The 113,177-nt window shown below is 67.9% G+C and carries 123 protein-coding genes, 1 tRNA gene, 1 pseudogene and 1 riboswitch (1 of these 126 running past the window's edge); of the genes and pseudogenes, 101 read left to right on the top strand and 24 right to left on the bottom strand.

Annotated features, from left to right (window positions below):
• From L0U85_RS04180 to ribH, 25 genes are all read left to right on the top strand, one after another.
• A protein-coding gene (locus L0U85_RS04180) for a quinone-dependent dihydroorotate dehydrogenase (protein WP_241376499.1) crosses the window boundary here: on the top strand, positions 1-569 show its 3' portion. The gene continues 517 nt to the left of window position 1, outside the view; 569 of the gene's 1,086 nt are visible here — the last part of the coding sequence; the start codon falls outside the window, past its left edge; it ends in the stop codon at positions 567-569.
• A gap of 19 nt (positions 570-588) precedes the next feature.
• The gene (pyrF, locus tag L0U85_RS04175) at positions 589-1,506 is read left to right on the top strand and encodes an orotidine-5'-phosphate decarboxylase (RefSeq protein WP_241376498.1); all 918 of its coding nucleotides are present in this window, start codon (positions 589-591) and stop codon (positions 1,504-1,506) included.
• A 145-nt stretch (positions 1,507-1,651) separates the two neighbouring features.
• Positions 1,652-1,975, top strand: coding sequence for an integration host factor, actinobacterial type (gene mihF, locus L0U85_RS04170; RefSeq protein WP_241376497.1), 324 nt, complete (start codon positions 1,652-1,654; stop codon positions 1,973-1,975).
• Positions 1,976-1,995: 20 nt separating this feature from the next.
• Positions 1,996-2,598 carry a guanylate kinase gene (gene gmk / locus L0U85_RS04165; RefSeq protein ID WP_241376496.1) on the top strand — a complete coding sequence of 201 codons (603 nt, stop codon included), beginning with the start codon at positions 1,996-1,998 and terminating at the stop codon, positions 2,596-2,598.
• 30 nt (positions 2,599-2,628) lie between these two features.
• Positions 2,629-2,901: a DNA-directed RNA polymerase subunit omega gene (rpoZ, locus tag L0U85_RS04160; protein WP_199035329.1), complete on the top strand. Its 273-nt coding sequence runs from the start codon at positions 2,629-2,631 to the stop codon at positions 2,899-2,901.
• Between the two features lie 10 nt (positions 2,902-2,911).
• Positions 2,912-4,102, top strand: coding sequence for a bifunctional phosphopantothenoylcysteine decarboxylase/phosphopantothenate--cysteine ligase CoaBC (coaBC, locus tag L0U85_RS04155; RefSeq protein WP_241376495.1), 1,191 nt, complete (start codon positions 2,912-2,914; stop codon positions 4,100-4,102).
• Between the two features lie 117 nt (positions 4,103-4,219).
• On the top strand, positions 4,220-5,413 hold the full coding sequence (gene metK / locus L0U85_RS04150; protein ID WP_241376494.1) for a methionine adenosyltransferase: 1,194 nt from the start codon (positions 4,220-4,222) through the stop codon (positions 5,411-5,413).
• A gap of 91 nt (positions 5,414-5,504) precedes the next feature.
• Positions 5,505-7,394, top strand: a complete 1,890-nt coding sequence (locus tag L0U85_RS04145; RefSeq protein WP_347177351.1) for a primosomal protein N' — start codon at positions 5,505-5,507, stop codon at positions 7,392-7,394.
• A 33-nt stretch (positions 7,395-7,427) separates the two neighbouring features.
• The gene (locus L0U85_RS04140; protein ID WP_241376492.1) at positions 7,428-8,186 is read left to right on the top strand and encodes a DUF72 domain-containing protein; all 759 of its coding nucleotides are present in this window, start codon (positions 7,428-7,430) and stop codon (positions 8,184-8,186) included.
• Between the two features lie 63 nt (positions 8,187-8,249).
• Positions 8,250-8,723, top strand: coding sequence for a VOC family protein (locus tag L0U85_RS04135; protein ID WP_241376491.1), 474 nt, complete (start codon positions 8,250-8,252; stop codon positions 8,721-8,723).
• A 478-nt stretch (positions 8,724-9,201) separates the two neighbouring features.
• On the top strand, positions 9,202-9,567 hold the full coding sequence (locus L0U85_RS04130) for a GntR family transcriptional regulator (RefSeq protein WP_241376490.1): 366 nt from the start codon (positions 9,202-9,204) through the stop codon (positions 9,565-9,567).
• Positions 9,564-10,442: an ABC transporter ATP-binding protein gene (locus L0U85_RS04125; RefSeq protein ID WP_241376489.1), complete on the top strand. Its 879-nt coding sequence runs from the start codon at positions 9,564-9,566 to the stop codon at positions 10,440-10,442. Before L0U85_RS04130 ends, L0U85_RS04125 begins: the two co-directional genes overlap by 4 nt.
• 2 nt (positions 10,443-10,444) lie before the next feature.
• Positions 10,445-11,191: a hypothetical protein gene (locus tag L0U85_RS04120; protein ID WP_241376488.1), complete on the top strand. Its 747-nt coding sequence runs from the start codon at positions 10,445-10,447 to the stop codon at positions 11,189-11,191.
• Between the two features lie 2 nt (positions 11,192-11,193).
• Positions 11,194-11,868, top strand: coding sequence for a hypothetical protein (locus L0U85_RS04115; RefSeq protein ID WP_241376487.1), 675 nt, complete (start codon positions 11,194-11,196; stop codon positions 11,866-11,868).
• A gap of 2 nt (positions 11,869-11,870) precedes the next feature.
• Entirely contained in the window at positions 11,871-12,536 is a 666-nt protein-coding gene (locus tag L0U85_RS04110) for a hypothetical protein (protein ID WP_241376486.1), read from the top strand.
• A gap of 205 nt (positions 12,537-12,741) precedes the next feature.
• Entirely contained in the window at positions 12,742-13,293 is a 552-nt protein-coding gene (def, locus tag L0U85_RS04105) for a peptide deformylase (protein ID WP_241376485.1), read from the top strand.
• A 28-nt stretch (positions 13,294-13,321) separates the two neighbouring features.
• Positions 13,322-13,882: a peptide deformylase gene (gene def / locus L0U85_RS04100; protein WP_241376484.1), complete on the top strand. Its 561-nt coding sequence runs from the start codon at positions 13,322-13,324 to the stop codon at positions 13,880-13,882.
• Positions 13,879-14,802 carry a methionyl-tRNA formyltransferase gene (gene fmt / locus L0U85_RS04095; protein ID WP_241376483.1) on the top strand — a complete coding sequence of 308 codons (924 nt, stop codon included), beginning with the start codon at positions 13,879-13,881 and terminating at the stop codon, positions 14,800-14,802. Before def (L0U85_RS04100) ends, fmt begins: the two co-directional genes overlap by 4 nt.
• Complete coding sequence (locus tag L0U85_RS04090; RefSeq protein WP_241376482.1) at positions 14,799-16,124, top strand: transcription antitermination factor NusB; 1,326 nt, start codon at positions 14,799-14,801, stop codon at positions 16,122-16,124. The genes fmt and L0U85_RS04090 overlap by 4 nt, the downstream gene beginning before the upstream one ends.
• A gap of 113 nt (positions 16,125-16,237) precedes the next feature.
• On the top strand, positions 16,238-17,578 hold the full coding sequence (locus tag L0U85_RS04085; RefSeq protein ID WP_241376481.1) for a glycoside hydrolase family 6 protein: 1,341 nt from the start codon (positions 16,238-16,240) through the stop codon (positions 17,576-17,578).
• 73 nt (positions 17,579-17,651) lie between these two features.
• Complete coding sequence (gene rpe / locus L0U85_RS04080; RefSeq protein WP_347177350.1) at positions 17,652-18,329, top strand: ribulose-phosphate 3-epimerase; 678 nt, start codon at positions 17,652-17,654, stop codon at positions 18,327-18,329.
• Positions 18,330-18,336: 7 nt separating this feature from the next.
• Positions 18,337-19,323, top strand: a complete 987-nt coding sequence (locus tag L0U85_RS04075; RefSeq protein WP_241376479.1) for a response regulator — start codon at positions 18,337-18,339, stop codon at positions 19,321-19,323.
• Positions 19,324-19,450: 127 nt separating this feature from the next.
• Positions 19,451-19,592: riboswitch (FMN riboswitch) on the top strand.
• A gap of 87 nt (positions 19,593-19,679) precedes the next feature.
• Positions 19,680-20,270 (top strand): riboflavin synthase, encoded by a 591-nt coding sequence (locus L0U85_RS04070; RefSeq protein WP_241376478.1) that lies wholly within the window; start codon positions 19,680-19,682, stop codon positions 20,268-20,270.
• Positions 20,267-21,520 (top strand): bifunctional 3,4-dihydroxy-2-butanone-4-phosphate synthase/GTP cyclohydrolase II, encoded by a 1,254-nt coding sequence (locus L0U85_RS04065; RefSeq protein WP_241376477.1) that lies wholly within the window; start codon positions 20,267-20,269, stop codon positions 21,518-21,520. The genes L0U85_RS04070 and L0U85_RS04065 overlap by 4 nt, the downstream gene beginning before the upstream one ends.
• Position 21,521: 1 nt before the next feature.
• Positions 21,522-21,992: a 6,7-dimethyl-8-ribityllumazine synthase gene (gene ribH / locus L0U85_RS04060; RefSeq protein WP_241376476.1), complete on the top strand. Its 471-nt coding sequence runs from the start codon at positions 21,522-21,524 to the stop codon at positions 21,990-21,992.
• 75 nt (positions 21,993-22,067) lie between these two features.
• On the opposite strand, the gene L0U85_RS04055 is transcribed toward ribH, so the two are convergent.
• Entirely contained in the window at positions 22,068-22,772 is a 705-nt protein-coding gene (locus tag L0U85_RS04055; RefSeq protein ID WP_241376475.1) for a hypothetical protein, read from the bottom strand.
• Between the two features lie 185 nt (positions 22,773-22,957).
• Positions 22,958-23,692: a hypothetical protein gene (locus tag L0U85_RS04050; RefSeq protein WP_241376474.1), complete on the bottom strand. Its 735-nt coding sequence runs from the start codon at positions 23,690-23,692 to the stop codon at positions 22,958-22,960.
• Between the two features lie 253 nt (positions 23,693-23,945).
• Here L0U85_RS04050 and L0U85_RS04045 point away from each other — a divergent pair, with 253 nt between their 5' ends.
• Positions 23,946-24,209, top strand: coding sequence for a phosphoribosyl-ATP diphosphatase (locus tag L0U85_RS04045; RefSeq protein WP_241376473.1), 264 nt, complete (start codon positions 23,946-23,948; stop codon positions 24,207-24,209).
• A 27-nt stretch (positions 24,210-24,236) separates the two neighbouring features.
• Positions 24,237-25,082, top strand: a complete 846-nt coding sequence (gene hisG, locus L0U85_RS04040; protein WP_347177346.1) for an ATP phosphoribosyltransferase — start codon at positions 24,237-24,239, stop codon at positions 25,080-25,082.
• 78 nt (positions 25,083-25,160) lie between these two features.
• Here hisG and L0U85_RS04035 read toward each other — a convergent pair.
• The 4 genes and pseudogenes from L0U85_RS04035 to L0U85_RS04020 all read right to left on the bottom strand — a co-directional run.
• Positions 25,161-26,336: pseudogene (locus L0U85_RS04035) on the bottom strand (PH domain-containing protein); the annotation flags it as partial.
• 191 nt (positions 26,337-26,527) lie between these two features.
• The gene (locus tag L0U85_RS04030) at positions 26,528-27,034 is read right to left on the bottom strand and encodes a PH domain-containing protein (RefSeq protein WP_241376472.1); all 507 of its coding nucleotides are present in this window, start codon (positions 27,032-27,034) and stop codon (positions 26,528-26,530) included.
• A gap of 3 nt (positions 27,035-27,037) precedes the next feature.
• Complete coding sequence (locus tag L0U85_RS04025; RefSeq protein WP_241376471.1) at positions 27,038-27,241, bottom strand: hypothetical protein; 204 nt, start codon at positions 27,239-27,241, stop codon at positions 27,038-27,040.
• A gap of 26 nt (positions 27,242-27,267) precedes the next feature.
• Positions 27,268-27,831, bottom strand: a complete 564-nt coding sequence (locus tag L0U85_RS04020) for an alpha/beta hydrolase (protein ID WP_241376470.1) — start codon at positions 27,829-27,831, stop codon at positions 27,268-27,270.
• Positions 27,832-28,231: 400 nt separating this feature from the next.
• Between L0U85_RS04020 and L0U85_RS04015 the strand changes: the two genes are divergently transcribed.
• From L0U85_RS04015 to L0U85_RS03975, 9 genes are all read left to right on the top strand, one after another.
• Complete coding sequence (locus tag L0U85_RS04015) at positions 28,232-29,284, top strand: MoxR family ATPase (RefSeq protein WP_241376469.1); 1,053 nt, start codon at positions 28,232-28,234, stop codon at positions 29,282-29,284.
• A 12-nt stretch (positions 29,285-29,296) separates the two neighbouring features.
• Positions 29,297-30,181: a DUF58 domain-containing protein gene (locus tag L0U85_RS04010; protein WP_241376468.1), complete on the top strand. Its 885-nt coding sequence runs from the start codon at positions 29,297-29,299 to the stop codon at positions 30,179-30,181.
• Between the two features lie 17 nt (positions 30,182-30,198).
• The gene (locus L0U85_RS04005; RefSeq protein ID WP_241376467.1) at positions 30,199-31,149 is read left to right on the top strand and encodes a VWA domain-containing protein; all 951 of its coding nucleotides are present in this window, start codon (positions 30,199-30,201) and stop codon (positions 31,147-31,149) included.
• A gap of 106 nt (positions 31,150-31,255) precedes the next feature.
• Positions 31,256-31,960, top strand: a complete 705-nt coding sequence (locus tag L0U85_RS04000; protein ID WP_241376466.1) for a beta-ketoacyl-ACP reductase — start codon at positions 31,256-31,258, stop codon at positions 31,958-31,960.
• Positions 31,961-31,986: 26 nt separating this feature from the next.
• Positions 31,987-32,769, top strand: a complete 783-nt coding sequence (fabI, locus tag L0U85_RS03995; RefSeq protein WP_241376465.1) for an enoyl-ACP reductase FabI — start codon at positions 31,987-31,989, stop codon at positions 32,767-32,769.
• Positions 32,770-32,780: 11 nt separating this feature from the next.
• On the top strand, positions 32,781-33,821 hold the full coding sequence (locus tag L0U85_RS03990; RefSeq protein ID WP_241376464.1) for a ferrochelatase: 1,041 nt from the start codon (positions 32,781-32,783) through the stop codon (positions 33,819-33,821).
• A 96-nt stretch (positions 33,822-33,917) separates the two neighbouring features.
• A complete protein-coding gene (locus L0U85_RS03985) occupies positions 33,918-34,352 on the top strand; it encodes an NfeD family protein (RefSeq protein ID WP_241376463.1) in 435 nt (144 codons plus the stop codon).
• 3 nt (positions 34,353-34,355) lie between these two features.
• Positions 34,356-35,396: an SPFH domain-containing protein gene (locus L0U85_RS03980; protein WP_241376462.1), complete on the top strand. Its 1,041-nt coding sequence runs from the start codon at positions 34,356-34,358 to the stop codon at positions 35,394-35,396.
• Between the two features lie 48 nt (positions 35,397-35,444).
• The gene (locus tag L0U85_RS03975; protein WP_347177349.1) at positions 35,445-36,284 is read left to right on the top strand and encodes an RNA methyltransferase; all 840 of its coding nucleotides are present in this window, start codon (positions 35,445-35,447) and stop codon (positions 36,282-36,284) included.
• Here the strand turns inward: L0U85_RS03975 and L0U85_RS03970 are convergent.
• Both L0U85_RS03970 and L0U85_RS03965 read right to left on the bottom strand, forming a co-directional pair.
• The gene (locus L0U85_RS03970; RefSeq protein WP_241376460.1) at positions 36,265-37,365 is read right to left on the bottom strand and encodes a C45 family autoproteolytic acyltransferase/hydolase; all 1,101 of its coding nucleotides are present in this window, start codon (positions 37,363-37,365) and stop codon (positions 36,265-36,267) included. The genes L0U85_RS03975 and L0U85_RS03970 overlap by 20 nt on opposite strands.
• A 50-nt stretch (positions 37,366-37,415) precedes the next feature.
• Complete coding sequence (locus tag L0U85_RS03965; protein ID WP_241376459.1) at positions 37,416-38,429, bottom strand: phosphotransferase; 1,014 nt, start codon at positions 38,427-38,429, stop codon at positions 37,416-37,418.
• A gap of 157 nt (positions 38,430-38,586) precedes the next feature.
• On the opposite strand from L0U85_RS03965, the gene L0U85_RS03960 reads away from it, so the two are divergent.
• A tRNA-Leu gene (locus tag L0U85_RS03960) sits at positions 38,587-38,672 on the top strand.
• Between the two features lie 114 nt (positions 38,673-38,786).
• On the opposite strand, the gene L0U85_RS03955 is transcribed toward L0U85_RS03960, so the two are convergent.
• The 4 genes from L0U85_RS03955 to L0U85_RS03940 all read right to left on the bottom strand — a co-directional run bounded on the left by L0U85_RS03955 (position 38,787) and on the right by L0U85_RS03940 (position 42,000).
• Positions 38,787-39,998, bottom strand: a complete 1,212-nt coding sequence (locus L0U85_RS03955; RefSeq protein WP_241376458.1) for a site-specific integrase — start codon at positions 39,996-39,998, stop codon at positions 38,787-38,789.
• Positions 39,991-40,212 (bottom strand): helix-turn-helix domain-containing protein, encoded by a 222-nt coding sequence (locus L0U85_RS03950; protein WP_241376457.1) that lies wholly within the window; start codon positions 40,210-40,212, stop codon positions 39,991-39,993. Before L0U85_RS03950 ends, L0U85_RS03955 begins: the two co-directional genes overlap by 8 nt.
• A 242-nt stretch (positions 40,213-40,454) precedes the next feature.
• Positions 40,455-41,312 carry a DNA methyltransferase gene (locus L0U85_RS03945; protein ID WP_241376456.1) on the bottom strand — a complete coding sequence of 286 codons (858 nt, stop codon included), beginning with the start codon at positions 41,310-41,312 and terminating at the stop codon, positions 40,455-40,457.
• The gene (locus L0U85_RS03940; RefSeq protein ID WP_241376455.1) at positions 41,305-42,000 is read right to left on the bottom strand and encodes a hypothetical protein; all 696 of its coding nucleotides are present in this window, start codon (positions 41,998-42,000) and stop codon (positions 41,305-41,307) included. The genes L0U85_RS03945 and L0U85_RS03940 overlap by 8 nt, the downstream gene beginning before the upstream one ends.
• Positions 42,001-42,395: 395 nt before the next feature.
• On the opposite strand from L0U85_RS03940, the gene L0U85_RS03935 reads away from it, so the two are divergent.
• Positions 42,396-43,283: a GIY-YIG nuclease family protein gene (locus tag L0U85_RS03935; RefSeq protein WP_241376454.1), complete on the top strand. Its 888-nt coding sequence runs from the start codon at positions 42,396-42,398 to the stop codon at positions 43,281-43,283.
• A 15-nt stretch (positions 43,284-43,298) separates the two neighbouring features.
• Here the strand turns inward: L0U85_RS03935 and L0U85_RS03930 are convergent, their stop codons facing one another.
• Positions 43,299-43,523: a hypothetical protein gene (locus tag L0U85_RS03930; RefSeq protein WP_241376453.1), complete on the bottom strand. Its 225-nt coding sequence runs from the start codon at positions 43,521-43,523 to the stop codon at positions 43,299-43,301.
• On the bottom strand, positions 43,520-44,266 hold the full coding sequence (locus L0U85_RS03925) for a hypothetical protein (RefSeq protein WP_241376452.1): 747 nt from the start codon (positions 44,264-44,266) through the stop codon (positions 43,520-43,522). Before L0U85_RS03925 ends, L0U85_RS03930 begins: the two co-directional genes overlap by 4 nt.
• A 473-nt stretch (positions 44,267-44,739) precedes the next feature.
• Between L0U85_RS03925 and L0U85_RS03920 the strand changes: the two genes are divergently transcribed.
• From L0U85_RS03920 to L0U85_RS03815, 22 genes are all read left to right on the top strand, one after another.
• Positions 44,740-45,108: a pilin gene (locus L0U85_RS03920; RefSeq protein ID WP_241376451.1), complete on the top strand. Its 369-nt coding sequence runs from the start codon at positions 44,740-44,742 to the stop codon at positions 45,106-45,108.
• Complete coding sequence (locus L0U85_RS03915) at positions 45,105-46,700, top strand: hypothetical protein (protein WP_241376450.1); 1,596 nt, start codon at positions 45,105-45,107, stop codon at positions 46,698-46,700. Before L0U85_RS03920 ends, L0U85_RS03915 begins: the two co-directional genes overlap by 4 nt.
• Complete coding sequence (locus L0U85_RS03910; protein WP_241376449.1) at positions 46,697-47,575, top strand: PrgI family mobile element protein; 879 nt, start codon at positions 46,697-46,699, stop codon at positions 47,573-47,575. The genes L0U85_RS03915 and L0U85_RS03910 overlap by 4 nt, the downstream gene beginning before the upstream one ends.
• The gene (locus L0U85_RS03905) at positions 47,572-49,308 is read left to right on the top strand and encodes a hypothetical protein (protein ID WP_241376448.1); all 1,737 of its coding nucleotides are present in this window, start codon (positions 47,572-47,574) and stop codon (positions 49,306-49,308) included. Before L0U85_RS03910 ends, L0U85_RS03905 begins: the two co-directional genes overlap by 4 nt.
• Positions 49,305-50,360 carry a M23 family metallopeptidase gene (locus L0U85_RS03900; protein ID WP_241376447.1) on the top strand — a complete coding sequence of 352 codons (1,056 nt, stop codon included), beginning with the start codon at positions 49,305-49,307 and terminating at the stop codon, positions 50,358-50,360. Before L0U85_RS03905 ends, L0U85_RS03900 begins: the two co-directional genes overlap by 4 nt.
• Before the next feature lie 20 nt (positions 50,361-50,380).
• Complete coding sequence (locus tag L0U85_RS03895; RefSeq protein ID WP_241376446.1) at positions 50,381-50,776, top strand: hypothetical protein; 396 nt, start codon at positions 50,381-50,383, stop codon at positions 50,774-50,776.
• Positions 50,773-52,710: a type IV secretion system DNA-binding domain-containing protein gene (locus tag L0U85_RS03890; protein WP_241376445.1), complete on the top strand. Its 1,938-nt coding sequence runs from the start codon at positions 50,773-50,775 to the stop codon at positions 52,708-52,710. Before L0U85_RS03895 ends, L0U85_RS03890 begins: the two co-directional genes overlap by 4 nt.
• Entirely contained in the window at positions 52,707-53,546 is an 840-nt protein-coding gene (locus tag L0U85_RS03885) for a replication-relaxation family protein (protein ID WP_241376444.1), read from the top strand. Before L0U85_RS03890 ends, L0U85_RS03885 begins: the two co-directional genes overlap by 4 nt.
• 778 nt (positions 53,547-54,324) lie before the next feature.
• Entirely contained in the window at positions 54,325-54,687 is a 363-nt protein-coding gene (locus tag L0U85_RS03880; protein ID WP_241376443.1) for a hypothetical protein, read from the top strand.
• Positions 54,688-54,792: 105 nt separating this feature from the next.
• Complete coding sequence (locus L0U85_RS03875) at positions 54,793-55,386, top strand: hypothetical protein (RefSeq protein ID WP_241376442.1); 594 nt, start codon at positions 54,793-54,795, stop codon at positions 55,384-55,386.
• Between the two features lie 98 nt (positions 55,387-55,484).
• On the top strand, positions 55,485-55,901 hold the full coding sequence (locus tag L0U85_RS03870) for a hypothetical protein (protein ID WP_241376441.1): 417 nt from the start codon (positions 55,485-55,487) through the stop codon (positions 55,899-55,901).
• Positions 55,902-55,990: 89 nt separating this feature from the next.
• The gene (locus L0U85_RS03865; protein WP_241376440.1) at positions 55,991-56,893 is read left to right on the top strand and encodes a hypothetical protein; all 903 of its coding nucleotides are present in this window, start codon (positions 55,991-55,993) and stop codon (positions 56,891-56,893) included.
• A gap of 169 nt (positions 56,894-57,062) precedes the next feature.
• Complete coding sequence (locus tag L0U85_RS03860; protein ID WP_241376439.1) at positions 57,063-58,352, top strand: hypothetical protein; 1,290 nt, start codon at positions 57,063-57,065, stop codon at positions 58,350-58,352.
• A gap of 110 nt (positions 58,353-58,462) precedes the next feature.
• Positions 58,463-58,894: a hypothetical protein gene (locus L0U85_RS03855; RefSeq protein ID WP_241376438.1), complete on the top strand. Its 432-nt coding sequence runs from the start codon at positions 58,463-58,465 to the stop codon at positions 58,892-58,894.
• A gap of 5 nt (positions 58,895-58,899) precedes the next feature.
• Positions 58,900-59,343: a hypothetical protein gene (locus tag L0U85_RS03850; RefSeq protein WP_241376437.1), complete on the top strand. Its 444-nt coding sequence runs from the start codon at positions 58,900-58,902 to the stop codon at positions 59,341-59,343.
• 11 nt (positions 59,344-59,354) lie between these two features.
• Positions 59,355-59,813: a hypothetical protein gene (locus L0U85_RS03845; RefSeq protein ID WP_241376436.1), complete on the top strand. Its 459-nt coding sequence runs from the start codon at positions 59,355-59,357 to the stop codon at positions 59,811-59,813.
• A complete protein-coding gene (locus L0U85_RS03840; protein WP_241376435.1) occupies positions 59,810-60,274 on the top strand; it encodes a hypothetical protein in 465 nt (154 codons plus the stop codon). Before L0U85_RS03845 ends, L0U85_RS03840 begins: the two co-directional genes overlap by 4 nt.
• A 95-nt stretch (positions 60,275-60,369) precedes the next feature.
• Complete coding sequence (locus tag L0U85_RS03835; protein WP_241376434.1) at positions 60,370-61,422, top strand: DUF4192 family protein; 1,053 nt, start codon at positions 60,370-60,372, stop codon at positions 61,420-61,422.
• Positions 61,423-61,905 carry a hypothetical protein gene (locus tag L0U85_RS03830; RefSeq protein WP_241376433.1) on the top strand — a complete coding sequence of 161 codons (483 nt, stop codon included), beginning with the start codon at positions 61,423-61,425 and terminating at the stop codon, positions 61,903-61,905. It abuts the gene before it with no gap.
• A complete protein-coding gene (locus L0U85_RS03825) occupies positions 61,902-62,234 on the top strand; it encodes a hypothetical protein (protein WP_241376432.1) in 333 nt (110 codons plus the stop codon). Before L0U85_RS03830 ends, L0U85_RS03825 begins: the two co-directional genes overlap by 4 nt.
• Before the next feature lie 168 nt (positions 62,235-62,402).
• Positions 62,403-63,542 (top strand): AAA family ATPase, encoded by a 1,140-nt coding sequence (locus L0U85_RS03820; RefSeq protein WP_241376431.1) that lies wholly within the window; start codon positions 62,403-62,405, stop codon positions 63,540-63,542.
• On the top strand, positions 63,529-65,184 hold the full coding sequence (locus L0U85_RS03815; protein ID WP_241376430.1) for a hypothetical protein: 1,656 nt from the start codon (positions 63,529-63,531) through the stop codon (positions 65,182-65,184). Before L0U85_RS03820 ends, L0U85_RS03815 begins: the two co-directional genes overlap by 14 nt.
• Before the next feature lie 97 nt (positions 65,185-65,281).
• Here the strand turns inward: L0U85_RS03815 and L0U85_RS03810 are convergent, their stop codons facing one another.
• Positions 65,282-65,956: a hypothetical protein gene (locus L0U85_RS03810; protein ID WP_241376429.1), complete on the bottom strand. Its 675-nt coding sequence runs from the start codon at positions 65,954-65,956 to the stop codon at positions 65,282-65,284.
• 155 nt (positions 65,957-66,111) lie between these two features.
• On the opposite strand from L0U85_RS03810, the gene L0U85_RS03805 reads away from it, so the two are divergent.
• Both L0U85_RS03805 and L0U85_RS03800 read left to right on the top strand, forming a co-directional pair.
• Complete coding sequence (locus tag L0U85_RS03805; RefSeq protein WP_241376428.1) at positions 66,112-66,888, top strand: Tox-REase-5 domain-containing protein; 777 nt, start codon at positions 66,112-66,114, stop codon at positions 66,886-66,888.
• Positions 66,889-66,897: 9 nt separating this feature from the next.
• Complete coding sequence (locus tag L0U85_RS03800; protein ID WP_241376427.1) at positions 66,898-67,620, top strand: hypothetical protein; 723 nt, start codon at positions 66,898-66,900, stop codon at positions 67,618-67,620.
• A 94-nt stretch (positions 67,621-67,714) separates the two neighbouring features.
• Here L0U85_RS03800 and L0U85_RS03795 read toward each other — a convergent pair whose 3' ends face one another.
• The 3 genes from L0U85_RS03795 to L0U85_RS03785 form a co-directional block, all read right to left on the bottom strand.
• Positions 67,715-68,560 (bottom strand): NAD(P)-dependent oxidoreductase, encoded by an 846-nt coding sequence (locus L0U85_RS03795; protein ID WP_241376426.1) that lies wholly within the window; start codon positions 68,558-68,560, stop codon positions 67,715-67,717.
• A 205-nt stretch (positions 68,561-68,765) separates the two neighbouring features.
• The gene (locus L0U85_RS03790) at positions 68,766-69,320 is read right to left on the bottom strand and encodes a GNAT family protein (RefSeq protein ID WP_241376425.1); all 555 of its coding nucleotides are present in this window, start codon (positions 69,318-69,320) and stop codon (positions 68,766-68,768) included.
• A gap of 6 nt (positions 69,321-69,326) precedes the next feature.
• Entirely contained in the window at positions 69,327-70,649 is a 1,323-nt protein-coding gene (locus tag L0U85_RS03785) for a hypothetical protein (protein WP_241376424.1), read from the bottom strand.
• A 1,038-nt stretch (positions 70,650-71,687) separates the two neighbouring features.
• Here L0U85_RS03785 and L0U85_RS03780 point away from each other — a divergent pair.
• The 16 genes from L0U85_RS03780 to L0U85_RS03705 all read left to right on the top strand — a co-directional run bounded on the left by L0U85_RS03780 (position 71,688) and on the right by L0U85_RS03705 (position 85,097).
• Complete coding sequence (locus L0U85_RS03780) at positions 71,688-71,966, top strand: hypothetical protein (protein ID WP_241376423.1); 279 nt, start codon at positions 71,688-71,690, stop codon at positions 71,964-71,966.
• Positions 71,967-72,100: 134 nt separating this feature from the next.
• Positions 72,101-72,490 carry a hypothetical protein gene (locus L0U85_RS03775; RefSeq protein WP_241376422.1) on the top strand — a complete coding sequence of 130 codons (390 nt, stop codon included), beginning with the start codon at positions 72,101-72,103 and terminating at the stop codon, positions 72,488-72,490.
• Between the two features lie 136 nt (positions 72,491-72,626).
• A complete protein-coding gene (locus L0U85_RS03770; RefSeq protein WP_241376421.1) occupies positions 72,627-72,986 on the top strand; it encodes a hypothetical protein in 360 nt (119 codons plus the stop codon).
• A gap of 17 nt (positions 72,987-73,003) precedes the next feature.
• Entirely contained in the window at positions 73,004-73,198 is a 195-nt protein-coding gene (locus tag L0U85_RS03765) for a hypothetical protein (protein ID WP_241376420.1), read from the top strand.
• Between the two features lie 125 nt (positions 73,199-73,323).
• The gene (locus L0U85_RS03760) at positions 73,324-73,602 is read left to right on the top strand and encodes a hypothetical protein (protein WP_241376419.1); all 279 of its coding nucleotides are present in this window, start codon (positions 73,324-73,326) and stop codon (positions 73,600-73,602) included.
• 309 nt (positions 73,603-73,911) lie between these two features.
• Positions 73,912-74,409 (top strand): VOC family protein, encoded by a 498-nt coding sequence (locus L0U85_RS03755; protein ID WP_241376418.1) that lies wholly within the window; start codon positions 73,912-73,914, stop codon positions 74,407-74,409.
• Positions 74,397-74,648 (top strand): hypothetical protein, encoded by a 252-nt coding sequence (locus tag L0U85_RS03750; RefSeq protein ID WP_241376417.1) that lies wholly within the window; start codon positions 74,397-74,399, stop codon positions 74,646-74,648. The genes L0U85_RS03755 and L0U85_RS03750 overlap by 13 nt, the downstream gene beginning before the upstream one ends.
• Before the next feature lie 44 nt (positions 74,649-74,692).
• Positions 74,693-75,901, top strand: a complete 1,209-nt coding sequence (locus tag L0U85_RS03745; protein WP_241376416.1) for a sulfotransferase — start codon at positions 74,693-74,695, stop codon at positions 75,899-75,901.
• A 26-nt stretch (positions 75,902-75,927) separates the two neighbouring features.
• Entirely contained in the window at positions 75,928-76,233 is a 306-nt protein-coding gene (locus L0U85_RS03740) for a hypothetical protein (protein WP_241376415.1), read from the top strand.
• A 576-nt stretch (positions 76,234-76,809) separates the two neighbouring features.
• On the top strand, positions 76,810-77,223 hold the full coding sequence (locus L0U85_RS03735; RefSeq protein ID WP_241376414.1) for a hypothetical protein: 414 nt from the start codon (positions 76,810-76,812) through the stop codon (positions 77,221-77,223).
• Positions 77,224-77,268: 45 nt separating this feature from the next.
• Positions 77,269-78,543 carry a methyltransferase, FxLD system gene (gene fxlM / locus L0U85_RS03730; protein ID WP_241376413.1) on the top strand — a complete coding sequence of 425 codons (1,275 nt, stop codon included), beginning with the start codon at positions 77,269-77,271 and terminating at the stop codon, positions 78,541-78,543.
• A gap of 29 nt (positions 78,544-78,572) precedes the next feature.
• The gene (locus L0U85_RS03725) at positions 78,573-78,725 is read left to right on the top strand and encodes an FxLD family lanthipeptide (protein ID WP_241376412.1); all 153 of its coding nucleotides are present in this window, start codon (positions 78,573-78,575) and stop codon (positions 78,723-78,725) included.
• Between the two features lie 84 nt (positions 78,726-78,809).
• Positions 78,810-81,887: a lantibiotic dehydratase gene (locus tag L0U85_RS03720; RefSeq protein ID WP_241376411.1), complete on the top strand. Its 3,078-nt coding sequence runs from the start codon at positions 78,810-78,812 to the stop codon at positions 81,885-81,887.
• Positions 81,884-83,110 carry a lanthionine synthetase C family protein gene (locus tag L0U85_RS03715; protein ID WP_241376410.1) on the top strand — a complete coding sequence of 409 codons (1,227 nt, stop codon included), beginning with the start codon at positions 81,884-81,886 and terminating at the stop codon, positions 83,108-83,110. The genes L0U85_RS03720 and L0U85_RS03715 overlap by 4 nt, the downstream gene beginning before the upstream one ends.
• Positions 83,110-83,994: a thiopeptide-type bacteriocin biosynthesis protein gene (locus L0U85_RS03710; protein WP_277605350.1), complete on the top strand. Its 885-nt coding sequence runs from the start codon at positions 83,110-83,112 to the stop codon at positions 83,992-83,994. Before L0U85_RS03715 ends, L0U85_RS03710 begins: the two co-directional genes overlap by 1 nt.
• Positions 83,991-85,097 (top strand): hypothetical protein, encoded by a 1,107-nt coding sequence (locus tag L0U85_RS03705; RefSeq protein ID WP_241376408.1) that lies wholly within the window; start codon positions 83,991-83,993, stop codon positions 85,095-85,097. Before L0U85_RS03710 ends, L0U85_RS03705 begins: the two co-directional genes overlap by 4 nt.
• An 82-nt stretch (positions 85,098-85,179) precedes the next feature.
• On the opposite strand, the gene L0U85_RS03700 is transcribed toward L0U85_RS03705, so the two are convergent.
• Positions 85,180-85,941 carry a helix-turn-helix domain-containing protein gene (locus L0U85_RS03700; protein ID WP_241376407.1) on the bottom strand — a complete coding sequence of 254 codons (762 nt, stop codon included), beginning with the start codon at positions 85,939-85,941 and terminating at the stop codon, positions 85,180-85,182.
• Positions 85,942-86,123: 182 nt separating this feature from the next.
• Between L0U85_RS03700 and L0U85_RS03695 the strand changes: the two genes are divergently transcribed.
• The 17 genes from L0U85_RS03695 to L0U85_RS03615 all read left to right on the top strand — a co-directional run bounded on the left by L0U85_RS03695 (position 86,124) and on the right by L0U85_RS03615 (position 105,579).
• Positions 86,124-86,726, top strand: coding sequence for a hypothetical protein (locus L0U85_RS03695; RefSeq protein ID WP_241376406.1), 603 nt, complete (start codon positions 86,124-86,126; stop codon positions 86,724-86,726).
• Entirely contained in the window at positions 86,711-87,580 is an 870-nt protein-coding gene (locus L0U85_RS03690) for a hypothetical protein (protein ID WP_241376405.1), read from the top strand. Before L0U85_RS03695 ends, L0U85_RS03690 begins: the two co-directional genes overlap by 16 nt.
• A gap of 188 nt (positions 87,581-87,768) precedes the next feature.
• Entirely contained in the window at positions 87,769-88,296 is a 528-nt protein-coding gene (locus L0U85_RS03685; RefSeq protein ID WP_241376404.1) for an SAF domain-containing protein, read from the top strand.
• Positions 88,296-89,081: a hypothetical protein gene (locus L0U85_RS03680; RefSeq protein WP_241376403.1), complete on the top strand. Its 786-nt coding sequence runs from the start codon at positions 88,296-88,298 to the stop codon at positions 89,079-89,081. The genes L0U85_RS03685 and L0U85_RS03680 overlap by 1 nt, the downstream gene beginning before the upstream one ends.
• Positions 89,078-90,391 carry an ATPase, T2SS/T4P/T4SS family gene (locus L0U85_RS03675; protein WP_241376402.1) on the top strand — a complete coding sequence of 438 codons (1,314 nt, stop codon included), beginning with the start codon at positions 89,078-89,080 and terminating at the stop codon, positions 90,389-90,391. Before L0U85_RS03680 ends, L0U85_RS03675 begins: the two co-directional genes overlap by 4 nt.
• 2 nt (positions 90,392-90,393) lie before the next feature.
• A complete protein-coding gene (locus L0U85_RS21075) occupies positions 90,394-91,272 on the top strand; it encodes a type II secretion system F family protein (RefSeq protein WP_241376401.1) in 879 nt (292 codons plus the stop codon).
• Positions 91,269-92,150 carry a type II secretion system F family protein gene (locus tag L0U85_RS03665; RefSeq protein WP_241376400.1) on the top strand — a complete coding sequence of 294 codons (882 nt, stop codon included), beginning with the start codon at positions 91,269-91,271 and terminating at the stop codon, positions 92,148-92,150. The genes L0U85_RS21075 and L0U85_RS03665 overlap by 4 nt, the downstream gene beginning before the upstream one ends.
• Before the next feature lie 45 nt (positions 92,151-92,195).
• Positions 92,196-92,390: a hypothetical protein gene (locus L0U85_RS03660; RefSeq protein ID WP_241376399.1), complete on the top strand. Its 195-nt coding sequence runs from the start codon at positions 92,196-92,198 to the stop codon at positions 92,388-92,390.
• Between the two features lie 8 nt (positions 92,391-92,398).
• Complete coding sequence (locus L0U85_RS03655) at positions 92,399-92,824, top strand: TadE family protein (protein ID WP_241376398.1); 426 nt, start codon at positions 92,399-92,401, stop codon at positions 92,822-92,824.
• Position 92,825: 1 nt separating this feature from the next.
• A complete protein-coding gene (locus tag L0U85_RS03650; RefSeq protein ID WP_241376397.1) occupies positions 92,826-93,251 on the top strand; it encodes a TadE/TadG family type IV pilus assembly protein in 426 nt (141 codons plus the stop codon).
• Positions 93,248-93,727, top strand: a complete 480-nt coding sequence (locus tag L0U85_RS20430) for a pilus assembly protein TadG-related protein (protein WP_277605348.1) — start codon at positions 93,248-93,250, stop codon at positions 93,725-93,727. The genes L0U85_RS03650 and L0U85_RS20430 overlap by 4 nt, the downstream gene beginning before the upstream one ends.
• Complete coding sequence (locus L0U85_RS03640; RefSeq protein ID WP_241376396.1) at positions 93,724-96,468, top strand: LysM peptidoglycan-binding domain-containing protein; 2,745 nt, start codon at positions 93,724-93,726, stop codon at positions 96,466-96,468. Before L0U85_RS20430 ends, L0U85_RS03640 begins: the two co-directional genes overlap by 4 nt.
• A gap of 356 nt (positions 96,469-96,824) precedes the next feature.
• Positions 96,825-98,570 carry a class I SAM-dependent DNA methyltransferase gene (locus L0U85_RS03635; RefSeq protein WP_241376395.1) on the top strand — a complete coding sequence of 582 codons (1,746 nt, stop codon included), beginning with the start codon at positions 96,825-96,827 and terminating at the stop codon, positions 98,568-98,570.
• Entirely contained in the window at positions 98,567-99,796 is a 1,230-nt protein-coding gene (locus tag L0U85_RS03630; RefSeq protein ID WP_241376394.1) for a hypothetical protein, read from the top strand. The genes L0U85_RS03635 and L0U85_RS03630 overlap by 4 nt, the downstream gene beginning before the upstream one ends.
• Entirely contained in the window at positions 99,796-102,933 is a 3,138-nt protein-coding gene (locus L0U85_RS03625; protein ID WP_241376393.1) for a DEAD/DEAH box helicase family protein, read from the top strand. Before L0U85_RS03630 ends, L0U85_RS03625 begins: the two co-directional genes overlap by 1 nt.
• Before the next feature lie 194 nt (positions 102,934-103,127).
• Positions 103,128-103,904 carry a hypothetical protein gene (locus L0U85_RS03620; protein ID WP_241376392.1) on the top strand — a complete coding sequence of 259 codons (777 nt, stop codon included), beginning with the start codon at positions 103,128-103,130 and terminating at the stop codon, positions 103,902-103,904.
• Positions 103,905-104,214: 310 nt separating this feature from the next.
• Entirely contained in the window at positions 104,215-105,579 is a 1,365-nt protein-coding gene (locus L0U85_RS03615) for a DUF4365 domain-containing protein (protein WP_241376391.1), read from the top strand.
• A 227-nt stretch (positions 105,580-105,806) separates the two neighbouring features.
• Here L0U85_RS03615 and L0U85_RS03610 read toward each other — a convergent pair whose 3' ends face one another.
• A complete protein-coding gene (locus L0U85_RS03610) occupies positions 105,807-106,163 on the bottom strand; it encodes a hypothetical protein (protein WP_241376390.1) in 357 nt (118 codons plus the stop codon).
• Between the two features lie 341 nt (positions 106,164-106,504).
• On the opposite strand from L0U85_RS03610, the gene L0U85_RS03605 reads away from it, so the two are divergent.
• The 3 genes from L0U85_RS03605 (at position 106,505) to L0U85_RS03595 (ending at position 108,084) form a co-directional block, all read left to right on the top strand.
• On the top strand, positions 106,505-107,344 hold the full coding sequence (locus L0U85_RS03605; protein ID WP_241376389.1) for an HNH endonuclease: 840 nt from the start codon (positions 106,505-106,507) through the stop codon (positions 107,342-107,344).
• 1 nt (position 107,345) lies between these two features.
• A complete protein-coding gene (locus L0U85_RS03600; protein ID WP_241376388.1) occupies positions 107,346-107,483 on the top strand; it encodes a hypothetical protein in 138 nt (45 codons plus the stop codon).
• Positions 107,484-107,601: 118 nt separating this feature from the next.
• Positions 107,602-108,084 carry a hypothetical protein gene (locus tag L0U85_RS03595; protein WP_241376387.1) on the top strand — a complete coding sequence of 161 codons (483 nt, stop codon included), beginning with the start codon at positions 107,602-107,604 and terminating at the stop codon, positions 108,082-108,084.
• A gap of 712 nt (positions 108,085-108,796) precedes the next feature.
• Here L0U85_RS03595 and L0U85_RS03590 read toward each other — a convergent pair.
• On the bottom strand, positions 108,797-109,819 hold the full coding sequence (locus L0U85_RS03590) for an endonuclease/exonuclease/phosphatase family protein (RefSeq protein ID WP_241376386.1): 1,023 nt from the start codon (positions 109,817-109,819) through the stop codon (positions 108,797-108,799).
• Positions 109,820-110,137: 318 nt separating this feature from the next.
• Between L0U85_RS03590 and L0U85_RS03585 the strand changes: the two genes are divergently transcribed.
• On the top strand, positions 110,138-110,317 hold the full coding sequence (locus L0U85_RS03585) for a hypothetical protein (RefSeq protein ID WP_241376385.1): 180 nt from the start codon (positions 110,138-110,140) through the stop codon (positions 110,315-110,317).
• Positions 110,318-110,540: 223 nt separating this feature from the next.
• On the opposite strand, the gene L0U85_RS03580 is transcribed toward L0U85_RS03585, so the two are convergent.
• Positions 110,541-111,134 carry a TetR/AcrR family transcriptional regulator gene (locus tag L0U85_RS03580; protein WP_241376384.1) on the bottom strand — a complete coding sequence of 198 codons (594 nt, stop codon included), beginning with the start codon at positions 111,132-111,134 and terminating at the stop codon, positions 110,541-110,543.
• A gap of 84 nt (positions 111,135-111,218) precedes the next feature.
• Between L0U85_RS03580 and L0U85_RS03575 the strand changes: the two genes are divergently transcribed.
• Together L0U85_RS03575 and L0U85_RS03570 are read left to right on the top strand one after the other, a co-directional pair.
• Positions 111,219-111,656 (top strand): nuclear transport factor 2 family protein, encoded by a 438-nt coding sequence (locus tag L0U85_RS03575; protein ID WP_241376383.1) that lies wholly within the window; start codon positions 111,219-111,221, stop codon positions 111,654-111,656.
• Complete coding sequence (locus tag L0U85_RS03570) at positions 111,653-111,868, top strand: heavy metal-associated domain-containing protein (RefSeq protein WP_241376382.1); 216 nt, start codon at positions 111,653-111,655, stop codon at positions 111,866-111,868. The genes L0U85_RS03575 and L0U85_RS03570 overlap by 4 nt, the downstream gene beginning before the upstream one ends.
• 213 nt (positions 111,869-112,081) lie before the next feature.
• Here the strand turns inward: L0U85_RS03570 and L0U85_RS03565 are convergent, their stop codons facing one another.
• On the bottom strand, positions 112,082-112,303 hold the full coding sequence (locus L0U85_RS03565; protein ID WP_241376380.1) for a transposase: 222 nt from the start codon (positions 112,301-112,303) through the stop codon (positions 112,082-112,084).
• 495 nt (positions 112,304-112,798) lie between these two features.
• Positions 112,799-113,089: a hypothetical protein gene (locus L0U85_RS03560; protein ID WP_241376378.1), complete on the bottom strand. Its 291-nt coding sequence runs from the start codon at positions 113,087-113,089 to the stop codon at positions 112,799-112,801.
• Between the last annotated feature and the right edge of the window lie 88 nt (positions 113,090-113,177).

The raw sequence follows: 113,177 nt of genomic DNA, 5'->3' as shown, positions 1-113,177 counted from the left end.
CCGACTACTTCGCGGTGAACGTCTCCTCCCCGAACACTCCGGGCCTGCGCCAGCTCCAGGACGCCGAGGCGCTTCGCCGCCTCCTGGGCGCCCTCAGACTCGAAGGGGAGCGGATCGCCGCCGGTCGCGCCCCGCGTCCGCTGTTCGTCAAGATCGCGCCGGACCTCACCGAGCCGGCCATAGCGCAGCTGCTGGAGGTGTGCTTGTCCTCCGGCGTGTCGGGCGTGATCGCCACGAACACGACCATCGGGCGCGACGGGGTCGACCCGCGGGAGGACGCCGTGGCCGCCCAGCCCGGTGGCATGTCGGGCAGGCCCTTGTCGGCCATCTCGCGGGAGATCGTGCGCTTCGTCCACAGTGAGACGCGCGGCGCGCTCCCGATCATCGGCTCGGGCGGCGTCATGACGCCCGACGACGCCGACGCGATGTTCGACGCCGGCGCCAGCCTGGTGCAGATCTACACCGGTTTCGTCTACGGCGGACCGTCGGTGGTGCGGCGGAGCGTCCGCCGCTACCGCAGGTGGGCCGCGGGAGGCCGCCGCCCCCGACCGAGCACGACCAGCACCTGACCCTTCGAAAGGAATCACCGTGTCCGCAACCAAGGATTTCGGCGCGAGAGCCCACCACATGTTCGCCGCGCGCGGACCGCTCTGCGCCGGAATCGACCCCCACGGCGCCGTACTCCAGTATTGGGGGCTCGACGACGACCTCGCCGGGGCCGAGCGGTTCGCGATGACGATGGTCGAGGCCTGCGCCGACACCGTCGGATTCGTCAAGCCCCAGTCGGCGTTCTTCGAGCGTTTCGGCTCCGGCGGCATCGCGCTGCTGGAGCGGGTCGTCGCCGAGTCGCGCAGGGCCGGAGCGCTGGTGATCCTCGACTGCAAGCGCGGCGACATCGGCTCGACCATGGCCGCCTACGCCCAGGCCTACCTCGACCCGGCCTCGCCGCTGGTCGTCGACGCCATCACCGCCAGTCCCTTCCTCGGGACCGGTTCGCTGCAGCCTGCCTTCGATCTGGCCACCGCCCACGGCAAGGGCGTGTTCATCCTCGCCCGCACCTCGAACCCCGAGGGCAAGCAGGTCCAGCTGGCGAAGCGCCGCGACGGCAAGTCGGTCGCCCAGGGGATCATCGACGAGGTCGCCGCGCTCAACGGCGACGCCGATCCACTCGGCTCGCTCGGCGTGGTCATGGGAGCCACGGTCGGTGCCTGCGCCACGGAGGGCGAGGCCAGGTTGCGTGAGTCGACTTACGGAATCACCCACACGACGGCTCAACAACGTGACACCGCTCACGATCTGTCCGAATTCAACGGACCGATCCTGGTTCCGGGCATGGGAGCGCAGGGGGGGCGCCCAAGTGACCTACCGCGCGTTCTCGGTCCCGCGGTGAACTTCGCAATTCCGTCATATTCGCGACAAATCGCGCAGCCGGGGCCCGCGAAGGCGAGCATTCGCAGCGCCATCGAGGCGCTCCAGGACGAGTGCCGGGCCGCCACCGGAGAGTGATCATCGCCGGTCCCGGGCGAATTGCCCCACCCCCGGTCGCAGGCGTGTCGGAAGGTGGGGTTACCTTTCCCGAGCTGGGTATGCTTTGGCGATACCAGCAGATCAAGGTCCAGAGGGACGAAACCATCGACTGCAAGGAGACCCCGTGCCGCTCCCTAAACTGACACCGGAACAGCGCGCCGCAGCCCTCGAGAAGGCCGCCGCTGCACGCAAGGCCCGCGCCGAACTCAAGGAGAAGCTGAAGTCGGGTGAGAAGACCCTCGAAGAGGTCCTCAAGTCCGCTGCGACCGACGACATCTCCGGAAAGATGAAGGTCTCGGCCGTCCTCAAGGCCCTCCCGGGCATCGGCGACAAGCGCGCGCTGCAGATCATGGAGAAGCTCAAGATCGCCGACTCGCGCCGCCTCCGCGGCCTGGGCGAGCACCAGCGTGCCGCTCTGCTGGATGAATTCAAGGGCGACCAGGCCTAAGTTCGGGTAGTAGTAGTCGAGTGAGCATCGATAGACTGCACGCCGCCCCGGCCCAGCGCCTGACGGTCCTCTCCGGTCCGTCCGGGGTGGGCAAGGGCAGTGTCAAGGCCCTCATCCAGGAGTACTACCCGTGGGTATGGCTCTCCGTGAGCTGCACGACCCGCAGACCGCGCCCGGGTGAGGTCGACGGCGCCGACTACCACTTCGTGTCGACCGACCGGTTCGAATCGATGATCGCCGCGGGGGAATTCCTCGAATGGGCCTCCTACGCGGGGAACCTGTACGGAACCCCCCGCGGCCCCGTCGAACAGCAGCTGCAAGCCGGACTGCCGGCGCTGCTGGAGATCGAACTCCAGGGCGCCCGCCAGGTCAGGCGGGCCATGCCGGACGCGCAACTGGTCTTCCTGGCACCGCCGTCATGGGAAGAGCTGGTCCGCCGGCTCACCGGGCGGGGGACCGAGGACGCCTCCACCATCGACCGGCGCCTGACGGCGGCCAGGTCCGAGCTCGCCGCCGAGGCTGAGTTCGATCACACGGTCACGAACGTCTCGATCGAACAGGCCGCCTCCGAACTGGTAGAGTTGCTTGGTTCTCCGGCAACAGTGAAGTCCGGAGCCATCTGAGCACCATGAGTCGCACACGAAGGAACTAACGTGTCAGGGACTGTCGCAGAACCCGTCGGCATCACCAACCCGCCGATCGACGACTTGCTCGAGAAGAGCCAGTCGAAGTATCAGCTGGTGATCTACGCGGCCAAGCGGGCCCGTCAGATCAACGCCTACTACTCGCAGCTGGGCGAAGGCCTGCTGGAGTACGTCGGCCCGCTGGTCGAGACCACTCCCGAGGAGAAGCCGCTGTCGATCGCGCTGCGCGAGCTCGACAAGGGCCTGCTCGAGACGAAGGCCTTCGACGACCCCGAGGCGTAGGACGCCCGGGTTGAACATCGTTCTGGGCGTGTCGGGCGGCATCGCCGCATACAAGGCGGCCGCCCTGCTCCGCCTCCTCAAGGAGTCCGGTCACGACGTGACCGTGATCCCCACCGAGGCGGCGCTCAAGTTCGTCGGTGAAGCCACCTGGGAGGCCCTCTCGGGCCACCCGGTGGCTTCCGGCGTGTTCGCGGACGTCCACGACGTCCGGCACGTCCGACTCGGCCGCGAGGCCGACCTGGTGGCGGTAGTCCCGGCCACCGCCGACCTGCTCGCGCGAGCCGCAGTCGGCCGCGCCGACGACCTCCTCACCTCCACGCTGCTGACCGCGACCTGCCCCGTGGTCTTCGCTCCCGCCATGCACACCGAGATGTGGCAGCACGCCGCCACGCGGGCGAACACGGCGACGCTGCGCGAGCGCGGCGCCCACGTCGTCGAGCCCGACTCGGGCCGCCTGACCGGCGCCGACACCGGACCCGGCCGCCTGCCCGAGCCCGAATCGCTGTTCGCACTGCTCAAAGGCTTCCTGACCTCACCGGCCAAAGACCTCGTCGGTCGCCGCGTCCTGGTCACCGCCGGCGGTACGCGCGAGGCGATCGACCCGGTCCGCTTCATCGGCAACCACTCCTCGGGCCGCCAGGGCATCGCGCTGGCCGCCTCCGCCGCCGCCCGCGGCGCCGAGGTCACGCTCATCGCCGCGCACGTCGACGCGGCACTGCCCGCGGGGATCGAGGTCCACCGGGTGGGGACGACCGGGCAGCTCTTCGACGCCACCGTCAAGGCCGCGCGCGGCTGCGACGCCGCGGTCCTGGCCGCCGCCCCGGCCGACTTCCGGCCCAAGGAGGCCTCGGACCGCAAGCTCAAGCGCGAGGGCGACGTCGACCTCGCCCTGGCCTCCACGCCCGACATCGCCGCCGCGGTGGGGGAGCGCAAGGAGAAGGGCCAGATCCTGGTCGTCTTCGCCGCCGAGACCCACGACGGTCCCGAGCACGCCCAGGCCAAGCGCGTCAGGAAGGGCGCTAATCTGGTGGTGCTCAATGACGTCTCCGGAGGCGCAGTGTTCGGCGCCTCGGAGAACTCGGTCACGATCTTCGACGAGCGCGGCGAAGTCGACACTCTGGTGCGCACCAGCAAAGAGTCGGTGGCCGACGCCGTCTGGGACGCGGTCGCAGCGCGCCTCCCGGCTGGTGGACTGGATTGACACCGCCTCGGCCCCGCGTGCCGAGTTGGTGGGATGATCTGGAACGCATAGACTTGTGAGCTGCGAAGTCAGTCGAATAGCGCCGCTGCGCGGCGTGGATGTGTGTTGAGGAGTGCCGTGGCACGTCGCCTGTTCACCTCCGAGTCGGTCACCGAAGGCCACCCGGACAAGATCGCCGACCAGATCTCCGATGGGATCCTGGACGCCCTGCTGGACCAGGACCCGATGAGCCGGGTGGCGGTCGAGACGCTCATCACCACCGGGCAAGTCCACGTGGCCGGCGAGGTGACGACCCGCGCGTACGCCGACATCCCCCGCATAGTGCGCGACACGATCCTCCGCATCGGCTACGACTCCTCCAAGAAGGGCTTCGACGGCGCCTCGTGCGGCGTGAACGTCTCGATCGGAGGCCAGAGCCCCGACATCGCCCAAGGCGTCGACAAGGCCTGGGAATCGCGTGTGGACGGCACCGACCTCGACGAGCTCGACTATCAGGGCGCCGGCGACCAGGGCCTCATGTTCGGCTACGCGTGCCGCGAGACCCCCGAGCTGATGCCGCTGCCGATCGCCTTGGCGCACCGGCTGTCCCAGCGACTCACGGAGGTCCGCAAGGACGGCACCGTGCCGTACCTGCGCCCGGACGGCAAGACCCAGGTGACGATCGAGTACGAGGGCCTCAAGCCCGTGCGCCTCGACACCGTGGTCGTCTCCAGTCAGCACGCCCCGGACATCTCGCTCGACTCGCTGCTCGCGCCCGATGTCGCCGAGCACGTCATCTCGCCGGTCGTCTCCGGCCTCGACCTCGACACCGACGGCTACAAGCTCCTGGTCAACCCCACCGGCCGCTTCGAGATCGGCGGCCCCATGGGCGACGCCGGCCTGACCGGTCGCAAGATCATCGTCGACACCTACGGCGGCTACGCCCGCCACGGCGGCGGCGCCTTCTCGGGCAAGGACCCGTCGAAGGTCGACCGCTCGGCCACGTACGCCGCCCGCTGGGTCGCGAAGAACGTCGTCGCCGCCGGCCTCGCCGAGCGCTGCGAGGTGCAGGTCGCCTACGCCATCGGCAAGTCGAAGCCGGTGAGCATCGCCGTCGACCCGCAAGGCACCGAGAGCGTCGACCCCGCGCGCATCGAGAAGGCCGTGCGCGAGGTCTTCGACCTGCGGCCCGCGGCGATCATCCGCGACCTCGACCTGGTCCGCCCGATCTACTCCAAGACCGCCGCGTACGGCCACTTCGGACGCGAGCTCCCGGAGTTCACCTGGGAGTCGACCGGCCGCGCAGCAGCACTGAAGGAAGCCGTCAACTAGATCGGGCCCCAATTCGGGCGCACGCGAAAACGTCACCACCACCTGGTAGAACTGGTCTATGTCCGAGCTCCCGGCGATCGCAGCGGTCTGCATCGACCAGCCGCTGCCGCAGCTGGATCGGCTCTTCGACTACCGCATCCCCGACGACCTCCTGGACGCCGTGCGCCCCGGCTGCCGTGTCAAAGTCCGATTCGGACGCCGCAAGATCGGCGGCTACGTCATCGCCGTCAAGCGCGAGACCGACTTCGACGGCAAGCTGCTGTGGATCTCCGATCTGGTCTCCCCGCAGCCGGTCCTGACACCTGAGGTCGCGCGCCTCGCCCGGGCCGTGGCCGACCGCTACGCCGGAACCCTCGCCGACGTGCTGCGCCTCGCGGTGCCCGAACGGCGCAAGAAGGTCGAGGAGGAACCGCCCCGGGAGCGGCTGCCGGTGGCCGCCCCCACCCAGCATCATTGGAAGAGATATATCGCCGGCGAGGCATTCCTGCGCGCGCTCGGCGCCGCAAAATCACCGAAGACGGTGTGGAGCGCCCTGCCCGGCGAGGACTGGCCGGCCCGGCTCTCCGAAACCGCCGCCACCACGGCCGCCGCCGGGCGCGGAGCCGTGCTCGTCGTCCCCGACCAGGACGACCTCGACCGGCTCGACGCCGCCCTCGCCGCCATGCTCGGCGAGGGGCGCCACGTGACGCTCTCGGCCCAGATGGGCCCCACCAAGCGCTACCGGGCGTTCCTGAAGGCCGTTCGCGGGGAGGTCCGCATCGTCGCGGGCACCAGGGCCGCGGCCTTCGCGCCCGTGCCGGAGCTCGGCCTCGTCGCGATCTGGGACGACGGCGACGAATCCCACGTCGACCGTCACGCGCCCTACCCGCACGCCCGCGAGGTTCTGCTCACCCGCGCGGGACTCGCCGACGCGGCGTGCCTCGTCGGCGGCCACGCCCGCACGCCGCAGGCGCAGCTGCTCGTGGAGACGAAGTGGGCAGTCTCGATGACCGCGTCCCGAGACCAGATCCGTTCGGCATCACCGCGCATCGTCCCTGTGGGGGACGAGTCCGACCTGGCCCGCGACCCCTCCGGCAGCACCGCCCGACTGCCTACGGTCGCCTGGGAGGCGGCCCGAGCGGCACTAGCGAAGCGCCGTGCTGTCCTGGTCCAGGTTCCGAGACGCGGGTACGTCCCGGCGGTCTCCTGCCAGCGGTGCAGGACCCGCGCCGCCTGCCCTCACTGCTCGGGCCCTTTGCGCCTCATGGGCGCCAGGCGCTCGCCGGTGTGCGGATGGTGCGGCAGGACCGCCGAGGGCCACCGCTGCCGGGAGTGCGGGTCGAACCAGGTCCGCGCCGTCGTCATCGGAGCGGAGCGCACCGCCGAGGAGATGGCGCAGGCGTTTCCCGGCGCCGAGGTCGTCGAGTCCACCGGCCCCAACCGCCTGGAGGCGGCACCGGACGGTCCGGCGGTCGTGGTGGCGACGCCGGGAGTCGAACCGCCGGCCCCGGCCGGCTACGGGGCCGTGCTGCTGCTCGACACGTGGGCGCTGCTCACTCGCGCCGACCTGACGGCCTCCGAGGAGGCGCTGCGACGCTGGATGAACGCCGTCGCGCTCGCCCGCCCCGACGGGACGGCCGTGGTCGTCGCCGACGGCGGACTGGCCGTGGTCCAGGCGCTCTTGCGCTGGGACCCCGCCTGGTTCGCGTCCAGGGAACTGGCCGAGCGAGCCGAACTGGGCTTCCCCCCGGCGATGAAGATGGCCGCCCTGACAGGCTCGAACGGCGCGCCGGAGAAGCTCGCGGCAGACCTGCCGCCCGACCTGGGAGTCGAGGCCATCGGGCCGATCCCGGTCGATGAGCACAACGAACGCCTCCTCCTGCGGATCCGCCGCCGCGACGGGGCCGCCCTGGCAGGCGCGCTGGCCCGCGCGAGCGCCGAACGCGCGGCTGCAAAGGCCGACCCGGTGCGCGTCCAGATCGACCCGAGGGCCATCGCCTGACATACTCGGCGCGATTCTGGAAACCTCCACCGGATGCCCGTGTTCGTAGGAACCTCAGGCTGGCAGTACGACGACTGGCGGGGCGTGTTGTATCCCGAGCAGCTCGCCCAGCGCCGCTGGCTGGAGCACTACGGCTCCCGCTTCGCCACCGTCGAGAACAACGGCACCTTCTACAAGCTCCCGAAGCGCGAAACCTTCAGGTCCTGGCGCTCCCAACTGCCGAAGGGCTTCGCCATGGCCGTCAAGGCCAGTCGCTTCCTCACCCACGTCAAAAGACTGCGCGAGCCCGACGAGCCCGTCAAGCGGCTCCTGGAAGCCGCCGGCGGCCTCGGCGACCGGCTCGGCCCCGTCCTGCTCCAGCTCCCGCCGACCCTCCAGGCCGACCCCGAACTCCTCGACGCCTGCCTCGACCGCTTCCCGGACCGGGTGCGCGTCGCAGTCGAACCCAGGCACGAGTCGTGGTGGAGCGACGAGATCCGCGCTGTCCTGTCCGACCGCGATGCCGCCCTGTGCTGGGCGGACCGGCTCGGCCGCCCCGCCGCCCCGCTGTGGCGCACCGCCTCCTGGGCCTACCTGCGGCTGCACGAGGGTACCGCGAGGCCGCCGCCGAGCTACGGCGACCAGGCCCTGCGTTCGTGGTGCGGCCGCCTGACCGACGAGTGGCCGAAGCGCGCCGACTGCTACGTCTACTTCAACAACGACCCCGGCGGCGCGGCCGTCCGGAACGCCTTCCGGTTCGCCGAGCTCATGCGCGAACAGGACCGATCGGTTCCGGCGGCGGCAGACCGATGAAATCGCGCTCCCCGCGTCGTCCTGACTGATGCGACCCGAACCGAACGTGGAAAGGACGAGGCCATGCAGAAGATCGTCACGAACATCTGGTACGACACCGAGGCCGAGGAGGCGGCGCGGTTCTACTGCTCCCTGTTCGAGGATTCCAAGATCCTGCGCACCCAGCCCTACTCCGAGGCCGGCCCCGGCGAGCCCGGAAGCACCATGGTCGTCGAGTTCGAGCTGTTCGGCCAGCGGTTCACCGGCATCAACGGAGGCGGCGAGTTCCAGCACAGCCACGCGATGTCGCTCCTGGTGAACTGCGACGACCAGGCCGAGGTGGACCGGCTCTGGGAGGCCATCCTCGACAAGGGCGGGAGCGAGATCCAGTGCGGCTGGGTAGCCGACAAGTGGGGCGTGAACTGGCAGATCTGGCCGGCCGAGGCCGATCAGATGCTCAAGGGCCCGGCCGAAGCCGCGCTGCGGGCGACCAAGGCCATGTACGCCATGAAGAAGATCGACCTCCAGGCGATGCGCGACGCCTACGACGGCAAGTGAGCGGCACCGCGGCATCCCCGCGCAAGGGAACCGCGCAGCCTGGTCGCCCGCACTGACGCGTTGCAGTTCTCCGAGGCGATCAGGCCTGGCCGCCTCGTCGGCCCGGCCGGCGAACAGCGCCAGGGCATCCTGGACCTGAGTGGTCGCGAGCGGGAGGTCCTCCAGCGCGCGGCGAAGGGCCTGTCGAACACCGAGATCGCCGAATGGGGCCTACGGCTCCTGCCTGGTTCACGAACGAGCTCGATCAGCGCCGCTTCGGCGGCTGCGCTCAACCCGGTTCGGCGCGTGGGAGGTCGGCCAGACGCCGCCGTCCTGGTCGAGGTTCGCCGTCGGAGTGATCCCGAACGAGGAACACGTCTCGGCCTTGACGACCCCGGACGAATCTGTGCTATGGTTCATTAGTCAACTAATGAACCACTGAGCCAATGAACCAATCACGGCGGCGCCCGCGGAGGCGCAAGCGAGCAAAGGAGGCGAGATGTTCGATGACGGCGCGCCGATCTATCGGCAGATCGCCGATCAGATCAAGGCCGAGATCCTCAACGGATCACTCGAGCCGGGAGGGAAGATCATGTCGACGAACCAGTACGCGGCGTTCTACCAGATCAACCCCGCCACCGCCCAGAAGGCGTTCCGGGAACTGGTCGACGAAGGCGTCCTGTACAAGCAGCGGGGCGTAGGCATGTTCGTGGCCGACGACGCCCGCGAGAAGCTGGCAGGCGACTTCCGTGCCCGCTTCTTCGACGACGTCCTCAAACCGCTCGTCCGCGAGGCCCGCCAGGCCGGGATCGGGCTCTCCGACATCATCGACTACCTACAAGCCCAGGAAGGCGCCCCGAAATGAGCTTCTCCGTCAGCCTCCGGGACGTGACGCTGAAATACGGCGACACCGAAGCCCTCTCCGACGTCGGCCTCACCCTCGAAGCCGGCAAGATCTACGGCCTCCTCGGCCGCAACGGGGCCGGCAAGACCAGCCTCCTCAGTCTCCTGGCCGCCTTCCGAAAGCCCAGCAACGGCGAGGTCCTCGTCGACGGCCGGCCCGTGTGGGAGAACATCGACGTCGTCTCCCGGGTCGCCCTCGTCCGCGAAGGCGGCGACTTCGACGACTCGGAGACCGTGCTGGCCACTCTGGAGACCGGCTCGCTGCGTCCCGACTGGGACGGCGACTACGCGCTCAAACTCGCCGAGCGCTTCGAGCTCCCGCTGCGCAAGAAGGTCCGCGACCTCTCCCGAGGCAAGCGCTCGGTCCTCGGCGCCGTCTGCGGCCTCGCCGCCCGAGCCGAGCTGGCCATGTTCGACGAGGTCCACCTCGGCATGGACGCGCCCACCCGCGACGCGTTCTACAAGGAGCTGCTCGCCGAGTACATCGACCGGCCCCACACCGTCATCCTCTCCACCCACCTGATCAACGAGGTCGCCAACTACCTCGAAGAGGTCGTCATCGTCGATAAGGGACGCATCCTGCGCCACGAGGACGTCGAGGCGTTCCAGAACATGGGCGCGACCCTCACAGGACCGGCCGACGTGGTCGACACCGCCGCCGCCGGACTCAACGTCCTCGCCGAGCAGCGCCTCGGCGGCACCAAGAGCGTCACCGTCGCCAGCGCCCTGGACCCCCAGACGCGAGAGCGAGTCGTCGAGGCCGGCGTCGAGATCGGGCCGGTGGGCCTCCAAGACCTCTTCATCCACCTGACGAACCCCGACCGGACGGGAGCCTAGCCATGGCCGACACCACTCTCGCCAACCGCCGCCACACCCTCGGGTTCGCGCTGGGCGGCGGAGCGCTCAAATACTTCTCCGGCTGGATCGCCGCGGTCGTCGTCCTCGCCTCGGCGCTGCCGCCGATCATCGCCCAGTACCGCTCGATCGACATCTCCGCGTGGTACATCGCCGCGAACTCCGGCAAGATCTTCACCGCGATCGTCTCCGGAATATTCCTTTACACGCTGCTGGCGGGCATGATCGCCCAGGGCGTGACCCGCCGGGAGCTGGCCGTCTCCCTCGGCTGGTTCGGGCTGCTGTGGAGCGCCGCGCTCGGGGCGCTGGCGATCGCGATGTTCCTCGGCGAGCACGCGCTCTACAGCGCCTTCGACTGGAGTCAGACACTCCAGGGGGACGGCGGCGAAACACGGCTCGACTCGGTCGGGGCCGCGCTCGAGTTCTCGGCCCGATATCCGCTGGTCTACCTGCTGTACTTCACGGGCGGCGCGATCATCGGAGCCGCCGCCTACCGGTCCGACTGGGGCTGGCTCGTCCTGGTGCCCGTCGTCCCGGTCGTCCTCGCGCTCGACGGCGCCCTGATGCGGACCGAGGTGTGGGGCCCCGGCTGGGCCAGCGCGGTCACCGGCGCCGCCAACGGTTTGGGCACGTGGCAGGCCGTCGCGGTCGTCCTCGTTGCCGTCGCCGCGGGCGCCTGGATCGTCCGCGGCATCCTACTTGGAACCCAGATCCGCGCGAAGCAGGCGTAGCCATGGAATCCACTCTCCGCAACCGCAGATACCGCGTCGCCGCACGGCTCTCGGCGGAACTCGCCTCGACCTTCGGGCTGTGGACGACGGCGGCGCTGGCGGCCCTCCTGCTCGCCGAGTGGGTCGTGGACCTCGCGTCCGCGGAGCCGAAGGCGTACGCGAACCTGGTGTTCACGGTGCTGCCGTTCGTGGTGGCGGCCGTAGGCTGGGTGTACCTGTACAGGTCCTTTCCGGCCGCCGTCATCTCGGGCATCACCCGCCGGGAGCTGCTGATCTCGTATGCGCTGTTCGGTGCTGTGGTGGTCGTCGGATCGGCCCTGCTGGTGCAGGCCGGGGTATTCGTCCAGGACCGCATCACCGGCACCGCTTCCCTCTTCTACGGCCGAAACTGGACCGAATCGCTGATCCGCCCGCTGGTCTACTTCGCGGCGGGGGCCGCGGCCGGGGCCGTGTCACTGCGCTTCGGCCTCGGGCGGCTCACCGGCTTGCTGTTCGCTGTTCTGCTGCTGCGGCAGATCCCCATCGCCCTCAGTTCTTCCGATGGAGCGACGGTCCTACTGTCCTATCCGTCGCCGGAGGTGATGCTCGCCCCGCTCGACGTGGCGCTGGCGGCGGTCTTCCTCGCCCTCACCTGGGCGGTGCTCCGCCGCGCTCCGATGAGTCTGAAGAAGGCCTGACCATGACCGTCCTCCTCACGCAACGCAGCCAGCGGCTCGGCGTCCGGCTGTTCACCCGCGCCGCCCGCGACTTCCGCTGGTGGGTGATCGCCGGATTCCCGGTCACCTTCGCGATCTCACTGGTCTTCGCCGACGTCATAGAAATCGGCGCCTGGAGGATCACCGCATCGGTCTTCCAATGGTTCGTCGCCATCTGGTCGGGGTTGACGGTCCACACCTTCTTCCAGGCGGGTCTCGCCATGGGGCTGACCCGCCGTGAGGCCACCGTCTCGCTCTCGGTGTTCGGCGCCCTGCTGTCGGCCGCCGCGATCGCCGTCGTCGCCGTCGGACTGCTCGCCGAGCACGCGCTGCTGTCGGCCGTCGCCGGTCCCCATTTCACGCTGGGTGAGACGGCCGCGACCGCCTCCCGGTACCTCCTTGTCACCCCGTTGTACTGCTGCGCCGGCCTGGCACTCGGCGCCGTCGAGGTGCGGTGGCGCGGCGGGAACGCCAAGGCGATGCCCCTGCTCGTGGCGTCTGGGGTCCTGGCCCTGGCGTGCATGGCCTTCGAGTACGGCCAGTGGTGGTTCCCGCAGTGGGCGCCCGCCGGTGTCGGCCTCGCCGCCGCGCTGGCCGCCGTCTTCGTGCTCCTGCTGCGCGACGCACCGGTACAGCCGAAGCGGGCCTGAACCATGGGGGTGCTCGCAGCCGAGGTGCCGCTCGCCGTGGCCGTCCTGGTCGCCTGCGCGGCGGCCAGCGCGGTGGCGGGCCTTTTGCTGGCCTCCGGTCCGGTGTCGCGGCCGCGCGCCACAACCCGCACCGACCCCTCACGCGAATTCTCGGGCGAGTGGGACACTGGAGGACGGCCAGTTCAAGCATCGAGAGGTCAGCACATTGTCGATCCAGCCCATCCGCATCTACGGCGACCCGGTCCTGCGGACCGCCGCCGAGGAAGTCGACACCTTTGACAAGGAACTGCGGGGCCTGGTGAAGGACCTGCTGGACACCATGCGGGACGAGGGCGGCGCCGGGCTCGCCGCGCCCCAGCTGGGCGTCAGCAAGCGGGTGTTCACCTTCGACGTGGACGACGTCGTCGGCCACATCGTCAACCCGCTCCTGGAATTCCCCGACGAGGAGGAGCAGGACGGGCCCGAGGGGTGCCTGTCGCTGCCGGGACTGTACTTCGACACCGTGCGGCGCCAGAACGTGATCGCCAAGGGCTTCAACGAGTACGGCGACCCGCTCCAGATCGTCGGCGCCGGCACGATGGCCCGCTGCCTCCAGCACGAGACCGACCACCTCGACGGGATCATCTTCGTCGACCGGCTCGACTCCGAGCGGCGCAAGGCCGCGATGGCCGAGATCCAGGCCCAGGACTGGTACAACGATCAGGTCAAGGTGAAAGTCTCGCCCCACGACAGCCGGGGCGTCTTCTTCAAGTCCTAGACCGGTTCCCGCCGAGGAAGGCCAGCTCTTGTCCATCCAGCCCGTGCGCCTGTACGGCGACCCGGTGCTGCGCACTCGCGCCGCCGAGGTCATCGAGTTCGACGACGCCTTGCGCCGCTTGATCGACGACCTTCACGACACGCTCGACGACCAGCGCGGGGCGGGGCTCGCCGCGCCCCAGATCGGGGTCGGCCTGCGCGTGTTCGTCTACGACGTCGAGGGGCGTCGGGGCCACATGGTCAACCCGGTCCTGGAACTGCCCGACTCAGAGACGCAGGACGAGGACCTCGAAGGGTGCCTGTCGCTGCCCGGTGGGCTCCTCTATCCGAGGAAGCGGCGCATGCGGGCGGTCTGCCGCGGCTTCGACATGCGCGGCGAGCCGGTCGAGATCCGCGGTGAGGGGTTCATGGCTCGGGCGCTTCAGCACGAGGCCGACCATCTGCGCGGGCGGCTGTTCGTCGACGGGCTCGACGCCGACCGCCGCGCCGAGCTGGAGGCGGATCTCGAACGCCAGGACTGGTACACCGCGGGCCGCACCGCCGTCCATACCGACCGAGACGACAGCAAGGGTGTGTTCTTCAAACGATGAGGATCCTCTTCGCGGGCACTCCGGAGGTCGCGCTGCCGACCCTGGAGGCGCTGCACGCTTCCGACCATGAACTCGTCGCGGTGCTGACGCGCCCCGACGCGCGCACCGGACGGGGCCGCAAGGTCTCGCGCTCACCGGTGGCCGCCTGGGCCGACGAGCACGATGTCGAGGTGCTCACCCCGGCGAAGCCGAGCGAGCCGGATTTCTTGGAGCGGCTGCGGGAGCTCGCCGTCGATCTGGTGCCCGTGGTCGCCTATGGCGCGCTGGTGCCGCCGGCGGCGCTGGAGATCCCCGGGCTCGGCTGGATCAATCTGCATTTCTCGCTGCTGCCGGCCTGGCGCGGAGCCGCGCCGGTCCAGCACGCGGTACTCGCGGGCGACGAGATGACCGGCGCGTGCGTCTTCCAGCTCGAAGCGGGTCTGGACACCGGGCCGGTGTACGGACGCCTGACCGAGCCGATCGGCGAGCACGACACCTCAGGAGACCTGCTCGACCGGCTCGCGGCGGCCGGGGCCCGGTTGACGGTCGACGTCGTCGACGGCCTGGACGCGGGCATCCTCCAGGCCGAGCCGCAGCCTGAGGAGGGCGTCTCGTACGCCCCCAAGATCACCGTCGAGGACGCCCGTGTCCGCTGGAGCGATCCGGCCTTCGCCGTCGATCGGCGCATCCGGGCCGTTTCTCCCGCCCCCGGCGCCTGGACCGAGTTCGAGGGCGCGCGACTGCGTCTCGGTCCGGTCACCGTCGACCCCGACGGTCCGGCGCTCGCCCCCGGCGAGGTCGCCCTGGCGAAGCGCGGCGTCCACGTCGGCACCGCCACCGACCCGGTGCGGCTCGGCGAGGTCCAGCCTGCCGGGAAGCAGCGCATGGACGCCGCCGCGTGGGGCCGTGGCCTCCAGAACGCGAAGCCCAGGTTCGCATGAGTCGCCCTAACCCGCGCCATGTCGCCTTCGACGCCATCCGCGCCGTCAGCGCCGAGGACGCCTATGCCAATATCGTCCTGCCGCGGCTGCTGGCGGTCACCGGTCTCGACTCGCGCGACGCCGCGTTGGCCACGGAGCTGACCTACGGGACGCTGAGGAACCTCGGCACGATCGAACAGGTCCTGGAGGCCGCCGCCGGGCGGTCGCTGGACTCGCTCCAGGCCGACCTGGTGGACGCACTCTGCCTGGGCGCCTACCAGCTGCTGTACACGCGAGTTCCGACGCACGCCGCGGTCTCGACGACGGTGAACCTGGTCAAGGCCGCCGTCAGCCCGCGCGTGTCCGGGCTGACCAACGCCGTGCTCCGCAAGGTCGCCGCCCGCGACCTGGCCGCCTGGCTCGACCGGCTGTCGACCGGCGACCGGATCGGCGACCTCGCGCTGCGCCATGCGCATCCGAAGTGGATCGTCGAGGAGTTCGACGCGGTCCTCGGGCCCGACGAGACCGCCGCGGCGCTGGAGGCCGACAACGTCGCTCCGCCGGTCCACCTGTGCGCCAAGCCCGGACGCATCGACCGCGACGACCTGGCCGGCAAGACCGGCGGGACGCCGGGGCGCTGGTCGCCCTACGCGGTCTATCTGCCCGGCGGCGACCCCGGCAAGTTCAAGGCCGTCGCGACCGGTCGCGCGAGCGTCCAGGACGAGGGCAGCCAGCTCGTCGCCACCGCTCTGGCCAATGTTCCCATGGACGGGCCCGACGCCTCATGGGTCGACCTGTGCGCCGGACCGGGCGGCAAGACCGCGCTGCTCGGCGCGCTCGCCGCCCAACGGGGCGCGAGCGTCGACGCCGTGGAGATCGCTCCGCACCGCGCTGAGCTGGTCGCCAAGGCCGCCAAGGGACTTCCGGTCACCGTCCACACCGGCGACGGCCGCGACTTCGGACCGCGCGGTACCGCCGACCGGGTCCTGGTCGACGCGCCCTGCTCGGGGCTGGGCGCGCTGCGGCGCCGCCCGGAGGCCCGCTGGCGAAAGCGCCGCAGCGACATCGACGACCTGTCGCGGCTCCAGCGCGAGCTGCTGGAGGCCGCGATCGGCCTGGTCCGGCCCGGTGGCACGGTCGCCTACGTGACCTGCTCGCCCGCTCGCGCCGAGACCGCCGAGGTCGTCACCGGCGTCCTCAAGGCCGGGGGAGTGGAGCTCCTTGAGGCCCAATCGATCACGCGAACCGTCCCCGATTCGGACAGAGACGGGTTTGTGCAGCTGTGGCCCCAGCGCCACGGAACGGACGCGATGTTCCTCGCGCTCTTGCGCAGATTGTCGTAGTTCGTACGTCGACACCCCTCGACCCGACTCCTTTGGTAGCGCTACCATCGAAACATCGATGAACATTAGTTTCACCGTTCTCGCCGGTGGAGTCGACCACGAAGGAGCAGTACATGAACCGAAGAAGGAGACTCACCGCGATAGCCGCGACGGCGAGCGCGGCCGCGATGGCGGCCGCCACCGCCATGCTGCTGTCACCGACAGCCTCTGCGCAGGGCGAGACCCTGTGGACCAACCCCGAGACCCAGGCCGCGCTCTGGGTCGCCCAGAACCCGAGCGACTCGCGCGCGGCCCTGATCCAAGAGCGCCTCGTCAACACCCCCCAAGGCAACTGGTTCACCCAGACCGAACCCGAAGGCGGCATCGAGCAGCAGGTCGCCGAGGTCGTCTCGGGCGCCGCCGCCGAAGGCGCAGCGCCCGTCATGGTCGTCTACAACATCCCCAACCGCGACTGCGCCGGCGCCTCCAGCGGCGGCGCCCCCAGTCACGCCGTGTACCGCGACTGGATCGACCGGTTCGCCTCCGAGCTGTCCGGCCCGGCCTACATCGTCCTCGAACCCGACGTGCTGCCGCTGGGCTGCGACGGCTCCGACCCCGAGCAGGTCAGCCAGTCCATCGGCTACGCGGCCCAGACTCTCAAGGCCGCCGACCCCCAGGCACACGTCTACATCGACATCGGACACTCCGCCTGGCTGCCCGCCGACACCGCCGCAAGCATGCTCCAGGGCGCCGGGCTCCAATACGCCGACGGATTCTCCATCAACGTCTCCAACTACCGCACCACGGAGGAGGCCATCGGCTACGCCCACGACATCCAGGGCATCGTCGGCTCCGACAAGGGCGCGGTGATCGACACCAGCCGCAACGGAAACGGGCCGCTCGACCCGCCCGAGCCCAACGACTGGTGCGACCCGCCCGGGCGCGCCATCGGCGATTACCCCACCACCTCACCCGGCGTCGACGGCATCGACGCCCTGCTGTGGGTCAAACTCCCCGGCGAGGCCGACGGCTGCGCCGGCGGCGCCGGGCAGTTCATCCCCGACCTGGCCTACACCCTGGCGAACAACGCCGGACCCGACTGGCCCGGCGACATCGGCACCGATCCGCCGACCAGTGACGTGCCGACCTCAGGCGATCCCACGACCGGCGGGCCGACCGAAGGCGACTGCACCGCAGAGATCGTCGTCGTCAGCTCCTGGAACGGGGGCTGGCAGGGCGAGGTCCGCGTCACCGCGGGGGCCGACGCGCTCGACGGCTGGACCCTCACCTGGGACTGGCCGGGCGGTCAGGACATCACCAGCTCCTGGAACGTCGACATCGGGCAATCCGGACAGACCGTGACCGCCTCCGACGTCGGCTGGAACGGTGCGATCGCCTCAGGTGAGACGCGGGATGCCTTCGGCTTCATCGGAACCGGGTCTTCGGCATCACCGCAGATCGAGTGCGGCGCCTGAGTCACGGTTCATTTCACCTCCGGTGTCCGGCCTGTGTCGCGGTTGCGCGACCTACACTGTCCGTGTGGCACAGATCGAAGCGGCACAGGCCGACACCCTCATCGCTCCGAGCCTGCTGGCGGCCGACTTCGCCCGCCTCGCCGAGGAGGCCGAATCGGTCGAGGGAGCCGTCGACTGGCTCCACGTCGACGTCATGGACAACCACTTCGTCCCCAACCTGACCCTCGGCCCGCCCGTCGTCAAATCCCTCAAAGCGGCCACCGACATCCCGCTCGACTGCCACCTCATGATCGAGAACCCCGAGCGGTGGGCCCTCGGCTACGCCGAACTCGGCGCCTACAACGTCACCTTTCACGCCGAGGCCAGCGCCGACCCCGTCACCCTCGCCAAGCGGCTCCGCGGCGCCGGTGCCAAGGCCGGGCTCGCGATCGACCGCGACACGCCCGTCGAGGACTACCTCGACCTGCTGCCCGAATTCGACACCCTGCTCATCATGACCATCAAGGCCGGCTTCGGCGGTCAGGAATTCATGCCCGAGCTGCTCGACAAGGTCCGCACCGCCCGCCGCCGCATCGAGACCGGCCACCTCGAACTCCGAATCGAGGTCGACGGGGGCATCGCCGAGGACACCATCGGCGCCGCGGCCGAAGCCGGCGCCGACGCCTTCGTGGCCGGCACCGCGGTCTACGGCGCCGACGACCCGGCTGAGGCATGCAGGCGTCTGCGAGCCCGCGCCGACGCCGCCCGATGAGCCCGTCATGCCCTCATCCCTCCCCTCAGAGCTCGTCCTCATCGCCGACTCCGATCCGGAGATGGCCGAGTTCCTCGCCGCCCGCCTCCGCGCCGACGGCTTCGACACCGCCCTCGCCCGCGACGGCTACCAGGCGCTGGCCGGGATCGCGCTGCGCCGGCCGGGCATCGTGCTGCTGGAGGCCGACCTGCCCTTCATCGACGGGCTAGCCCTCACCAGGCAACTGCGCGCCGATCCGGCCACGGCGAGCCTCCCGATCATCCTGGTGTGCGCCCAGCCCACCTCCGCGGACAAGATCGCCGGGCTCAAGGCCGGCGCCGACGACTACATCGCGAAGCCCTTCGATCCCGCCGAGGTCTCCGCCCGCATCGGCTCGGCCATACGCCGCCACCGCGAGATCCGCGAGTCCTCGCCGCTGACCGGCATGCCCGGCAACGACCGTATCCTGCGCGAACTGTCCTCCTGGATCAGGCGCGGCGATCCTTTCGCCCTGTGCTACATCGACATCGACCACTTCAAAGCGGTCAACGACGTCTACGGGTTCGTGCGCGGCGACGAGTTCATCAAGGGGCTCGCCGAATGCGTCTACACCGCCGCCGGCGACGCGGGCGCAGCCCCGGTCTTCCTCGGCCACGTCGGCGGCGACGACTTCACCATCCTCTGCACCCCCGAGCACGCCCGCCCCGTCACCGACTTCCTCAACGACCACTTCGCCGTCCGCGTCCGGCAGCTGTGCGACCCCAACGACGTCCAACGCGGCTACATCGAGCACACCGACCGGTCCCGGCGCATCACCCGCTCGCGCCTGCCCACCCTCTCCATCGGCGTCGCACTCTCAACCAAGCGGCGCTTCACCGACCCCTACGAGGCCGTCGCCGAGGCCACGGCCCTCAAGAGCGTTGCGAAGTCCCACGCCGGGCCCTACGTCGCCTTCCCCGACGGCAAGCCCCCCAGCGCCAAGAAACGCCCGGTCTTCTGGCGTAAGGACCTGTGAGGATGAACCGACCGCCACGGATTGGACAGGATGAAGCACGCAAGCTGAACTCGGCCACTGCAAGTATGGTGCGTCACACTACGGGTCGCTCGCGCCGGGAAACGTGGCACAATTCTGAGTAACAAACGCGCGTCAGCGGGGTCGGTGAAACTCCGAGCCGGCGGTGAGCGGCGACAGCCGCGAGTCCGCGACCCGTTCGCATCCAGCGGACGGTTGACCTGGTGAGATTCCAGGACCGACGGTTAAAGTCCGGATGGGAGCAGACGCGTCGCGGAAGGCCGTTCCCGGCCGGCCGCGCACCTTCCCTCACCCCGCCTGCGTGCGTCCAAGACAGCAGCAGGTAGGGGGTCCCACCCATGTTCACCGGTATCGTCGAGGAACTCGGCGAAATCACCGCGACAGGCGAGACGTGCCTGTCCATCCGCGGTCCGGTCGTCACGTCCGACGCCGCCTTCGGCGACTCGATCAGCGTCAACGGCGTCTGCCTCACGGTCACCGCCCTCGACGGGGACGTCTTCACCGCCGATGTCATGGCTGAGACCTACCGCCGCTCCGTCCTCGGCGACCTGCACCCCGGCGACAAGGTCAACCTCGAACGCGCCGCCACCCTCACCACCCGCCTCGGCGGCCACATCGTGCAGGGACACGTCGACGGCGTCGGCCACATCATCAAGCGCGAGCCCGCCGCCGAATGGGAGGAGGTCACCTTCCGCCTGCCGCCCGGCCTCGCCAAGTACGCCGTCGAGAAGGGCTCGGTCACCATCGACGGCACCTCCCTCACCGTCGCCGCCATCGAAGGCGACGAACTCACCGTAGGGCTCATCCCCACCACGCTCGACTCCACCGTCCTCGGCATCAAACAGGTCGGCGACCCGGTCCACATCGAAACCGACGTGACCGCCAAACACATTGAAAAGCTCCTGCAGAGTAGGGAGAGCGCACGATGAGCGACATCCGACTGGACAGCGTCGAGGAGGCCATCGCCGACATCGCCGCGGGCAAAGCCGTCATCGTCGCCGACGACGAAGGCCGCGAGAACGAGGGCGACCTCGTCTTCGCCGCCGAAGACGCCACCGCAGAGCTTCTGGCGTTCACCATCCGCCACACCGGCGGCTACATCTGCGTGGCCATGCCCGCCGACACCGCAGACCGACTCGTCCTGCCGCCCGCCTACCACACCAACCAGGACAACAAGGGCACCGCGTTCGCCGTCTCGGTCGACGCCCGCAAGGGCGTCACCACCGGCATCTCGGCCGCCGATCGCGCTCAGACCATCCGTGTCCTCGCCGACCCCGACACCGAGGCGGACGACCTCAACCGGCCCGGCCACGTCGTCCCGCTGCGAGCCAAAGACGGCGGCGTCCTCGTCCGACGCGGGCACACCGAGTCGGCCGTCGACCTCACCCGCCTCGCCGGCAAGGAGCCGGTCGGAGCGATCTCGGAACTGATGAACGACGACGGCACCATGATGAGATTGCCCGATCTGAGAGCCTTCGCCGACGAACACGACCTCAAACTCATCACCGTCGCCGCACTCGTCGCCTGGCGCCAGCGCAACGAGGCCCACGTCAAGCGCCTCGCCGAAGCCCGTCTCCCGATGGAGGCGGGCGAGTTCACCGCCATCGGCTACCGCTCCGCCTACGACGGCGACGAGCACGTCGCTCTCGTCAAGGGCGACATCGGCGACGGCCTGGACGTCCTCGTCCGCGTCCACTCCGAATGCCTCACCGGCGACGGCTTCGGGTCCCTGCGCTGCGACTGCGGGCCCCAGCTCCAGGCCGCGCTGCGCGTGGTGGAGGCCGAAGGACGCGGAGTCGTCCTCTACATGCGCGGACACGAGGGCCGCGGCATCGGCCTGGTCCACAAACTCCAGGCCTACCAGCTCCAGGACGCCGGCCGCGACACCGTCGACGCCAACCTCGAACTGGGCCTGCCCGCCGACGCCCGCGACTGGGCCGTCGGCGCGCAGATCCTCGCCGACCTCGGCATCAAGTCGATGCGCCTGCTGACCAACAACCCCGACAAGCGCGCCGGGATCGAAGGCCACGGCCTGGAGGTGCTCGACCGGGTCGCTCTGCCCGCCCACACCACGCCGGACAACCTCGCCTACCTGACGGCCAAGCGCGACCGCATGGGGCACCTGCTGGAGAACCTGCCCCCGTTCGTGCCGGTCAATGCCGCGGCGGAAGTGGCCTGACATGGCAGGACACGGAGCACCCGAGACCGCCGTCCCCGACGCCACGGGCCTGACCCTCGGCATCGCCGCCACCGCCTGGAACGCCGAACTGGTCGACCAGATGCTCGGGCGCGCCCGCGAGGCCGCCGCCGACGCCGAGTGCGCCGAACCGGCGGTGCTGCGGGTGGCCGGCGCGGTCGAGCTGCCGATCGCCGCCCAGGCGCTCGCCCGCCGCTTCGACGCCGTGGTCGCCCTCGGCGTGGTCATCCGCGGCGGCACCGCCCACTTCGACTACGTCTGCAAGTCGGTCACCGAGGGGCTCACCCGGGTGGCGCTCGACGAGTCCACACCCGTCGCCCAGGGTGTGCTGACCGTCGACAACCTGGAGCAGGCCGTGGCCAGGGCCGGGTATCCCGACTCCACTGAGGATAAGGGCTACGAGGCGGTCGTCGCGGCGCTCGGCGCCGCGCTGGCGATCCGCTCGCTCTCGTGAGCGCATGAGTGAGGGGCTCCGTCCGGCCGGACGGAGCCCCTCACTCATGCGGCCGAACCGCGGCCTTCCCGACCGTCAGGTCGAGAGCGAGTAGTCGTTGACGCGGAAGTTGCGCCCGCCCGCGGACGAGGTGATCTCCCAGCCGAACTGAATCTGGTCGATGCGTACGTTCGGCATGTAGCCGCGGTCGGCCAGCCACTGGCAGTGCGCGGTGATGTTCACCGTCGTGCTGGTCGTCTGCGTGTGGGCCAGGAAGCTGTACACCGGGTTGCCGCCGTTGTGGCCCTGGTAGTACCGCCAGTTGCGCCCGCCGAGGTTGACGTTGGTGACGAAGTTGCCGAGTGGCCCGACGTTGGACGTCCACTGGGTCCAGATCATGATCTCGTGATCGTGGCCGTTGCCCCAAACGTCGTAGGCGGTGTTGTAGGCCAGGCCCGAGCCGGACGGGACGGAGACGTTGTGGGAGCTTGAGACGTTCCCCATGTTCCAGACGTTGCGTCCCAGCGTGTAGGAGACGTTCGGGTAGGACTTGATGCCGCCGGTGTTCGGGTGGTCGGCCCACACGCCCCAGTCGCGGTGGGAGTTGGCCCAGATCGACTGGTATCCGGCACCGCTGCCCCAGATGTTGTTGTAGATCGTGTACGGGCCGGTCTGCCAGTTGCCCCACTGGGCATCGGACTCGAAGGTGGCGGCCTGTGCCGGGACCTGGAGGCCGCCGACGGCCGCGGCCGTCGCGATGGGAGCGGCCAAGGCACCGGCTATGAGGGACCTGCGTCGCATGAGCACTGCCTTTCTGGTGTTGTGTTGACGATCACTGACATTCCGAATTTAAGATTGTCAATGGGTTAATTAGATCATGCGCCCCAATTAATGTCCAGACTTGAACCGGTTGATCTGCATACAAAAAGGCCGGGGCCCTCGCTGCGTCGCATGCGACGCAGCGAGGGCCCCTTGGCGGCGGTCTGTCACACGCTCAGCGAGTAATCGTCGACGGTGAAGTCGAACCCTCCCGCGGCGGAGGTGATCTCCCAGCCAAGCTGGATCTGGTCGATCCGGACCTCCGGCATGTGGCCCTGCTCCACCAGCCACTGCGCGATCGGCGCGATGTCGACCGTCGCGGCAGAGGTGTGCTCGTGGATGAGGAAGCTGTAGACCTCGTTCGCACCGTTCGAGCCCTGGTGGTAATCCCAGGTGTGACCGCCGACGCTCACCGTGGTCACCTGTCCGCCGATCGGGCCCACCGGCCCCGACCAGTTCATCCAGAGCATGATCTCGTGGTCGTGCCCGTTGCCCCAGATGTCGTAGGCGGTGTTGTAGGCCAGCCCGTCGGCCGCCCCGGGCAGGGAGAGCCGGAACGAGCTCTGCACGTCGCCCATCTCCCAGACGTTGCGTCCCAGCGTGTAGGAGACGTTCGGGTAGGACTTGATGCCGCCGGTGTTCGGGTGGTCGGCCCGCACGCCCCAGTCGGCGTGCGAGTTCGCCCAGATCCGCTGGTAGTTCCAGCCCTCGCCCCAGAGGTTGTTGTAGAGCGTGTAGTCGCCGTCCTCCCACAGGCCCCACTGCTCCTCGGACTCCCAGGCCTGGGCCGCGCCCGCTTCCGAGTCGCCGTCGGTCCGCGCCCATGCCGGGAGGGTGCTGACCGCTGCCGCGCCGGCCACCGTTGCCGCCGCACCGGCGGCGAAGAGCGATCTGCGTCGCATGCTGTCCTGCCTTCCTGTCGAGGCGGCGGGCCCTCGGCGCCCTCGGCGCTCGATCCGCCGCCGTTGTCGCTGTGGCCGGTCGGCCACTTGAGGGCATGGCGCCCAATAAAGATGACAAATCGGTCGCCGATATGCCTGTTGCATCATATATTGCAATAGTTAAGATCATCGCTGGCCTCTGTCATCCCGCCTGACGGTCGCCCGGGAGTATCGGCGTCGCGATCGGCCGGGCGGCGACGTAGAATTCCGTGCCGTGAAGACCTTCGAGCAGCTCTACGCCGAACTCGCCGAGAAAGCACTCACGCGCCCCGAGGGATCGGGAACCGTCGCCGCCCTCGATGCGGGCGTCCATGCCATCGGCAAGAAGATCGTGGAAGAAGCCGCCGAGGTCTGGATGGCCGCCGAGTACGAGTCGGACGAGGCCGCCGCCGAGGAGATCTCCCAGCTGCTCTACCACCTCCAGGTCATGATGATCGCCCGGGGGATCAGCCTCGACGACGTCTACAAGCACCTCTAGCAGTCCGTCTCCGAAAGGCCCAAGCCAATGCTCCGCATCGCCGTGCCCAACAAGGGCTCGCTGTCCCAAGGCGCGATCGACATGCTCACCGAGGCGGGATACCGCCAGCGCCGCACCAGCCGCGACCTCCAGGTCGTCGACTCCGCCAACGAGGTCGAGTTCTTCTACCTGCGCCCCGGCGACATCGCCACCTACGTCGCCTCCGGCGACCTCGACCTCGGCATCACCGGCCGCGACCTGGCCGTCGACTCCAGCGCCGAGGTCGAGGAGGTCCTCCCCCTCGGCTTCGGGCGTTCGACGTTCCGCTATGCCGCCCGCCCGGGCACCGTCGACTCCGTCGCCGGGCTCGACGGCAGGCGCATCGCCACCTCTTACCCCGGAGTGGTGCGCCGAGACCTCGAGTCGCGGGGCGTCAAGGCCGAGATCATCAAGCTCGCCGGCGCGGTCGAGAACGCGATCGCCCTGGGCGTGGCCGACGCGATCGCCGACGTCGTCGAGACCGGCACGACCCTCAAGCAGGCGGGCCTGGCCGTCTTCGGCGACCCGCTCATGAAGTCCGAGTCGATCCTGGTCCGCAAGACCGGCAACGGCGAGACCGCCGCGGTCGAGCAGCTGCTGCGGCGCCTGCGGGGCGTCCTGGTGGCCCGCTCGTACGTGATGCTCGCCTACGACGTGCGCGCCGAGCTGCTGGAGAAGGCCGTGGAGCTGACCCCCGGCATCGAGTCGCCCACGGTCTCCCCGCTGCATCGGGAGGGCTGGGTGGCCGTCCAGTCGATGACCGAGCGTGCCGACCTGCACCGGGTCATGGACGCGCTCTACGAACTGGGCGCGCGCGGCATCCTGGCATCCGACATCGACGCCTGCCGGCTCTAATGACAGGCGCGGGGCCTCCGCCGACGCGGCGGCGTCGGCCCTGACCCGCAGTTCGGCGGCCATGGCGACCGCTTCGGCCGCGTCGCGGTGCAGCGCGACCGCGTCGTGGGCGGTGCTCCCGGCGATCCTGGCGCGCACCGTCGCCAGGCGCTGGACGCGCTGGAGCGGCCCCTGCGTGACCTCGACCTGCTGGATGCGCGCGTACGGGACGGCCACGGTCGCGGTCTTGAGCAGCCCGTAGCGGACCGCGAAGACGTCCCCGCCGAGTCCGGCGCCCCTGATCCGCCAGGTGAACGGCGTGCGCCAGCGCGCCCGCTTCGGAGGGCGGACGAGCATGGCGGTCACGTCGTGCCAGTCGATCTTCGGCAGCGCGGTGTGCGCGACGAACCGGGCCTCGTGCAGGGTGCCGACCGGCAGCAGGTCTGAGCCGCGGAGCATGGCCTCGGCGCCCTGCTGGGCGAGCGAAGCCGTGGAGACCTGCACTCGCCGCCATCCCTTCAGCCGCCACATCACCGGCAGTTCGATGCTGATGGCCGTGACCCGCTGCAGCGGCACGGTGTTGCTCTGCTTCTCGGTCAGGCCGCGCTCGACGCGGAGGCGTCCGTCGACCCGCGAGAGCGTGAACCCCCAGTTGCGGAGGATTCCCGAACCGGTCTGGATGATGGAGGTGACCAGGCCGAACAGGACGGGGAGGCCGGCGACCTGCCACACCTCGGCCTCGACGCCGTTCGCCTCCAGGAGGGCGTTGAACGCCGCGCCGGCGCCGACGAGCACGCCGAAGGCGATGAGCATCGGTGGCAGGGTCTCCAGGACCGTACCGGCGACGAGGCGTTTGATCCCGACGGTCGCGATCACCGCCGCGGCTTCTTCCTCGGCGGGCTCCTCGGTCTCGTCGGTTCGGGCAGCGGGGCGGCGCCCGGACAGCGCCAGGAGCTGTTCGCGCAGCTCTTGGGCTTCGCCGAGCTTGAGGTACGACAGGGGCGCTTCGGTCTCGGAGGCCCCGGCGACCTCGATGCGCAGCTGCGCGAGGCCGAAGAGGCGGGCCCTGATCGGCTGGGCGACCTCGATGCCCTGGAGGCGCTCCAGCGGCACGGTGCGGCTCTTGCGGATGACGACGCCCTCGGTGATCTGGAGTTCGCCGCCGACGACGCGGTAGCCGGTGAACAGCCACGACAGCAGGCCGCTGGCGGCGCCGAAGATGCCGGCGAGGACCGCGATGACGATCCCCACGAAGGCGTTCTCCTGGATGTACATCTGCCACGACGAGGCCAGGACCACGGCGATGAGGAGCCGGAAGCTCTCCAGCAGCGGTGTCAGCGGGTGGAGCCGGCGTTTTGGGATCTCCACGGGCGCTTCGACCGACGCCAGGCCGGGGCCGATGGGCACCGGGGCGATCGTCGGGGCCGGCCACTCGTCGGGGACGTGGTGGGGCCGCGCCTGGTCGCTCACAGCCCCTCCCGGACCTCGGCGGCGCGCGCGGAGAGGCGGTCGCGCAGCCCCTGGGCGGCCTGCGGGTGGAGGCCGGGGATCTCGGTGATCGCGCCGAGGGCGGCGGTGCGGATCTGGACGGTCGTGAGGCTGAAGGCCCGCTCGATCGGGCCGGCCTTGAGGTCGACGAGCTGGATCCGTCCGTAGGGGACGATGCTGAGTTCGCGGAACAGCAGGCCGTGCTTGACCAGCAGGTCCTTCTCGCGTTCGGCGAAGCCCCAGGCGCGGACGGCGCGGACGATGATCCACGAGCGCAGCGCGGCGATGGCCGCGGCCGTGCCCAGTGCGTAGAGGATGCCTTCGGCCCCGAGCCAGATCACCAGGGGCACGAGCAGGACCAGGGCCACGATGAGCAGGCGGATCGCCATCCCCAGGAGGCGGACGGTCCGCAGGTCGGGCGCCATGGGCTGCCAGTCGAGGTCGGTCGGCCATTGGTCCCAGACAGGACTTTCTCGTGGACTCATGGCTCAATCATCCAACTTCACGGTCTCGCACGGGAACCCGCGCGAGGTGAGGAAGCCCCGGAGGGTGGCGAGGTGCTCGTCGCAGGCCGCCCACTGTTTGATCCGGTCGGCGCTGTGCAGGCGCGGATTGCGCCACTGGAGCATCCAGGAGGCGGTGCGGCGGCAGCCCCGCGAGGAGCAGACCGGCGTCTCGGCTTGGAGGGTCACGCCTTGATTCTGCTGCACCTGGGGTTTCATCCGTGACGGGGCCACACGGCTGTGTCGATGAACGTCTCAACGGCCTCGATGACGTCGGCCAGGACGTGGGCCGATTCGACCAGGGGACGGCCGCGGATGAACATGCCGGTGTCGGCGCCTCGGATCTCGCACACCTCGCCGGGCAGCTCGCGCGCGAGCGGGGGATTCCATGACGGGTCCGCGGTGCCGCCGACCATGAGGTAGGGGGCGGTCGCCCGTCGCAGCGCCTGGACGACCGAGTAGTGCTGGAGCATCGGGGTGAACCAGATTGCCGGGAGCCCGTGGTGGGCGGTGAGGACGGCGGCGGCCGTGCCGAGCGACTTGCCTACCAGGAGCGGCGGGTCGTCGTTGTGGACGCGGTCCAGAACGGACTCGACCTGCTCGCAGACGCCGTCGACCATGGTGAGCTCGTCGGCGGCGAGCCGGTCGGGGTCCTTCCAGTCCACTGGATAGGTGTGGGCGCCTCGCGATTGGAGGGCGACGTGGGCGAACATCAGTAGCGGCCCCTGCACTCCGTAGTTGCGACCGGGGAGGAGGAGCGCCTGGCGGCGACGAGGCATGAGATCGATTCTAGATCCGAGTGGCCACGGGGGCGGTCGCCGAAGAGCGGGGCTCGAGTGCGAGCAAAGGGAGACCCGCGCGGCCACGGGGGAAGCCGCGCGGGATGCTCAAAGCATAGCGCTCCGACATATTGCAGCAACGGATTGAATCGGCGCGTCGCGTCACTCTCTTGGGCAAAACTCGTTTCCAATCACAGTCGAATCGGGTCGATCGGCATGTGGCAGTCGGCAATCCCACTGGGGCCCAACGCGAGCGCCAGAAACTGTCGGATAGGCGACAAAATGGTGACGGGCGTGTCGTGCCAGGTCGTTTCGTGATTCGCCGCCAGACTCACGGTCCTCGTACGGGCGAATTAGTATCGACAACACCAGTCCGAACCAGCAGGGAGCAGGAGCCGACATGGGATCACCCGAGGCCGACCGATCGACCCCGGCGGAGAACGCCGCCTTGCTCGAAAAGGCGCTGTTCGAGATCAAGAAGGTGATCGTCGGCCAGGACGCCCTGGTCGAGCGGATGTTCGCCGCGCTCCTGGCCAGGGGCCACTGCCTGATCGAAGGCGTGCCCGGCGTCGCCAAGACCCTCGCCGTGGAGACCATGGCCAAGGTCGTCGGCGCCGAGTTCCAGCGCATCCAGTTCACCCCCGACCTGGTGCCCGCCGACATCATCGGCACCCGCATCTACCGCCAGTCGAAGGAGTCCTTCGACGTGGAGCTCGGACCCGTCTACACCAACTTCGTCCTCGCCGACGAGATCAACCGGGCGCCGGCCAAGGTCCAGTCGGCGATGCTCGAAGTCATGGCCGAGCAGCACATCTCCATCGGCGGCACCACCCACCGGCTCCCCAAGCCGTTCCTGGTCATGGCCACGCAGAACCCGATCGAGCAGGAGGGCGTCTACCCGCTGCCCGAGGCCCAGCGCGACCGCTTCCTGTTCAAGATCAACGTCGGCTATCCCACCGACGCCGAGGAGCGGGAGATCGTCTTCCGCATGGGCGTCGACACGCCCACCCCCGACCGCGTCCTCGATGCCGAGGACCTCCTCCGCCTCCAGGGCGCCGCCGACGGCGTGTTCATCCACAATGCGCTCGTCGACTACGCGGTGCGGATCGTCATGGCAACCCGGGCCCCTGCCGGTGCGGGACTCGGCGGCCTCGCCCAGCACATCCAGTACGGCGCGTCCCCGCGCGCCTCGCTCGGCCTCATCCGCGCCACCCGCGCCATCGCGCTGCTGCGCGGCCGCGACTACGCCTTGCCCCAGGACCTCGACGACATCGCGCCCGAGGTCCTGCGCCACCGGCTGGTGCTGTCCTACGACGCCATGGCCGACGGCATCGCCGCCGACCATATAGTCGGCCAGCTCCTCGCCGCCGTGCCCGCGCCAACCGTCACACCCCGCCAGGACGCGGTCCCGCGCGGTCCCGAGGCCAGCCCGCAGCGGCCCGGAGCCTGGTAGGACGTGGTCCTCGTGAACGCCGCGGACCTGCGCACGCTCGACCGGCTGCAGCTGCTCATCACGCGCCGGCTCGACGGGCTGCTCCACGGCGACTACCTGGGCCTGCTGCCCGGACCCGGTTCCGAGCCCGGCGAGGCGCGCGAGTACCGGCCCGGCGACGACGTGCGCCACATGGACTGGCCGGTGACCGCCCGCACCACCCAACCGCACGTCCGCACCACCGTCGCCGACCGTGAACTCGAGGCCTGGCTCGCCGTCGACCTCTCGCCGAGCCTCGACTTCGGCACCGTGGGCATGCTCAAACGCGACCTCGCCGTCAACGCCGTCGCCGCCTTCTCCTACCTCGCCGGCAGGGGCGGCAACCGCGTCGGCGCCGTCGTCACCGAAGGCGGCCCCGCCAAGGCCATCCCACCGCGCCCCGGCCGCGCCGGCTCCCGCTCCCTGCTGCGCGCGGTCACCGAGCTGCCCAAGGGAACCGGGCCCGGCAGCCTGGCCGACCTGCTCGACAAGACCCGCCGCCACACCCGCCGGAGGGGCCTCGCGGTCGTCGTGTCCGACTTCATCGACGACGGCGACTGGGCCCGTGAACTGCGCCGTCTGAGCGTGCGCCAGCAGGTCCTGTGCGTCGAGATCGTCGACCCCGCCGAGCTGCGTCTGCCCGACGTCGGCGTCCTCGACCTCATCGACCCCGAGACCGGCGACCACGTCGAGATCCAGACCGGCAACGCCCGTTTCCGGGCCCGCTACGAGGAAGCCGCCACCGAGCAGCGCGAGCGCATCGCCGCGGGCATCCGCGGTGCGGGCGCCTCCCACCTGCGCCTGTCCACCGGCGCCGACTGGCTGCGCGACATCGCCGCGTTCGTCGCCGAGCGCCGCCACCTCGCCGCTTACCGCTAGACCGAGAAGGAGACCTGTTGATCCGCCTGCTTGAACCGGCATGGCTCTTGGCGCTGATCCCCGTGGCCGCGCTCGCCGGCGTCTACGTCTGGGCGCAGTACGCGCGCCAGAGGACCGCCGTGCGCTTCGCAAACACCGCGCTGCTGGCCAAACTCGTGCCCCGGCTCCCCGGCTGGCGGCGCCACGTCCCCGCCGGGATCATGGTCATCGCGCTCGCCGTCCTCGTCGGCGGCATGACACGGCCGGCGGTCGACGTCGAGGAGCCGCAGGAGCGGGCCACGGTCGTCCTCGCCATCGACGTCTCACTGTCAATGATGGCCACCGATGTGGACCCGACCCGCATCGACGCCGCCAAGTCCGCCGCAGTCGACTTCGTCCAGGAACTGCCCGAGCAGTACAACGTCGGCCTGGTCTCCTTCGCCGGCTACGCCTCGGTGGTCGTGCCGCCCACCAAGGACCGCGCCCAGCTCACCACCGCGATCCAAGGGCTCAACCTCGCCGAGGCCACCGCCACCGGCGACGCCGTCTTCGCCTCCCTCCAGGCCGTCCAGCAGGTCCTCGCCGACGGCTCGGGCGAACTCGCCCCCGCCCGCGTCCTCCTGCTCTCCGACGGCTACCGCACCGCCGGCCGCGGCGTCGGCGAGGCCGCCGAAGCCGCAGCAGCGGCCGAAGTCCCCGTCTCCACGGTCGCCTTCGGCACCGACGAGGGCGTCATAGAACTCGAAGAGCAGCTCGTCAGCGTCCCCGTCGACCGCGAGGCCCTAGCCGGCCTCGCCGACGAGACCGGCGGCCGGTACTACGAGGCCGCCTCCGTCGAAGAGCTCCGCGAGGTCTACGAGGACATGGGCTCATCGCTCGGCTACCGCACCATCGCCCGCGACATCGGGCAGTGGTTCATCGGCACCGCACTCATCCTGCTGTTCACGGCGGCCGGACTCAGCCTCGCGTGGACCTCCCGCGTCCCCTGAGGTGTGCCAGACGTCCCACGGTGCGTGAAGGCCGCTTCGCCGTCGATCGGCGCCGTCGCTACGATCGTCCGTGGCTTCATACAAAGATCATGAGGGAGTTCCAACAATGGCGCGCACCGTCCTCGTCACCGGCGGCAACCGCGGGATCGGTCTGGCCATCGCCCAGGCCTTCGCAGAACGAGGCGACAACGTCGCCGTCACCCACCGCGGCTCCGGTGCGCCCGAAGGGCTCTTCGGCGTCCAATGCGACATCACCGACGCCGCCTCCGTCGACGCCGCCTTCAAGGAGGTCGAGGAGAAGTTCGGCCCCGTCGAGATCCTCGTCGCCAACGCCGGCATCACCGACGACACGCTCATCCTGCGCATGACCGAAGACCAGTTCGACCGCGTCATCGACACGAACCTCTCCGGCGCCTGGCGCGTCGCCAAGCGCGCCTCCGGCAAGATGCTCCGCGCCAAGTTCGGCCGGATGATCTTCATCTCCTCGGTGTCGGGCCTGTACGGCAACGCCGGGCAGACGAACTACGCCGCCTCCAAGGCCGGGCTGGTGGGACTCGCGCGCTCCATCACCCGCGAACTCGGCAGCCGCAACATCACCGCGAACGTCGTCGCGCCCGGCTTCGTCGAGACCGACATGACCGCCGCCCTGCCCGAAGAACAGCGCAAGGGCTACCTCGACCAGATCCCCGCCAAGCGCTTCGCCTCGTCCCGAGAAGTCGCCGGAGCCGTCACCTGGCTCGCAGGCGATGAAGCCGGCTACGTCAACGGCGCGGTCATCCCCGTCGACGGCGGACTGGGCATGGGTCACTAGTTTTTCAATACAACACGGAGGAATAGATGTCTGGAATCCTGGACGGCAAACGACTGCTCGTCACCGGTGTGATCACCGAGCAGTCCCTCGGCTTCGGGGTCGCCAAGTACGCCCAAGAGCAGGGCGCCGAAGTCGTCCTCACGGGCTTCGGGCGGATGTCCCTGGTCCAGCGGATCGCCGGCAAGCTCCCCAAGCCGGCGCCCGTCATCGAACTCGACGTCACCGACCCCGAGCAGCTCGACGCCCTCGCCGGCAAGGTCCGCGAGCACCATGACGGCATCGACGGCGTCCTCCACGCCATCGCCTTCGCCCCTCCCTCGGCACTCGGCGGCAACTTCCTCAACACCGCTTGGGAAGACGTCGCCAAGGCCGTCGAGGTCTCCACCTTCTCCTACAAGTCGCTCGCCGTCGCCTGCCTGCCGCTCATGGAGAACGGCGGCGCCATCGTCGGCCTCGACTTCGACGCGCAGCAGGCCTGGCCCGTCTACGACTGGATGGGCGTCGCCAAGGCCGGACTCGAGGCCGTCAACCGCTACCTCGCCCGCGACCTCGGTCCCAAGGGCATCCGCGTCAACCTCGTCTCCGCCGGACCGCAGCGCACCATGGCCGCCAAGTCCATCCCCGGCTTCGAGGCGTTCGAAGAGGCCTGGACGAAGCGCGCCCCCATCGGCTGGTCCCTGACCGACTCCGAACCCGTCGCCAAAGCCTGCGCGGCGCTCATGTCCGACCTGTTCCCCGCCACCACCGGCGAGATCGTCCATGTCGACGGCGGCTTCCACGCCGTCGGAGTCGAGCGCACCGAGAGCTGAGGACGGTGGACATGCCTGAATACGACGCGGTCCTGCTCGTCTCCTTCGGCGGACCCGAAGGACCGGGCGACGTCCTCCCGTTCCTGCGCAACGTCACCCGCGGCCGCGGCATCCCCGAGGAACGACTCGAGGAAGTCGCCGAGCACTACCACCACTTCGGCGGCGTCTCGCCGATCAACCAGTGGTGCCGAGAGGTCCTCGACGCGCTCCGCGCCGAGTTCCGCTCCAGCGGCATCGACCTGCCCATCTACTGGGGCAACCGCAACTGGCCGCCGATGCTCGTCGACGCCGTCACCCAGATGACCTCCGACGGCGTCCGGCGCGCACTGGCCATCTGCACCAGCGCCTACGGCTCGTACTCCTCGTGCCGCCAGTACGTCGAGGACATCAACGCCGCCCGAGCCGCCGTCGGCGACGCCGCGCCCGCCATCGACAAGATCCGCCACTTCTTCGACCACCCCGGCTTCGTCGGCGGTTTCGCAGCGCAGCTCAGGGCGAGCCTCGACCAGATCGAGGACCGGTCGAACACGCGCGTGGTCTTCACCGCCCACTCGATCCCGACGGTCATGGAGGAGTGCTCCGGGCCCGCCGGCGCCCGCTACTCCGACCAGGTCGCCGAAGCCGCCGCGCTCGTCGCCGAGCACGCCGGATGGACCGGCCCGCACGACGTCGTGTGGCAGTCCCGCTCCGGACCACCTTCGATGCCGTGGCTGGAACCCGACGTCAACGACCACCTCAAGGTCCTCGCCGCCGAAGGCGTCGACACCGTCGTGGTCAGCCCCGTCGGATTCCTCTCCGACCACATCGAGGTGCTGTGGGACCTCGACAACGAGGCCGCCGAGACCGCCGCCGGACTCGGCCTGCGCTACCTGCGGGCCGGCACACCCGAGGTCGGCGCCGACCTCGTCGGCATGTTCCGTGACCTGGTCGCCGAGCGCGTCGCGGGAGCTCCCGTCCGGCGACTGGGCAGCCTCCCGGCGTGGGACCCCCTGATCGAAGGATGCTGCCCCGCGCGCCGCCCGCCGGCGCCGGAGAAGCACCGAGGGCGGTAACCGAGCACCCGGGTGTCCAGAACCCGGGTGCTCGTCACCACTGTCCCTTCCCGGGCAGATCACCCGCGGGCTGTGACTCGTGACATGCTTGTAAGCGTGGAACCCGCATTCATTTGGATCATCATCGCCGTGATCCTCGGCGTGGCCGAACTGTTCACCGGCACCCTCGTGCTCGCCATGGTCGCCGGGGGCGCCGCCCTGGCCGCCATCGGAGCCGGACTCGGCGCGCCCCTCTGGCTCCAGGCGGTCCTCTTCGCCGCCGGATCGGCCGCCTCCATCTGGGGCCTGCGACCCTTCCTCAGGCAAGCCCTCGACACCAGTTCGGACAGCCAGACCATGGGAACCCGAGCCATCCAGGGCAAAGAAGCCACCGTCCTCGAGAAGATCGACGCGAGCGGAGGACTCGTCGAGATCGCCGGCGACAATTGGACCGCCTATCCCTTGGAGCCGGACCAGGTGCTGGAACCCGGTGATCATGTAACGGTGGTAGAAATCAAGGGAGCCACCGTCATCGTCTGGAAGCAGGGCTGAAGCATGGACCCAATCGGAGTACTCCTACTCGTAGTCGCGGTCTTCCTGATCATCGTGCTCGCGCGCTCGATCAGGATCGTCCCTCAACAATGGAACTACATCATCGAGCGCCTCGGCCGCTACCGGCGCACGCTCGAACCAGGACCACGACTGCTCGTACCGTTCGTCGACTCCGTCCGCGCCAAGGTCGACCTGCGCGAACGCGTCGTCAACTTCCCCCCGCAGCCGGTGATCACGGCCGACAACCTCGGCGTCCAGATCGACACCGTGCTGTACTACATCATCACCCAGCCCACGGCCGCGGTGTACAACATCGACGACTACCTCGCCGGCGTCGAGCAGCTGACCACCACGACCCTTCGCAACGTCGTCGGAATGATGGACCTGGAACGCACCCTCACCAGCCGCGAGGAGATCAACTCCAGGCTCGCGACCGAGCTCGACAAGGCCACCGACAAGTGGGGCCTCAAAGTCACCCGCGTCGAACTGCGCTCCATCGAACCGCCCATGAGCATCCGCGACGCCATGGAGAAGCAGATGCGAGCCGAGCGCGACCGCCGCGCCGCGATCCTCAACGCCGAAGGCGTCAAGCGCTCCGAGATCCTCCAGGCCGAAGGCGACCAGCAATCGAAGGTCCTGCGTGCCAAAGGCGACCGCGACGCCGAGGTGCTGCGCGCCGACGGTCAGGCGAAGGCCATCCAGACCGTCTTCGCCGCCATCCACAACGCCAAACCCACCGATCGACTGCTCGCCTACCAGTACCTGCAGACGCTGCCCAAGATCGCCGACGGCTCCGCCAACAAGGTCTGGGTCATCCCCGCCGAACTCACCAAGAGCCTCGGCGCCCTCGGCAACGCACTCGGCACCGGATCCGTCTCTCCCGACGACGAGGACGAGGACATCGAGGTCGACACCAGCGCACTCGAACTCGACGACAGCGCCGCCAAGGCCCTCGCAGAGGCCCAGCAGGCCGCCGACGAGGTCAAGGACATCAGCGAAGGCAAGGTCCGGGACGCGGAACTCCCGCCCCCGCCGCCCAAGTAGCGACGCCCCAGGCGCCCCGGACCGGCGGTCCGGGGCGCCGTTTCGGTCCTGGGGCACAATCGAGGGGTGTCCGACCACGTGATCCCGATCTACGACCCCGAAGACCAGCGCCTCGGCGACTACCGAGCCCTGACCGACCTGGCGCTGCGCACGCGCTTCGAGCAGCCCCACGGGCTGTTCATCGCCGAAGGCAAGCAGGTGATCTCGCGCGCACTGCGCGCCGGATACCGGATGCGGTCCATGCTCATCGACGCCAAGCGCGCCGACCAGCTCGCCGACCTGGCCGGAGACGCGCCCTGCTACACCGCAGGACCGGAGATCCTCGAATCGGTCACGGGCTTCCACGTCCACAGAGGCGCACTGGCGTCCTTCCACAGGAAGGTCCTCCCCGAACCCGCCGAGATCCTCGCGGGCGCGAAGCGCCTGGTGATCCTCGAAGGCATCAACAACCACACGAACATCGGCGCGATCTTCCGCGTGGTGGCCGGGCTGGGCTTCGACGGCGTCCTACTGGCCCCCGGCTGCGCCGACCCGCTGTACCGGCGAAGCGTGCGCGTGAGCATGGGGGAGGTGTTCGCGATCCCCTACACCTACCTGGAACCGTGGCCCGAAGGCCTCAAGCAGGTCGGCGAGGAGGGCTTCACACTCATAGGCCTGAGCCCCTCGTCGGGAGCGATCGGCCTCGGCGACCTCACCGAAGAGGACCGCAGGCGCCCGGCGCTGATGTTCGGCGCCGAAGGTCCTGGCCTGACCGCCGCCGCGCTGGCCGCGTGCGACCGGACGGTCGTGATCCCGATGCACGCGGGAGTGGACTCGCTGAACGTCGCGGCGGCGACCTCAGTGGCCTGCTGGGAGCTGTCCCAGCCTGCTAGAGCCCCACGGTCGTGAACTCCGCCTCGCAGGGCGGCCCCCACGTGTAGTTGAAGCGCTTCGAGTCGAGCTCCAGGTGGACTGCCAGCGCGGTGTGCGTCTGGAGCTCGACGGGGTCGGTCTCGACCGGGTGTCTGCAGATGGCGATGGGGCCGCCGTCGTGGTCGCGCATGGCCGCGTGGAGCCGCTCGGCGGTCACGGGCGCGGTCTCCTTCTGAAGGAGCGTCTCCATGCGCTCGCAGCGGTGGTAGGTCGAGACTCTTCCGCTCTCCAGCCAGCTCTGGTGGACCCCGAGCGCTTCGGGGGCCCGGAAGTGGTTGGCGTGTACCAAAGGCTCGGTGCCCGCCTGGTAGATGACCCGAGATCCGAGCGGCGAGGTCTCCACGGTGGCGACCCCCGATTCGGCGCTGCCCACGAAGAAATTGGCTGAGCAGGCGGGACGCGGGGCGACCGCGTGCCCGATGGCCCCTTGGAGGCTGGTCGACTGGAGGATCCGCCAGGCGCGGAGGTGGAACGGAACGGAGTCGATCTTCCAGTCGTCGGCGCTCGCGCCGAGACCGTTGACGCACAGGCCGATGCCCGAGCTGTTGATCCCGATCTTGGCGCCGGCGACGCCGGCCTCGGTGAATCCGAGCACAGTGGTGTCGCCGTGTTTCCACTGCAGCAGGGCGCCTTCGACGCCGGTGAACCAGTCCCAGTTCTGCCCGATCTGCACGCCGGACCCCTCGAAGACACCCTCCGCCCCGCCGAACGCCGTGCATTCACTCCGAATGCTCTCAGCCGTAGGTCTCCCGAACTCGCTCCAAGCGCTGTAGAGAAGCTCATACCGCGCATTCAGCAGAGCGATATCGAGAATCGCCTGCCCAGAGCCCTCGGCGATCCCGTCCATGATCGCGCGGTAAGCGGCGTCCTCCCTGGTGAACGTCCCCAAGTAGCGCTTCGAGCGCTCGATGAGGCCCTCCTCGCTGAGCCCCGAGGTCGTCATCCGGGAGCGGTAGATCTCGACATTGCTCGCGATCTGGTGCCTCAGCCGCCGACCATGCTGCAGCCCTTGGCGGTAGGGGCTGCCCTGGAGGTGGAGGAGGGGAAGTTCACTCATGGCAGCCATTGTGGCAGAGGCGACAGCGCGGTGTCACACGCAAATCTGACTCAGCGGCCCATGAGCGCCTGGTCGACCTGCGAATAGTGGACGGTCCACCACTTGACCAGACCGGTTTGACCAGGCAACAGATGGTCGCAAGCGGAGTTGTGGCGAACGTAGTGCCACTCGATGACCCAGTTGTCGGTGAGCCGGTCCCACCAGAGCTGATGGGTTGCGAGCCCGATCTCGGGCTCGCCGACGTCGAACGCCGACCGATAGCCGCCGGCGAAGGCTCGAATCCGATCGCAGTCAAGCCCGCGTTCATCGCCGTAGGTGAAATAGAACACGGCGGCTCGTGCCATCTCGCGGGCGTACGAGGCGACGGTCAGGCGGTCCCAGTCGAGGACCGCCGAAACGACGTCGCCCGGCCCGTGCAGCACATTGTGAGGATGGAGGTCGCCATGCGTGTAGCCCACGTACTGCGGGGCGAGATCAGGAGGCCGCCGGTCGCCGAGCCGCACCAGCAGCCCGCGCTTCAACCGCAGCGTCTGCTCGGCAGTGGCCTCGAATCCGGTCTTGTCTCCGCGCCCGGCCGCGACCAGGTCCAGAAGCCGGTCGACCTTCTGCAAGGCCGCATCCGTGGCCACCGGGGTCTCGACCTTGGGAGGCCGATCTGCCGGGATCGCGGTATGCAGCGTCCTGTGCAGCCGCCCGATGACCGACCCGAGCTCGCGGCACGCGTCCATGGACATCGACAGACCGGACCGGTGCCGGCCACTGACCCAGGGGAAGACCCCGAATTCCTCGCCCTCCAGCAGGATGGTCGACATCCCGCCCCTGCTGGGAGTCGGCAGCACCACCGGCACGCCGGACTGCCCCAGAGCTTGAATTACATGGAATTGAAACTGCAGCTCAGGCCCGGTGACGTCCCGGAACAACTTGAGCAGGTAAGAGCCCGATGAGGCATCGACGCGCCAGCTGCGGTTCATAAGACCGGTCTGGACCCGCTGCATCTGGTAGATCTGGCCGAGGTCCCAATGTGCCAGCGCCGCGTCAGGGAGTCGAGGCGCGGTCACGGTCATGGCACAAGCCTAGCCGTCGAGCGCCGGTCCGAAGGATCGTGAACCCCCCTGCGATGACGCCCCCAGACGTCGTGTAAAGTTTCATCTCGCGCGCCGGGGAGGCCGAAACACCTCACTGGCAGGCAAAACAAACTACATATACACTCTCTGTGTGTACGCGCGAGTGGCGGAATGGCAGACGCGCTAGCTTGAGGTGCTAGTGTCCTACTAATGGACGTGGGGGTTCAAGTCCCCCCTCGCGCACAGACGAAGGCCCTGGTGACAGGGCCTTTTTTGTATCCTTTATGGACGTTTACGGCCCCCCGGCGGGATGCCGCCGGAGGGCCGCGGGCAGCCAAAAAGGCAGCCATTGGTTCCCTACGGTTCGTCAAGGACTCCGTTCCCGAACGCGCCGTCGAGGATTTCGGCTCCCTTGGTGATGACCGGCCGGAGCTGGTGCCGATAGACCGTCCGCGTTGTGCTGGTGTCGCTGTGGCCGACGAGGTCGGCGATCAACTCGTCTGAGGCACCTGAATCGGACATGAGCGATACGAACGAGTGGCGCAGCTCCCTGGGCGTCCAGCTGCCAGGGATGCGTGCCTTTTCGACCACTGCCCGGAATTGGTCGCGGATGACCTGCGCTTGCTGCGGCGTGTCGTAGCGGGTACCGAAGACATAGACGATGCCTTCGGACTTCCAGCCCTGCCGGGCACGCCGTTCGCGCTGCTGGGCTCGGTGTTCGGTCAGGACGTCGACGACGAACTCGGGCAGGGCGATGGTCCGCCGACTCTTGCGAGTCTTGGTGTCACCGCCCTTGCGGACCGAGCGCCACACCTCGACGTGTGGCGGGAGATCCTCGGCGTGCTCCCTGCCGCAGGAACAGACCTGGCCTCGGACCGGACGAAGGTGCGTGTGCTCCCACTTGAGCGGCCGGGCTTCCTCAGTGCGGATCCCGGTGAACAGCGACATGGCGATGTAGGCGTGGATCGGTTGGTCCTTACTGGCACGCAGAAGCGCCTTGCCTTGATCCAGTGCGAGCGCTTTGCTTGGCCGGCCTTCCCTGCCTTCAGGGGGCTCAGCGAGCGCGGCCACGTTGCGGCGGACGCGGTTACGTGATTCGGCGAACTTGATGATCCGCCGCAGTGTGAACAGGCGCCGCCGGACCGACGAGGTGGCCAGCGACTTGGCCATGACATCGAGCCAGGCGTCGACGTCCTCGGTCGTGAGTCGTTTCAGTCTCGCCTGGCCCAGGTGCGGGATGATCCACTTCTCGGCGTGCATGCGCAGCTCGTCGACGGTGGCGGGTCCGCGGCCCCTTACCCCGTGCTTGAGGAAGTCGCGGGTGGCCTCCTCGACGGTGTATTTGTCGCCGAGGTCGATCCCGTCCTCGAAGTCGTCCTTGAGCGCCTTGAGTTTGGCTCGGACCTCTTTTTGGGTCTTCCCGCGCACGGTCGGTCGGTTCCGGCTTCCATCGGGGTTCTTGCCCAACGAGATTGAGCCGATATAGCGGCCCTTGTCCTCGTGCCAGAAGATCGAGCCGTCGCCCTTGCGCGCCTGCTTGCGCTTCGCAGGCTTCTTCGCGTCAGTCATCGGCGGCCTCGGCGGTGCGCTGCTCGACCCACCGGCGAACCTGCCGGGGGTCGTACCGGAGGTGCTTGCCGATACGCGCGGCGGTCGGCCCAGTCCCGCGCTTGCGCCAGGTACGCAGCGTGTGGACAGGGATCTTGAGGTACGCGGCGACTTGATCGATCGTCCAAAGGGACTCCAGCAGTACCGTTGCACCAGCTGGATCTTGGAGTGTCATCACTTCGATGGCTCCTTGTGCTCCACACGGGCACCGGACTGCCTCGCCATCGAGGTCGCCGTCCGAGCCCGTTTCGGTTTCGGAGGCGACATTCGCTCCGATTCGGACGGTGGAGGACCGTAGCTCCGACTCCGCATGGCCGCGAGCCTCGCGACCTTCGCGGCCAGTACCCGCAGACGAACGGGCGACACCGTCTTGGAGCCCCGTCGAAGGATCGATCTCGCGATCCTGTGAGTAGGCGGTCATGCGGGCCTCCGGAAGACCAGGACGTCTTCGTGGGCGCGCGCGAGCGCGTGCTTTCCGGCCGCGCGGGCGGCCCGGACGTTGCGCAGGTGGAAGAACGTCACATGCGGGTGCAGGACCTCGCCGTCCCAGCGGGCCAGTAGCGCGGCATGCCGGTCGGTGTGGTCGAATCCGGCGGCCTCGGCGGCGGCGATGACGAGGGCCGGGAAGTCAACCAACACGCCTTTGTCGGTGTAGGGACGGGCGGTGATGACCATGTGCCCGCCGGGCCGGAGCGCGGCGTGGCACCCGGTGAAGATCGCCGTCAAGCCGCCCAGCATCCGCCGCTGGGAGGAGCCCCTGGCGAGCTGGCCCGGGTGCGGCCTGCCGCTCGCGTAGCGGTCGGCGCGGCGGACGATCTTCCCGCCAGTCACCCGAGCGGTGTCAGGGAGCCCGTGCGTCACTGGCCCGTACGGCGGGCTGGTCACTACCAGATCGACCGGGAAACGCACGCTTCGGCCCTGGAGCTTCCCGTCCAGCTCGGTGGCGTCACCACACCGGACCTCACCGACTGCCCCTGGATGCTCGCCGCGGGCGCTGCGGATGTTGGCGCGAGCAACGCGGACCCATTCGGCTTCGCAATCGACACCGAGCGCGTTCCGGCCGGAGCGGATCGCTTCGACCAGGACCGTGCCGATCCCGCACATCGGATCGAACACCGTCTCACCCGGCGAGCTGTAGTAGTCGATCATCGCGCGGGCGATCGCGGGCCACATCTTCGCCGGATGTGCGGTCCCGGCTTCGGTGTACAGCTCGTCGCGTTGGCGGCGGGGCTGGACCTGACCGGTCGCCCAGATCGAGGTATCGGGCCTACGCATCGGCCTCACCGTCCTGGTCCGCGTCGGTCTTGCGCCACAGGAAGACGTCGAAGTGCCGGGCGGCGGCCGGGCAGGAACGGCGAGTGGCGGTGCGGGCCTCGGCCGCGGCGACGGCGGCGTCGAACACCTTGGGCGCTGCGGCCACGATGTGGCCGGCATAGGCCATGCCCAGCGCTGCCGGGACATCGTCGCTGAAGTCGCGGATGTCGGGCGGGGCGGCCAGACGAGTCAGGCGTGCCTGTTCGTCGTGGCTGCGCGCGATGAGGGCGATCAGGCCGTCGGGCTTGAGTGCGTTCGCCGCCGCGGCGAACGCGCCTTCACGCTCCAGGAGCCAGGCCGAGGCCACGACGAGCCCGATGCGGGCCTCGATGGCCGCCAGCGTCCACGACAGGTTGGTCAGCGAGACCGGCCGGATGGTGACCAGGCCCTGCTTGGCAGTCGGAAGCTGCTTGAGCACGGCGGTCGCGCCGCGCCGGTTGCGGGTGAGGATGATGCCGTGACGGGCGTGGCGCGGGATGGTCTCCCACCCGGGCACGTCGACGGCGACGATCGGGCCGCGCGCGGGTTTGAACTCGGCGAACAGGCCCGCAGTCAGGCTGGCGGCGTCGGCGACCTGCCAGACGGTGAGCGGCACGTCGAGCGTGCCGTGGCGCGCCTCGGCGGCGCTCGGGTTGCGGTGTTCGGTCACGTGGACGTCCCACCGGGCATCAATCAATCCAGGCTCTACCCGGTAAGAACATCGAGTAATCGACTTCTGACCGCCGGGTAGTCGCGAGTAGTCGAGGGTAGTCACCGGCAACCGCGTGGCGAGCGCCTGTCGACGGACGCCGGTACGCTGAGGCCACGGCACTCAGGCATCGAGGACGCCCAGTAGTGGGAACGGCCACGGTCCGAAGTCAGCCCTGGCGGACCCGAACGGCGCAGTCTTCAGATCGCATCGTCGCGGATCTGCGCCTGTCAGGGGCGAGCAGTATGCGGTTGCTGCTGGAGGTGGCAGTCGGTGACCTCGGAACTGGTGGCAGTTCGACCGACACGAAGATCGCCACCGTTGGGTGTCGCACTTGGCCTATAGCCTTGGGCCACATGAGCACTACTCTCCCCATCGGCGCAGGCTTCGTCTACGTGATTACCAACCCCGACTTTGCAGCGGTCAAGATTGGCACGACAAGCACGTTCGTCGAGGAACGCAAGAAGGCCTTCCAGACGGGCGCACCGAAGAAGTACGCTGTGGCGTTCCGACGCCTCGCCCTCCAGCGGAAGCAGATCGAGATGCGTGCCCATGATCTGCTCAGTGATCACCGCAGTGAGGGTGGGACTGAATGGTTCGAAGTCTCGGTGGATGCGGCGATCCATGCCATAGACCAAGCGGTGAGCGAGATCGAAGGCGTCCAGGCATGGGAGCACGAGTCTCCGGTTCGTCTCAGCGCTGCCCACCTCGGGGGCAAGAAGACGCTGTTCCTTTCGCTACGCGAGGGCGACATGTTCTTTCTTTTCCGGAAGTTGGCGATGTTTGGCCCGTCGGAACCCCAGGACATGTGGTTTGCCCACAGCAACGGTGACCAGATCGAACTCCGCCCCGAGCCGGATGCCGAAGATGTTGACGGTATTGCCGAAGGTGACCTAAAGGCGCTCGATGACCCACATCCCTTTCTGGATGAGAAACAGGAAGTCGCCAACCTGGTTAGGAACGGGCACGAGAAACTCATCCCCGGAGACCGTCTGGTCTGGGCCTCCTATTCGCCGGACGGGGACGTCAAGACCGTGATTTTCGATGCGTGGGAGCATGCTCAGGTCATATCCCGTACTGCGACGCCGAGGTACAAGGAAGTGGAATCTATCAACTGCCTCATGTTGATGGACGATCCACCTGACGAAGGCTTTCGGCCGTCTGCCGAACTTTCACGCCTAGTCCGGCATGCACGTGACACCCATCAGCCACGGATACTGCCTGACCTGCCGCTGTTCCCTTAGGCCGACATCTCCTGGTTACCTCGAATAATGTTGCTGGAGGCGGTGGATTCCTGGCCCGAGGCCGAGCATGGCGGCGATCTTCACGGCGGTCCAGTAGCCGATTGTCGGAACTGTGTTGGACCATTCTGCGTGGGCGACCCCGATGGTCAGCATGAACCACCAGCCGCCGATGAAGGCCACGATCCCGGAGAAGAGGACGTGGAATATCGCACCTGCGGTGATTTTCGCTAGCACTTTCATTCGGTGCTGTCACCGCCTCTCCGGGAATGATGGCGTTCGTGACCGGTGAGCCATTCGTATAGCTGCCGTTCGCCGATGCGTCGCTCGCGGCGGGCTTGGCGGACGCCGACCTGATGTGCAGTGGCGGTTCGTTTGACGGTGTGGTGGTCGAGTCTGGTTTCCAGGATGAGTTGGGCCTGGAGCCGGGTGATGATGTCTTCTTTGACGGCGTCGGCGAGCACGAGGTCGACGTGGCGGTATTCGGCCGGCGGCGGGTGTGATTCGAATACTCCCGAGCGCATGGTCTCTTGGAACTGCTTGAGTTCGATCGCCCAGCGTCGCGCGTTGACGTAGGCGTTCTGGCAGAGCCTGGCGCAGATCTGCGGTCTGGCGGTGTCGATGGTTTCGACCGTCTCGAGGAATCCGGCGACGGCGGCGCTTTCGAGGTCGTCGCGGATGTCGATGTTCGGGGCGTGGTATTCGGCGCGGTTGACTGCGCGGCGCAGGCCACGGATCGCTATGGCGGCGGCGATGAGTCCCCATCGTTGCGGCTGTATTCGGGCCAAGCTGACCAGGCTGGTCCAGGCGGCGTCTTTGATACTCGACGGTGTCGCGCGGTCGTTGAGGATGGTGTGCAGTTCCGGCAGCGCTATGGGCCCTGCCGGTAGTTCGGTGGTGTAGCCGCCCCAGAATACGGCCGGGTCAGGGCCATGGGCGTTTCGATTGAACGCGTCTTTGATTGCTTCGAATGGTGAGGTGCGCATGGCACCGCTCCTTCCTGTGTCGGGACTCCCGTGCGGGAGTCGCTCTCTCCAGGAAGGCTGACTACCTTTATCCGCGTCAACCGCAGTGATTATTCGTGACTACCAGAAGCGGTTACCGAATTTCGTCGACTACTGGCCTGTAGTCGACTACCCGAGCGAGGTAGTCAGGGTAATCGCTGGTAGTTCCGGTGGAATAGCGTGTTTGATAGTCGCTGTTGGCCTCCAGTAGTCGCTTGGTAGTCGCCGCCGTGTGGGCAGTAGTCGATTACTCGATGTTCTTTCCTAGTGAGTCAGCCGCATGAGAGTTGGCTTGGTATCTCGCCGGTGCGGGTGCAATCCAGTCTCTGCATTGCAACCGATCCACCGAGGAGGTGATGTCTCATCGGGCATTGCCCCAGAAACCGGGGAGGTTCCGACCGGTCCGGCCTCGGCCGGACCGGTCTCGGACGGAACTGTGCACGGGGGTGTGTGCGATGGTCACCGACCTTCGACCATTGCGCCGAAGTGACTCGGTTCGAGTCGGCTGCCTGATCCTAGTCGGCGGTCTTGTTGCCGCGCTGGTGTTGGTCTTGCTGATTCCTGACGCCGCGTTGGCGCAGGAGGACGACCCGACCGAGCGAATCAAGTCGGTGCTCAACAATATTCGCAACTGGATCGTCGGTATCGCGGCCGTGGTGGTCGTGGTGATGCTGACGATCGCGGGCGTGCGTTACCTGCTCGCGTCCGATCCCGGGGAAACCGAGCGTGCGAAGAGCGCGCTCCGAGCTGCGGCGATCGGTTTCGCGATCATTCTGCTCGCGCCGTTCCTGGTCGCAATTCTTCAGCAGATCCTGGCCGGGTGATCGCGATGATCGAGGATCTGTGGAACGACCTGCTCGCGGCGATCTATTCAGCGCTGTTCGGGATCAAGGAACAACTGTGGGACACCGTCTCCGGCATGTACTACGAGACCCTGTATTCCTACTTCTCAAAGTCCGCCGGGCCGTTGACCGACGCTTTCACGGGACTGGTGATGGCCTCATATGTCGGGGTCGTCGTCGCTGCCGGACTGATCATTCTCTCCTACGAGACGCTGCAGACGAAGTACTCGCTGCGGGAGATGATCCCACGTTTGATCATCGCGGTGCTACTCGTCGGCCTCGCCAAAGAGATCACCTGGCAGGTATTCGGCAATTCGCTGCTCATCGTCGATGCGTTCACGCTGACCGATCGCGTCCATTCGGTCTACTGCGACAACTTCCCTGACGGATCACAAACCCCGATCGACATCACCGAATGCGAGGGCTATGAGTCCAAGATGCGGTCGGTGTTCGCCAACCACGCGTTCATGGTGCCGACAGGACCGAACGCCGACGACCCGGTCGGACTGGTCGACGTGGGTATGCAACTGGTGTCGATCTGGTGCTATCTGACGTTGATCGTGATCTTCCTGCTGCGGAATGTCGCGTGGTTCTGCGTGCTCATCATGGCGCCGCTTGCACTGGCCTGCCATGCGCTACCGCAGACCGAGCGGTTCGCGCATTACTGGTGGCGCCTCCTCGGTGCCTGCCTTGCTTCATCGCTGGGTCAAGCCGCGCTGGTCTGGGTGTATCACCAGTTGGAAGGAACGGTCGCGGACGAGTACGTCGAGGACTACCACTTCCAGCTGTTCTACATCGTCTTGATCGTGTGGCTGATGTGGAAGTTGCACAAAATGGCGTTCCAGCTCGCGCACGGCAAGACTGTGACCGCGCCCGGGTCGGGATTCCTGAAATATCTGCTACTGAACCGGCTCATGAATGGCCGCTCGGGTGGGCAGCGCAAGCCGCACCGACCGCGTCGCCGCCCGAGGCGCGATGACGACGATGACGACGATCAGTCGCCTCGGCTATCGCCGAATCCGAATCCGCGCCCGCACCAGCCGCGACCGGGTCACGGCAACGGCACGCCCCTTGGCGGCCCTGCCAATACGAATACGCCACAGCCGGGTAACAGCAACGGCAATCCGCAGCCGACCGGGCCGGTACCGACTCCGGCCGACGTGAGCGAGCGTATTTCCCGCAAGGAGACGAAAGCCTATCGGGAGTGGGAGGAGTTCCGCCGCCAAGCCGACGAGTTCCACCAGAACCAGACCGATTCCCGCCGCCAGGCCCGCGATGCCGGGACCGTTCGTCGGCGCGATCGCCGAGACGAGGCGGTCGCCGAAGCGATCGCGGGTCCGCGCCGCGACCGACGCACCTCCGCGGACTCGGAGAGCGCGGACGGTACCGGTTCGCCTTCGCGTCCGCGCCGGGCCGAGGACCGGACTGGAGCGGCCGCGATGCCTCCGGCGCACCGCCGGATCGCGATCGCCTACCGGTCCGCCGACCGCGCCGCCGAGAGCACGGACTCGTCCTCGCCGGGCGAGAGTGGCCGCGATGCAGGGTCGGGCCGCGAGGGCGGTGAGCGGTCATGAGCCGGCACGGTGTCGCCGTCCCGGCTGACGTCGACCTGGCCGACCGGGTGCTGTGGGGGCTGACGGTGCGTCAGGTGGCGATTCTCGCGCCCGTTGCGCTCGGGCTGCTGGCCGCTTGGCGGGCGCTGCTCGGGTCCGTGCCGATCCTGGTGCTGCTGGCCGCGACCGCGCCGGTCGCCGCCATCGCCCTGGCCCTCGCCCTGGCGCGCGTCGACGCGGTCGGCCTCGACCGCCTGGCATGGGCCGCACTGCGCGGCCCCAGGGGCCGCGTGGCCGCAGGGAGCCCCTCGCCCGATGCGCGGGAGGTCATGACCCGGCTAACCGGCCGCAAACCCGCCTCGGTGCGCGCGGTGACCGGCCCGGCCCGCCGGGTCCGACCGGACGGCCTGGTGGACCTAGGACCCGGTGGCGTCGCGGTCGCCCTCGACGTGGGCTTCGTGAACTTCACCCTCCGCTCAGGCTCAGAGCAGTCGGTCCTGGTCGCCGCATTCGCCCGGATGCTCAACGCTACTGACGCCCATATCCAGGTGGTGGTCTCGGCCCGCCCGGTCGACCTGGGCACGTACCTGGCCGCCTTCGACGAGCGCGCCTGTCGGCTCGAGGGGCGGCTGGCCGAGGCAGCCGATGCGCACCGGGCGTGGATGGGCGAGCTGACCGCGGGGCGGCGCCTGCTGCGCCGCGAGATCACCGTCGTCGCCACCGCGGCCAGCGCGGACGGGGCCGAGTACGCCGCCCGCGCCATCGAGGCCGCCGCCCAGGCCATGGGCGTCGAGGCGGCCCGCCTCGACGGAGCCGAACTGGCGGCCCGCTGCCGGTACGCGGTCGACCCGTTCGGCACCGCCACCACCCACACCCGGAAAGGGGCCTCGTCATGACTAGGCCGAAACGATCCTGGAGGACCCGGGCGAGGCGAGCCTGGCCGGTCCCGGTCGACCTGTGGCCCGATGCCGCCTGCATCGAGGCCCGCCGAATGGCCGTCGGCGACGGCTACGCGGCCGTGCTCGTGCTGGTCGGCTACCCGGCCCAGCTCCCGTTGGGGTGGGCCGAGATCCTGGTGGGCCAGCACGCCCGATGCGCCGTCTCGCTCCACCTGGACGGGGTGGCCGCCGAAGTCGCCGCCTCCCGGCTGCACCGCCGCCGGGCCCGCCTGGAGTCGGCCCGCTCCTATGCGGCGCACCGGGGCAAGCTCGACGACCCGGCCACCGACGCGGCGGCCGAGGACGCCGCCGAGCTGGCAGGCCGGATCGCCCGCGGCGAGACCCGCCTGCTGCGTCAAGCGCTCTACCTGACCGTCCATGCCGAGACCCGCCACGAGCTCGACCTGGCCTGCGCGCGGGTCCGGGCCGCAGCCACGGCCGCGCTGCTGGATGTGCGTCCGGCGACGTTCCGGCAACTGCCGGGCCTGCTCGCCTGCGCCCCGCTGGGCGTCGACCCGGTCGGCGCGAGCCGCACGGTCGACACCGATGTCGCCGCGGCGGCCTTCCCGTTCTCATCGGCGGATGTCCCGAACCCGGTCACCGACGATGCGGTGCTGCTGGGGCTCAACCTCTTCAGCGGCGGCCCGGTCCTGTGGGACCGGTGGAGTCTGGCCAACCACAACTCCGTCACGCTTGCGACCAGCGGCGCGGGCAAGTCCTATCTGACCAAACTGGAGGTGCTCCGCCAGCTCTACAACGGCACCGAGGTCACCGTCGTCGACCCCGAAGCCGAATACACCGCGCTGGCCGAGCACGTCGGCGGTGCCGTGATCGCCCCGGGTAAAGCCGGGGTGCGGCTGGGCCCCCTCGCCATCCCGGCGCACGCCGAACCCGGCGAGCTGGGACGCCGCCGCCTGTTCGCCGTCACCGTCATCGAGGCCCTGCTCGGCGAGCGGCTCAGCCCGGACGACGCGGCAACGGTCCAGACCGCGCTGGCCGAGCTGTACGCCCAGGCCGGGATCGACGACGACCCGGCCACCTGGGCCCGCGAGGCGCCCTCCCTGTCCGCTCTGGCCAGCCTGCTCGACCGAGACCAGGCAGGGAAGGCGCTGGCCGCGCGCATGGCCCCCTACGTGGGCCCCGATTCCATGTTCGGGCCCGGAGCGGGCGCGCTGCCCGAGGCGCCGCTGCGCGTTGTCGACCTGTCCGGCGTCGAACCGGAGTTGATGGGCGTGACCACGCTGGTCGCGTTGGACGCGATCTGGCGGTCCGTCCGTGCCGACGGCACGCGCCGCCTGGTGGTGGTCGACGAGGCTTGGAAGCTGCTCCGCTCCGGCCGCAGCGCCGAATGGCTCTCCACCTTGGCGAAGAGCGCGCGCAAGCGCCTGGCCGGGCTCGCGGTCGTCACCCAGGACGTGGACGACGTCCTCGATTCCGCGCTGGGCCGCACCGTGATCGGCAACGCCGCCACGCAACTGATCGGACGGCAGGCCCCGCAGGCGGTCGAGCCGGTCGCCAAAGCGTTCGCCCTGACCGGGGCCGAACGCGACCTGGTCGCCACCGCCCGGCCCGGGGAGATGCTGCTGGTCTCCGGACAGACGCACGTCGCCTTCGCCTCGACCGCCTCGGACGTCGAGCACCGGCTGTGCCTGACCGGGGCCGCGGCCCTGGGGCGGGGGGTGCGGTCATGAAACGCCTCGCAGGAGCCGCGATCGGCATCGCGTTGGCGCTGATGGTCTGGCTGGTGTTCGTCGCCGCCCAGAACCCGGCACGGTACGCCTCATGGGGAACCGGCGGGGGCTGCGCCGCCTCCGCGGCCGACACCGACGCCGTCGCCGCCGCCCTCGGCGACGGATACGGCCCGGCCCAGGCCGGACATGCGATCACGATCGGCACCGTCGCGGCCGAGCGCGACCTCCCTGCGCGAGCGATCACCGTCGCGCTCGCCACCACCATGCAGGAATCGGGTCTGCGGGTCTTGGCAAATCCGAGCGTGCCCGAGTCCTACGACCTCCCGCACGACGGCGAAGGCACCGACCACGACAGCGTCGGACTGTTCCAGCAGCGTCCGCACTGGGGGCCGGTCGCGACGCTGATGGACCCGGCCGGGTCCGCCGGATTGTTCTACGACGCGCTGGAGAAGATCGACGGATGGGAGAACCTGCCGGTCACCATCGCCGCCCAGCAGGTGCAGGTCTCGGCCTACCCCGACGCCTACGCCAAACACGAACCGGGCGCGAGCGCCGCCGCCGCGCTCATCGCCGACGGCGTCGACTGCTCGGGGGCGTGGGTCCACCCGGTGCCCGGCGCGGGCATCGTCTCAGGCTGGCGCACCGACGCCCGCCCGTCCCATAACGGCGTGGACCTCGGTGCGGAGCGTGGCACCGAGATCCACGCCGCCGCAGCCGGTGAGGTGGTCACGGTCGTGTGCAACGCCTACACCCCGGCCGGACGCCAGTACACGTGCGATGTGGACGGTTCCCCCGAGATCCAGGGGTGCGGCTGGTATGTCGAAATCGCCCACGCCGAGGGCCTGCTGACTCGCTACTGCCACATGGTGCAGCGCCCTGAAGTCGCCGTCGGCGACCAGGTCGAGCCCGGCGACGTCCTCGGCTACGTCGGCTCCTCCGGCCGGTCCTCCGGGCCGCACCTTCATCTAGAGGTTCACAGCAGTCACCATCCGGTGTTCGACACCGCCATGGATCCGCGGATCGCTTTCTCCGCGAAGGGGGTCGAGCTGTGATCAGTGAGTTCTATCCGAACGTGTCGCTGCCTGATCTCGTGCCGTTCGCGGCCGGTGCGGCGCTGATGGTGGCGAGCCTCGCCACCATCCGCGCGGTACTGCACCGCCGTCAGATTCGCCGGTGGCGCGAGCGAGGCCAGTGGGTCTCTGTCGCCGCCCCGCCCGAGATCGACCCCGATGGGGCCGTGCAGTTGTGGCGGCACCTTGCGCAGATCGAACGCGGCCCCTGGAAGCGGTGGTGGTGCGGCCAGCCGCACTTGATCTTCGAGTACCGCTTCGACGGCCCGCGCCTGCGGGTGCGGATCTGGGTGCCCGGGGGTGTGTCGGTCCCGCTGGTGCGCCATGCAGTGGCCGCCGCCTGGCCTGGAGCCGCCGTCACGAATGAGACCGAGACCGAACTGGGGGAATGGAAATGATCATCGAAGGCGGCATCTACCGGGTGCGCAAAGGCGCGAACCAGGCCACGGTGGTCGTGCCGGAGTCGGCCGTCGACGGGCTGCGGGGCCTGGTCGAGGCCGGTAGCGGGATCGGTCCAGCCGACCGGGCGGTGGTGCAGATCGTCGCCTGCCCGGCCAGCCGCGCCCGCCTCCGGCGCCTCCGCAAGGCCGCTCGTGGCCCCCGCGCGGGCGGCAGCCTGGGCTCGGACGCGCTCGACCTGGTCACTCCCGGCGGCTCCACACGGACACGAGGCACCCGGCCCGAGGAGCCGCGATGGGTCACCGAATGGCGATCGCGGGCGCAGGCCAGGCTCGCCGAGGGCACCTTGTGGGAGGTCGGTGTCCGCTACGCCGTGGCCACCGACGCGTCGAAGAAGACCGCACAGGAGCGGGCCGGGCAACTGGCCGCGGCGGTCGGCTCCCTGCTGGGGCCCGCCTGGCAGCGGCGTCGTCGCCGCCGGATCGCTCGGGCGCTCGCCGGCTATGCCGCCCAGCACGGCACGGTGCTGACCTGCGCCGAGATCGCCCAGCTCGCGCATGTGCCGCACGATGCAGTGGTCCCGGCCCTGGAGCGGGCCGGGGCGCGACTGGTCGCCCCCGTCCCACAGATCCGCTCGGGCGGGAGGGGCACGAAGGTCCTGGGCACCGCCGCCGCGACCGGCCGGAAAGTCGCTCTGGCCGCCGCTGACGCGCGATTCCACGCGCACCTGGTCGGCTCGACCGGGTCGGGCAAGTCGACGCTGATTTTGAACATGGTGCTGGCCGACGTTCGTGACCGGCGCGCGGTGGTCCTGATCGACCCGAAAGGCGACCTGGTCCGCGACGTGCTCGACCGGCTCGACCCGCGCGAGGCGGCCGGGCGGCTGGTCATCATCGACCCCGACCAGGACCGGGCCGACCGGCCCGGACTCCCGCCGATCGACCATGCCCCCGACGGCGAGGCCGCCGAGATCGCGATCGACCACTTCGTGGGTATCTGCCGCCGGATCTGGGAACGCCACTGGGGACCCAGGGCCGACGACATCCTGCGCCAGGGCCTGCGCACCCAAGTCTGGCTGCGCGGGCGGAACCTACCCGAGCAGGCCGAGAAGCTCGTCGGCCTGGCCGGGCTGCCGACCCTGCTGAGCGACAAGAACGCCCGCTCGCCGTACACCGCCGACCTCGGCGAGAAGGACGAGATGGTCTTGCACGGCTTCTGGTCCTGGTTCGACGCGCTCTCGGCGGGCGTGCAATCCCAGGCGCTCGGCCCGGTCCTGGCCCGCCTGCGCACCGTCATGGGTCGCGACTTCGTGCGCGACACCATCGGCGCGCCCGAAGCGGCCGCCTGCTTCGACCTCGGCCAGGCGATGGACCAAGCCGGGATCGTCCTCGTCCGCCTCCCCAAAGGACAGCTCGGGGAAGACACGGCCAAACTGCTCGGCTCGATCGTGGTCGCCCGCGTCTGGCAGACCGCGCTCGAACGCCAAGCCCACCCCGAGGCCAATCGCCCGGACGTGGGCCTGTACATCGATGAGGCCCACAACTTCCTCAACCTGCCGCAGTCGATCAACGACATGCTCGCCGAAGCCCGAGCCCTCGGGTTGTCGCTGACGCTGGCCCACCAGCACATGGGCCAGCTCGACCGGGAGCTGCAGTTCGCGATCTCCTCGAACGCGCGCAACAAGGTCTACTTCACCGTCTCACCTGAAGACGCGCGCCTGCTCTCGCGCCACACCCTCCCGAACCTGGCCGAACACGACCTGGCCCACGCCGGCCAATACCAAGCCGCCGCCCGCCTGGTCGCAGACGGACTGGAACGGCCGGCCTTCACCCTCGCCACGCTGCCGCCTCCACCGCCGGTGGCCGGGCGCGCACGCCAGCTACGGGCCCAGGCGTGCCGCTACCGGGCCTTCACGAACGGAGCGCGGCGATGACGCGGTTGCCCGGGACCGACTCAGGGAGCCTGGCGGGACTGCGCCGCCGCCTGACCGAACGCGACTTCGCCATCATCGACCATCTCGAGCGGCACAAGGTCATGACCTCGGCGATGCTGACCGCCGTGTTCTTCCCCTCCGCCCGCACCGCCGCCTCCCGCCTGCTCACCCTCACCGAACTCGGCATCCTGGACCGTGAACTGCTCCCGGCCTCGGGCTCGTACCGGTACACCCTCGGCTGGCACGGCCAGGTCATCCAGGCGCTGGGCCGCGGCGAGCGCCCGCCCACGAAGCGGGCCGCCGCCCTAGCCGGGCACCAGATCTTGTTCTCGTCACAACTCGCGCACAAGGAAGCGGTCAACGCCTTCTTCGCCCGACTCCACCGAGCCGGACGCGACAGGGGCGTGGAGGTGACCGAGTGGCGCAGCGAGGCCGAAGCCGCCGAGGACTTCGACGGCGTGCGTCCCGACGCGGCCGGAACCCTCACCTGGGAGGGTGGCCGGAGTCTGCGGTTCTGGTTCGAGCACGACCGCGGCACCGAGACCCTCGCCCGCCTGGTCGCCAAGCTCGAACGCTACCCCCGCCGCCGCTCGATCCACCTGGCGGCCGACCGCGTCCTGCTGGTCGAGGTCTGCGGCGCGCGCCGCCTAGCGAACCTGGCCCGATCCCGGCTCGACCTCGGCGGCATCCGGGCCGCCGCCGTCCAGTACCGGCCACTGGATGCGGTCAGAGGCGCCACCGACACCAGCGGCGTCTTGCTCGACGCCGACACCTGGCAGGAACTGGGAGGCACCGGCCGGCCCTGCAGCCTGGCCGACCTCGCCTCCGACCGGTGAGGGCGAGCGCAGGCATCCCGCCGATGGGCTCCCGCGCATGGGATCCCGTACATGGCATCCCGGAAGGACCCCGACACCGCAATATCGGCCGCTGCGGCGAAAGCCCAGCACATCCGGCCCGGTAACCAGCGCATCGAACTCCGACAATATATCTCCCTAGGACCCCTTGACGGCCGCGTGCCGTTCCCCTGCCGGTGGTTCGCCTTCCGGCCCCGCTCCGGGTCGATCGGCCTCCCCGGTGGCAGGTCCCTCAACCCCGCCCGGCCCCGCCGTCGCCGACCGCTACGACTGCCCCGCTCTGTTCGCGCGAGTGCCGGTCCCGACCGGACCCAGGTCTCTCTGTGTGGGCTCCGACGACACCCGGTTCACGCCGATCGGGGCGCAGGGTAGTCAAGGGTAGGTGATTACCCTCGCGCCAGAGCCGGTGAAAAGCCTGGGTAACCAGCTAGCGTGGACGCATAACAACTTTCCCAACACCCACAACGAGCGCAGGCCGAGCCTGACCGGGCGGGGATGAGCCGCCAGACCTCCCACCGGCGAGAGCCGGTCGGACCTGGGGCCGCCCCGAACGAGGCCCGCACACCTGCACTCACCGCCGCCACCAGGCGGCATCACACCGAGCCCAGCTCGACATTCTCTGCCGCCCGTAACCGGGACGGCTGCAGCGCCCTACCCAAGAGCCGGGGCGATTACCCGACCCATGAAGCGCACCGGAAGGTGCGCAGCTTCGCCGTGCCCAGCGCACAGCAAGCCTCCTATGAGTAAGGAGCACACGATCGTGATCCGTCAATGGAATCCAGGCGACCGGGCGCGCGTCCGCCCGATCCTCTACCTGCCCGCCAGCCCCGGCCGCATCTACCGGCAGCGAGCCCGGCACACCTACCCGGCCACGGTCACAGAGACCGTCCACCTGCCGAACGGCACCGGCATCCGCGTCGTCCTCGACAAGCACGCCGAGCTGGTCATGACCGACGAGCAACGCGAGATGTTCGTCCCGCCCTCCGAGCTCCACCGACTCGGGTGCGAGTGCCGCCGCTGCACCCGGCGCCCGGCCTCGTCCGGGCTCGACTATTTCCGCCCCCGGATGCGCCGCTGGGCCTCAGCGGCCTGGGCCAGGTTCGAGAACTTCTTCGACTATTAGCGGGCGAACGCCCTGAACCGACCGACCGTGACATCGCGGCGGTGCCTCCGGCACCGCCGCCTTTTTCATGCCCGGACACCGGGCCGCAAGGAAGGAAGCACCGCCATGCACACCCAGACCCTCAAGACCGTGCTGCGCGCCTGGGCGGGACCGACCCGCGACCGCCTCAGCGCCAGCGACCCCGCTCGCCGCACCACGTGGATCATCGCCTGCTGGGAGACCGCAGGCGGCCGGATCACCACCACGGTCCTGGAAGCGGCCACGGCCGAACTCCACGACCGCTTCGACGAGGCCGCGCCCGGCTCCGCCGAGGACGCGGTCGGCGCGGGCTGGCTAGAGGCCGCAACTGCCTTCGACGCCCGCATGAGCGACCTCGCCTCCGGCGAGCCCCGATACCTGGCCGGTATCGGCCTGCTCACCCGCGAACCGTCCTCGACAGGGCGCGAAGCGATGCGCGCGGTCATCGCCACCGGGGAGCGAGGCGCGGTCGTATACGAGCACCGCGACGGCGGCGTTGAAGCGAGCGTGCGCTGCGACTCGGCCGGCTCGGTGTGGCGGGACATGGAGCACCTCCTCATCCCCCTGGAGTGCTACCGGGCGCTCGTGTCCGGCGACCGGCCCCGGCTGCCCGCCTACGCCGCTCACGGAGCCGCAGCGATCAAGGCGCCGAGCACAGCCAGCTGGGCCGGCCCGTGCTGAACCCCAATGCCATGAAGCGAAACGAGCGGCGTGCCCGACCAGGTGCGCCGCTTCCTTATGTCCGCTCCGGGCGCACCGATCGAACAGGAGACAAGGCCATGACCGATACCGAACACACCGGCATCATTGTCCCGCTCGCCGACCAGCGAGCGCAGCAGTTCTGCGGGGCGACCTGTCGGGAGCTGCGCGAGCGACTGCCGCTCCTCGACAGCTACCTGCCCGACGAGATCAACGAGGCCGCTGCCGCGTTGAACGACCGCGACAACGTCGCCGCCACCATCCTGGACGGCTACCGGGCGGCCATCGAATCCGCAGGGGTCCGCAGCCGCAAGCGTGTGCGAAGGCAGCTCGAATCCGCCGAGCACGCGCTCGCCATCGGCGAGCCGCTGAGCGAATCCGAAGTCGAGCGGCTCGGCCGCCCCGTCCAAGTCGCGATCACCGAACGCAACGAAGCCCTGCGCGCCCTCGACGAGCGGCTGCGCCTCGCACACCTGACCCTGACCGACCAGTCCTGACCCAGCCCAACTCCTCGGGAGCCGCTTCCAACGGTTCTCGCCGATCACGTCCGGCCGGTGCCGGGCCTTCCACAGAAAGGAGTGCACTCATGGCCTCCATCGAACTCACCCAAGACACCTACGAGCTGCTCGTCGAGACCGCCGGGGAAGACCGCAGTCCCGCTGCGCTAGACCGCCTCGTCTGGGAGCTCTGCCGCGCCTACCACCGGGCCAGGCTCGCTGCCTCGCCCCGACCCGGCCGCACCTGGCAGCAGGCCTTCGCTCTCCACAGTGGCGGGCCGGTCCCGCAAGCCGGCGAGTCCGATCGGGCGCTGCAGGTCGCCGTCCACCTGTCCTACCGGCAGGGCCTGATCACCGACTTCCAGGGCGTGACCGTCACCGCCTGCGCCCACGCCCCGGCCTGCCAGCGCCTGACCAGCGCAGGGGACTACCAGGTGACGACCGTCCGCACCGACGGGTTTGACGACTGGCTCCAGGCCCAAGCCGAGGCCGGCGCGGAGACCGAACGCGACCAGTACGACGGCGACGTTGAAGTGACCGTTCAGACGGCGCAGTGCTGCTGCCTGGATGGCACCCCGTCGAATAGGCCAGAAGCCTATCCGTCCCAGCCGGACGACTTGGTCTTCCTGGTCGGGCCCGACCTGACCGCCCGCTACTTCGATGTGTTCGCCGACCGGGGCTTCGGTGTCCACACCACCGACACTCTCGACGGCGTCGGAGGCGCCAAGTCCATCCGCTGGCTCGGCGTGGGACACGACGAGATCTGCCAGTGCACTGAAGCCCACCACTGCTGGGACGAATGCCCTGACGTAGGGCGGGACCTGACCTTCGAATGCGACCGCGGTTGCGAGACCGGTTGCGACTGGGTGCTGTACCCGCTCCACGGCCGCGCCTGGCTCGCCGTGCACGGCACCGAGATCGACCTCGGCCCCATCGAAGACGACCACACCGCCGAGCTGGTCGAGCGACTGCTCCCCGACCTACGGCTGTAAGACCACAGCCGAGCGCCGTCAAAGAAAGGAACGACCTGGCCCGAACCAACAGCCGGCACCGCCGCCCAGCCTCCAAAGACGCTGGTAACGACCACTGAACCAGGCTCGACACCGCCACGGAGTCGAGCCATTGTCATGCACACGAAGAACAAGGAAAGGTACATCCACAATGGCTAGCAAGGCCGAACAACGACGCAACACGATCACCGAGTTCCTCGAATCCAACCCCGGCAACCACACCGCCGAGGCAATCGCGGAAGCCTGCGGCCTCACCGTCGCCGACACCAACCGGGCCCTCGGCCAACTGGTCAAGAGCGACGTGATCGCCGAGACCGAGCCCAACGACCACGGCGCCGCCCAGTGGACGCTGGCACAGGCCGAGACCACCGAAGCCGAGACCGACGAGGCCGCGCCAAAGGGTGACGACGCCGTCCAAACTGACCCGGCCGAAGAGGACACCAAGTCCGAGTCCGGACTCGAAACCGAACCGGGAGCTTCCGGCGAAGAGACCGCCTCGGAAAAGAGTGGCCTGCCCGAACAAGGCGCCGACGGCCAGTCCAGCACGCGCGAGGAGGTCACCCAGGACGGCAGCAAAACCGAACCGGCAGGCTCCGACGACCCCACCGGACCGGGCGCAGTGCCGGAAGGCGACGACCAGCCGGGCGAGACCGACGACGACGGCGAATCGGCAGGCAACCAGCACGAGGACGAGGCGGACGGGATCGAGCCCCGAACCGCCGAGCCCGATGTGCACGACGACGGGGACGGAGCCGCCGATGCGGCCGCCGAGGGTGAGGACGAGCCGGATTCGGTGCCCGACCCGGACCCGGCAGTGCTGCTGCTGGCGGGTCAGCTCGCCGGCATCGAAGGCCCGGTGGGGCTGGAGGCGATCACTCTCGCGGCGTTCAAGGTGGCCGGTCCCAAGCAGACCGAGACGGCGCTGCACGCCCTGTGCGCGCTGGCTGAACACGACGCGGTCAAGTGCTCCGACCCGTTCGCTCCCGACGACCGGGACCGTGACGACAAGGTCACCTGGACCGTGCTCGTCAAACCGGGCGAATTGGACGCGATCGCGGCTGTCGCGCAGCTGGCCGACGCGCCGCACGCCACGGTCTGCCCGACCTGCCGGACCGAGATCGCCCTGCCTCACCCCAAGGGTGTCGGCCGGACGAAGTCGGGCTCGAACGGACGCATCGACGGCAGGCGGCGCCTGGCTGACGGCGAGCTGCGGCAGATGCTCATCTCCTTGATCAAGGAGAACCCCGGTGAAGAGCTCAAACCGGGCGACTTCGTGCGAGAGCTGAAGAACGACCCTCGGTTCGCCGACCGGGTCTCGGCCAATCCGTCCGGAGCGGTCCGCTCGGCGCTGATCGCGCTCGAACGCAAAGAGAACGGCGAGTGGGTCGCCGAGATCGAAAACCGGATGCCGCTGACCTACCGGTGCCGAGAAGCCCAGTAGCGCAGCGGACCTGACCTGTCCTCCCGACGCCGCCGCCCCGAGGCGAGTCATTGGCTCGCCGGGGCGGCGGCCCACCGTACCCAACGAACGAATGAACAGGAGCATCCATCATGGGTGAACACATTCTCGAACTCGGTGTCGGCCGCCTGGCCGTCCCCGCTGCCGAAGTCAGATCCGATCAGGTCACGACCGTCGGGCTCTGCGACGAGCAGCAGGCGCTGCAATGCTTCGGCGACATCCCGACTGGTATGACCGCGTCCTTGACCGCGACCTGGCCGCCCGAACTGACTCCGGGCCGTACCGAGGCCCGGACCGAGACCCTCGGGACCGGAACGGTGACCGCCATTCGCGTCGGCGGGTGCATCAACTTCGTCGGTGTGCGACCGCCTGCCGGGTACGCCGACGGCGGCCTGGACCGCGAGGCGCTCGGACGGTTGCGCGGTCGTCGGGTCCGGCTCGACTTGCGCCTGGCCGTGGCCGCATGTGGCTGCGGCGGCCCGCGGCAAACCGAACCCGAAGGGCCGGAAGCGGGGCGGTCATGAACAGCGTGATCCGAAAGCCCCTGGCCACCGGGATCGTGCACGTCCCGCCCGGTGAGAAAGCATCGAGCCGGCTCGGTTTGGTCGGTGTGGTCGGCGAGACGGGCCTTGAGGTCATGCGCGCCGTGCCCCGCTGGGACCGGACGGTCCTCGTCGCCGTCCTGAAAGCACCTCGCCGCATCGCGCGCGACCACTGGTTCGGGCCCGGTCGAACCGTCTACACCCGCACCGTCGAGACCCCGGTCGCCCTGGGCACCGGCGCTGTCTGCATCGCCACGACCGACCCATCCGGGATTTGCGACCTGATCGGCATCCGCCCGGCAGACGAGATCGACATGCCCTGGCTCGACCCGGTCGCGCTCGCGCGAGTCGAAGGCCGATACGCACGCCTCGAACTCCACCGCCCACCCGAGACACGCGGCCAGAGCAAGCCGCGTGACCGATCCGTATAGGAGGAACTGCAATGTCCACCATCCACCAACTCGGGGCCGGAACACTCCGCGTCCTGACCGTGCCCGACCCCATCGCTGATCCGCCGACCGTCGCGCTCGACCACCCGCTCACCGGGTATCGGGTGACGCTCCATGGCGTGCCGGACGGGATGCGGGCCTTGCTCATCGCCGTCATCACCGGCTCGGGAACCGAGATTCCCGTCAGTCCGCACTTCGCCAACAACGCGGCGACCGGCTTCACGATCGGCGTCGGTCTGTTGCGGACCAACCGGCCAGCTCCGAGACTGGGCCCGGTCGACCGCATCGGCCTCGATCCCGAGCCCGGCCAGACCGCTTGGCGCGACCGGGTGCTCGACCGACTCGACGGCCGCCTCATCCAGCTTGAAGCCCACCCGCCCGGGTGCTCTTGCGGCCGGTCCGTGCCAATCCCACGGCAGCGCGATGCCGCGGAGACGGGAGCGATGCGATGAGCTTCGATGCGCCCGTACCGCTCGGCAAAGGGCTGCTGACCTGGCCGCCAGCCGAACGCGAGCTGGGCAGGTTCGGCACCGTCAGCCTCCGCAAGCCCGAGACGCACCTATACCGCCAGTTCGACGCCGACCTGGTTGGGCAGACCGTGCGACTGGCGTTCACCGTCACCGCCGTGCGCGTCGCAGCCTTGCAACCGGACCCGCGACTCGGAGTAGCGCCCCAGCCGCCGCGCGCCGGTGAGGAGGTCGACCTCGGGATCGGGGTGATGTTCGTGCTCGACCTGCCCCGTCGCGGTCCGGTCGCGGTCGGGGTCCTGCCAACTGAGCAGCGCCTGCGCCCGGTCGACTGGCTCGACCCGGCAGCGCTCTACAAAGCCCAGAACCAATACGGGCAGCTCACTGCCCACCCATTCCGGGGCCAACGCGGTCCTGCCCCATCCAGAACTTCGGTCCCCGCCTGAGGCGGAGATCGGGCCGAAATGACAGTGCGGCCGAGCTCAGCTACCAACTCCGCTCGGCCGCACTCACCACACGAAACACTGAAAGGAAAAGTGCAGTGAGTCTGCAATCCTACGTCGCCTGCGGCGACATCGCCTCGCTCGAACCGGGCGAGATCCTCGGGCTCGTCCCGTACCTCATAGGCCGCCAGCCGGTCGCCGAGCTGGTCGGGATCGGCCTGCGAAACGACCGCCCGTGCGCGCTACGCACCAAGCGACTGCCCGCGATCCTGGGCAACCCGACCGGGGCCGAGCAATTCGCTTACTGGTGGCGCGCGACTGGGACCGACGAGCTGAGGCTCATCGCCTACGGCCCCGAACTCGCGGACGGCTTCGAAGCACTCAGCCGCGCCATCGCGGCGCTCGCGGCCTGCGGCATCACCGACCAGGCCCGGCCGCTGGTGGTCACACCCGACCGCCATCGGTGGGCCTACTTCGAAGACCGCACCCTGGAGAGTGACCCGGGCGAGTTGCCCGAGATCGACTGTCCGCGACCGGCCTGGGGGCGATTGGGGGCGCTGGCCTTCCACACCGCCTGTACAGCCGCCCGCGAGGCTGAAGCCCTCGCACCGCTCGCCGACGCCCAGACGCGCCGTGAGTGCGCCCAGGCCCAGCAGCTTGCGACAGACCTCCTCGCCGTGACCGACGCCGCCGAGGCACCGCCCGGCGACGACCGGCCGCACTTGGAGGCGGCCATGCGATCGGAGACCGCCCCGCCGGCTGCCGAAGCGGTCTATCTCGGCGTCGCGCTCGCCACCGATCCCGGACTGTGCGATTTCGCGGTGCAGGCGATCTGGGAAGCCGACACCGCCGCCGAGGCGCATCTGGGGCTGTGGTGCCAGATCGCCTGCCACACCACCGGGACCCCGCGTGCTGTCGCGGCCGCTCTGGCGGCACTGGCGGCGTGGCGCGGCGAGGACCCCCTCGTCGCCGAGGCCGTCCGGGCCGCGCGGGAGGCCGACAAGTTCGGGCTCGCGATCGTCGAGGCAGTCGAGGCGATCGTCGGCACCGGTGTCCCGGCCGCCTATCTCGACGGCGTCGACACCCTCGACGCGTCCGTGCCGTCCGGTACCGCCGCCACGCAGCCGATGCGCAGCAAGGAGGTGGCCTGAATGCAGCCGCAAACCCATTTCGCGATCGGGCGGATGCTCATCGCCCACACCAAAGCGTTGACCAGTGCGGGCGAGGCGGCGGTGCTGGGCGTCTACCGGCGACCGGCCAGGGTCTACCTTCGCCGCCTGACCGGGATCGAGGCGCACCTGGCCACGACCGAGGGACCTGCCGCCCACACGAGCGCGCTGCCGGGCGCGGTCGAGCGGATTCGCGATGGCCGCATCACCGAGGTGACCGCCGGGCTGTGCGCGGTCGCGTTCGCTGGCGAGGTCCACTTCGATCGCGACGGCCAGTCCAGAATCGGCACCGCAGTCCTGGTCGACGGCGCGGTCGGACACCTTACCTGGGAGCCGGACGGGTCCGAGCCGAACTGGCGACTGTTCCCCGACGCGACGCGCGCGGTCGACGAATGGATGATCGGCCTGTTCACCGTCCTGACGGCCCTGACCGGGAACTCGGTCAAGTGGGGCGGCGCGGCATGAAGCGCCAGATCCACAACGGCCTGAACGCCATGCTGCGCGTCGCCCTCAGCGAGGACCTGAGCGACCCGGTCGGCACCTGGGGCCTGCTCGGCTGCTATTGGAACGAGCCCGAAGTCACTTGGGACGGGCTCGACGACCTCGGCCAGGCAGTCACTGCGTGCCTGCGTGAGCACGGTGATGCGGTCACGGCAACGGCACTGGTCGCGGCCTTCGACCACTGCACGCCCGCGATCGGCCCGGACGGGTTCGGGATCGATTCCGACCGGTTGCGGGGCACCGGCGCCCGAGTGGGACATCGCCGCCAGACGCACCAATCCCGTCCGTATTAACGAGGTTGCGGCCGCCTACGCAAGGCCGCTGGCCGCACTCACCGCCGACCAGTAGATCCGTCGAATTGAGGCCGGAGCCGCGCTGCGGCTCCGGCCCTTCTCGCGCGGCCCGCAACCGAGCGGGCCACGCCCTCCCAGTCTTACTACCCGTGAAAGGGAAGCCCTGTCATGCGCGCTCGCACTTCAGGACAACTGCAAGACCAGATCCTCGACACCCTCGCAGACAAAGCACCGACGGCGTTGTCGGTTAAGGAACTCCATTCCATCGTCATCCAGTACGGCTCGACCTCCGAAGGCGCGATCGGTCAGGCTCTCGCGAAACTCCACAAGGCCGGAAAGGTCGACCTGGTCGCCCTCCGGCCCCAGCGGTGGACCCTCGCAAGCGGGACCACCCACACCGCTGCCGCCGCGCCCGCCCCGGCACCCACCCCGCCTCCTGCGCCGGTCCTACGGGCCGCCCCCGTGGCCCGGCCGGGCGGGACGCTCTACCACCCCCGGCTGCTGGCGGGGAGGCCCGACGTCGAGGTCCTCCGCGACCTGCGCACGGCGGGGAAACCAGTCCTGCTGTACGGGCCGCCGGGAACCGGGAAGACGTCCTTGATCGAGGCCGCCTACCCGGATCTGCTCACGCTCGCCGGCGACGGCGAGACCACCACTGGCGATCTGGTGGGGGAGTACACCCAGCGCCCAGACGGGACGTTCGCGTGGGTCGACGGGCCGCTGGTCCGGGCGATGACGGAGGGTCGGTGCTTTTTCATCGACGATTGCACGCTCATCTCCCCGGCCGTCCTGGCGACGGTCTACCCGGCCATGGACGGGCGCGGTGAGATCGTCTTGACCGCACACGAAGGCGAGACCATCGAGGCCGAACCCGGCTTCTACGTTGCAGGAGGCCACAACCCCGGCGTTGCCGGGGCGATCCTCACCGAGGCGCTCGCGAGCAGGTTCGCCGCGCACATCGAGGTCAGCACCGACTACGACCTGGCCCGGTCCCTCGGCGTTCCCGAAACCGCGATCCAGATCGCCGCCGACCTGAACGAGCAATACCGGCGCGGCGAGACGGAGTCGGCCCCGCAGTTGCGTGAACTCCTCGGCTACAAGGACATCGCGGCGGTGATGGGCGAGTTCGAAGCCCTGTGCAACCTCGTCTCCATCGCCGCCGAGTCTGACCGCGAAGCCGTATCCGAGACCATCCGCCGCCACACCGGCCACAACGCCCAGCCGCTCAGCCTGGGCACGCAGATCCCGCCTGCACTCAACGCGGGAACTGACGACGACAAGGAAGGCGACGACGATGACCAGCAGTAAGACCGGCCACCTCGCCACCGGCCGCGCCAGGCCCACATCGCACCCGGACTGGCAGCGCATCGCCGACAGCCTGACGCACCTGGCCCCGCTCCTGTCGGGCAGGGACGACGTCCAGGTCGTCATCGCCCCCGGCGCAGCCGGACGGGCCCCAGGCTCGTTCAACACACGAACCGCCGTCATCGAGCTGGACGCGGATGTGTGCTTCGTCGGGACCGACCCGGCCACCATCCGCGTCGCCGATCTGCGCGACCACCGCCGCTACCCATGCGCGCTCGGCGTGTTCGCTCACGAATGCGCCCACGCTGCCCACACTCGGTGGCGCGTCGGCAGAGCCTGGCCGGTCCCGGTCGTCTTGGCTGCCATGATGCTCGATGACCTCCGCATCGAAGCCGCCCAGATCAGGCGCCGGCCGCTGGACCGAACTTGGCTGCGCGCCGCCAGCCTGAAACTCGACGTCCCCGGCCTTCGTCAGACCGGGACCCGCGCGATGGGACTGTGGCAGGCCGCCGCCGCGGCCGCGCTGTGCCTGGGCAGGGTCGACGCGGGCGTCCTTGACAGGACCGACCCGGACATCACCGCGTCCAAGGCGGCGCTGCAGCGCGCGCTCGGTCCGGAACTGTACGAGCCGCTGGAAGCGGTCTGGCGGGCCGCCCTGGCAGTGGCTGATACCGACGGGGCGGCCATGGGTCGACTTGGACGGGCCTGGTGTCGCCTGCTCACCGACCCGGCTACGGTGATTGCCGCCAGCAGCGAGGCGCGCCAGGCCGACCTGGCCGACGCTGTCGAACAAGCCGCCGACGCCCTCGCTGAAGCCGCCATCAACCCGTTCCCCAGCGGCGGCAGCGCCTCGTACGAGGACCCGATCAGCGACCTGTTCGCCTATACCAGGCCACCGGCTAAGACACGCCCGCCAACCGCCGAGGAGAAGTCGGCCGCGACCAGACTCGCCCGCGCCATGGCCCAAGCAGCCCAGCCGCCTCGCGAAGCCACCGTGGTCGACACTGAGGTCCCGCCCGGCAGACTCAACATGCGCGGCGCGCTCGCCGGAGCCGCCCAGAGATCGGCCGGGGCCCCGGTGTCGGCCAAGCCGTGGCGGCGCACCATGCGCAGGCGCACACCTGACCCGAAGATCAGGATCGGGATCGCGCTCGACGTCTCGGGATCGATGCACCGCTTCTTCACGCCCGCCGCCACCGCTGCGTGGATGCTCGCGCAAGCGGCCAAACGCACTGGCGGGACCGCTGCCGCAGCCACGTTCGGGGTCTGGGCCCGGGCGCTCATTGCGCCTGGGAAGGTCCCGGCCGCCATACCCGTGCCTGAGCTCGAGTGGGGCACCGATCACCTCGACGTCGCCATCGACGCCCTCGACGGCGTGCTCGGGCTCGGCACGCCCGACCAGCACGCCCGATTGCTGTTCCTGATCACCGACGGCGGCCTCACCGGCAGCCAGCTGCGGCCGGTGGCCGACCAGTGCGAACGGCTCGGGCGATCCGGCTGCTCGGTCATCCAGATCACGCCCGATGAACGCGGCGGCCTTGAAACATGCCGCGTCGTGGAGGTCACCGAGCCGGTCGCCTCGATTCAGGTCATCACCGACGCAGTGACCGCGGCGCTGCGCGATGCAGCCAGGCGGTCGCGGTAATTCAGGGCGACTACGAAGCCGTTGGTGCCGCAGCCTCATCTGCGGCACCAACGCACGCGAGACGCTCTATTTCTGTACCCGGAATATCCACTATGGATTACAGAGGCTGATTGACCCAGCCTGCCGCATAGAGCGCGAATACCGTCCACCAACCGGCCAACAGGAACGGTCCCAAGGGAAGGTGGGCCCCGGTCCTCCCGGCCCGCCACCGGGCCACCCCGGCCCCCAATGCGGCCAATGTGAACCCCACGAACAGGGCCGCCCATATCGCCGCCCACGACAACGACCCTGCGAACACCCCGATCACCGAAAGCAACGCCACATCGCCAAACCCGAACTTCCCGGGGAAGACCAGCCACAACAAAAGTCCGAACGCTCCAGCGGCGGCACCGGCCCACACCGCCCGCATCAGCGCGTCCGATTCGCCGGAGAGCAGGGCATCCCACCCGAACGCGATCGCCACGGCGACTGCCAGAACTCCCGCCACTACGAATGGCAGACGATGCAGTACCGCGTCGATGACGGCCAGACACGGTGAGACGGCCGCGAACAGCGCAAAGGCAAGGACGTCGGGCTGGTGCGGCCATACCGCCGCCGTCCCCGCTGCACCCGCGGCCCCACCGAGCAGAGCGGCGCACATCGCGGCGAGCCAGCGATTGCGAGGTAGCGTCGAGAGTGGTATGCCATGCTCATCTGGGGCGAGCGTGAGGGCGAATCGCCAGCAGAGCGCTGCAACGATCAAGCCGCTGAATGCCGCCGTCGTTGTCCACATGGCGCGAGTCTAGACAGCGACCCCGGTGGGACTCAGCCGAATCGAGACTTCACGTCCTGATCAGCTAGTGGCGCTCGCTCGAAGAGCTCGTATCCGAATGCGTAGACTGCTCACCATTCGCCACAAGGTGCAGCAGATCGCCAGGGGGAGTCAGGGTGTCGCACATCGACGAGGTGTCCGCCAGTATCGGAGCGAACGCCGAGCAAGCCCGCGAGGTCGCCACGGCGCTCACTGCCACCAAGTCCCAGGTCGAAGAACTCGCCGGTCAGTTCAGTGGACTCGGCGCTGACGACAAGGCAACCGCGAGCAACGAACTTGGGCGAGTGATCGAGGAACTCGCCGGCCAACAGATCGCGTTGGCCGAGCAGATCGAGGCGGCGCGCGCGCAGGCCGAGGCGTTGAAGGGTTTAAGGCACGGAGGCAGCACGGCAGGGACGCCCGCGGCGTCTCCGACGTCCACAGCGAGCCCCACTGGGCAGCCGTCTGAGGCCGGCAGGTGGGAGACACCGCCGAAGCGCAACCACGGCAGCCCTATCAACAAGAAGTACGAGCAATGGGTCAAGACCTCCAACGGAGGACCCAACGACGACCGCGAATACAAGGTCGGTGGCGTATGGTTCGACGCCAGGCGGCTGGACGACTCCGGCCCCACAGTCGTTGAGACCCTGCTCGACGCCAAAGGCGACTACAACAAGTTCGTCGACAAGGACGGGGCTTGGCACCGGTGGTTCGAGCAGTCGAGCAAGGCTGGACTTGAGGGCTTGGTGAAGGAGGCGCGTCGCCAGGTCAAGGCAGCTTCGGGCCGCCCGGTCGAATGGTGGTGCATGCAGGAGGAATCGGCCACTCTGATTCGGCGCAGATTCCGCCGCGTGCGTGAACTCCGAGGCCGCGTCAAGGTGCTGTACAAGCCGCTCCCTAGCAGCGAAGGATAGGATCAGGACATGGAATGGGCCCTGGTGACCAGCTCGGACAAGCATGCCCAGGACGGCTGGCGCGGCGAGGCCAGACGGCTTCGCTCGCAACTGGACGCCATCGCTGATCGGATCGGTGCGGAGTATGAGACGCCGCTGACGTGGCGCTCAGAGAACATGAGCGCGGCCCAGTGGAGCGACCTGGACGCCGTCACCGCCGTGATCGAAGCGAACCGGCTCCGCGATGACGATGGGAACCTCATGCCAGGCGGATCCGCTGGCGGCGGAATCCAAGGCTATTTGGACGACTACCCGGAGTTCATGGTCTCGGGCGGATGGAGTGTCGGTGGAGACGAGACCGGATTCAATCACGTCCTGGAGTTCCATGCATCGAACCCTGCTCGCGGAGAAGCGCGCCCGCTCAACGAACATTCTCCGGAGTTTCTCGTCGAGCTGCTGTGCGCCGCCGCGGCGGCCGTGGACGCCGACGAGGCCACCATCCGATACGGGAGGCTCGAAGACGAACTAGCCGATGCCCGAGAAGAGGCAGCCTGGTACATAGGGGCCTTGACGCTGTTCCCCAACGGGATCGGTGAGGCTGAGCTGCCGGGCAGCATCTGGACCTACCCGTGTCCGGCGGGCTATCCGGACGGGGTGGTCTTGGTGGCAGACCTGGAACGGGTCGTCAGCGACTACGAAGCCCTCGTGCCCGATCTGTTGCGCGTCCACGACCTCTATAAGGCACGCATATAGCGCGGGCAACCACTGGCGTCGCGAGGTCCGACCGATCATTTTCGGCAGTCCAGAGCGAGAATCGACGGTCAGCGTTCGCTGGGGCCTCCGGTAGTCAGCGGTCGGTCTCGTCGTTTGCCGTGCTGAGGTGCTTGAAGACCTCGTCAAGTTCGATGTTCCAGGCGTCCTTGTCGTCGTTCCACTGCTCGAGCACACGTTTGGCGCCTTCGGCCAGGTGAGTCGGCAGTCCTGCTTCGTGCAGCGCGGCGGCGATTTCTTGCATTTCCGGTGCCCATCGCCACGCGCGGGCGGCGACGCTCGGCAGGTATCCGGGTTGGGCGAGTGCCGAGGAACCCATGCGCTCGGCCTCGGATTGCAGTGCTTCACGAACGCCATGGTGATCGGCCAGCGCATGGGATACAGCTGCGAGCGCTCGAGTGGCCTTCTGGAAGGACGCGAACGACAGCTTCAGCGCTGAAGCCTTGCCGACTTCGTTCCCGATCTGGTGAACCTCCACCAAGGTCCCGGTGAACAGGTGCGCCACGTCGGCACAGGCTCCTTGGGGACCGGAGAGGTAAAGCCGGGCCACTGTGGCCTCGGTCGGAGGTGGTCCGATGATCCCGCCGTCGACCACCGTCGCATTGGGCAGGATTGTGGCGATGCGTTGCGCTCGTTCGGGGCTGATGGCGTTCGCGTCGGCATAGACGCCGTTGTACCCGTGGCGGGCTACCTCCCGAGCGAGGTCTTCGGCGAATGCCGGCGGACACACTGAGAGCACCATGTCCGCCTGCGCCAGCAGGTCGGGCAGGCTGGGAACGGATTCCAGGCCTGCCGTTTGCGCACGATGGACGGTTGCCTCGCTTCGTCCGTCGGGGCACCACAGCGCGCGAACTCCGCGGCTGCGCGCTTGCGCTGCGATGGCGGCTCCCATTTGGCCCGGATGGAGTATGCCGATCGTCATTGCGGCAGTGCCTTTCTCGGTTCAGTGGCCTTCAGACAGAAAGCTTGGATCTGTTCGTCCAACTCAGCCGCACCGGCAGCCGAGGCAATGGAGGGACGCTTCAACTGGGCGCGGTTCGGCGTACATCTCGACGTACAGTTCGGTGATCTCAGCTACGAGGTCGGTGACTCTAGTGGCATCAAGGTCGCGGTACTCGATCATGGGGTCATACCTCCGGCTCTCCAATCCACTCGTGTTCCAATATCGAGTACAGGATTGAGTCTCGCCATGCTCCGTTAGTGAAGACGTGGTCGCGGATGCGACCTTCGCGGGTGAATCCGAGTTTCTCAATGACCTTGATCGATGCCGGATTGTCAGGCCCGGCCGCAGCTGAGACGCGGTGCAGCTCAAGGACTTGGAAGCCGAAATCGACCAAGAGTCGCGCTGCCTCGGTCGCGATGCCCCGTCCCCAAGCTTGGTATGCCACCGCGTAGCCGAGCTTCCCGGCGCGGACACCGGACAGCGCCAATCTCGCGAACCCCACCAGCGAACCCGGACTGTCAAGGTGTTCCACCGCGAGGTAGTACTCGGTGCGTGGTTGTAGAGTCGCCCGTTCGAGCACACCGTGCAACATGTTCTCCGCCTCCTGCACGGAACGTGAGTCGAAGGAGAGCCATTTGGTGACCCGATCGTCGCCTACTATCGGGTGCACGGCTCTGGCGTCGCTCTCCCTGAACTCTCGTAGCATGATCGCGGCACCGGTCAGTTCGACGGGATACACGAAGTTTCAACCCTCCTGTGGGCCTGCGGCCGTGACTGCCGAGAAGTCTTCGACGGCTTCGATGATCTCGTGCGCTTGGGTCTCGTTCGCCAGTTCGGACCGACGGATAGATTCGCTTACTCGGTCCAGGGAATGGACGATGCCGTTGATCCGCTGGCCGGGGGCGAGGTCCAGCACCGGCTGGATGGCAGTGAGCGCCCCGTCCAGGTCGGGGGACGCGCTATTGATGTGGGCGATAGCCAGGTCGGCGGCGGCTCCGGAGGCGTCGCTGAAGGCGTAGTTCTCGCCTAGCTTCCGGTGGGATTCAAGGGATTCGATGGCGTGTGACTTGGCTTGGTCGGCTGCTGCGGGGCTCCATGCCAGGGCATCGGCCGCATAGTACTGCTGCCGAGGGAGGCCGAAGGTGCAGATGCCGCCAAGGTTGTCGAGGTCGTCGCCTTCAACGCCTTCGCGGGCGTCCTGGGCCTGCAGGATCGTCTCTTCGGCACCACTGAAGTCGCCGAGCGCGGCCATGCTCCGTGCCTCGGCGGCATAGAGCCAGACCACCGAGGTGCCGCCTGAACGCTTCGCGAATGTCGCGCCGTGGCGCGTGTGCTGTAGCGCGTAGGTGTGCCGCCCCGCCCAGTAGCACACCAGCGCTTGGAGGCCGTGAATCCAGGCCCGCAGCCCGTCATGATCGGCTTGTTCAGCGCATAGGTATGCGGCTCTGGCCTGAGTCACGGCGGCATTCGGTTTCGCCAGGTCATGGCTGGCCTTGGCGAGCAGGCCGGTTGTTACGCCGGCAACGAGGTACAAGTCCCTGGCAAACTGTGGCCGAAGCTTCTTGGTTTCTACCAGGGTGAACGCATCGTCCTGGAGCTGTGTGAGGCTCGGGAGAATCTCTCCGATTGGCTTGACCTGGTAATCGCGAGCAATTGCCGCCAAGTCATCCATGAGCTGATCGACCACGACCGTGGTCGGACCGGCCTCATGAGACATCGTGAAACGGCGTGCTCTCTTCGCGGCAGACATGACCTGCTCCTCTACAGACACGGGTGACCGATCAATTCCAGGACTGTGAACGATGGGCAGATCCGGCTCCATCGGCACGAGGAGATCCTCGGCTGGTCGTCCGAACATCTTCTGAAGGACGCGCCTGACCTGCGGGCTGGCCCCGCATTCTCCAGCTGCGATCCGCATCAGGTGACGCGGGGACATCGTCGCTCGGGCTCCAAGGCTCTTTGCCACGCTGTCGAACTCATCAATCACGTCACGATAGGTGGCGGTATCGCGGCTGCGCAGCAGCGCCTCAAGCATGGTGCGTGGCGCACGGTCCGATCGTCCTGCCATGATCAGTCACCCTCCCATTGGCTGACTTCACTCTTGCTCGCCGAGATCACCTTTCACAAGCGTTGTCGCATAGATGTCATGCATCTGTCCGATTCAGACCGTAGCGATGTCATGTCGCTATGAGCGACGCTACATGCATGGCACCCGACGATCAAGCCCAAGAACAGGGCATATGTGCGAACGAAGCTCGTTTGGGGTTCTCCGTTTCGGCAGATAGGAAGCGAGCCGAGCTAACCCGACACCTGCTCGACTGTGCGCGCTGTCGAGAGGCGGCCGGGCGTGCATCGGCAGGAGGTTGCACCGTCGGGCTCCAGCTCCGGGATCGTCTTGACGCGCTCTTGGCTGCGGCAGCGGAAGGGGTGACGTCATGAAGGATTTCGCAGGCGTCGTCCGCCGCTGCGCGTTCCGAGCCGCTGACTGAACGGTACTGACTTGCAGAGCGGTTTGACCGTCGATGCCGCAAGGCGGTCGGGGCCCGCTCGTCTCCCTTGCTGAGGAGTTCGCGGACGCGAGCGGGCTACAACTTCATCGATTCCCGCTAACACAGACGGGCGGCCCTCCTGAACTGGAATCTCTTGCCGGAGCACAATTCGGGTGGGCCGCCTCCAACCACAGGAGGAACCCTCCCATGACCACGACCATGATACGTCGGAGCCCCATCTCCGCCGAACATCGCGAGAATTCCGACCAGGAGGACCGGAAGACGAGGATGCACCGGGCTCGGCTTGTACTCCAGCTCCACTATCAGCCGATACGCCGGCTCTTTGGCCTCGGTCACCTGGTCTGCTCAATGTGCGACCAGCGATGGCAGCGTTCGGGAGAAACGCACGGATGCAGTCATCGCCTCACAGCGCTGGCCGACTTCCTGGAACTCGCCAGTTTCGCCGACCTCCAATGGGCGACCCAGAACCGGCTCGTCTCCCCGGCCGAGGCCGAAGGCGCACGCGCCAACCACACAGCTGCGAGTGCGACCGTCACCCAGCCGCCTCAGCGGGCGACAGCGGAAGGGCCGCATCAGTACCAGCGAGGAGTGATCCGATGACGGAACTCGATGGACTACCGGAGTTCACAGTGCGGCTCGACGGTGGGCTTCCGGTCCGGTTCGTGATCGACCTCGACGACCAGCGCGTCAGGCTCTACACCGCCGACACGACGGCCGAACCGGTCGGCGAAGTAGTTGGCGTCGCGCAAGGCAATCCGCGATGCATGTTGCGCGGGAGCTTCGTCGCCAAACTGCACAACCAGCGAGGCGACATCCGCGAAGCGGCCCAGCGCCGCTACAGCGAGGAGCACGAGCAGGCGGCGGCTATCACCTGATGTTCGGGCCCTCCGGAGATGAGGATCTGAGTCAGGGCGAGATGCGGCTTGACGGCAACCGAATCAGGTTCATCCGAACCAGCCATCGTGTCGTGCAGGTATTCCGGAGCACGGGGCGCGGGCATGGCTCCTGGTTGGCCACCGCCTTCCGGCTCACTTCCGCCGCGCCCTGCATTCGAAGCAATTTCATCGAACGGGACTGGCTGGTGCCGAACCACGACTATTTGATCGCGGAGGCGCGCTACTTCATGGAGTACCGAATGCTGCGCCAGCTCGTGTGCTGCGGCGAGTTCGATCTCGACGGTTGCATCGTGCGGGCGTACCGGGAGCGCTACAGCAAGGCACCGAGATTGCGATTCAGGTGTGTCAAACCCGCGCCCGAGTTCGGTCTCGGCTACGCCGACAACCTCGGCACCGACCAGCCGCGTTTCCATCCGTTCAATTCAGGCTGGAGCGACGAGCTACTGGCCGATGCCGCCAGGCTCGCCGCGAGAGTCTGGGCCGAACTCGATACGGGCCATTGAACCTTCTCAGGCTGCGAGGATCCGTCCTCCTCTGAAGGCGATCAGCCGAGACCGCAGAGACCTACACACTCTGGCTGCCTGATCCACGCGGGGTCCAGCAGCGCAGTACCGCTCAAACGCAAGGAACTATCCAACGATGACCTCCCCGAAGCTCGGCTCCTTCCGATGGTTGGGCCGCACGCTCATCGTGCACGGCACCGCCACGTGGCTCACGCTCAAGTTGGTCGAGCCTGGTTCTCGAACGCGCGATGTTGCCCTCTGTGGCCCTGGTGCGGGCGGACAGTGGGAAACCGGATGGCTGATCGACAAGCCGCCCACGGGACTCCAGACCGCTCAGCTCTTCCGCACCGGCACCAGCGCACGCGTCCAGGCGCTCTACGACCACCTCTTCGCCGGCGCTGACCTCGACCCTGCACTCGGCATCAGGGTCACCGCCGCCGCTCGCGAAGCCGTTTCCCAAGAACCCCCCAAGACCATCAGGTCCCCTATCCGATGACCAACCGAGGAAAACAGTTGAGCCCCGAACAGATCCAGCACATCGCTACAGCGGTCGGCGCAGGCGCCGTCGCACTCCACTTGGTCGCCGAGGCAGCCGATCGCCGCACCGCCTCCAGTGCCCCAGCGGCAGTTCTGGTCGTCCTGGCCTTGTGGTCGGGCACCCTGGCCACTTACGCCACCCATGTCGCAGCGACTTGGGGCGGTGTTTGAGGCTCACTGTCTCGACCATCGGCACTCAGCCGCACCAGCGCTCCGCTACGCCACGGGCCACGATCCGCTTCCCCGCTGACCGTATCCGTCACAGCCGTCACCATGAACAGGAGAACGAACCGGCCATGACCTCCTCGCACACCCCCGCCCCGATCGCCAACGCAGCCCAGACTGGAGCGCCCACCGCCACCGAGTTCGTGGAAGCTGCGGCCGGCGTCTTCGAGCTGACCTTCACTCGCGCCGTATTCGCGGTGATCGTGACCGTCTCGATCCTGCTCGCGCTGAGATCCGACAGAGTGCGAGAAGGCTCCAAGATCTACCTTGGCATCCTCGCTGGCCTCGTCCTCATAGTCGCGGCCTTCGCGGTCGGTGTCGCCGTCGGTCGCACCGAGGTGGGGCGGTAGCGATGAGAGAACTGCTCACGGGCCCGCTCAGCCTGGTTGTGGCCGCTGTCGGCGTGTACTTCATCTACTGGGCCGCCGTCCGCCTGGGAACGGTCTCCCGGTGGACTCACAAAGCAAGGTGGTCGCGACGCTGGCTCAGGTTGGCAATCGTAGCCGCCCTCAGCCTCGTCGTGGTGGCGTACGCCCTGGAGTACGGCCCGCGTTTGATCGGAAGCACGCCTTGAGATCGCTCCGCGCCTTGGCCTTCGAGCCCCGCCCCGGCCTCGTACAGGCATCCCGACCACCAATCCCGATCCCAACGGAATCAACATGACCAGCAACACCGACACCACACCAGGCGCGGCCCGCGTGACAGCGAGCCTGTTGGGCATCGTCATCCCGACCCGCCGATTCGACAAGATGTTGGAGTTCTATGCCGATGCGCTCGGCCTGCCGGTCGAACAGAGCCCGGTCATGGTCGACGGCAGTCTGGCGGCGCTGCTGAACTGCGGCGCGGCGGTCATCGAGCTGCACGAGGTGCCGCCGTACGACGACGCCGGTGCCCGCGATGCGCTCGCACCACGCCTGGCGATCCACGTCCACCGCATCGACCCGGCCCGCCTGTCGGCCCACGGTGCGGCCGTAGTCGACCAGCCCCGCACACCTGACACCACCGGCCCGGCTCATGAGGTAATCGCCTGTACACGCGATCCCGACGGTCGCCTTGTGCAGCTGCACCAGCTCCCGCCTTGGCCGGCGACAGACACCCTGCCGAAATCCTTTCCGGGTGCCCCGGAACGGATCGGAGACCAACCGTGGACGCACTGAATGCCGTGAGCGCGATCCTCGAGTGGAGCGCTCGCCTGTTCATCCCCGGCGTCTGCGCTGTGATCGGGCTCGTCAGTGTGCTGGCCGCGGTCTACATCGGAGCCCACGGCCGCTGGACACTCACCCTCGGCCTGGCCTTCATCGCCGCCTTGGCCAGCATCGGCGCCGCGGTGCTCACGGTGCGGGCGGTCCGGCGCATCCGCAAGGGCCCCACCTTGCCGCCGATCGGCCGCCGCTAGTTCCGCTCCGAACTCCCCCCCACCTACCAGCGAAGGGACAACCTATGCGACGCATCTCTGCCATCACACCAGTAGTCAACGCGGCCCTGGCGCCGCTGACGATCGGCCGCCGCGACCCCGACCGGGCCTTCGACCGCTTGCTCGACCAAGCCGTCAAGGCCAGCGGCGGGACCGCCGTGGGCGACGAGGTATTCATCGAGGACTTCCGTTTCCTGCTGCGAGACTTCGCCGCAGTCGAGGGCTTGACCTCGATCGGGTGGTTGTCGGCGATCGGGGACATTCGCTCGCGCCTGGAGAACCGGCTGCGCATCCGGCGCCTGCACGCCACGCTTCCCTTGCGATTCGGAGTGATCGAGCGGCCGATCGTGGTCGTCGGTCTGCCGCGCACCGCCACCACGTTGACCCACAACATCATCGCCCGCTCCGAGGCTCACCGTGCCCCGCTGCTGTGGGAATGGATGCACACCGACTTGCCCATGGAACCCGCAGCCGAGCAGCAGGTCATCCGTTCGACCCGGCGCGCCATGCGCACCGTGCTCCGCCTCGCCCCGGCGTTCTGGTCTATCCACCCCCAGGACCCCGAGCGGCCCGATGAGGATCCGTTCTTGCTGCCGCATGGATCGCAGCACCTGGCCCGGGCGCCGCTGCCGGACTACGAGCGGCGGTTGGCCGACCGCGACTTCGGGGCCGACTACGACTACCTCAAACAAGCGCTCCAGGTCCTACAACACGGCAGGCCGCACAAGCGGTGGGTCCTCAAGAGCCCCACCCATCTCGAGAATTTGCCCGAACTTGTCCGAGTCTTTCCCGACTGCACGATCGTGTGGATGCACCGCGACCCGGTCACGATCGTCGGCTCGATCTGCTCGCTGGTCGAGACCAGCACCCGACTGCACGTCCGCAACCCTAGGCTCGACGAGATCGGAAAGATGTGCCTGCGTCTCCTCGAACGCCTCATCGACCGCGCCAGAGAGTCCCTGCCCGCCATCAAGGACCGCGTCATCCACGTCCCCTACGACTGGCTCTGCTCCGACCCACACCAGGCCGTGCCCCGGCTCTACGACCTGGTCGGTGCCAACTGGACGGGTGAGGACGCCGACGCGCTCGACGGGGTGCTCGCCCGGCCGGACCGGGCACGCCTCCACGAGTATGAGATCGCCCGTTACGGACTCGACACAACCACCATCGAGGCCGCCTTCGGCAATTACGGCCGTTGGTCGACCATGCCCGGACCCGAGCCGAGCCACCGCTGAACCCGCCACCGCAGGTGGGCATAGCCATGGAATTCAACTCCACCGGCCCGGCAATGCGCCAGTTGACACCGGTATCAAGAGCCCGGCCACATCACCATGCCGAGCCGGGACGCGAGCGCTCGCGCGAGCGGCTGATCGCTATCGAAGGTCCAACCGGCGCAGGCAAGACAACGCTCGCGAAGTATCTCGCTTCATTTGAGAACAACACCTACCCGCTGCGCTTGCTTGGCGGCGACGACACCACGGCCACTCGGTTCGTGAATTGTCGTTCATCGCGCTGCGCGCCGCTGTGCTCCGCGACGAGATCGCCTTTCACAGGCGTTGTCGCATAGATGTCATGCATCTGTCCGATTCAGACCGTAGCGATGTCATGTCGCTATGAGCGACGCTTCATGCATGGCACCTGAGGATCAAGCCCAAGAGCAGGGCATATACGCGAGCGGTTCTCGTCCGGTGGTTCCTGCTCTGGCTGACACCGAGCAAGCGGAGCTGGCTCGGCTGCTTGACGCTGGCGCCTTCAACGACGATCGCGGCCATAGGGCCGTGGACTCCCGCGGTCTCAAGACGGACACCTGGCAATTGTCGGAGCAGGTTGGCGCTCCGAGGGCCGTATCGGTGTCGTGCCGCCTCTGTTCGGCGGGTCTGGAGGTCTCCTTCATGGGGTATGGGGACCTTGTGCGCCGGGTGGAGGCGGCCGGTTGGCGCTATGTTCCGGGCCGTCGCTTCCATGACCGTGCTTGGTGTCCACAGTGCCGACACGATGCGGGGAGTGCGGCCGGATGAGACTTTGGCAGGACTGCCTCCAACCGGCAGGGTCGACCGTGCACATTCTCGATCTCGCACGGTCGACCCGATGCCAGGCCCCCAACGAGTCGGCGCAGGACCTCGGCCGGAAGGAGCTGACTCCAGTGAACCGCGAGCAGCAGCAGCGGCCGACGATCCTCCCCGGCATGGAACTCGGACGCATCCTCACCAACGGCGAATGGCTGAGCGTCCATTACCACAACTACCGGGCGATGTGGTTGTGCCGCGACGGCGACTTCCGGTCCACCGTCGGCATCGTCCGCTGGGACCTGGGCAAGAGCCCTCAACTGATCCTCGACCCGAACGACCGGCGATTCGACCACCCGCACGGCGATGAAGTTGTCGGCATGGTCGACCTGGCCATGTCGATGTGGTGGTGTGTCGTTGACGCTCGGCCGCTTTGCCCATTGCTGCCGGTAGCGGTCCACCCCGACTTCAAGTCCTTCGTTGTCTACTGGTCTAGGACCAGGCGACCCGACATGAACATCCCCTGGAACGGGACCGGGCCCCGCGCATAGCCAGAGCGGGCCCCGTAGATGAACACCGCAATTGAGGAGGAACACGTGACCAACACCGAACCCGCACAGCCCGACGAGAACGCAGCCGCTGATCGGCTCCGGCAGGAGCTGGTCGAGACGATCGTCAAGAACCGTGCCGACATCGGCAGGACGGTCGACCAGCCGATCCTGGAGGCGGTGCGGACGGTGCCCAGGCACCTGTTCACACCGGGTGTCAGCCTAGAAGAGGCGTATGCCGACAAGGTGCCGATCATGAAACGTGATGGCAAGGGCGTTCCGATCAGTTCGGTCTCGGCGCCGTGGCTGCAGGCGACGATGCTGCAGCAGGCGCAGATCACGCCGGGGATGAAGGTGTTGGAGATCGGCAGCGGCGGCTATAACGCCGCGCTGATCGCCGAGCTCGTGGGTCCATCCGGCGCGGTGGTCTCGCTCGATATCGACCCAGAGGTGTGCGAACGCGCAGAGAAGGGCCTGGCCGATGCCGGCTATGACGACGTTGTCACCGTCGTGTGCGCCGACGGCGAGTTTGGCGCCGAGCAGTTCGCGCCGTTCGACCGCATCCTGGTCACCGTCAGCGCTCCCGATATCCCTCCCGCGTGGGTGGCGCAGCTGGGTGAGAACGGGCGCCTGGTCGTGCCGCTGCGGATGCGGGGACTGGAACGGTCCTTCGTGTTCGAGCCCGATGACGACCGTCTGGTGTGCACGGAGTTTGAGCTGTGCGGTTTCGTCCCGATGCAAGGCATCGGCGAGAGCCGACAGAGGCTGGTGGGCTTGCACGGCGAGGACATCGTGCTGCGCGTCGACGACCGCCAGCCAGTCGAAGCCGAATCGCTGCAGAAGGCGCTGGAGGCACCGCGCCAAGAGACGTGGTCCGGCGTCACTGTCGGCGGCATGGAGCCGTGGGATGACCTGGACATGTGGCTGGCGACCGTTGCCGGGTCATACGGCTACCTGACCGCGACCGACCGCGGTCTGGATTCGGGACTGGTGGAGCTCTCGCTGCGCTGGGGCATGTCAGCGATCTGGGACAGCGATTCACTCGCCTACCTGACACTCCGGCCGGTCGGCGACGACCGGACCGACTTCGAGTTCGGCGCTTTCGCACATGGACCACACGCTTCGGACCTCGCAGACCAGCTCGTCGTCCACATCCGAAGCTGGAACCGCAACCAGCGTCGCGGGGACGGGCCGCACTTCGAAGTCCACCCCAAGGACTCCCTCGACGGCGACCTGCCGCTCGGGCGCGTCATCGAAAAGCGGCACAGCCGCGTCACCGTCTCCTGGCCGCCGACCCCCGGTCGCACCGGCCAGGCGAACTGATCCGCAAACCGAGAAATACAAGGAGTGACATGGACACCCAGCAGCTCGACGAGGTCGAGATCGACGCCTTCGAACTCGACATCCAGCTCGTAGAGTCAGGCCCCGACCTCGGCAAGATCCTCTACGACACCAGCGACGGGTGCGGGTCGACCTGCCAGAGCGCCTGCACCAGCTGCCGCTAGGCCCCCCTTTGCCGGTACCGGTCGCCTCGGCCGGTACCGGCCCCCTCTTTCGCCCAACAACCGTCCTTGGGAAGCGAGGCCAGGATGTTCCGAGCCGTCGAGGCCGGGCTGGTGCGCCTGTCGGTACACACCGACGCGAGGCCGCGGCCGGCCCTACCGGTCCTGCACCACACGGACCCCGAAGCCGCCGATGCACAACGCGAGTGGATTCGCGCCACGTGGGCTGACGAAGCGCTGGCCACCGCCGTCGAAATTGCCAGCCCAGCATTGGCCGGCCGTATCGAAGCGATCTGCGCTGAGAAGGTCGCCGACGTGCGCCGGATACGCCGGGCCGCGTCGTCTCTGCTGCGTTACCGGTTGCGGATGGACACCAGAGCCACGCCGTTCGGCCTGTTCGCCGGAATCGCTCCGATCCGCTTCACGGACACGCCCATCGTGGAGATCGGCACCGCACATCGCGCCACCGCCAACCTGGACGCGACGGTGCTCCACCAGATCGTCACAAGCCTCGAACGCGACCTCTTCTCGGACCTGCCCGTGGTGGTGAACAATCTCGCTGCAATCCAAGGCGGCCGATTGACGTTCCTTTCCCAAGCCGAGCTTGACGGAGCGAACCCGGCCGAGGTCTCTATGCGACGCACCGCGGCGCTGGAGGCGGTCCTTCGGCTCGCCGAACAACCCATCCAGTGCGCTGATCTGGCCGCGAAGCTCGCCGCCGAATACCCGCGAACCCCGGCCGCCACGATTGCGTCCCTCCTCCAGACCCTGGTAGCCAGGGGAGCGCTCATCACCTCGCTGCGCACGCCGATGACCGAACCCGACCCGCTCGGCCACGTGCTCACTGAAGTGCGCGTGAACACCACAGCCACGACGCGGCTTGACGAGGACTCCGTTTCCCTCGAGACGCTCCAGCAAGTGCACCGAGAGTTGCGCACGGTCGAAGACATCGCCGGTCGGCGAGGGAGCCTCGCGGACCTTCGCCGCATGGCTGAACAGCTCGGCGCCGAAGCAAACCGACCGGCACTGGCAGTCGATCTGCGCATCGACGCGCGTCTCGGCATGCCCCCAGCGGTCGTCGCCGAAGCAGAGGACGCCGCGTCCTGGCTACTGCGACTGACCCCGCTCCCGGAAGGATTCGGCGTCTGGGTCGACTACCACCACCAGTTCCTCGAACGGTACGGGATCGGCGCCGTCGTCCGGGTGCGGGATCTGGTCGACCCGGTAGCCGGGCTGGGGTTCCCGGCCGGATACCGCGACTCGATTCTCACAAGGGCCCAGCCAGCAACGACCGAGCGCGACAGGCAGCTGCTTGCGCTCGCCCATCGAGCGGTGTGCCAGGGTCGCACGGAGATCGACCTGGAAGCCGAAAACCTCACCGACCTCGCCACGGCAGACCCCGTCCCACCGCCGCATGTCGGCATTTCCTTCCACCTGCGGGCCAAGGACCGCCACGACCTCGATGCAGGCCGCTTCACACTCGTGGTCGAAGGCGCGGGACGGAACGTGGGAACCACCGAAGGGCGGTTCCTGCACCTGCTCGACCCCGAAGACCGCGAACGCATCACCGCAGCATGGGCGCAGCTGCCCACGGCATTCGCCGGCGCCCAGCGCCTCCAGTTGTCCGGCCCTCCGATGTATGTGTCCACCGCGAACGTCGGCCGGGTGCCGCAGGCGCTGCCCGACCTCCTCGCCCTCGGCGAATTCCCCGCCAGCGGCAGGGAAACGACGAGGCTGGACAACCTCGCCGTCACCGCCGACCTCGACGGTCTGCGCCTGGTCAACCTTGTCGACGGACGCGCCGTCGAACCGGTCGTCCCCAACGCGATCGAGCCGACGACCCGGCTCCATCCGCTGCAGCGGTTCCTCGCCGAACTGCCACGATCACGCGCCTCGGTCTATGCGATGCCCGACTGGGGCATCGCATCGGCACTCCCGGTTCTCCCACGTCTTCGCGCGGGCCGCAGCATTCTCGCCGCCGCCCGATGGAAGATCTCCCGGGCCGAGCTCCCCGCCAAGGACCGCTCGTGGACTGAATGGACCGACGCCTGGGAGCAACTGCGCCGCTCACATCGGATTCCCGACCACGCCTACCTCGGCGACAGCGACATCCGCTTCCGCATCAACCTCGACGACGAAGCCCACCTGGCGTTGCTACGCGACGAGATCGACCGCACCGGGACCGCCATCCTCCGCGAAGCGCCCAGCGACACCGATTTCGACTGGATCGGCGGACGCGCCCACGAGATCACGCTCCCCCTCGCCGCACGGAGCCTGCCGAACCCCGCGCCGAAGCGCATCGCGCCTCCCGCCACGCTCACCACCGCCGAGACCGACCATCTGCCCGGCGACGGGCAGTGGCTGTACGCCAAGCTCTACACCCACCCGGGCCGCTTCAACGACCTGCTCATGCTCGACGTGCCCGAGCTGCTCACCGCCTGGGACGAACCCCCGGCTTGGTGGTTCGTCCGCTACCGTGATCCCCGCCCCCACCTGCGATTGCGCGTTAGCCTCACCGAGACGACCGGGTACGGCGCCGCAAGTGAGCATCTTGGCTGCTGGGCCGCCGAACTGCGTCGGCGCGGGCTCATCAGCCAATTGCAGCTCGACACCTACGTCCCCGAGATCGGACGGTGGGGCACAGGGACCGCCCTGGGTGCGATCGAAGACGTCTTCACCGCAGACTCGGCCGCCGCGCTCGCCCAGCTACGCCACGCCGCACGGAACCCAGACCCGATGCAGGCGCTGTGCGCGGCCAGCTTCATCGACCTGGCCATCGCATTCACCGGCTCAGTAGACGAGGGCATGCGCTGGCTCCTCGACCACGTTGCACGCTCGGGGCCACCGATCGACCGTCCCCAGGTCGCCAGCCTCGCCCGACTGCTGGACACCGAATCCGACGTCAACGCCAGCCTCTCCGCCTCCTCCTCGGGCCGCGCAGTCCTTGATGCCTGGCAGCGCCGCAGCGCCACCGTCACCGCCTACCGCCTGGCAATCAACGGCAGCGGCAACCCCGACCGAAACACGGTGCTGGCCTCCCTGATGCACCTGCACCACATCCGTTCAGCAACGATCGACCCCGCCGTCGAGCAGGACTGCCTGCGCCTCGCCCGCACCGCAGCCCTTGCCTGGAAGGCCCGGACACCAAGGAGCTCCCACCAATGAGCGCCACGATCGCCACCACCAGCAGCGCCGAAGCCGCCAAGATCACCGCGCGCCTGACCGACCCGGACTCTGTCGACCTGCGTGCCGACGCCGCGCAGCAGTCATTGGGCTCCGGGAAACTCGGCATCGCACTGCTCCACTACGAGCGCGTCCGGACCGGCAGGGCCGAGACCGCCACCGCCCGCACCTGGCTTCGCGCCAGCGCCTACCCCCGCATCAACAGCGCCGTTGCCACCAACCTCTTCAACGGCGCCCCCGCCGTCGCCTTCGTCCTCCACACGACTGCAGCCGAAGGCCCAGCCGAGCAACTGCACGCCAGACTCCACAAACAGGTCAAACACATCACGGCAACGCGGTTGACTCGCGCGCGTCAGCGCATTCGCCTCCAACAGCCGGCATGGTTCGGCGAATACAGCCAGCTCTCGGGCCTCACCGGCCTCGGCGCCTACCTGCTCGCCACCGAACCCGAAGCCGAACTGTGCGGGGACGTGCTGTCGTACCTGGTCGACCTGACCAAGCCTCTTCGCATCAGCGGTACGCTGCTGCCAGGCTGGTGGGCCCCCCACGACCCCTACCTGAAGATCTCGAAGGATTTCCCCGGCGGGCACGCCAATCTCGGTGCCGCCCACGGCATCGCGGGGCCACTGGCCTGCATGGCCATCGCCAGTCGGGCCGGCATTAGCGTCCCCGGGCAGCGCGAGGCGATCGAGCAGATCTGCCACTACTACGACACCTGGCAGCACCAACACGGCTGGTGGCCGCAATGGCTCACACGGCCCGAACTAGAGCAGAACCGCAGCACGCAGCCAGGGCCCGGGCGACCGAGCTGGTGCTACGGCACCCCCGGGATCGCCCGCGCCCTCCAACAAGCCGCGATCGCGCTAGACGACCCTCCCCGGCAGCGCGCCGCCGAAGAGGCCCTGCTCCGCTGCCTCGACGACGAAACCCAGCAGGCAAGCCTCGCCGAAGGCGGCCTTTGTCACGGCACCGCCGGGCTCTACCGCATCGTCCAACGCGCGGTCGAAGACGCACACGATCCCCGACTCGCCGCCGCCCTGCCGGACCTATTGGGGCGGCTGCTCGAGAGCAAGCCCGTCGGCGACGGACTCCTCGACGGCACTGCGGGCAAAGCGCTGGTCCTGGGAACTACGGGCACGACGATCGCCGATGGGTCCACATGGGATGAGTCCCTCCTGATCGCTAGCCTGAGAGGCAAGCGCTGATGGAACATGTCGCCGAAAGCGCGCGATGGCTCCAAACCAGTGTGCAGTTGACCGATCCGACCGAAGCCGAGCAGTTCTGCTCGACGATGCTGGGCCCGTGGATGCGCGAGGCGATCAGCAATGCGATCGTCGACGGCTGGTTCTTCATCCGCAAGAGCCCTTGGTGGCGCTTGCGCTACCGGCCCGCCCGGCCTATCCGCGCTGCCGCCGCACGCCAGTACGTCGGCGACTTTCTCACCAGTCCCGGAGTGGCGAAGCACATCGACAAGACCATCCACCAGGTCTACGAGCCCGAAACGACCGCTTTCGGCGGCCGCGCCGCCATGGGGATCGCTCACCAGCTGTTCTCCGCCGACTCCGAGCACATCGCCAACTACCTCGCCATAACCGCCCGAACCGGGCTGCCCGATCCGCGCCGCGAGCTCTCGCTGCTGCTCACGACGGCGCTGGCCAGCGAGGCCGGCCAGGAATGGTACGAACAAGGCGACATCTGGGCCCACGTGGCAGCCCTCCGAGGCAACGACACTGCACTCGCCTCCCACCCTGACACGGCAGCCTTGACCGTCCGACGGTTCCTCACCGCTGATCCCGCGGCCGCAACGGGGCGCCTCGACAGTTCCCTCACTGACCTCGCCTCCGACTGGCTGGACGGCTTCCGCGCCGCGGGAACCGCGCTCCGTTCATTGGCCGACCAGGGCCGCCTCGAACGCGGGCTGCGCGCGGTCATCGGCCACCATGTGCTGTTCCACTGGAACCGCATCGGACTGACCTTTTCCGAACAGCAGCGACTCGCCCGTGCCGCCCGTGATGCAGCCTTCGCTGACCCCAGCCTCATCAACATCGGTCAAGCGAGCCAACCTGAAGCAAGGAGCATGATGTCGTGACTACCATCCCGAAGGCGCTCGCCATTTGGTTCCCGCTCGTACCTCGGGCCCGCCCGATCTGTGCTCCCTTGGAACAGCGCATCAGCGACGTCACCAGCATGGCTCACGGCGCCGCGACAGCCACCGAGGCCGCCGCCGCGCTCAACCTGACCACACTCATCGCCAGCGACATCGGCGCCCAAGGCATTGCCGCCGACATGTGTTGGCGGCAGTTCCACGCCTTCGCCAAACGTGCGCCACTGGACACCATGACCGCCGGCCTCGCGATGGAGCCGATCATCAACCTCGCCCGCCTCGCCGTCCGTGAAGGCGACGGCGACCGCGCCCACCAGATCCTCGACCGGACCCTCACCGCCGCCAACGATGCCACCTCCGTCGCCATCGACAGCGACACCGTCGACTTCGCTGATCTCACCCCCGAGACTGAGAGCCGCCACGCTGCCCGGGAGCGGTTGTGGATCGCAATGCTCTCCGACGGAACCAGAGCCCTCACTCGTGCAGGTCGATGGGCCGAAGCGCTGCAAGCCCTCCAACGACACAACGGCATCGGCGACCGACTCCTGGACGGTCGCCAGACCGCCATCATCACCCGCTACATCACAGGCGACCTGACCTCTGCGATCACCATGATCGCCGACACCGCCGCGATCGACCCATGGGAGCAGGTCCTCGCCGCTTACCTGGAGACCTGCTGCGCGATCCTCAGCGGCACCGCGAACGCGACGAGCTGCAGCCGCCTCGTTCAGCAATATCTACAGCTGGAACTGCCGACCGAACAGCAACTATTCCAGATTCGGCTGGGCCTGAGCACCCTAGAACTTGCGCATTTCACCAGGGCTGACACCGACATGCTCGTCAAAAAACTCGGCCACGTCGCCTTGGAAGTCAAGGACGCCTATGCCGCCCGGGACCTGATGAGCAACCAGCACTTCGTGCTTCTCGGGCAGAGCGAGGCTCTCGCGGATCTCAGAACGCTGCTTTCGGAATCCGGCCTTGGGTTCAACGCGGCGTCGAACCTGCAGCGGCAACGACTCAACGTCGCATTCGATGTCGGCCTTACCCGCCTGTGCAGTCTGATTGCTGAGCCCGCGCCAACCCAGTAGTGAGCTCTCATGTTCTCTGGCCGCGTTCGGCCGGTCGGCTAGAACGATCCCTCGCCAGGCTGAGCCTCTCGCGCTGTCGCCCTCATGGGACCAGTGGACCCAGCGCGGGCTTCAGAAGCACCACGACTCGATGGAGCGCGGTGGTGAGCCGTTCGCGTTCGCGCTCGAGTTCCGAGGCCCGGACCGAAGTGGTCACCGCGATGCAGTCGGCATAGAACCGGCCGGTGTCTGCGAGGACCGCGAGGCACGCGCCGATTTCGCAGTATTCCCCTTCGGCCGACCAGATGCCGTGCTCATCTGGATGGAGCCGCTCTTCCAGAGCATCTGGGTCCGTGATGGTCTTCGCGGTGAAGGCGGGCATGCCGTTGCGAACGAGCAGGCGCCGCCGTTCAGGCCCGGGCAGGGCCGAAATCAATGCCTTTCCCGCTGCGGTGGAGTGGACCGCGTACGCCGGCACGTTCGTCAGCAGCGATTCTGAGTCCTCGGGGGCGTGGAGGTGGGTGAACACGAGCGCGCCGCCATGCAGCGTGGCCAGGGCGATATCGCGCTTGGTGTCCTTGACGTACTCCTTGAGGATGACGTCAATGGCCTCATGGTCGGCGGCTTGGTCGAGAGGCTTTGCCCCGGGGTCGATGCGGAATCGGTCGTCGTCCTTGTACACCAGCCCCATGTGGACCAGCGAGTCGAGGTGGCGGTACGCGCTCGCTAGCGCCAGGCCGCATCTGCTTGCCAATGACTGTGCGGTCAACCCGTTCTCGTTCGCATGCAGCAGGCGGAAGATGCGCAGCGCGGTGAGTGGGGTCTTGGGGCCGTAACGAGGTTCTGGTTGTTTCGGATCGTTCATGACGAGGGCCTCCAGCCGGGTTGACGTTGACAAGGGACTATCTGGTCATCCAGCGTGGTCTTGTCGCAGTGAGCCTCGGAATACGAAGCGTCGCGTCAGCTTTTTCACTATCCGAATCATCTGTGCGACTGATTCCGAGGATCACGGAAAGTGTCGGCTATCTGACAGTAAGGATGGATCTCATGAAAACGCAGCCTACCGCTCCCATCGCGATCACGTTTCGCGTTTCGGGTTTCGCGCTGCTCGCGCTGACAGCCGCGCTGACCGGGGCATGCACGGCTTCGGACGGCTCCAGTGCCGACCCCATCGGCTCCGAAAGCGGTTCGCCGGGCTCTGCTGTCGAATCCTCCCATGCCCCGGAGGACATCACCGATCCCGAACAGGCTGCCGTTGCGGCCTACCTCAGGTATTGGGAGGTTGTCACGGCCGCCTTCGAGGACCCCGACGGCGATTTCACCGAGTTCGATGCGGTCGCGGCTGAGCAGGCCCTCGAATACGCACAATCGATCGAGCAGCGCGGGGCCACCGAGGACGTTCACGGTGCGGGAGCGATGACCCACGAGGTCGCAGTCAAAGACTCTCGGATCGATGACGAGGCCCAACAGGTCGTGGTCACCGATTGCGCCGATTCGACCGATACCCAGGTGCTCGACACCGACGGAAGGCCCGTGGCCGGCGAGGAATACGGGCCGAGTCATGTCGAAGCACTGGTCGAACTGGTCGACGGGCGCTGGCTCGTGACCCAGATTGCGGTACAGGAGATTGGGTCATGCACGCCAAGCTGACATGGAGGTCCGCAGCGATTGCGCTCGCGCCCTCACTTTCCCTTATGGTCCTCGGTCAACCAGCTCAGGCCGACATCAAGCCGCCGAGCTGCTCGGACGGTGCGGACTCTTGCGAGGTCGTTGTGGAGATCCCGGGCCAGGATGGTGGTTCCAGCGACGACACTGGCAGTGACAGCGGGGGCGGAACGGATTCGACCGGCTCGAGCGGTGGTGAGGCGGTCGATCCTGATGGCTGTGAGTACATCACCGTCGACCCTGACCTCGCGCCGCCCGGCATCGGGGAGCGTCCCTCTGAGGATCATGTGCTGGTAGCTCGCGCCTGTAGGGGCGAGGATGCGGGATCGGTGACCGATTTCCAATGGGTCGAGGCCGACGAGAACGGCAACCTGGCGATCGATCCCGAAATTCTTGCCGCGCAGGCTGTCGACAATCTGCAGCTCCCGCGTCCGGCGATCGAGGCGTCTCCGGCCGAGGCGCAGTTGGTGCACCTCGCGACTTGGCTGTGGATTGAGGAGGCGTCGTGGCAGACGCAGACGGCCACCGCCTCGGTGCCGGGGCTGACGGTGACGGTTACAGCGGCGCCGGTGAAGGCGACCTGGGACATGGGAGACGGGAACACCGTCACGTGTCGAGGGCCGGGGACGGCTTGGGAGGGCATCGACCCGGAGGCGTCATCCCCGGATTGCGGCCACACCTACATGCGGCCTTCGGACGAGCCGCTACGGACGAGCGTGACGGTGTACTGGGAGGTGACTTGGTCCGGAGGTGGCGAGTCCGGATCGGTGCCGGGAATGACCACGACGGACTCGGTCACGTGGCAGGTGGTCGAGTCGCATTCGCTGGTGACCAGGTAGGGCGAATGCGCTCAGTGAACGGGGGGTCAGTGATGGGAAACGGGCATGATGAAGCACGCAGGCCGCGCAGGTCATTGTCGCGTCGCGGCTGGGTGAACCTGGCCGGAGCCGCGGCGGTAGTGGTGCTATGTGTGGCGTTTACGGCCTGGGCGGTCGTGTCCCGGCCGGGGCAGAGCTCGGTGCTGGCTGTGGCGACGCCGTTGGCGGCTGGGCAGGTGATCGGCCAGGACGACCTGGACCAGGTCGAGATGAACGCCGAGGACGCCGCCGGGCTGGGTCTGGTTCCCGTCGAGCGAGCAGGGGAGGTCGTCGGGCAGGTGGCCGCAGTGCCGTTGCGGGAGGGGACACTGCTGAGTGCGGCGATGGTCGGCCAGCCGCAGGTTCCCCGTGCCGGGTACGTGGAGGTGACCGTTGCGCTGGCCGACGGGCGCTGGCCGAGCCGAGTCCAGTCCGGCCAGTCGGTTTCGCTGATCGCCGAATCGGCGTCGTCCGCCGAGGGCGCCTGGTCGGCGCGGGCGACCGTCCTGGAGGTTGACCGGCCCGAGTCGGGCGGCGCGCTGGTCACCGTGGAGCTGCCGACTGACAGCGCCGCCGGACTGGCGTTGGCCGAGTCCGCGACGTTGTTCATGGTCGCCATCGCGCCGGACAGGGCGAGTACCTCGGACGAGGAGACCGGCACCGCCGCCGGTCCCGAAGCGGCCGGGGGTGGGGACTGATGCTGGCCGTGGTCGCACGACTGGCCGGCGCGCCGGGTGTCACCTTGACCTGTCTGGGCCTGGCCGCCGCATGGCCGGGTGAGGACCGGCCGACGGTAGTCGAACTGGACCCTCTCGGCGGTGATGTCGCCGCGCGTTGGCGCGTGCGAGCAGAACCGGGCCTGTCCGATGTGGCTGCCGTGATCGCCTCCGAGCCGCAGGCCGGTCCCGAGGCGCTTGCCGAGGGGGTCCAGCGCCTACTGGTAGCCGGGACGCAGGTGCCGGTGGTGTGCTCGGCTGCTGGAGGTGCGGCGGCGCGGCGCGCGCTGGAGTTCTTCTCGCTGCCCGGTTCCAAGGTCTTGTCCCCGCCGGAGGGGACCGTGATCGCTGATGTCGGCAGGCTCGATCTTGATTCGCCGTGCTGGCCGGTGACCGCGAGCGCTGACGCCGTCGTGATCGTGGTCGAGGGGACTCTGGCGAGCATCGCGCACCTGCGCGCCCGGCAGGGGCTGCTGGAGGACCTGGCAGGGCTCGGCCCGCGCATCGGCATCGTCGTCGTCGAGCGCGAGTACACGGCCGATGAGGTGAACGAGGTCTTCCTCGCGGCCGGGTTCGAGCCGCGGGTGATCGGTGCGGCCGGTCCGCTGGACGTCGTCGGGCCCGAGATCGGGGTCGGTCGCCGCGCAAGGCGGGCCTGGAGTGTTTGGCGGGCGGTAGCGGTGTCGGTGCGCGACTTCGCAGCCGAGGGACCGCTCGCGTTGACTGCCGCACCGCACGGAGTTGAAACAGAGGAGGAACGGCCATGACGTTGCTCAACCAGACCGGTGCAGTGGATGCCGAGGTCGAGTCGGCGGTCGTCGCCGATGTCGTCGCTGCGGCCCGGCAGATCCTGGCCGGTGAGACCGAATCGGGCTCGGGGGACTTCGGGAGCCTGTTCGAGCACGCAGCCGATGAAGGCATCGTCGCGGTCAACCGGAGGCGGCTCGCCGCAGGGGATGCGGCGATCCCGCTCGATCAGGCGGCACGGTTGCGTTCGGTGGCCGTGGCCCGATTGCGTGGCCTGGGCGGGTTGGCGGTACTGCTGGCCGACGAGACGGTCGAGGACATCAACTGCAACGGCTGCGACAACGTATGGGTCACCCGCGCCGGCGGCACTCGTGAACAGGTCGGCCCGGTCGCCGATTCGGATGAGGAGCTGATCGCCGCCGTCCAGGCCCTGGCCTCCGGGGCAGGCTTGTCGGACACCGAGCGGCGCTTCGACCGGGCCGCTCCCGCACTCGACCTGCAGCTGTCGGACGGCTCGCGGCTGCACGCGATCCGGGACGTCGCGCACCGCCCGAGCGTCTCCATCCGCCGCCACCGCCTGGTCGAGGCCAGCCTCGACCAGTTGCAGGCCGGCGGCATGTTCTCCTCCGAGATCAGCGACCTGCTCCGGGCGGCAGTGGCGGCAGGGTTCAACATGACCGTCTCCGGGCCGTTCGCCTCGGGCAAGACCACGCTCGTCGGGGCACTGACCGCGCTGTGCCCCTTCGAAGAGCGGATCGTGACCATCGAAGACGCCCGCGAACTGGGGTTGCACGAGGACTCCCGGCACGGCAACGTGGTCGCCTTGGAGGTGCGACCGCCGAACATCGAAGGCGAGGGCGGGGTTTCGGCTTGGGACCTGTTCCATGAGGCGCTGCGGATGCGCCCGGACCGGATCATCGTCGGCGAGGTCCGCGGCCCCGAGGCCGCCGTCATGCTGGATGCGATGTCGACCGGCACGGACGGATCGCTCTCGACCATCCACACTTCTACCTCCGAGGGAGTGTTCCGCAAGCTCAAGACCCATGCCCGAAAACCACCGGCAGGGCTCGACCCGGAAACGAGCGCCGACCTCATCGCCGGCTCGCTCGATCTGGTCATCCAGCTCGGCCTGCGCGGCGACCGCCGCTGGGTCACCTCGATCCGTGAAGTACGCGGCGCTGACGGGGCAATGGTGCTCTCCAACGAGCTGTACGCCCCCACCGGTCCTGACAGGACAGCCCAGCGGGACGCGCCGATCAGTGCCGAGCGGGCCGAGCGACTGGCCGAGCACGGCTGGGCCCCGCCCGGCCAGGCTGCGGGGCGGTGGTGACGGTGGAGCAACTCCTGTTCATAGCGGCCCTACTCGGCGCCGCTGCCGGTGGCGCTGTCTGGTGGAGCATCGCCACCCTTGCCAGTCGAAGCGACCGAGTCGACCGGGCGGCCCCTGTCGGGTCCGGCCCGGCTATCCCCTCCCGCACCTCATGGCGGGGCCGGTGGGCGCGCATCGCCGCGGTGGCGGCGGCGGGGGCCGGGACGTGGGCGGTCACCGGGTGGCCGGCCGCCGCCGCCGGGACTGCCGCCCTGGCCTGGTGGTGGCCGGTCCTGTTCGGAGGCGAGCGCGCGCACAAGACCGAACTCGCGCGTATCGACGCCATCGCCGCCTGGGCCGAATCGCTGCGGGACGTCATCACCGCCGCCGCCGGGCTGGAGCAGGCCGTCCAACGCACCGCCGCCAACCCACCACCGGCCATTGAGGTCGAAGTCCAGGCCCTGGCAGCACAGGTCAGGTCCGGACGGCGCCTGGAGGAAGCGCTGACCGACTTCACCTCGCGCGTCGATGACGAGACCGCGGATCTGGTCGTCATGGCACTCATCGGCGCGCAGACCCAGGCCGGCAACCTCGCGCCCGTCCTCGACGACCTGGCCCGCACCGCCCGGGCCGAGGCGGCCATGCGCATGCGAGTCCACACCATTCGCGCCCGCACCCGCACCGCCACGCGCGTTATCACCGCGGCGACGGTCTTCATGCTCGCGCTCCTGCTGCTCGTCTCCGGCGACTACCTCACCCCCTACGGCTCGCTGACCGGGCAGATGGTCCTGGCCTGCGCGCTCGCGATGTTCGGGTTCGGACTGTGGTGGCTGCACCGCCTCGCCGCCCCAACACCCGCGCCGAGCTTCCTGCACAACGAAACCACGGAGGCGATGTCATGAACCCATTGCTAGCAGGAGTGTTCGGGGCCGGAGCCGGTGTCGGCCTCTGGGCCGTGCTGCGCCTCCTCGTCCCGGCAAAGCCCGACCTGGCCCGCTCATTGGCCCAGATCACCGCCGCGCCGCAACCACCAGACGGAAACACCGAGACCGCTGAGCCAGACCGACTGACCGCGTGGACCGTCCGACTGGGCCTGCCCCGGGCCGCGATCCGGGCCGACCTGGCCGCTCTCGACCGCGCCACCGGCGACTACCTGCGCAACCTGATGCGAATTGTGGCTATCGCCGCCGCGGCACCGATCGCGCTCGCACTCGGCTTGGCGGCCTCCGGGACCAGCCTCAACCTACTTGTCGTCGCGGCCGCGAGCATCGGTCTCGCCCTTATCGCGGTCGTCGCCGTCGAGGCCGAGATCCATGCCAAAGCCGAGCAAGCCCGCACCGAGGCCCGCCGCGCACTGGCCGTAGTCCTGTCGCTGTGCGCGATGGCCCTCTCCGGCGGCGCCGGAATCGAATCGGCCCTACGCAGCGCCGCAGCCAGCGGCCACGGCCCGGCATTCGCGCGCATCCAGTCCGCACTCGACCGCGCCGTCCTCCTCGGCACCACCCCATGGCAAGCCCTGGCCGACCTCGGCGACCGCCTCAGCGTCGACGCCTACACCCAACTCGCCTCAACCACCGCCCTCGCCGGCACCGAGGGCGCACGCATCCGATCCAGCCTCACCGACCGCGCCACCGCCCTCCGCGCCGCGCGCCTGGCCGACATTGAAACCGAGGCACTGGCCGCGACCGAACGGATGAGCCTGCCGATCGTCGCCATGGCCACGGCCTTCGTCATCATCGTCGGCTTTCCCGCGCTCGAACGCATCATGACCGGACTGTGAACCGAAAAACCGAACCACCAGGGAGCTCAAGAGGAGTGAGACGACGTGAACACACAGTTGTTGTATCTGATCATCCAGGCCGAGCTCCGCCGTGCCTTGCGGCGGGCCAGGGCCGAGCGCGACCGGGGTGACGCGGCCGAGAAGGTCATCACGATCGGTGCGATGGTGCTGCTGGCGATCGCGGCCATGGCCATCATCTACGACAAGGTGATCGCCAAAGCCAACGGCATCAGCTTCTAGGACCGGCCATGCTCACCCAGACTCAGAGCAGCCGCCCGAGCCGCGGTAGCGAGGCGCGGGATCGAGGCTCAGCCAGCGTCGAGGCCGTCATCGCGACTCCGATGCTGCTGCTCCTGGTCCTCGCGATCATCCAGGCCGGACTGCTCGTTCACGCCCACCACATCGCCCAGGCCGCCGCCCACACCGCGCTCGACGCCGCCCGCGCCGAACTCGCCGACGGCGGCACCGGCACCACCGCCGCCGAAGCCTCATTGCAACGCAACGCCTCCAGGGCGCTCGAGGACACGGGCGTGTCGGTTTGGCGTGGGCCCGAGACGGTCACCGTGACCATCACCGGCCAGACCGTGCGGATCGTGCCGCTGTTTGACCTGCCGGTCGAGGTGACCGTCACCGGCGCGGTCGAGCACATCGAACCGTTTGAACAGGACCAATGACATGCCACCGGTCGCAGAGGCACCCGGTCGGGCACAGGCGCGCGATCGCGGCTCGGCCCCGATCGAGATCGTCTTGCTCGCCCCGGTCCTGGTCCTGATGATCATGCTCGCCGTCGTCGGCGGCCGGGCCGCCTCTGTCCAGATCGAGGCCGACGCCGCCGCAGCGGCAGCGGCCCGCGCCGCCAGCCTGCAACGCGACAGTGCCACCGCCGCATCCGAGGCCGAACGGACCGCCCTGGCGAGCCTGTCGCGCCGCTGTGGGTCACCGCAGGTCGACATCGACGCCGATCTGACCCCCGGCGGCACCGTCACGGTTACGGTCACCTGCACGGTCGACACCACCGGCATGCCGTCGTTCGGGACACGCACCATCACCGCCACCGCGGCCTCACCGGTCGACGCCTGGCGGGCCGGGAGCTGGTCATGAACGACTCGACCCAGCCCAGGACGCCCTGCTTCCGTGATAGCGGGTATGCGACCGCGTTCGTCGTCGTCATCTCCGTCGCGCTCATGGCCGTGATCGGCCTGGCCGTCGACGGCGGCACCGCAGCCGCCGCACACGCCCGCGCCCAAGGCGCCGCTGCCGAGGCCGCCCGCGCCGGGGCCGACGAGATCGACCTCGACTTCTTCCGTTCCACCGGCATCGTCCGCCTCGACCCCGCCGCCGCCCGCACCGCCGCTGCCGACTGGCTCGACGGCACCGGCCACGAAGGGACCGCCTCGGCCACCGACGCCGAAGTGACCGTGACCGTCACCGCCTCCCAGCCCACCCAGATCCTCGGCATCGTCGGCGTCGGCGCCATCACCGTCACCGCCGAGGCCACCGCCAGCCCCCGCAGCCCCGACACCCTCACCCTGCCAAGCCTGCCTGCGAACACCGGAACTAGGGGGACAGGGCCATGACTCGGACCAGCGACTACCAGAACACACCGGCCGGGAACGGAGCAGGTGACCGGAGGGGCGTGGACCCGACCCCGGCCATGCGCGCCCGGACGGCGGCCGGGATCGCCATCGGCGCGATCAGCCTCACCGTCATCATCGGCGTACCGGCGTTGCTGTACTACTTCGTCGGCTCCCGCTGGCCCAGCCGCGCCCCGACCCTCGACGACTGGGAAAGCCTCCACCTGCGCAGTGAGACCGAGCTGTTCCTCGGCGCGGTCAGCCTGGCCGCCTGGATCGTCTGGGCCGCCTTCACCCTCGCCTGCTTCCACGCGGTCGTCGTGACCGCTATCGACACCGCCCGCTACGGCATCGACGCCCAGACCTGGAGAGACGCGGCCAACCCGTTGCGCTGGATGGCTGGGCTCCTAATCGGCGCGATTGTCGCCATCTGGCCCGCCACCGCGCACGCCGGAGCCGCCGACCCTGTCGAGCGCGTCACGCAGAGCCGCGCCCTAACCGGGGACGAACTCGCCCAGACCACCGTCGTGAGTGAAGCAAGCGAGCCCGCCCAGGAGCCGGCGACGGTGACTGCCTGGCGGACAGCGTCAGCCGACACCGCTACCGCGACCACCGCCGACACCGCGACTGAGGACGAAACACCGACCGAGCGCCGCCACACCGTCACGACCGGGCAGACACTCTGGACGATCGCCGCCGCATACTACGGCGACCCGCAGCGCTACCCAGTGATCTTCGAAGCCAACCAAGGCCGCGTCTTCCCAGACGGCCGCACCTTCACCAGGTCGGACCGCATCCACCCCGGCTGGGACCTGATCATCCCCGACCTCGCCGCGAACGACGAGACCGACCGCAGCGACACCGCCGCATCGACCACCGTCATCGTCGGCCCGTACACCACGCTGTGGTCGCTGGCGGTCAAATACCTCGGCGACGGCACCCGCTGGCCCGAGATCTTCGAGGCCAACCAGGGCCGCACGTTCGCCGACGGCCGCACCCTCACCGACCCCGACCTCATCATCGACGGCTGGGAACTCATCATCCCAGCCCCTGCAGCGCCCGACACCCAACCAGAGCACCCCGACGGCGACCAGGAACCGGCCCCACCAACCGACGACGGGGCGATCATCGACCCAGGCCACGACGATCCAACCCAGCCGACCGAACCGACCGAGCCCGAGACGCCGGAATCGAACCCGACCACCGAGGGCGCCGGACCGACTCCGGACAGGACCGAGCCCGAGGCGAGCACCTTGGACGCGGTCAGCTCCATACCCGTCGGCATCTGGCTGGGAACCGGCACGTTCCTGGCCGGGGCCACTGCCGCTCTCATACTGCGGCGAATCCGACGACACCGACGCTCAGCACCGGCGGCTCCGGCCAGCGGCGACGACGAACTGCTGACCGGGCGCCTGTCCGACCTCGAAACCCTCATCGACACCGAACCAGACCGCCATGCCACGCCCGAGCCCGAACTCGAGCCCCCAGGCCCATCTGCGCCAGTCGCCGCCGACCGTGAGGCGACGGCCGACCTGTTCGACCTCGCCGAGACCGGCCTCGGCCTGCTCGGCCCCGGACAGCGCGGCGCCGCCCGCGCCGCGATCATCGCCGCGCTTGAGGCCGACCTCGCTATCACCATCACCGGCGATACCTCCGACCAGCTCGGCCTCGACCAGGCCCGAATCCCCGCAGCCTCGGGCCTGACGGTCGCACCGGACGTGTTCGACGCCCTCGCCGCCCCGGCGCGAATCGATGATCCGACCTTGATCGTCGCCACCGGAAGCGATCTCGACGGAGTCGGCGCGAACGCCTTCGCCGAACAGCTGGCCGACACCGGCGCCGCCGCCATCGTCCTCACCGACTGGCCCCACGGCCCGACCTTCACCCTCGCCGCCAACGGCACCATCGAACACGCCAACGACGAGACGGCCGCACCCATCGAGCAGTTCTACATCGCCGACACCGGCACCCTGCACGCCGTCCTCGACACCTACCGCACCGCAGACGAACCCGACCAACCCACCACGCCCGCCGAAGACGAAGCATCGCCATCCGGCCTGGACGCCCCGGCCGTCGAGGCAACCCAGGACGCGGACCCAGAGCCCGACGAGCCCGAACCCGAGCACCCGGCAGAGGAGCACCCAGAAGACAGCCCGACTGCGGAGCGCACCGGCTCGCGGCTGCGGCTGTGCGTCTTCGGCGAAGTCGACATCTACGCAGACGGCGTCCCCCTGGTGCTGAAACAACGCGCCCGCGCCCAGACCCTCCTAGCAGTCCTAGCCTGCTCCGACGAACCTCGCACCATGACCGAGCTGATGGACATCGTCGTGCCCGACCGGCCGCTCAAGAACGCCCGCCGCTACGTCAACATCATCATCACCAACATCCGCCACGCCGTCCGCGACGCACTCGACGACCCGACGCTCGACCCCCTCCCGCACGACAAGAAAACCGAGACATTCAGGCTCGATGCCGACCTGATCGCAACCGACCGGGCCGAATTCGACGACGCCGAACAGGCCGCCGCCCTCGCCACCGACACGGCCGAACAAGCCGCCGCCCTCGAACGACTCGCTGCCCTCCACACCGGCGACCTCGCCCCCGACGTCGACGCGCTCGACGACCTCCGAGCCGACTACCGCAAGGCCACCGAACGGGCCTGCCGCAAACTCGCCGACTACTACAGTGAAATTGGCGACCCGGCCCGAGCAGCCAAGTACCGGACACTGGGGGCTAGCGCATGACATGTTTTCGCTGGACTTCCCGCTTGAATAGCTCGCGGCCTATCTCGGCGTGAGCCTGATAGTCCCCGGTTCATCACTGCGTAGGGATCTTTGAAAGGCTGGTCGTTACGTCTTGCGCGAGCAGCGCGGCCGGCGCCTAGCCAAAGGGACGACCACGGCGAGGGCACCGACCTCGGCGGACTCGCAGAGCCAGTCACGGTCGCCAGGCGGTGGTACGGGGGTCGCCGTGATGCGCGATGATGTCTCTTCACGCACCTGCTGCCGCGGGCTGTGCGCCGGCACCGGTTTGGATGGCGCGCATAGGCTTGCACTGGAGGCCCAGTTTCTGTCGTCGAGTGATCCTTGTTAGGAGCATTGTGAGCGCCCTCGGTAGTTTCATCTGGTCGATTGCCGACAAACTTCGGGGCCCTTACCGCCCCAACCAGTACGGCAACGTGATCCTCCCGCTCACGATCCTGCGACGCCTCGACTGCATCCTCGAGCCCGACCGTGAGACGGTACGCGCGCTGGCGGCGAAGTACGACAACCCCAACCGGCTCAAGATCGAGGTCAAGAAAGCGACCGGCAGGCCCTTCTACAACACCTCGCATTACTCCTTCGCGAACCTGCTGGCTGACGCCGATGGGCTGGCGGACAACCTCGCTGACTACATCGACCGGTTCTCGCCCGATGTCGACGTGTTTGAGTACTTCGACTTCAAGAAACAGATCCTCGCTCTGGAGAAAGCCGAGCTCCTGCGCGAGGTCATCACCTCGTTCAAGGCTGTCGACCTGCATCCGGACGTCGTCTCCAACGCCGACATGGGCGATGCGTTCGAGTACATCATCCGCAAGTTCAACGAGGCCGCGAACGAGACCTCTGGTGACCACTACACCCCCCGTGATGCGATCCGGCTGCTGGTCGATCTGCTGTTCGCTGACAAGGACGCCGACCTGACCGAGGCAGGCATCGTCCGCACGCTGTACGACCCCACCGCCGGCACCGGCGGCATGCTCACCGTGGCCGAAGAGCACCTGCTCGCGGGCAACCCCGACGCCAGGCTGAGCCTGTACGGCCAGGAGTACAACCCACAGTCGTACGCGATCTGCAAGTCCGACCTGCTGGCCAAGGGGCACGACGCGACCAACATCGCCTTCGGCAACACGCTGACTGAAGATGCGTTCAAGGACCGCAAGTTCGACTTCTGCATGTCCAACCCGCCCTACGGCGTTGACTGGAAGCAGTACGCCAAAGCGGTCAAGGCCGAGAGGGAACAGGCCGGCCCTTACGGTCGCTTCACGCCGGGCCTCCCCTCGACCTCGGATGGGCAGATGCTCTTTCTGCTCCACCTGGCACATAAGATGCGGGCGCCGGAGGACGGTGGCGGCCGAGCCGGGATCGTTATGAACGGCTCGCCACTGTTCAACGGTTCCGCCGAGTCCGGCCCCTCTAACATCCGCAAGTGGCTGCTGGAGAACGACCTGGTCAATGCCATCGTGGCGCTGCCGACCAGCATGTTCTTTAACACCCCTATTGCCACCTACATCTGGATTCTCGACAACACCAAACGTCCCGACCGCAAGGGCCTGGTGCAGCTCATCGACGGCACCTCGTTCTGGACCAAGATGCGCAAGAACCTCGGCTCCAAGGGCCGCGAGATCAGCGACGCTGACCGTGACAAGGTCGTCAAGCTCTACGCCGACTTCACCGACGCTGACCCCGACTACTCCAAAGTGCTGCGCAACGACGAGTTCGGCTACTGGACTATCACCGTCGAGCGCCCCCTCCTCGACGAGGACGGCAAGCCGGTCGTGGACCGCAAGAGCAAGCCCAAGCCGGACACGAAGAAGAGAGATACCGAGAACGTCCCGTTCACCTACTGCGGCTCGACCTCCGGTGCGGCCGGCAAGAACGAAGTCATTCAGGCGTACTTCGACGCCGAGGTAAAGCCGCACGTGCCCGACGCCTGGATCGACTGGGCCAAGGTAAAGACCGGCTACGAAATCCCCTTCACCCGCCTCTTCTATAAGTACATCCCGCCCCGGCCCCTCGCCGAGATCGACGCCGACCTGGAGAAGCAGGTCGCCAAGATCCTCGAACTGTTGCGGGAGGTTGAGAAGTGAGTGCGACAGTCGCGTCTGAGCCCTGGACGACTACCCGACTTGGCTGGCTGTTCGAACAGGTCTCCGTTCGCGGCCGCGAAAACGAGACTGTTCTCAGCGTCTACCGTGACCACGGCGTGATCCCGAAGAATAGCCGCACTGACAATTTCAACCGGACTCCGGAGAACCTGAGCAACTACCAGCTCGTGCTGCCCGGTGACCTCGTCGTGAATCGGATGAAGGCCTGGCAGGGCTCGCTCGGAATCTCTGAGTACCAGGGCATCGTCAGCCCCGACTACGAAGTACTTCGGCCGACTGTTGGAGAGTATGACCGCCACTTCCTGCACCGGCTGCTGCGCTCGCGCGTCCTGATCGACCAGTACGCCCTCCGTTCCACGGGCATCCGCCCTTCACAGTGGCGCCTGTACTGGGACGAGATGAAGACGATCGAGATATCCCTGCCCACAGCCGCGCAGCAGCGCGCCATCGCCGAGTACCTCGATCGCGAGACCACCCACACTGACATGCTTATCGAGGAACAGCTGCGCCTGGTCGAGATGCTCCGTGAGCGTCGGGCTGCGGTGGTTGACGCTGCTCTTGCTCCATCAAGTTCGTGGACGCGTACGACGCTGAAGCACATGCTTTCTAGGGTCGATCAGGGTGTTAGCCCACAGGCAGAGGCAGGGCTTGCGGACGAGCCCGGAGCTTGGGGAGTGTTGAAGACGGGATGCGTCAATCGCGGGGTTTTTCGCCCGGAGGAGCACAAGCGCCTTCCGAGTGACTTCGGTTTCGATCCTGCGATTGCAGTGGAGGTGGGCGATGTCATTGTATCCCGAGCGAGTGGGTCACCGGATCTCGTCGGATCGGCAGCGATCGTCGAGCATCTCAACTATCAGCTGATTCTCTCTGACAAGTTGTTCCGTCTGCGCCCGAAGCGTCTAGTGGACCCCAGGTTCTTGGCGTGGATCCTCAACTCGGGCCAGTATCAGGTCCAGGTGCGCCGCGCCATCAGCGGGGCTGAGGGGCTCGCAAACAACCTCCCACTTTCCAAACTGCGTGCATTCGAGATGCACCATCCGCCGTTGGAGGAGCAGCGCCACATCGCCGCATACATTGACGAGCAGACTGCCAAGATTGACGCGCTCATAACTGAGACTGAGAAGTTCATCGAACTCGCCCGCGAGCGGCGGTCGGTGTTGATCGCGGCGGCCGTGACGGGGCAGATAGACGTTCGAGAGGCGGTGTAATGGCCGATCACCACGAGGTAGTTCTCGAATCCGAGATCTGCGAGTATCTGGCTGCCCACGGGTGGCTGTACTCGGTTGACGACACCGGCTATGACCGGGAACGGGCGTTGTTTCCCGAGGACCTGTTCGCGTGGCTGGAAGAGACCCAGCAGGCGGCGTACGCGAAGGCATTGAGGGCGGCGGGGTCGGAGGCGAAGTTCCTGGATGTGCTGGCTACGGCGCTCGACAAGCCTCTCGAACATGGTGGCGGGACGTTGAACATTCTGCGTAACGGGGTGCAGTACATCGGCGGTGGCCGGTTGAAGATGGCGCAGTTCCGCCCCGAGACCAGCCTGAACGCGACCACGAATGCCCAGTATGCGGCGATGCGAGTGCGGGTGATGCGACAGGTGCACTTCTCCACCGCCGACCAGCGCAGCATCGACCTGGTCTTCTTCGTCAACGGCCTCCCGGTAGCGACTGTGGAGTTGAAGACCGACTTCACCCAGTCGCTTGATACGGCGATCGGCCAGTACCGCAAGGACCGGCACCCGATGACCAACGGGCGGCCAGAGCCGCTGCTGTCGTTCGGGCACCGGGCGCTGGTGCATTTCGCGGTCTCCAACGACCTGGCCGCGATGACCACCCGGCTCGAGGGCGAGAAGACGCAGTTCCTGCCGTTCAACACCGGCCACGACGGTGGCGCGGGGAACCCGCCCGGTACTGATGGGCGGTCGGCGACGGCGTACCTGTGGGAGCGGGTGTGGGAGAAGGACGCCTGGCTGGGCATCATCGGCCGGCTGATGATCGTGGAGACCAAGGAGGAGTGGGACGTCGCGACCGGGACGTCGGTGCGGCGTACCAGCATGCTCTTCCCGCGGTTCCACCAGTGGGAGGCGGTGACGAACCTCGTAGCCACGGTGCGCGAGGAAGGGGTGGGGCAGCGCTACCTGATCGAACACTCAGCAGGGTCGGGAAAGACGAACACCATCGCCTGGACGGCGCACCGGCTGGCGCGGCTGCACGTGAACGACGAGAAAGTCTTCGACTCGGTGATCGTGGTCGTGGATCGCACCGTGCTCGACGGGCAGCTGCAGGAGGCGATCCGCCAGATCGACGGGTCAGGGAAGATCGTGGCCACGATCAGTCCCGAAGACGTCCGCAGGGCAGGGGCGAAGTCGAAGTCTGGGCTGCTGGCGACCGCGTTGCAGAACGGGGAGCTGATCATCGCGGTGACGGTGCAGACCTTCCCGTTCGCGCTCGACGAGATCCGGGCCAACCAGGGCCTGAAGGGCAAGCGGTTCGCCGTCATCGCCGACGAGGCGCACTCCTCACAGTCCGGCCAGATCTCCTCCAAACTCAAGGCCGTGCTGACCGCCGAGGAAGTCGAGGCGATCGAGGAGGGCGGTGATGTCGACGTCGAGGCAGTCTTGGCCTCGGAGATGACCGAGCGGGCCGAATCGGAGAATATCTCCTACTTCGCGTTCACCGCGACACCGAAGAACAAGACCCTGGAGCTGTTCGGCCGCAAGGGCCCTGACGGCAAGCCGGTCGAGTTCCACCTCTACTCGATGCGGCAGGCGATCGAGGAGGGCTACATCCTCGACGTGCTCAGGGGCTACCAGTCCTACGACACCGCGCTGAAGATCGCCGGCCGGGCCACCAGCGGCGACGGCGACCAGGTGGTCGAGGAGGCCACGGCGAGGAAAGGGCTGATGCGGTGGGTGCAGCTGCACCCGACCAACATCAGCCAGAAAGTACAGATCATCGTCGAGCACTTCCACGCCAACGTCGCCCATCTACTTGAGGGCAAGGCGAAGGCGATGGTCGTGGCCGACTCGCGCAAGGCGGCGGTGAAGTACAAGAAAGCCATCGACGCCTACATCGCCAAACGCGCCGCCCAGGACTCCTCGTACAACTACCGCACCCTGGTCGCCTTCTCCGCCTCGGTGAACATGGACGAGGACGAGGAGTGGGCCACAGACTGGGGGCCCCAGCCGGCCAAGGACGACGAGTTCACCGAGGCCAACCTGAACCCCGGTGCCGGATCGGACCTGGCCGCCGCCTTCAAAGGCACGACGTACACGATCATGCTGGTCGCCAACAAATTCCAGACCGGGTTCGACCAGCCGCTGCTATCGGCCATGTACATCGACAAGAAGCTCTCCGGCGTCACTGCCGTGCAGACACTCCTGCGGCTCAACCGCACCCACCGCACCGCCGGCGGGGAGCACAAGCGCAAGACATTCGTCATCGACTTCCGAAACAAGCCCGACGACATCCAGGCCGCGTTCGAGCCGTACTTCACCAACGCCACCCTGGAGACCGAGACCGACCCCTACATCGTCGTCCACCTGGCCAACAAGCTCGCCCAGGCCGGGATCTACACCCCCGAACAAGTGCGCGACGTCGCCGAACTGTGGGTGACCCGCAAAGGCAACAACGCGCTCTCAGCCGCGATTAGCCCGGCCAAAACCGAGTTCGCCCGCCGCTACGCGGCAGCGATCGAAGCCGACGACACCGTCACGCTCAACACCCTCGACCTGTTCCGCAAGGACATCGCCACCTACGTCCGGCTCTACGACTTCATGAGCCAGATCATCGACTACGGCGACCCGTACATGGAGATGCTGTCGATCTTCCTGCGACTGCTGGAGAAGGTCATCGCAGAGACTTCGTGGGCCGCCGAGGTCGACCTCTCCGATGTTGCCCTCGTCGGCGTCAAGCACAGCAAGCGAGCCGCGGTCGACATCTCGCTGACCGGCGACGGCGAGCTGAAGGGGATCGGTGCCGCGGGCACCGGCGCCCGGAAGGAACCGAAGTACGTCGCGCTCCAAGTCGTCATCGACAAGATGAACGACCTCTTCGGCGCCGAGTCCTTCACCGAATCGCAGGTCCGGGAGTTTGTGCAGGGACTGGTGGAGCGGCTGCTGGCCTACCCGGACCTGATCAACCAGACCAAGGTGAACTCGAAGAAGCAGTTCATGGAATCGCAGGACTTCCAGGCAGCCGTTACCGAGGCGGTCGTCGATAACCAGGAGGCTCACAACACCATGGCCGACTACTTCTTCAGCGACGGACCCAGCATCAGTGCCGTCATCGCGGCGCTCGCCGACGCCTTCTATGAAGCCGCGATCGACCAGCAGACGGACGAGTGAACGGCCCGGGTCGGCCAGCGCTGCTGAACCCCCGCCGCGCTACCCAACCCAGCGGATAATTCATGGGATGGATCTGACTCACACAAGGTTGCCACAGAGCCTCCGTTGGTGAGATGACTCGATTGCCTGTATTCGCTTGCCTGGGCGGGAAAGTGGGTATCACGAGACTCGTAGCTGGGCAGTACAGTGGACCCATGCCCCCGAATCATGACGAGACTGAGGAGCTCGAGCTCCAACTTGATCCCGCTTCTCTCCAGCCCTGGGCTCGGTTCTCCGCGATCGGCCTCGGTGTTGTGCTTGCTGGTATCGGATGCTGGGCAGTGCTCGCTGAGTCCGGAAATCAGGCTGGCACGGTTGGTATTTTCTTGATGGGCATCGTTCTACTCGTCATGGGCCTTCAAGACACTCCGCTTACTGGCATAACCGCTGGAGGCGGGGCAAATTTCGTAACGCGGCGCCAATTCGCAGTTGCCAAGGATCTAGTTGAAGACAGGCTCGGCGAGGGCGAACCTGACGAAGCGCAAGCTGTGCTGGACACTGTGAGAGCACTCAACCCGCGCCTAGATTCGAGTCCGGCGTTCAAGGGACTGTACTACGAGGCGCTCGTTGCGACTGCATTTGACAGGATTGGTCGCCCAGTGCGACGCGAACACCCAGATATCGGACCAGACTTTGTACTTGTCGGTTCGCTTGGACAAGAGTTCGCGGTTGAACTCAAGGCAAGTGGTCGAACGTTTACGGCGGTGGACGTCATGCGTATCAGGGACAAGGTTCGGTCGATGTACCACTCTGACAAATACGCTGGCCTCCTTGTGGTTGTCGATCATACTCAGCGACCAGGGGCTCAAGAGGTGCTAAAGAGCAAGCTTGGCGGCTTTCCGGTTGAGATCGCAACGTGGCAAGGTGCTGACTGGGACCACGAACTTGCCAACGCAGTCGATCGATTGTTGTCGTCTAACGAGACCGCGTAGACGGCCAACCGCTTGTGCGGATGCCGAACGCAAGCACTCGATGTTCTCTGTCTACGTGGACCTTCCCGTCGAGATCGTTCTCGAAGATCCACGCCGTTCTGCTCGCGTGACCCGATGGCCGTGGTTTTGGGGAGCCGAATCTTCGCGCCGCCCGGTTCATCCGATCTCGTGAACGTTGAGGTCCCAGCCGCGAACGTCAGGGCGCCCAAGTGTCAGGCCCGTCGCGTAGCGTGGTAGGTCGAACGCAAGACTGGTTCGGCTAAGAGTCGACTATCACTGGCGTTCGATGCTTTTCGGGAAGGGGTTTGGGATGAAGAAGATCAGCCGCAGCGACCAGATCGGCGACGGTGGCATCGCCTTGATCCACCGGCTCGTCAATGAGATCGGGTTCATCTGGCACGAACGGCAAACCGATGCGGGCATCGATGGCGAGATCGAACTGCGAAACTCGGCTACCGGCGAAGTTGCCAACAGGTTCATCCTCGTTCAAAGCAAGGCGAAGAATCAGTCGTTCCCTGGCGAATCCGACATTTCATTCTATTTCATCTGCGATGCTGCTGACATCGACTACTGGATGCAAGCACAAGACCCGGTCCTGCTGATCTGCTCGCATCCGAATACGGGCGAGGCATGGTGGATGCACCTCCAGCCCTGGTTCGCCGATCCGGAGCGGCGCAGGAGCCGCAAAGTAATCTTCAACAAGCGCACGCAGAAACTCGAACCCAGAGCCGAAGCGCGTCTGCTTGATCTTGCCGACCCTCACGGATACGCGCACGTCCCCGTGCCGCAGCAACTTCCCGAAACCCTCGTCAGTAATCTAGTGCCGGTCACTCTTCCCGAGACGATCTACCACGCCAAGACCGATGTGCAGGACCGGCCCGAGCTTCTGCGCCGGCTCCACAGCCCCGGCGAGAGGTACAAGCCACGTGGTGACTTCATCATCCGTGGTCACCGCCTCTACGCGTGGCGCCCTTTCGAAGAGTCAGCACTGCAACCACACGTGAAGGGCCCAGTAGATCAACTCGACCCAAGGGAATGGGTCGGTTCAGCGGAAGCAGACAAGCAGCGATGGCTCGTCGAACTACTCAATTACGCCCTCCGATCCGACCTGGCCAAGGATTGCAGATGGCATCCGGGCCGGAAGATCGTGTACTGGCGGCCGACAACCGATCTCAAACCCAGGAAGATCCGGAGCGCGACCGGATACGCCCGGCAGGTGTTCAGGCCAATGATGAAAAAAGCCGAACCCGACCAAGTCAGTTATTACTGGCATGCCGGACTCGGCTGGCAGTTCCTGGACATTGAGGGAACATGGCACTGTGCTCTGATCCCCACCGTCCACTACACACGCAACGGGTTCGCAGACTCACTGTTCATCGCCGAGTACCTCACCGGTATCAAGCAACGAGAGAAGAACCTTGCTGTCCGCGGGCAGACACAGATGTGGGCACAGATCCTCAGTGACACCAGCAACGTGTTCGAAGTCCGCGACCCAATCCTTCGATATGGGCCGCTCGTGGCATTCCATGCCGACCAGGGAATCGACGATGAGGGATGGAAGCCGGAAGTCTCTGACTCTAGCCCAGGGACCGCCAGTTCGGGGAACAGGAAGCCAAGCGGCACCAAGGCCGAGCCTGGCGATGCGAACCAACCGCCGCTCTTCAAGGCGGCCTGATGCAACTCACAATCCTCGAGGAACCAAGTCTCGAATTCAGCAGCGGCGGACGACACATCGACCCGCGCCACGGCCTCCGAGACTACGGACCCGCAGACCTCTCCAATCCGGCCTTGCGGAACCTCCGAGTCGGCATAATAGGAACCCGGGCGGCCATCGACGGGCTGAAGGGATGGCTCGAGCGATGCCGTGAACCGATCGAGGCCAAGAACAGCAGACTGGGCCGCCTATTCGTCCCGTTCCCCGGCTTCAATCCGGAGGAAAGCTTCCGCTCGCACCTCATCTGGGACCCCAGGCTCGAGCGCGAACTCCGAAACCGCGACCTCGAGCGACTCAAGGATCTCTCCGCACACGATGCGACCATGGCAGCCGTCGACCTCTATGTGCGCGAGCTCGGTGTTCTCGATGAGGAGCCACTGTGCGACGTGGTCATCGTTGCCCGCCCCGATGAACTCAGTGAGCGAGGCAACCTCGGTCCAGATCCCGATAAGCCCTGGAAGCGGGCCGCTGCTCCCGACCGTGCTGAGGATTTCAGAGCCGTACTCAAGGCCCGCGGGGCATGTACATCCCGCAGGCAATTTCATTCCGCGTGGTCGAAGCCGAATCTAGTCCCACCCAGCTCGCAGCGGAACTGCTCGCCCTCACAAAGATGAACTGGAACCAAACTCAACTCGACGGGCGGCGCCCGATCACCCTAAGCACCGCAGACCAAGTCAGCAACATCCTCCGACACCTCAACTCGAAAACCCAACCCCAGGGCCGATACGCCTACTACATGTAAGCGCGCGCTCCCAGTGTCGGCACCGAAGCGCATACTCGGCCGATGAGCAGGAAGCAACGGCGGCAGTCACGCCGGGAGTCAGGACGGCCACCATGGACGATCGACTCGGTCTACGGCGGAGGACCTGGGCAGACCCACATTCCCTTGTATTCGACGCGCCTGGTCGGCCCGAACGGGCAGGCGATGTCGATCGGGCGGATGCAGCGCGAGGGTGAGGTTGACTGCCAGATTGATACGGTCGCGATCGCCTCGCGATTCGATTTCGCTCACTGCCCGCTGTGCCTTGCAGTCGTGCCGGGAACCGATGAACACGTCCCGCCTGAGAACATCGGCGGGACGGTCATGACCCGCACCTGCGACGACTGCAACAACAAAGCCGGAGGGCGCACCGAGCCCGAACTCGAGCATTGGTGGAACGACACCCTCGTCCGGGCCCGGCTGGAGTCGACGTTGGGCCCCGTGCGCGGTCCCCGTGTGGCCGGGAACCTCTACCGGCGTCAGACCAGCGACGGGGAACCGGTGTTCGCCCTCGCTGGCAAGCACGATTCGGCAGTACGCGACATCCTTGACCATGGCGGCGATATCACCTTGACCTTTGGGCTGCCCGATCGCGCGCGGGTGTTCGCCGCGGCGCTTAAGAGCGCCTACCTGGGAGCTTGCCTGCTGGCGCGTCGGGTGCCGTTCACAAGGGAAGCCGAAGCGGTCCGGGCGGCGCTGCGAGCCGCACGCGACACCCAAAAGTCCGAGCCGCTTTCGTTGCGGGGAATCGACTTCGACTGGTGGATAGCCCGCCGTCCCGGCTCGATCGAGGCCGGGCGGATCGGGCTGGAGCGGGTGCGGGTGGCAGGGGAGGAGCCCCAGTACGCGGTCTCGCTCGGTGGGGCGCTGCTGGTGTCGTGGCCGGTCGGGGGATACCTGGTCGGCAGCGATCGGGCGAGTGACCGCATCTTGTGGATCGACAGCATGGGGGCGAACAGCCGCTGAGTTGCGGGTGATCGAGGCACGGCAGCACCAGGACACGAACATGCAAGCGGCGTTGTTCTTCCTGTTCGAGGGCAAGGTTGAACAGGCGAAGCTGCGTGCCTGGGGCGACGTGCGGCCTCAGACCGATCGACTGTTCTGAGCGCGCGGAGCCTGACGAGAGCGCGCTGATGCCTGGCCCTGCCCGAAATCGGGCGGGGCCATCCTGCGTTTGGGAGGACAGCGAGACATCAGGGCAGCGTGCTCTGTATGGTCGAGTCATGTCTGTGCATTTCACTCATCCGTCTGTCCCATTGCTCCACGAGAAACTCAACCGGGAGGCCAGCCACCGGCTTGCCCTGGTCCTGTTCACGCAAGGGAACGGTTACGGTTTCGGGGTCATGGAGGGACGCACCGGCATCTGTCTCGCATGGGACGGGATGTACTTTGATAAGGAGATGCCATCCACGCTGGCGCTCGATGAGCTGGACTGGAACGAGTGGGATGATATGAGCTCCAAGCTCGTGTTCAACGCGCAGTGTGACTGGCTCGCCGGTCCGCTCGGATTCTGGCTCATGCCGTCCTACAGCGTCGCGAAGGAAGCCGCAGACCTGTTCAGCAGGTGGGCCGATGATGCCAAGGGAGATGAGAGCCACCGCGCAGAATCGACGTTGCGGTGCTACCTCCCAGTGACTGATGAGGCTGCATACGAGGCACACCTTGCCGCGGCGGAGGAACGAAAGGGCCGCTTTCGCGCACAGTAGAGGAGCCGACCAAAGATACATTGATCGAGCCCTCGGCCTCGGGGGCGTTGAATATCGCCCTGGCCGAAGCAGCGCGTGTCCCCAACCTGGCGGGACTCTCGGGGACCGCCGTCATTCGTAAATTGGCGACCTGAGGGCTGCTTGGCTCCGAGGGCGTTGGTTTCCAGGCCGGTTGTCGGGGGGAGTCCCATGTCTGTCCACATAGACACCGTTTCGGTTTCCACCTGGAACCAGCCTCGAAATCTTGCCATCGGTCGCCGTTGGTGGCACATGGTCGCCGATTACCTGCTTGACTACCCTGACTACCCAAACGCCCCCGGTTCGATCGTGTGATCGGAACCGGGGGCGTTTTCCCAGGTAGTGGGGTTGAGCGGGCGGCGAGAATCGAACTCGCGTCATTGGTTTGGAAGACCAACGCTCTTTGGTCCTGAGCTTCCGAGGATTCCGGCCCTCATGCCGGTGTCAGGCGTCCCATGCCGCGGGCGGTTCTACTACATAGCTCGTAGTTTCGGGCGAAGCGAGCGTAAACCCAGAGGAAACGGTCGCGGACCCGCTGTAGTCCGGCGAAATCCGGGTCCTGCTCATGGAGCAGGGTGTGGAGTGCTTGTCGTACCCCACCGCGAGGAACTGTGGAACGTCTCGTGTGAGCTCGAGCGCTGCCGCTGCGGTCGCCTGGGCTGTTTGAAGCTGTTACTCGGTCCAGGTGCGGCCGTCAGGCGCTGGCTTGGTGGACGTGCATAGTGATGGGGTAGTGGTCGGAGTAGCCGTCGGTGTTGACCGGTTTGCCCATGCCGCCGAAGGGTACCGGTGCCGGGTATTTGCCGGGAGCGACCAGGCCGGCCGGTTCGCGGACGATGCGGACGCTGCCCGGCTCGGCTCTTAGGGGTGAGTCCTGGCCGATCATGTTCTTGCCGGCCAGGAACTGGTCGAGCACGTTGGCGTAGTTGTTGAAGTAGAACGTCCCGGCCGGAATCTGGTCGCCGTTCTCGTCGGCGCCGTCGTGGCCGCCAGCCAGGGGCCAGGTGAGGTTCCACAGTCGGGGCGCGGTGGTGGCGGCCAGGACCTTGGTCCTCTGGCGGGTCGAAAGCGCATGCTGGGTCAGCGACCGGTCGTGGGGCTCGTCATTGAAATCGCCCATCGCCAGCACGGGGGTGTCAGGGCCGTGGACCTCGAGGACTCGTTGGTGGAAGTAGGCGAGGGTCTCTGCGGCGACGGCCCGGTACGGGGCCGACTCGAACTGGCCGCCGGACCTGGACGGCCAGTGGTTGCCGAAGACCGCCCAGGTCAGACCGTCAGCGGTGTCGAAGTTGACCTGGAGGAGTTCGCGGGTGCCGGTGCGGCGCATAACCACGTGCTGGAAGATCTGCCCCTCGGTCACGGTGAACAGGGCCGGGTCGTAGAGGAAGGCGATGTCGATGCCGCGCCGGTCGACCGTGTCGGCATGCGCGAGACGGTAGTCGCGGCCAGGCAGGAGGTCGTTGATCGCTTCGGCCAGGGCGGTGAGGACGAACTCGTTCTCGACCTCGCACACCCCCAACAGGTCCGGGCCGGCCCCCTCGTGCATCTGTGCGATCACCGTAGCGAGTTGGGCGATCTTGCGGTCCCGCAGCTCGGGAGTCCAGCCCTGGATCGACTTGCCGAGGGCGCGCTTGAGCTTGTCGCTGCGCCGGGGCGAGTCTTCCTCGTCGAACAGGTTCTCCACGTTCCACCACGCGAGACGATAAGTCGACCCCATGCCAGCGAGCCCCTCCGGTCGGCGACAGGGCCCACAAGCGGACCGGGCCCTGGCCTGACGATACTGAGTTATGCCGTTGCCCGGGGCTCGCCGCGCGGGGCCCGACCACTGGCAACGGCTTCACATTCGGTACTGGCAAGACTGGTCCCCCTGAGCTGGCTGAGCGTGGAGGTACTGCATGCTTATGCGAACCCATCACCGCAGGTAGATGCCTCGCTGGATCGCCTCGCTGAGCCTGCCGAGCCCTGGATCTTGGGCTCGGGCCCCTCATGGGAGCCGCGTCTCGACTGCGATCCTGTCCTCGAGGATGCACCTCCAGTGCCGCCGCGCCCGCTCAATCGGCGGCTCACTCTGGAACAGCGCGAGGCGATCGTGATCGCCTACAGCGAGGGTGTGGAGCAGAAGGTCCTCGCGGTCCAGTATGACATCAGCGACCGCAGTGTCAAGCGGCTGATCGCGCGCAAGTCAGGAGTACCGCTTCGAACCAGGCCGGCCTGAGTCGGGCTCAGCTGGTCTGCATCCAGTGCCACAACGGAGGCGGGCCAGGATCAGACATCCTCATGCTTCGTGACGTGCTGGTATACCCCGATCGGCATGATCACCGCACCTCGTCCGCCGTGCCGTTCGTACCCGCAAAGCACCCTGGAAACCGGGATCGGGAACAGGCAAGCGGATGATCGGGAACCGAGCACCAGCGGGCAGTATTGACACCGATGAGACGTCATCGGTTCGGACCAGCGGTGAGCATCCGGAGCAGGCTGGTTCGGAACGCCTCCTGTGCGGCGGAGGCAGACATGCGGCCCGCGTTCTCCTCCGCTCCGGCTGCGTGGGCGAGTGCGATCGTGGCCGTGGCCAGCCAGTCGGCGGATGAACCGGCGTCGAATTCCCCGTTGAGCTGCCCGCGCTCGATCACGTTCCTGATCCGGTCGTGGAGCTCAGTATGCCTCTCATGGTCATCTTCCGAAGAGATCGATATCGAGCTGATCTTCGCCAGTAGGACCGAATACCGATGGGCCACTTGGACTGCGGCGTCGAGCACGCGGACGAGGGCGTCGGCGGCGGATCCCGCGTCGTCATCGGCGGCGTCCATGGCGGCGACGGTCTCCTCGGCGAGCCGGTCGGTGACGGCCAACAGCAGTCGATCCCGCGTAGCGAAGTGGGCGTAGACGGTCTGGCGGGTCAGGCCCGCAGCGCTCGCGACCGTCCCGAGGCCCGCGTCGGGATCGACGTTGAGTACTCGGACGGCGGCGTCCAGGATCGCTGCCCTGCTCCGGTGAGCGTCGGCACGTCGGTTGGATCCTGCGGCAGCATTCATTTCTTACACCTTGACAAAGTTGATGGCGTCGACATATCTTACACATTGTAAGAGATGATGGATGCGCCTTACCGAGGGAGCCCGATGAGCACGCTCGACACCACCGACCCGACGAAGTTCATGGTCGACTACCTCACCTCCTTCAATGAGGAGATACTGCGTAGCGACGAGGACGCCGGCCAGATCGTCGACCACTACTACGCCAACGACATCAGCCTGATGGCTGACGGGCAGCGCATGGGCCGCGACGACCTGATCGCGCACGTCCGGCCGATCCGAAAGAATCGAGCTACCAGCCGCGTCGAGGTCCACGAGGCCGTGGTGGACGGCGATCGGATCGCTGCCCGCTACACGCTCTACGTCTCGGTTCGGGGCCGGGATCTCGTCATCGAGGTCCACTTCTTCGGGCGATTCACACCGGATGGACGGATGTTCGAGGGGCACATGCTCACACGCAATGTGGACACCGATGCCGATGAGTTCGCCTCAGGGCAGGCGGCGAACGAGTCGGAGGCGTCATGATCGAGCATCGTTATGGAGTCGCAGGCATGACCTGCGGGCACTGCGCGTCGTTCGTAACCGAGGAGATCGAACGGATCGAAGGGGTCACTGCCGTAAACGTGGACCTGACAAACGACAAGGTCATAGTCACCAGCGACAGGGAGCTGGCCCTCGCGGACGTGCGCGCCGCGGTCGACGAAGCGGGCTATGAGCTGACCGGACAGGAGCATTAGGTTCCATGGAGACGAGGATCGGCTTCAGCGCGCACGAGCAGACATCAAGGCAATCGAACCCGCCGCGGGCATTGAGCTGAGCGCAAACAGTAGCCGCGAAGCAAGATCGCCTGTGACCGGCAGTGCCGGTCACAGGCGATCACAAGCGGTCACATGGGCCCCGTGAGGGGACCGGTGGTGTGGACCTTGCGGGAATCGAACCTGTGGCTCTTGTCAGAAAGCCGCTGCGGCACGGTGGTCTCGAATCTGCGGCACTATTCTTCGTATGAGGCTGCCTCCTGTGACCGGCGCCTTCCTGGACGCCTGCACCCAGCCGCGCAGTGTCTCAGAGTTCAATTCCAGGTCAGCGGCGATCTCTTTATACGGCGCACCCGGATGCTCCAGGTACACCGCGACCGCGTCGGCTTTGAACTCATCGGAGTATTTCTTTGGCACCTTGATCTCTCCTCGAAACCGAGCCTACCGACCCAGCGATCAGGGTGTCCCCATGAAGGGGGGAGGCTCCGATCTCGTCGAGCGCGACTTCACCGCCGAGGGCCCTGACCGGCTCCGGTGCGCTCCGGTGTCACGGGCCCTTGACGCACGGTTGCATCTCGAGGCAGTCGTTGCGATCCTCGCCGAGGCCGAAGCCTCGGCGCAACTCTATCGCGAGGTGCTCGACGGCTACGTCCTCCCGTTGCGATCCTCGCCGGAGCCGAAGCTCCGGCGCCACCACTGTTCGGCCTTACGGTCCTGAGGCAGCGGGCAGTTGTGATCCTCGCCCGGGCAGAAGCCCGGGCGCCACGAGCAGGCCGTCGACGTTAAGGCCCTGGTCGCGCTGGTTGCGATCCTCGCCGGGACCGAAGCCCCGGCGACACGTGGCGGCAGTGTAGACGATCCACGCCTTGCCGCCGTTGCGAACCTTGCCGAGGCCAAAGCCTCGGCGCGACATCAGCCGAGCGTCGCGAACTCGTACTCATCGTCGTTGCAATCCTCGCCGGAGCCGAAGCTCCGGCGCCACAGCCCGATGACGCCGACTACGACCCGCTCGGCCCGTTGCGATCCTCGCCGAAGCCGAAGCTCCGGCACCACCCACCACCATACGGCGCTGAAGTCCGTCGCCTCGGGGTTGCGATTCTCGCCGGGACTGAAACTCCAGCGCCACTGGAGGATCGGGGCGATCTTCTTGGCCTCAACACCGTTACGATCCTCGCCGGAACCGAAGCTCCGGCGCCACCTCATGACAGGCAAGACCGAGCACACGCTGAAGCGGTTGCGATCCTTGCCGGAGCCGAAGCTCCGGCACCACGGGCCTCAAGGAGGGCGGCGA

Source organism: Glycomyces sp. L485, assembly GCF_022548875.1.
GTDB lineage: Bacteria > Actinomycetota > Actinomycetes > Mycobacteriales > Micromonosporaceae > Glycomyces.
Note: the sequence above shows the minus strand (reverse complement) of the source record. Positions and strands in the feature narration are given on the sequence as shown.

Bases quoted from the DNA above. Each gene is read 5' to 3' on its own strand.
- L0U85_RS04140 (WP_241376492.1), top strand. From the start codon at position 7,428: ATGCCCGTGTTCGTAGGAACCTCAGGCTGGCAGTACGACGACTGGCGG.
- L0U85_RS04135 (WP_241376491.1), top strand. From the start codon at position 8,250: ATGCAGAAGATCGTCACGAACATCTGGTACGACACCGAGGCCGAGGAG.
- L0U85_RS04130 (WP_241376490.1), top strand. From the start codon at position 9,202: ATGTTCGATGACGGCGCGCCGATCTATCGGCAGATCGCCGATCAGATC.
- L0U85_RS04125 (WP_241376489.1), top strand. From the start codon at position 9,564: ATGAGCTTCTCCGTCAGCCTCCGGGACGTGACGCTGAAATACGGCGAC.
- L0U85_RS04120 (WP_241376488.1), top strand. From the start codon at position 10,445: ATGGCCGACACCACTCTCGCCAACCGCCGCCACACCCTCGGGTTCGCG.
- L0U85_RS04115 (WP_241376487.1), top strand. From the start codon at position 11,194: ATGGAATCCACTCTCCGCAACCGCAGATACCGCGTCGCCGCACGGCTC.
- L0U85_RS04110 (WP_241376486.1), top strand. From the start codon at position 11,871: ATGACCGTCCTCCTCACGCAACGCAGCCAGCGGCTCGGCGTCCGGCTG.
- fmt (WP_241376483.1), top strand. From the start codon at position 13,879: ATGAGGATCCTCTTCGCGGGCACTCCGGAGGTCGCGCTGCCGACCCTG.
- L0U85_RS04090 (WP_241376482.1), top strand. From the start codon at position 14,799: ATGAGTCGCCCTAACCCGCGCCATGTCGCCTTCGACGCCATCCGCGCC.
- L0U85_RS04085 (WP_241376481.1), top strand. From the start codon at position 16,238: ATGAACCGAAGAAGGAGACTCACCGCGATAGCCGCGACGGCGAGCGCG.
- L0U85_RS04075 (WP_241376479.1), top strand. From the start codon at position 18,337: ATGCCCTCATCCCTCCCCTCAGAGCTCGTCCTCATCGCCGACTCCGAT.
- L0U85_RS04070 (WP_241376478.1), top strand. From the start codon at position 19,680: ATGTTCACCGGTATCGTCGAGGAACTCGGCGAAATCACCGCGACAGGC.
- L0U85_RS04065 (WP_241376477.1), top strand. From the start codon at position 20,267: ATGAGCGACATCCGACTGGACAGCGTCGAGGAGGCCATCGCCGACATC.
- ribH (WP_241376476.1), top strand. From the start codon at position 21,522: ATGGCAGGACACGGAGCACCCGAGACCGCCGTCCCCGACGCCACGGGC.
- L0U85_RS04055 (WP_241376475.1), bottom strand. From the start codon at position 22,772: ATGCGACGCAGGTCCCTCATAGCCGGTGCCTTGGCCGCTCCCATCGCG.
- L0U85_RS04050 (WP_241376474.1), bottom strand. From the start codon at position 23,692: ATGCGACGCAGATCGCTCTTCGCCGCCGGTGCGGCGGCAACGGTGGCC.
- hisG (WP_347177346.1), top strand. From the start codon at position 24,237: ATGCTCCGCATCGCCGTGCCCAACAAGGGCTCGCTGTCCCAAGGCGCG.
- L0U85_RS04030 (WP_241376472.1), bottom strand. From the start codon at position 27,034: ATGAGTCCACGAGAAAGTCCTGTCTGGGACCAATGGCCGACCGACCTC.
- L0U85_RS04020 (WP_241376470.1), bottom strand. From the start codon at position 27,831: ATGCCTCGTCGCCGCCAGGCGCTCCTCCTCCCCGGTCGCAACTACGGA.
- L0U85_RS04015 (WP_241376469.1), top strand. From the start codon at position 28,232: ATGGGATCACCCGAGGCCGACCGATCGACCCCGGCGGAGAACGCCGCC.
- L0U85_RS04000 (WP_241376466.1), top strand. From the start codon at position 31,256: ATGGCGCGCACCGTCCTCGTCACCGGCGGCAACCGCGGGATCGGTCTG.
- fabI (WP_241376465.1), top strand. From the start codon at position 31,987: ATGTCTGGAATCCTGGACGGCAAACGACTGCTCGTCACCGGTGTGATC.
- L0U85_RS03990 (WP_241376464.1), top strand. From the start codon at position 32,781: ATGCCTGAATACGACGCGGTCCTGCTCGTCTCCTTCGGCGGACCCGAA.
- L0U85_RS03980 (WP_241376462.1), top strand. From the start codon at position 34,356: ATGGACCCAATCGGAGTACTCCTACTCGTAGTCGCGGTCTTCCTGATC.
- L0U85_RS03970 (WP_241376460.1), bottom strand. From the start codon at position 37,365: ATGAGTGAACTTCCCCTCCTCCACCTCCAGGGCAGCCCCTACCGCCAA.
- L0U85_RS03965 (WP_241376459.1), bottom strand. From the start codon at position 38,429: ATGACCGTGACCGCGCCTCGACTCCCTGACGCGGCGCTGGCACATTGG.
- L0U85_RS03955 (WP_241376458.1), bottom strand. From the start codon at position 39,998: ATGACTGACGCGAAGAAGCCTGCGAAGCGCAAGCAGGCGCGCAAGGGC.
- L0U85_RS03950 (WP_241376457.1), bottom strand. From the start codon at position 40,212: ATGACACTCCAAGATCCAGCTGGTGCAACGGTACTGCTGGAGTCCCTT.
- L0U85_RS03945 (WP_241376456.1), bottom strand. From the start codon at position 41,312: ATGCGTAGGCCCGATACCTCGATCTGGGCGACCGGTCAGGTCCAGCCC.
- L0U85_RS03935 (WP_241376454.1), top strand. From the start codon at position 42,396: ATGAGCACTACTCTCCCCATCGGCGCAGGCTTCGTCTACGTGATTACC.
- L0U85_RS03930 (WP_241376453.1), bottom strand. From the start codon at position 43,523: ATGAAAGTGCTAGCGAAAATCACCGCAGGTGCGATATTCCACGTCCTC.
- L0U85_RS03925 (WP_241376452.1), bottom strand. From the start codon at position 44,266: ATGCGCACCTCACCATTCGAAGCAATCAAAGACGCGTTCAATCGAAAC.
- L0U85_RS03920 (WP_241376451.1), top strand. From the start codon at position 44,740: ATGGTCACCGACCTTCGACCATTGCGCCGAAGTGACTCGGTTCGAGTC.
- L0U85_RS03910 (WP_241376449.1), top strand. From the start codon at position 46,697: ATGAGCCGGCACGGTGTCGCCGTCCCGGCTGACGTCGACCTGGCCGAC.
- L0U85_RS03905 (WP_241376448.1), top strand. From the start codon at position 47,572: ATGACTAGGCCGAAACGATCCTGGAGGACCCGGGCGAGGCGAGCCTGG.
- L0U85_RS03900 (WP_241376447.1), top strand. From the start codon at position 49,305: ATGAAACGCCTCGCAGGAGCCGCGATCGGCATCGCGTTGGCGCTGATG.
- L0U85_RS03890 (WP_241376445.1), top strand. From the start codon at position 50,773: ATGATCATCGAAGGCGGCATCTACCGGGTGCGCAAAGGCGCGAACCAG.
- L0U85_RS03885 (WP_241376444.1), top strand. From the start codon at position 52,707: ATGACGCGGTTGCCCGGGACCGACTCAGGGAGCCTGGCGGGACTGCGC.
- L0U85_RS03875 (WP_241376442.1), top strand. From the start codon at position 54,793: ATGCACACCCAGACCCTCAAGACCGTGCTGCGCGCCTGGGCGGGACCG.
- L0U85_RS03870 (WP_241376441.1), top strand. From the start codon at position 55,485: ATGACCGATACCGAACACACCGGCATCATTGTCCCGCTCGCCGACCAG.
- L0U85_RS03865 (WP_241376440.1), top strand. From the start codon at position 55,991: ATGGCCTCCATCGAACTCACCCAAGACACCTACGAGCTGCTCGTCGAG.
- L0U85_RS03860 (WP_241376439.1), top strand. From the start codon at position 57,063: ATGGCTAGCAAGGCCGAACAACGACGCAACACGATCACCGAGTTCCTC.
- L0U85_RS03855 (WP_241376438.1), top strand. From the start codon at position 58,463: ATGGGTGAACACATTCTCGAACTCGGTGTCGGCCGCCTGGCCGTCCCC.
- L0U85_RS03845 (WP_241376436.1), top strand. From the start codon at position 59,355: ATGTCCACCATCCACCAACTCGGGGCCGGAACACTCCGCGTCCTGACC.
- L0U85_RS03840 (WP_241376435.1), top strand. From the start codon at position 59,810: ATGAGCTTCGATGCGCCCGTACCGCTCGGCAAAGGGCTGCTGACCTGG.
- L0U85_RS03830 (WP_241376433.1), top strand. From the start codon at position 61,423: ATGCAGCCGCAAACCCATTTCGCGATCGGGCGGATGCTCATCGCCCAC.
- L0U85_RS03825 (WP_241376432.1), top strand. From the start codon at position 61,902: ATGAAGCGCCAGATCCACAACGGCCTGAACGCCATGCTGCGCGTCGCC.
- L0U85_RS03820 (WP_241376431.1), top strand. From the start codon at position 62,403: ATGCGCGCTCGCACTTCAGGACAACTGCAAGACCAGATCCTCGACACC.
- L0U85_RS03815 (WP_241376430.1), top strand. From the start codon at position 63,529: ATGACCAGCAGTAAGACCGGCCACCTCGCCACCGGCCGCGCCAGGCCC.
- L0U85_RS03810 (WP_241376429.1), bottom strand. From the start codon at position 65,956: ATGTGGACAACGACGGCGGCATTCAGCGGCTTGATCGTTGCAGCGCTC.
- L0U85_RS03800 (WP_241376427.1), top strand. From the start codon at position 66,898: ATGGAATGGGCCCTGGTGACCAGCTCGGACAAGCATGCCCAGGACGGC.
- L0U85_RS03795 (WP_241376426.1), bottom strand. From the start codon at position 68,560: ATGACGATCGGCATACTCCATCCGGGCCAAATGGGAGCCGCCATCGCA.
- L0U85_RS03785 (WP_241376424.1), bottom strand. From the start codon at position 70,649: ATGGCAGGACGATCGGACCGTGCGCCACGCACCATGCTTGAGGCGCTG.
- L0U85_RS03780 (WP_241376423.1), top strand. From the start codon at position 71,688: ATGACGGAACTCGATGGACTACCGGAGTTCACAGTGCGGCTCGACGGT.
- L0U85_RS03770 (WP_241376421.1), top strand. From the start codon at position 72,627: ATGACCTCCCCGAAGCTCGGCTCCTTCCGATGGTTGGGCCGCACGCTC.
- L0U85_RS03760 (WP_241376419.1), top strand. From the start codon at position 73,324: ATGACCTCCTCGCACACCCCCGCCCCGATCGCCAACGCAGCCCAGACT.
- L0U85_RS03755 (WP_241376418.1), top strand. From the start codon at position 73,912: ATGACCAGCAACACCGACACCACACCAGGCGCGGCCCGCGTGACAGCG.
- L0U85_RS03745 (WP_241376416.1), top strand. From the start codon at position 74,693: ATGCGACGCATCTCTGCCATCACACCAGTAGTCAACGCGGCCCTGGCG.
- L0U85_RS03740 (WP_241376415.1), top strand. From the start codon at position 75,928: ATGGAATTCAACTCCACCGGCCCGGCAATGCGCCAGTTGACACCGGTA.
- L0U85_RS03725 (WP_241376412.1), top strand. From the start codon at position 78,573: ATGGACACCCAGCAGCTCGACGAGGTCGAGATCGACGCCTTCGAACTC.
- L0U85_RS03720 (WP_241376411.1), top strand. From the start codon at position 78,810: ATGTTCCGAGCCGTCGAGGCCGGGCTGGTGCGCCTGTCGGTACACACC.
- L0U85_RS03715 (WP_241376410.1), top strand. From the start codon at position 81,884: ATGAGCGCCACGATCGCCACCACCAGCAGCGCCGAAGCCGCCAAGATC.
- L0U85_RS03710 (WP_277605350.1), top strand. From the start codon at position 83,110: ATGGAACATGTCGCCGAAAGCGCGCGATGGCTCCAAACCAGTGTGCAG.
- L0U85_RS03700 (WP_241376407.1), bottom strand. From the start codon at position 85,941: ATGAACGATCCGAAACAACCAGAACCTCGTTACGGCCCCAAGACCCCA.
- L0U85_RS03695 (WP_241376406.1), top strand. From the start codon at position 86,124: ATGAAAACGCAGCCTACCGCTCCCATCGCGATCACGTTTCGCGTTTCG.
- L0U85_RS03690 (WP_241376405.1), top strand. From the start codon at position 86,711: ATGCACGCCAAGCTGACATGGAGGTCCGCAGCGATTGCGCTCGCGCCC.
- L0U85_RS03680 (WP_241376403.1), top strand. From the start codon at position 88,296: ATGCTGGCCGTGGTCGCACGACTGGCCGGCGCGCCGGGTGTCACCTTG.
- L0U85_RS03675 (WP_241376402.1), top strand. From the start codon at position 89,078: ATGACGTTGCTCAACCAGACCGGTGCAGTGGATGCCGAGGTCGAGTCG.
- L0U85_RS03665 (WP_241376400.1), top strand. From the start codon at position 91,269: ATGAACCCATTGCTAGCAGGAGTGTTCGGGGCCGGAGCCGGTGTCGGC.
- L0U85_RS03655 (WP_241376398.1), top strand. From the start codon at position 92,399: ATGCTCACCCAGACTCAGAGCAGCCGCCCGAGCCGCGGTAGCGAGGCG.
- L0U85_RS03650 (WP_241376397.1), top strand. From the start codon at position 92,826: ATGCCACCGGTCGCAGAGGCACCCGGTCGGGCACAGGCGCGCGATCGC.
- L0U85_RS20430 (WP_277605348.1), top strand. From the start codon at position 93,248: ATGAACGACTCGACCCAGCCCAGGACGCCCTGCTTCCGTGATAGCGGG.
- L0U85_RS03640 (WP_241376396.1), top strand. From the start codon at position 93,724: ATGACTCGGACCAGCGACTACCAGAACACACCGGCCGGGAACGGAGCA.
- L0U85_RS03625 (WP_241376393.1), top strand. From the start codon at position 99,796: ATGGCCGATCACCACGAGGTAGTTCTCGAATCCGAGATCTGCGAGTAT.
- L0U85_RS03620 (WP_241376392.1), top strand. From the start codon at position 103,128: ATGCCCCCGAATCATGACGAGACTGAGGAGCTCGAGCTCCAACTTGAT.
- L0U85_RS03615 (WP_241376391.1), top strand. From the start codon at position 104,215: ATGAAGAAGATCAGCCGCAGCGACCAGATCGGCGACGGTGGCATCGCC.
- L0U85_RS03610 (WP_241376390.1), bottom strand. From the start codon at position 106,163: ATGAAATTGCCTGCGGGATGTACATGCCCCGCGGGCCTTGAGTACGGC.
- L0U85_RS03595 (WP_241376387.1), top strand. From the start codon at position 107,602: ATGTCTGTGCATTTCACTCATCCGTCTGTCCCATTGCTCCACGAGAAA.
- L0U85_RS03590 (WP_241376386.1), bottom strand. From the start codon at position 109,819: ATGGGGTCGACTTATCGTCTCGCGTGGTGGAACGTGGAGAACCTGTTC.
- L0U85_RS03580 (WP_241376384.1), bottom strand. From the start codon at position 111,134: ATGAATGCTGCCGCAGGATCCAACCGACGTGCCGACGCTCACCGGAGC.
- L0U85_RS03575 (WP_241376383.1), top strand. From the start codon at position 111,219: ATGAGCACGCTCGACACCACCGACCCGACGAAGTTCATGGTCGACTAC.
- L0U85_RS03570 (WP_241376382.1), top strand. From the start codon at position 111,653: ATGATCGAGCATCGTTATGGAGTCGCAGGCATGACCTGCGGGCACTGC.
- L0U85_RS03560 (WP_241376378.1), bottom strand. From the start codon at position 113,089: ATGAGGTGGCGCCGGAGCTTCGGTTCCGGCGAGGATCGTAACGGTGTT.